The organism is Bacillus sp. RC240 (genome assembly GCF_044907945.1).
GTDB classification, from domain to species: Bacteria; Bacillota; Bacilli; order Bacillales; family Bacillaceae_G; genus Bacillus_A; species Bacillus_A mycoides.
Map to the genome: position 1 here is coordinate 1 of NZ_JBIYCT010000001.1, position 115,343 is coordinate 115,343.

118 protein-coding genes and 3 pseudogenes (1 of these 121 running past the window's edge) are annotated in these 115,343 nt (G+C 34.6%); 97 read left to right on the forward strand and 24 right to left on the reverse strand.

Annotation, left to right across the window (positions count from 1 at the left end; all coding sequences use genetic code 11):
• Together ABH955_RS00005 and ABH955_RS00010 are read right to left on the reverse strand one after the other, a co-directional pair.
• A partial coding sequence (locus ABH955_RS00005) for a collagen-like repeat preface domain-containing protein (protein WP_404490786.1) occupies nucleotides 1-994 on the reverse strand: 994 nt, incomplete at its 3' end.
• Between the two features lie 117 nt (nucleotides 995-1,111).
• Nucleotides 1,112-2,074, reverse strand: a complete 963-nt coding sequence (locus ABH955_RS00010) for a tyrosine-type recombinase/integrase (protein ID WP_107886477.1) — start codon at nucleotides 2,072-2,074, stop codon at nucleotides 1,112-1,114.
• Nucleotides 2,075-2,187: 113 nt separating this feature from the next.
• Between ABH955_RS00010 and spoVK the strand changes: the two genes are divergently transcribed.
• Nucleotides 2,188-3,144 carry a stage V sporulation protein K gene (spoVK, locus tag ABH955_RS00015; protein ID WP_002014481.1) on the forward strand — a complete coding sequence of 319 codons (957 nt, stop codon included), beginning with the start codon at nucleotides 2,188-2,190 and terminating at the stop codon, nucleotides 3,142-3,144.
• 31 nt (nucleotides 3,145-3,175) lie between these two features.
• Here spoVK and ABH955_RS00020 read toward each other — a convergent pair whose 3' ends face one another.
• Nucleotides 3,176-3,313 (reverse strand): hypothetical protein, encoded by a 138-nt coding sequence (locus ABH955_RS00020; protein WP_002087943.1) that lies wholly within the window; start codon nucleotides 3,311-3,313, stop codon nucleotides 3,176-3,178.
• A gap of 99 nt (nucleotides 3,314-3,412) precedes the next feature.
• Complete coding sequence (locus ABH955_RS00025) at nucleotides 3,413-4,036, reverse strand: trimeric intracellular cation channel family protein (RefSeq protein WP_002014478.1); 624 nt, start codon at nucleotides 4,034-4,036, stop codon at nucleotides 3,413-3,415.
• Between the two features lie 92 nt (nucleotides 4,037-4,128).
• Between ABH955_RS00025 and hflX the strand changes: the two genes are divergently transcribed.
• From hflX to ABH955_RS00180, 31 genes and pseudogenes are all read left to right on the forward strand, one after another.
• Nucleotides 4,129-5,400 carry a GTPase HflX gene (gene hflX / locus ABH955_RS00030; protein WP_404443848.1) on the forward strand — a complete coding sequence of 424 codons (1,272 nt, stop codon included), beginning with the start codon at nucleotides 4,129-4,131 and terminating at the stop codon, nucleotides 5,398-5,400.
• Nucleotides 5,393-6,664: a methionine gamma-lyase family protein gene (locus ABH955_RS00035; protein ID WP_404443851.1), complete on the forward strand. Its 1,272-nt coding sequence runs from the start codon at nucleotides 5,393-5,395 to the stop codon at nucleotides 6,662-6,664. Before hflX ends, ABH955_RS00035 begins: the two co-directional genes overlap by 8 nt.
• 173 nt (nucleotides 6,665-6,837) lie before the next feature.
• Nucleotides 6,838-7,227 carry a transcriptional repressor GlnR gene (glnR, locus tag ABH955_RS00040; protein WP_002014475.1) on the forward strand — a complete coding sequence of 130 codons (390 nt, stop codon included), beginning with the start codon at nucleotides 6,838-6,840 and terminating at the stop codon, nucleotides 7,225-7,227.
• Between the two features lie 48 nt (nucleotides 7,228-7,275).
• Nucleotides 7,276-8,610: a type I glutamate--ammonia ligase gene (gene glnA / locus ABH955_RS00045; RefSeq protein WP_002014472.1), complete on the forward strand. Its 1,335-nt coding sequence runs from the start codon at nucleotides 7,276-7,278 to the stop codon at nucleotides 8,608-8,610.
• Between the two features lie 269 nt (nucleotides 8,611-8,879).
• Nucleotides 8,880-9,620 carry a YveK family protein gene (locus ABH955_RS00050; RefSeq protein WP_002128610.1) on the forward strand — a complete coding sequence of 247 codons (741 nt, stop codon included), beginning with the start codon at nucleotides 8,880-8,882 and terminating at the stop codon, nucleotides 9,618-9,620.
• Nucleotides 9,569-10,231, forward strand: coding sequence for a CpsD/CapB family tyrosine-protein kinase (locus ABH955_RS00055; protein ID WP_404443856.1), 663 nt, complete (start codon nucleotides 9,569-9,571; stop codon nucleotides 10,229-10,231). The genes ABH955_RS00050 and ABH955_RS00055 overlap by 52 nt, the downstream gene beginning before the upstream one ends.
• Before the next feature lie 305 nt (nucleotides 10,232-10,536).
• On the forward strand, nucleotides 10,537-12,363 hold the full coding sequence (locus ABH955_RS00060; protein ID WP_404490787.1) for a polysaccharide biosynthesis protein: 1,827 nt from the start codon (nucleotides 10,537-10,539) through the stop codon (nucleotides 12,361-12,363).
• Between the two features lie 32 nt (nucleotides 12,364-12,395).
• Entirely contained in the window at nucleotides 12,396-13,553 is a 1,158-nt protein-coding gene (locus ABH955_RS00065) for a glycosyltransferase family 4 protein (RefSeq protein ID WP_404490788.1), read from the forward strand.
• Entirely contained in the window at nucleotides 13,538-14,647 is a 1,110-nt protein-coding gene (locus ABH955_RS00070) for a glycosyltransferase family 1 protein (protein WP_002128605.1), read from the forward strand. Before ABH955_RS00065 ends, ABH955_RS00070 begins: the two co-directional genes overlap by 16 nt.
• Nucleotides 14,648-14,652: 5 nt before the next feature.
• Entirely contained in the window at nucleotides 14,653-15,546 is an 894-nt protein-coding gene (locus ABH955_RS00075) for a glycosyltransferase family 2 protein (protein WP_002128603.1), read from the forward strand.
• A gap of 35 nt (nucleotides 15,547-15,581) precedes the next feature.
• Nucleotides 15,582-16,643: an EpsG family protein gene (locus ABH955_RS00080; RefSeq protein ID WP_002014464.1), complete on the forward strand. Its 1,062-nt coding sequence runs from the start codon at nucleotides 15,582-15,584 to the stop codon at nucleotides 16,641-16,643.
• Between the two features lie 35 nt (nucleotides 16,644-16,678).
• Nucleotides 16,679-17,851 carry a glycosyltransferase family 1 protein gene (locus tag ABH955_RS00085; protein WP_002128602.1) on the forward strand — a complete coding sequence of 391 codons (1,173 nt, stop codon included), beginning with the start codon at nucleotides 16,679-16,681 and terminating at the stop codon, nucleotides 17,849-17,851.
• A gap of 119 nt (nucleotides 17,852-17,970) precedes the next feature.
• Nucleotides 17,971-19,179, forward strand: a complete 1,209-nt coding sequence (locus ABH955_RS00090; RefSeq protein WP_404443869.1) for a glycosyltransferase — start codon at nucleotides 17,971-17,973, stop codon at nucleotides 19,177-19,179.
• Between the two features lie 63 nt (nucleotides 19,180-19,242).
• Nucleotides 19,243-20,211 carry a polysaccharide pyruvyl transferase family protein gene (locus ABH955_RS00095; RefSeq protein ID WP_404443872.1) on the forward strand — a complete coding sequence of 323 codons (969 nt, stop codon included), beginning with the start codon at nucleotides 19,243-19,245 and terminating at the stop codon, nucleotides 20,209-20,211.
• A gap of 43 nt (nucleotides 20,212-20,254) precedes the next feature.
• Nucleotides 20,255-21,523, forward strand: coding sequence for a hypothetical protein (locus tag ABH955_RS00100; protein WP_002128600.1), 1,269 nt, complete (start codon nucleotides 20,255-20,257; stop codon nucleotides 21,521-21,523).
• A gap of 18 nt (nucleotides 21,524-21,541) precedes the next feature.
• Nucleotides 21,542-23,100, forward strand: a pseudogene (locus ABH955_RS00105) (lipopolysaccharide biosynthesis protein).
• 334 nt (nucleotides 23,101-23,434) lie between these two features.
• A complete protein-coding gene (locus tag ABH955_RS00110) occupies nucleotides 23,435-25,669 on the forward strand; it encodes a right-handed parallel beta-helix repeat-containing protein (RefSeq protein WP_404456517.1) in 2,235 nt (744 codons plus the stop codon).
• A 616-nt stretch (nucleotides 25,670-26,285) separates the two neighbouring features.
• Nucleotides 26,286-26,891: a sugar transferase gene (locus tag ABH955_RS00115; protein ID WP_404456520.1), complete on the forward strand. Its 606-nt coding sequence runs from the start codon at nucleotides 26,286-26,288 to the stop codon at nucleotides 26,889-26,891.
• Complete coding sequence (locus tag ABH955_RS00120) at nucleotides 26,878-27,855, forward strand: ATP-grasp domain-containing protein (RefSeq protein ID WP_002165241.1); 978 nt, start codon at nucleotides 26,878-26,880, stop codon at nucleotides 27,853-27,855. Before ABH955_RS00115 ends, ABH955_RS00120 begins: the two co-directional genes overlap by 14 nt.
• 1 nt (nucleotide 27,856) lies before the next feature.
• Entirely contained in the window at nucleotides 27,857-28,552 is a 696-nt protein-coding gene (locus ABH955_RS00125; protein WP_016120646.1) for an HAD family hydrolase, read from the forward strand.
• A gap of 30 nt (nucleotides 28,553-28,582) precedes the next feature.
• Nucleotides 28,583-29,746 (forward strand): aminotransferase class I/II-fold pyridoxal phosphate-dependent enzyme, encoded by a 1,164-nt coding sequence (locus ABH955_RS00130; protein WP_215590075.1) that lies wholly within the window; start codon nucleotides 28,583-28,585, stop codon nucleotides 29,744-29,746.
• A gap of 292 nt (nucleotides 29,747-30,038) precedes the next feature.
• Nucleotides 30,039-31,976: a lasso peptide isopeptide bond-forming cyclase gene (locus tag ABH955_RS00135; protein ID WP_404443883.1), complete on the forward strand. Its 1,938-nt coding sequence runs from the start codon at nucleotides 30,039-30,041 to the stop codon at nucleotides 31,974-31,976.
• 15 nt (nucleotides 31,977-31,991) lie between these two features.
• Nucleotides 31,992-32,117: a paeninodin family lasso peptide gene (locus ABH955_RS00140; RefSeq protein WP_000712620.1), complete on the forward strand. Its 126-nt coding sequence runs from the start codon at nucleotides 31,992-31,994 to the stop codon at nucleotides 32,115-32,117.
• Between the two features lie 81 nt (nucleotides 32,118-32,198).
• Complete coding sequence (locus ABH955_RS00145) at nucleotides 32,199-33,170, forward strand: aldolase (RefSeq protein WP_404443886.1); 972 nt, start codon at nucleotides 32,199-32,201, stop codon at nucleotides 33,168-33,170.
• Entirely contained in the window at nucleotides 33,133-33,441 is a 309-nt protein-coding gene (locus tag ABH955_RS00150) for a lasso peptide biosynthesis PqqD family chaperone (RefSeq protein WP_404443889.1), read from the forward strand. Before ABH955_RS00145 ends, ABH955_RS00150 begins: the two co-directional genes overlap by 38 nt.
• A gap of 36 nt (nucleotides 33,442-33,477) precedes the next feature.
• Nucleotides 33,478-33,951: a lasso peptide biosynthesis B2 protein gene (locus tag ABH955_RS00155; RefSeq protein WP_404444318.1), complete on the forward strand. Its 474-nt coding sequence runs from the start codon at nucleotides 33,478-33,480 to the stop codon at nucleotides 33,949-33,951.
• Between the two features lies 1 nt (nucleotide 33,952).
• On the forward strand, nucleotides 33,953-35,140 hold the full coding sequence (locus ABH955_RS00160; RefSeq protein ID WP_404490789.1) for a nucleotidyltransferase domain-containing protein: 1,188 nt from the start codon (nucleotides 33,953-33,955) through the stop codon (nucleotides 35,138-35,140).
• Nucleotides 35,141-35,151: 11 nt separating this feature from the next.
• Nucleotides 35,152-36,951: an ABC transporter ATP-binding protein gene (locus ABH955_RS00165; RefSeq protein ID WP_002128582.1), complete on the forward strand. Its 1,800-nt coding sequence runs from the start codon at nucleotides 35,152-35,154 to the stop codon at nucleotides 36,949-36,951.
• Between the two features lie 227 nt (nucleotides 36,952-37,178).
• Nucleotides 37,179-37,502: a PadR family transcriptional regulator gene (locus ABH955_RS00170; RefSeq protein ID WP_002066545.1), complete on the forward strand. Its 324-nt coding sequence runs from the start codon at nucleotides 37,179-37,181 to the stop codon at nucleotides 37,500-37,502.
• Nucleotides 37,495-38,037, forward strand: coding sequence for a DUF1700 domain-containing protein (locus ABH955_RS00175; protein WP_404443897.1), 543 nt, complete (start codon nucleotides 37,495-37,497; stop codon nucleotides 38,035-38,037). The genes ABH955_RS00170 and ABH955_RS00175 overlap by 8 nt, the downstream gene beginning before the upstream one ends.
• Entirely contained in the window at nucleotides 38,038-38,841 is an 804-nt protein-coding gene (locus ABH955_RS00180; protein ID WP_404456526.1) for a DUF4097 family beta strand repeat-containing protein, read from the forward strand.
• Between the two features lie 103 nt (nucleotides 38,842-38,944).
• On the opposite strand, the gene lexA is transcribed toward ABH955_RS00180, so the two are convergent.
• Nucleotides 38,945-39,559 carry a transcriptional repressor LexA gene (gene lexA, locus ABH955_RS00185; protein ID WP_002087894.1) on the reverse strand — a complete coding sequence of 205 codons (615 nt, stop codon included), beginning with the start codon at nucleotides 39,557-39,559 and terminating at the stop codon, nucleotides 38,945-38,947.
• A gap of 141 nt (nucleotides 39,560-39,700) precedes the next feature.
• Here lexA and ABH955_RS00190 point away from each other — a divergent pair, with 141 nt between their 5' ends.
• Nucleotides 39,701-40,357 carry a YneB family resolvase-like protein gene (locus ABH955_RS00190; RefSeq protein ID WP_404490790.1) on the forward strand — a complete coding sequence of 219 codons (657 nt, stop codon included), beginning with the start codon at nucleotides 39,701-39,703 and terminating at the stop codon, nucleotides 40,355-40,357.
• Between the two features lie 45 nt (nucleotides 40,358-40,402).
• Nucleotides 40,403-40,642: a DUF896 domain-containing protein gene (locus ABH955_RS00195; RefSeq protein WP_002014431.1), complete on the forward strand. Its 240-nt coding sequence runs from the start codon at nucleotides 40,403-40,405 to the stop codon at nucleotides 40,640-40,642.
• A gap of 41 nt (nucleotides 40,643-40,683) precedes the next feature.
• Here the strand turns inward: ABH955_RS00195 and ABH955_RS00200 are convergent, their stop codons facing one another.
• Nucleotides 40,684-42,267: a bifunctional metallophosphatase/5'-nucleotidase gene (locus ABH955_RS00200; RefSeq protein WP_404443904.1), complete on the reverse strand. Its 1,584-nt coding sequence runs from the start codon at nucleotides 42,265-42,267 to the stop codon at nucleotides 40,684-40,686.
• 185 nt (nucleotides 42,268-42,452) lie between these two features.
• On the opposite strand from ABH955_RS00200, the gene ABH955_RS00205 reads away from it, so the two are divergent.
• From ABH955_RS00205 to ABH955_RS00275, 15 genes are all read left to right on the forward strand, one after another.
• Nucleotides 42,453-43,391, forward strand: coding sequence for a phosphate/phosphite/phosphonate ABC transporter substrate-binding protein (locus tag ABH955_RS00205; protein ID WP_404443907.1), 939 nt, complete (start codon nucleotides 42,453-42,455; stop codon nucleotides 43,389-43,391).
• Nucleotides 43,392-43,486: 95 nt separating this feature from the next.
• On the forward strand, nucleotides 43,487-44,260 hold the full coding sequence (gene phnC, locus ABH955_RS00210; protein ID WP_002033479.1) for a phosphonate ABC transporter ATP-binding protein: 774 nt from the start codon (nucleotides 43,487-43,489) through the stop codon (nucleotides 44,258-44,260).
• A complete protein-coding gene (gene phnE / locus ABH955_RS00215) occupies nucleotides 44,257-45,051 on the forward strand; it encodes a phosphonate ABC transporter, permease protein PhnE (protein ID WP_002137773.1) in 795 nt (264 codons plus the stop codon). Before phnC ends, phnE (ABH955_RS00215) begins: the two co-directional genes overlap by 4 nt.
• Complete coding sequence (gene phnE, locus ABH955_RS00220; RefSeq protein ID WP_002066554.1) at nucleotides 45,051-45,854, forward strand: phosphonate ABC transporter, permease protein PhnE; 804 nt, start codon at nucleotides 45,051-45,053, stop codon at nucleotides 45,852-45,854. The genes phnE (ABH955_RS00215) and phnE (ABH955_RS00220) overlap by 1 nt, the downstream gene beginning before the upstream one ends.
• 301 nt (nucleotides 45,855-46,155) lie before the next feature.
• A complete protein-coding gene (tkt, locus tag ABH955_RS00225; RefSeq protein WP_002087884.1) occupies nucleotides 46,156-48,156 on the forward strand; it encodes a transketolase in 2,001 nt (666 codons plus the stop codon).
• 156 nt (nucleotides 48,157-48,312) lie between these two features.
• A complete protein-coding gene (sirA, locus tag ABH955_RS00230; protein ID WP_002014415.1) occupies nucleotides 48,313-48,753 on the forward strand; it encodes a sporulation inhibitor of replication protein SirA in 441 nt (146 codons plus the stop codon).
• A gap of 78 nt (nucleotides 48,754-48,831) precedes the next feature.
• Nucleotides 48,832-49,053, forward strand: a complete 222-nt coding sequence (locus ABH955_RS00235) for a YneF family protein (RefSeq protein ID WP_001132292.1) — start codon at nucleotides 48,832-48,834, stop codon at nucleotides 49,051-49,053.
• A gap of 124 nt (nucleotides 49,054-49,177) precedes the next feature.
• On the forward strand, nucleotides 49,178-50,929 hold the full coding sequence (locus ABH955_RS00240; protein ID WP_404443914.1) for an ABC transporter transmembrane domain-containing protein: 1,752 nt from the start codon (nucleotides 49,178-49,180) through the stop codon (nucleotides 50,927-50,929).
• On the forward strand, nucleotides 50,929-52,692 hold the full coding sequence (locus ABH955_RS00245) for an ABC transporter ATP-binding protein (protein WP_404456529.1): 1,764 nt from the start codon (nucleotides 50,929-50,931) through the stop codon (nucleotides 52,690-52,692). Before ABH955_RS00240 ends, ABH955_RS00245 begins: the two co-directional genes overlap by 1 nt.
• Before the next feature lie 198 nt (nucleotides 52,693-52,890).
• Nucleotides 52,891-53,937, forward strand: a complete 1,047-nt coding sequence (locus tag ABH955_RS00250; RefSeq protein WP_113936929.1) for a GH25 family lysozyme — start codon at nucleotides 52,891-52,893, stop codon at nucleotides 53,935-53,937.
• Nucleotides 53,938-54,077: 140 nt separating this feature from the next.
• A complete protein-coding gene (locus tag ABH955_RS00255; protein ID WP_113936930.1) occupies nucleotides 54,078-55,112 on the forward strand; it encodes a nuclease-related domain-containing protein in 1,035 nt (344 codons plus the stop codon).
• Nucleotides 55,113-55,224: 112 nt separating this feature from the next.
• On the forward strand, nucleotides 55,225-55,794 hold the full coding sequence (locus ABH955_RS00260; RefSeq protein WP_404456532.1) for a hypothetical protein: 570 nt from the start codon (nucleotides 55,225-55,227) through the stop codon (nucleotides 55,792-55,794).
• Nucleotides 55,795-56,014: 220 nt separating this feature from the next.
• Nucleotides 56,015-57,742: an S-layer homology domain-containing protein gene (locus ABH955_RS00265; RefSeq protein WP_404456535.1), complete on the forward strand. Its 1,728-nt coding sequence runs from the start codon at nucleotides 56,015-56,017 to the stop codon at nucleotides 57,740-57,742.
• Nucleotides 57,743-57,907: 165 nt separating this feature from the next.
• The gene (locus ABH955_RS00270; protein WP_002033491.1) at nucleotides 57,908-58,054 is read left to right on the forward strand and encodes a BC1881 family protein; all 147 of its coding nucleotides are present in this window, start codon (nucleotides 57,908-57,910) and stop codon (nucleotides 58,052-58,054) included.
• Between the two features lie 108 nt (nucleotides 58,055-58,162).
• The gene (locus tag ABH955_RS00275) at nucleotides 58,163-58,918 is read left to right on the forward strand and encodes a sulfite exporter TauE/SafE family protein (protein WP_002128564.1); all 756 of its coding nucleotides are present in this window, start codon (nucleotides 58,163-58,165) and stop codon (nucleotides 58,916-58,918) included.
• 320 nt (nucleotides 58,919-59,238) lie between these two features.
• Here ABH955_RS00275 and ABH955_RS00280 read toward each other — a convergent pair whose 3' ends face one another.
• Nucleotides 59,239-59,439 (reverse strand): DUF3903 domain-containing protein, encoded by a 201-nt coding sequence (locus ABH955_RS00280; protein WP_113936933.1) that lies wholly within the window; start codon nucleotides 59,437-59,439, stop codon nucleotides 59,239-59,241.
• 141 nt (nucleotides 59,440-59,580) lie between these two features.
• Between ABH955_RS00280 and ABH955_RS00285 the strand changes: the two genes are divergently transcribed.
• Entirely contained in the window at nucleotides 59,581-59,994 is a 414-nt protein-coding gene (locus tag ABH955_RS00285) for an NUDIX hydrolase (RefSeq protein WP_242248016.1), read from the forward strand.
• Between the two features lie 12 nt (nucleotides 59,995-60,006).
• On the opposite strand, the gene ABH955_RS00290 is transcribed toward ABH955_RS00285, so the two are convergent.
• Together ABH955_RS00290 and ABH955_RS00295 are read right to left on the reverse strand one after the other, a co-directional pair.
• Nucleotides 60,007-60,684: an LrgB family protein gene (locus tag ABH955_RS00290; protein WP_404456538.1), complete on the reverse strand. Its 678-nt coding sequence runs from the start codon at nucleotides 60,682-60,684 to the stop codon at nucleotides 60,007-60,009.
• Nucleotides 60,681-61,046 (reverse strand): CidA/LrgA family holin-like protein, encoded by a 366-nt coding sequence (locus ABH955_RS00295; protein ID WP_000872360.1) that lies wholly within the window; start codon nucleotides 61,044-61,046, stop codon nucleotides 60,681-60,683. The genes ABH955_RS00290 and ABH955_RS00295 overlap by 4 nt, the downstream gene beginning before the upstream one ends.
• A gap of 150 nt (nucleotides 61,047-61,196) precedes the next feature.
• Here ABH955_RS00295 and alsR point away from each other — a divergent pair, with 150 nt between their 5' ends.
• Complete coding sequence (alsR, locus tag ABH955_RS00300; RefSeq protein WP_002066566.1) at nucleotides 61,197-62,105, forward strand: acetoin biosynthesis transcriptional regulator AlsR; 909 nt, start codon at nucleotides 61,197-61,199, stop codon at nucleotides 62,103-62,105.
• A gap of 92 nt (nucleotides 62,106-62,197) precedes the next feature.
• Here alsR and ABH955_RS00305 read toward each other — a convergent pair whose 3' ends face one another.
• Nucleotides 62,198-62,797, reverse strand: a complete 600-nt coding sequence (locus tag ABH955_RS00305; RefSeq protein WP_404443932.1) for a histidine kinase — start codon at nucleotides 62,795-62,797, stop codon at nucleotides 62,198-62,200.
• A 176-nt stretch (nucleotides 62,798-62,973) separates the two neighbouring features.
• Between ABH955_RS00305 and ABH955_RS00310 the strand changes: the two genes are divergently transcribed.
• The 3 genes from ABH955_RS00310 (at nucleotide 62,974) to ABH955_RS00320 (ending at nucleotide 65,495) form a co-directional block, all read left to right on the forward strand.
• Nucleotides 62,974-63,549, forward strand: a complete 576-nt coding sequence (locus tag ABH955_RS00310) for an FtsX-like permease family protein (RefSeq protein WP_404443934.1) — start codon at nucleotides 62,974-62,976, stop codon at nucleotides 63,547-63,549.
• A 94-nt stretch (nucleotides 63,550-63,643) separates the two neighbouring features.
• The gene (locus tag ABH955_RS00315) at nucleotides 63,644-64,555 is read left to right on the forward strand and encodes an ABC transporter ATP-binding protein (RefSeq protein WP_002014392.1); all 912 of its coding nucleotides are present in this window, start codon (nucleotides 63,644-63,646) and stop codon (nucleotides 64,553-64,555) included.
• On the forward strand, nucleotides 64,548-65,495 hold the full coding sequence (locus tag ABH955_RS00320; protein ID WP_002128553.1) for an ABC transporter permease: 948 nt from the start codon (nucleotides 64,548-64,550) through the stop codon (nucleotides 65,493-65,495). Before ABH955_RS00315 ends, ABH955_RS00320 begins: the two co-directional genes overlap by 8 nt.
• Before the next feature lie 21 nt (nucleotides 65,496-65,516).
• On the opposite strand, the gene ABH955_RS00325 is transcribed toward ABH955_RS00320, so the two are convergent.
• Together ABH955_RS00325 and ABH955_RS00330 are read right to left on the reverse strand one after the other, a co-directional pair.
• A complete protein-coding gene (locus tag ABH955_RS00325) occupies nucleotides 65,517-66,677 on the reverse strand; it encodes a M20 peptidase aminoacylase family protein (RefSeq protein ID WP_404456541.1) in 1,161 nt (386 codons plus the stop codon).
• Between the two features lie 88 nt (nucleotides 66,678-66,765).
• Complete coding sequence (locus ABH955_RS00330; RefSeq protein ID WP_002033502.1) at nucleotides 66,766-67,674, reverse strand: EamA family transporter; 909 nt, start codon at nucleotides 67,672-67,674, stop codon at nucleotides 66,766-66,768.
• Between the two features lie 487 nt (nucleotides 67,675-68,161).
• Here ABH955_RS00330 and ccdA point away from each other — a divergent pair, with 487 nt between their 5' ends.
• Together ccdA and ABH955_RS00340 are read left to right on the forward strand one after the other, a co-directional pair.
• The gene (gene ccdA / locus ABH955_RS00335; RefSeq protein ID WP_001152684.1) at nucleotides 68,162-68,869 is read left to right on the forward strand and encodes a cytochrome c-type biogenesis protein CcdA; all 708 of its coding nucleotides are present in this window, start codon (nucleotides 68,162-68,164) and stop codon (nucleotides 68,867-68,869) included.
• Nucleotides 68,870-68,959: 90 nt separating this feature from the next.
• Nucleotides 68,960-69,466 (forward strand): CcdC family protein, encoded by a 507-nt coding sequence (locus ABH955_RS00340; protein WP_002014224.1) that lies wholly within the window; start codon nucleotides 68,960-68,962, stop codon nucleotides 69,464-69,466.
• A gap of 555 nt (nucleotides 69,467-70,021) precedes the next feature.
• Here the strand turns inward: ABH955_RS00340 and ABH955_RS00345 are convergent.
• Nucleotides 70,022-70,453 carry a DUF2621 domain-containing protein gene (locus ABH955_RS00345; protein WP_002165260.1) on the reverse strand — a complete coding sequence of 144 codons (432 nt, stop codon included), beginning with the start codon at nucleotides 70,451-70,453 and terminating at the stop codon, nucleotides 70,022-70,024.
• Nucleotides 70,454-70,556: 103 nt separating this feature from the next.
• Nucleotides 70,557-70,853 carry a hypothetical protein gene (locus tag ABH955_RS00350; protein ID WP_002014228.1) on the reverse strand — a complete coding sequence of 99 codons (297 nt, stop codon included), beginning with the start codon at nucleotides 70,851-70,853 and terminating at the stop codon, nucleotides 70,557-70,559.
• A 254-nt stretch (nucleotides 70,854-71,107) separates the two neighbouring features.
• Here ABH955_RS00350 and ABH955_RS00355 point away from each other — a divergent pair, with 254 nt between their 5' ends.
• Both ABH955_RS00355 and ABH955_RS00360 read left to right on the forward strand, forming a co-directional pair.
• Nucleotides 71,108-71,683 (forward strand): AAA family ATPase, encoded by a 576-nt coding sequence (locus ABH955_RS00355; protein WP_002137753.1) that lies wholly within the window; start codon nucleotides 71,108-71,110, stop codon nucleotides 71,681-71,683.
• Nucleotides 71,680-72,252, forward strand: a complete 573-nt coding sequence (locus ABH955_RS00360; protein WP_002137752.1) for a DJ-1/PfpI family protein — start codon at nucleotides 71,680-71,682, stop codon at nucleotides 72,250-72,252. The genes ABH955_RS00355 and ABH955_RS00360 overlap by 4 nt, the downstream gene beginning before the upstream one ends.
• Nucleotides 72,253-72,265: 13 nt before the next feature.
• Here ABH955_RS00360 and ABH955_RS00365 read toward each other — a convergent pair whose 3' ends face one another.
• The gene (locus ABH955_RS00365) at nucleotides 72,266-73,213 is read right to left on the reverse strand and encodes a class I SAM-dependent methyltransferase (RefSeq protein WP_404443945.1); all 948 of its coding nucleotides are present in this window, start codon (nucleotides 73,211-73,213) and stop codon (nucleotides 72,266-72,268) included.
• Between the two features lie 202 nt (nucleotides 73,214-73,415).
• Here ABH955_RS00365 and hutP point away from each other — a divergent pair, with 202 nt between their 5' ends.
• The 11 genes from hutP to ABH955_RS00420 all read left to right on the forward strand — a co-directional run bounded on the left by hutP (nucleotide 73,416) and on the right by ABH955_RS00420 (nucleotide 86,516).
• Complete coding sequence (gene hutP, locus ABH955_RS00370; RefSeq protein ID WP_000926519.1) at nucleotides 73,416-73,856, forward strand: histidine utilization transcription antiterminator HutP; 441 nt, start codon at nucleotides 73,416-73,418, stop codon at nucleotides 73,854-73,856.
• A 102-nt stretch (nucleotides 73,857-73,958) separates the two neighbouring features.
• The gene (hutH, locus tag ABH955_RS00375) at nucleotides 73,959-75,476 is read left to right on the forward strand and encodes a histidine ammonia-lyase (RefSeq protein WP_063219752.1); all 1,518 of its coding nucleotides are present in this window, start codon (nucleotides 73,959-73,961) and stop codon (nucleotides 75,474-75,476) included.
• 23 nt (nucleotides 75,477-75,499) lie between these two features.
• Nucleotides 75,500-77,158 (forward strand): urocanate hydratase, encoded by a 1,659-nt coding sequence (gene hutU / locus ABH955_RS00380; RefSeq protein ID WP_404443950.1) that lies wholly within the window; start codon nucleotides 75,500-75,502, stop codon nucleotides 77,156-77,158.
• 12 nt (nucleotides 77,159-77,170) lie between these two features.
• Nucleotides 77,171-78,442: an imidazolonepropionase gene (gene hutI, locus ABH955_RS00385; protein ID WP_404456547.1), complete on the forward strand. Its 1,272-nt coding sequence runs from the start codon at nucleotides 77,171-77,173 to the stop codon at nucleotides 78,440-78,442.
• Nucleotides 78,421-79,392 carry a formimidoylglutamase gene (gene hutG, locus ABH955_RS00390; RefSeq protein WP_404443953.1) on the forward strand — a complete coding sequence of 324 codons (972 nt, stop codon included), beginning with the start codon at nucleotides 78,421-78,423 and terminating at the stop codon, nucleotides 79,390-79,392. Before hutI ends, hutG begins: the two co-directional genes overlap by 22 nt.
• Nucleotides 79,393-79,683: 291 nt before the next feature.
• Nucleotides 79,684-80,145, forward strand: coding sequence for a CarD family transcriptional regulator (locus ABH955_RS00395; protein WP_170935206.1), 462 nt, complete (start codon nucleotides 79,684-79,686; stop codon nucleotides 80,143-80,145).
• Between the two features lie 601 nt (nucleotides 80,146-80,746).
• The gene (locus ABH955_RS00400) at nucleotides 80,747-81,874 is read left to right on the forward strand and encodes an alkene reductase (protein WP_404456549.1); all 1,128 of its coding nucleotides are present in this window, start codon (nucleotides 80,747-80,749) and stop codon (nucleotides 81,872-81,874) included.
• Nucleotides 81,875-81,945: 71 nt separating this feature from the next.
• Complete coding sequence (locus ABH955_RS00405) at nucleotides 81,946-83,520, forward strand: FMN-binding glutamate synthase family protein (protein ID WP_002185146.1); 1,575 nt, start codon at nucleotides 81,946-81,948, stop codon at nucleotides 83,518-83,520.
• Nucleotides 83,521-84,003: 483 nt separating this feature from the next.
• On the forward strand, nucleotides 84,004-84,942 hold the full coding sequence (locus ABH955_RS00410) for a ring-cleaving dioxygenase (protein ID WP_404490791.1): 939 nt from the start codon (nucleotides 84,004-84,006) through the stop codon (nucleotides 84,940-84,942).
• 27 nt (nucleotides 84,943-84,969) lie between these two features.
• Complete coding sequence (locus ABH955_RS00415) at nucleotides 84,970-85,584, forward strand: alpha/beta hydrolase (RefSeq protein WP_404491020.1); 615 nt, start codon at nucleotides 84,970-84,972, stop codon at nucleotides 85,582-85,584.
• 137 nt (nucleotides 85,585-85,721) lie between these two features.
• Complete coding sequence (locus tag ABH955_RS00420) at nucleotides 85,722-86,516, forward strand: phosphotransferase (protein ID WP_219303316.1); 795 nt, start codon at nucleotides 85,722-85,724, stop codon at nucleotides 86,514-86,516.
• A gap of 114 nt (nucleotides 86,517-86,630) precedes the next feature.
• Here ABH955_RS00420 and ABH955_RS00425 read toward each other — a convergent pair whose 3' ends face one another.
• Complete coding sequence (locus ABH955_RS00425) at nucleotides 86,631-88,163, reverse strand: BA3702 family sensor histidine kinase (RefSeq protein ID WP_098167683.1); 1,533 nt, start codon at nucleotides 88,161-88,163, stop codon at nucleotides 86,631-86,633.
• A gap of 236 nt (nucleotides 88,164-88,399) precedes the next feature.
• Between ABH955_RS00425 and ABH955_RS00430 the strand changes: the two genes are divergently transcribed.
• Nucleotides 88,400-88,771, forward strand: coding sequence for a VOC family protein (locus ABH955_RS00430; RefSeq protein WP_002087825.1), 372 nt, complete (start codon nucleotides 88,400-88,402; stop codon nucleotides 88,769-88,771).
• Between the two features lie 20 nt (nucleotides 88,772-88,791).
• On the opposite strand, the gene ABH955_RS00435 is transcribed toward ABH955_RS00430, so the two are convergent.
• Nucleotides 88,792-89,601, reverse strand: coding sequence for a YitT family protein (locus tag ABH955_RS00435; protein ID WP_000251329.1), 810 nt, complete (start codon nucleotides 89,599-89,601; stop codon nucleotides 88,792-88,794).
• Nucleotides 89,602-89,744: 143 nt separating this feature from the next.
• On the opposite strand from ABH955_RS00435, the gene ABH955_RS00440 reads away from it, so the two are divergent.
• The 12 genes from ABH955_RS00440 (at nucleotide 89,745) to ABH955_RS00495 (ending at nucleotide 98,009) form a co-directional block, all read left to right on the forward strand.
• On the forward strand, nucleotides 89,745-90,548 hold the full coding sequence (locus tag ABH955_RS00440; RefSeq protein WP_404456551.1) for a protein phosphatase 2C domain-containing protein: 804 nt from the start codon (nucleotides 89,745-89,747) through the stop codon (nucleotides 90,546-90,548).
• Between the two features lie 15 nt (nucleotides 90,549-90,563).
• Complete coding sequence (locus ABH955_RS00445) at nucleotides 90,564-91,016, forward strand: peptidoglycan recognition protein family protein (RefSeq protein WP_404443967.1); 453 nt, start codon at nucleotides 90,564-90,566, stop codon at nucleotides 91,014-91,016.
• Nucleotides 91,017-91,033: 17 nt separating this feature from the next.
• Complete coding sequence (locus ABH955_RS00450; RefSeq protein ID WP_002033529.1) at nucleotides 91,034-91,285, forward strand: DUF2164 domain-containing protein; 252 nt, start codon at nucleotides 91,034-91,036, stop codon at nucleotides 91,283-91,285.
• A gap of 139 nt (nucleotides 91,286-91,424) precedes the next feature.
• Nucleotides 91,425-91,727: an urease subunit gamma gene (locus ABH955_RS00455; protein WP_001241327.1), complete on the forward strand. Its 303-nt coding sequence runs from the start codon at nucleotides 91,425-91,427 to the stop codon at nucleotides 91,725-91,727.
• 14 nt (nucleotides 91,728-91,741) lie between these two features.
• Nucleotides 91,742-92,071, forward strand: coding sequence for an urease subunit beta (locus tag ABH955_RS00460; protein WP_404490792.1), 330 nt, complete (start codon nucleotides 91,742-91,744; stop codon nucleotides 92,069-92,071).
• Between the two features lies 1 nt (nucleotide 92,072).
• Nucleotides 92,073-93,785, forward strand: a complete 1,713-nt coding sequence (gene ureC, locus ABH955_RS00465) for an urease subunit alpha (RefSeq protein ID WP_404456553.1) — start codon at nucleotides 92,073-92,075, stop codon at nucleotides 93,783-93,785.
• 18 nt (nucleotides 93,786-93,803) lie between these two features.
• Nucleotides 93,804-94,259 (forward strand): urease accessory protein UreE, encoded by a 456-nt coding sequence (locus tag ABH955_RS00470; protein ID WP_000582803.1) that lies wholly within the window; start codon nucleotides 93,804-93,806, stop codon nucleotides 94,257-94,259.
• A complete protein-coding gene (locus ABH955_RS00475; protein WP_404456835.1) occupies nucleotides 94,237-94,935 on the forward strand; it encodes an urease accessory protein UreF in 699 nt (232 codons plus the stop codon). Before ABH955_RS00470 ends, ABH955_RS00475 begins: the two co-directional genes overlap by 23 nt.
• Nucleotides 94,936-94,949: 14 nt before the next feature.
• Nucleotides 94,950-95,567 (forward strand): urease accessory protein UreG, encoded by a 618-nt coding sequence (gene ureG, locus ABH955_RS00480; RefSeq protein WP_000594929.1) that lies wholly within the window; start codon nucleotides 94,950-94,952, stop codon nucleotides 95,565-95,567.
• Nucleotides 95,564-96,385 (forward strand): urease accessory protein UreD, encoded by an 822-nt coding sequence (locus ABH955_RS00485; protein ID WP_404456555.1) that lies wholly within the window; start codon nucleotides 95,564-95,566, stop codon nucleotides 96,383-96,385. Before ureG ends, ABH955_RS00485 begins: the two co-directional genes overlap by 4 nt.
• 18 nt (nucleotides 96,386-96,403) lie before the next feature.
• Complete coding sequence (locus tag ABH955_RS00490; RefSeq protein WP_113936088.1) at nucleotides 96,404-97,036, forward strand: AmiS/UreI family transporter; 633 nt, start codon at nucleotides 96,404-96,406, stop codon at nucleotides 97,034-97,036.
• Complete coding sequence (locus ABH955_RS00495; protein ID WP_002128522.1) at nucleotides 97,023-98,009, forward strand: HoxN/HupN/NixA family nickel/cobalt transporter; 987 nt, start codon at nucleotides 97,023-97,025, stop codon at nucleotides 98,007-98,009. Before ABH955_RS00490 ends, ABH955_RS00495 begins: the two co-directional genes overlap by 14 nt.
• Before the next feature lie 87 nt (nucleotides 98,010-98,096).
• On the opposite strand, the gene ABH955_RS00500 is transcribed toward ABH955_RS00495, so the two are convergent.
• On the reverse strand, nucleotides 98,097-98,300 hold the full coding sequence (locus ABH955_RS00500; protein WP_002137730.1) for a CsbD family protein: 204 nt from the start codon (nucleotides 98,298-98,300) through the stop codon (nucleotides 98,097-98,099).
• A gap of 171 nt (nucleotides 98,301-98,471) precedes the next feature.
• A complete protein-coding gene (locus ABH955_RS00505) occupies nucleotides 98,472-99,284 on the reverse strand; it encodes a GNAT family N-acetyltransferase (RefSeq protein WP_098167686.1) in 813 nt (270 codons plus the stop codon).
• 152 nt (nucleotides 99,285-99,436) lie between these two features.
• On the opposite strand from ABH955_RS00505, the gene ABH955_RS00510 reads away from it, so the two are divergent.
• The 9 genes and pseudogenes from ABH955_RS00510 (at nucleotide 99,437) to ABH955_RS00550 (ending at nucleotide 107,879) form a co-directional block, all read left to right on the forward strand.
• Nucleotides 99,437-99,640 carry a hypothetical protein gene (locus ABH955_RS00510; protein ID WP_002146302.1) on the forward strand — a complete coding sequence of 68 codons (204 nt, stop codon included), beginning with the start codon at nucleotides 99,437-99,439 and terminating at the stop codon, nucleotides 99,638-99,640.
• Nucleotides 99,637-100,197, forward strand: a pseudogene (locus ABH955_RS00515) (GNAT family N-acetyltransferase). The gene ABH955_RS00510 and the pseudogene ABH955_RS00515 overlap by 4 nt, the downstream one beginning before the upstream one ends.
• A 264-nt stretch (nucleotides 100,198-100,461) precedes the next feature.
• Nucleotides 100,462-101,250, forward strand: a complete 789-nt coding sequence (locus ABH955_RS00520) for a helix-turn-helix domain-containing protein (protein ID WP_002146304.1) — start codon at nucleotides 100,462-100,464, stop codon at nucleotides 101,248-101,250.
• Nucleotides 101,251-101,308: 58 nt separating this feature from the next.
• Nucleotides 101,309-102,160, forward strand: coding sequence for an ABC transporter ATP-binding protein (locus ABH955_RS00525; protein ID WP_404456557.1), 852 nt, complete (start codon nucleotides 101,309-101,311; stop codon nucleotides 102,158-102,160).
• Nucleotides 102,161-102,811 carry an ABC-2 transporter permease gene (locus ABH955_RS00530; RefSeq protein WP_002146309.1) on the forward strand — a complete coding sequence of 217 codons (651 nt, stop codon included), beginning with the start codon at nucleotides 102,161-102,163 and terminating at the stop codon, nucleotides 102,809-102,811.
• Between the two features lie 136 nt (nucleotides 102,812-102,947).
• A complete protein-coding gene (locus tag ABH955_RS00535) occupies nucleotides 102,948-104,561 on the forward strand; it encodes a long-chain fatty acid--CoA ligase (protein WP_016096349.1) in 1,614 nt (537 codons plus the stop codon).
• Nucleotides 104,562-104,684: 123 nt separating this feature from the next.
• A complete protein-coding gene (locus tag ABH955_RS00540) occupies nucleotides 104,685-105,260 on the forward strand; it encodes a biotin transporter BioY (protein ID WP_404456559.1) in 576 nt (191 codons plus the stop codon).
• A 65-nt stretch (nucleotides 105,261-105,325) separates the two neighbouring features.
• The gene (locus tag ABH955_RS00545) at nucleotides 105,326-106,789 is read left to right on the forward strand and encodes an acyl-CoA synthetase (protein ID WP_404456561.1); all 1,464 of its coding nucleotides are present in this window, start codon (nucleotides 105,326-105,328) and stop codon (nucleotides 106,787-106,789) included.
• Nucleotides 106,782-107,879 (forward strand): acetyl-CoA C-acyltransferase, encoded by a 1,098-nt coding sequence (locus ABH955_RS00550; RefSeq protein ID WP_404456563.1) that lies wholly within the window; start codon nucleotides 106,782-106,784, stop codon nucleotides 107,877-107,879. Before ABH955_RS00545 ends, ABH955_RS00550 begins: the two co-directional genes overlap by 8 nt.
• Nucleotides 107,880-107,887: 8 nt before the next feature.
• Here the strand turns inward: ABH955_RS00550 and ABH955_RS00555 are convergent, their stop codons facing one another.
• Nucleotides 107,888-108,469 (reverse strand): DUF6434 domain-containing protein, encoded by a 582-nt coding sequence (locus tag ABH955_RS00555; protein WP_404456565.1) that lies wholly within the window; start codon nucleotides 108,467-108,469, stop codon nucleotides 107,888-107,890.
• Nucleotides 108,470-108,573: 104 nt separating this feature from the next.
• On the opposite strand from ABH955_RS00555, the pseudogene ABH955_RS00560 reads away from it, so the two are divergent.
• A pseudogene (locus ABH955_RS00560) lies at nucleotides 108,574-109,016 on the forward strand (NUDIX hydrolase).
• Between the two features lie 234 nt (nucleotides 109,017-109,250).
• Here ABH955_RS00560 and ABH955_RS00565 read toward each other — a convergent pair.
• Entirely contained in the window at nucleotides 109,251-110,453 is a 1,203-nt protein-coding gene (locus tag ABH955_RS00565) for an alanyl-tRNA editing protein (RefSeq protein WP_404456567.1), read from the reverse strand.
• Nucleotides 110,454-110,586: 133 nt separating this feature from the next.
• On the opposite strand from ABH955_RS00565, the gene ABH955_RS00570 reads away from it, so the two are divergent.
• Together ABH955_RS00570 and ABH955_RS00575 are read left to right on the forward strand one after the other, a co-directional pair.
• Nucleotides 110,587-110,979, forward strand: coding sequence for a hypothetical protein (locus tag ABH955_RS00570; protein WP_002137716.1), 393 nt, complete (start codon nucleotides 110,587-110,589; stop codon nucleotides 110,977-110,979).
• An 84-nt stretch (nucleotides 110,980-111,063) separates the two neighbouring features.
• Nucleotides 111,064-112,302, forward strand: coding sequence for an MDR family MFS transporter (locus ABH955_RS00575; RefSeq protein ID WP_002014277.1), 1,239 nt, complete (start codon nucleotides 111,064-111,066; stop codon nucleotides 112,300-112,302).
• Between the two features lie 58 nt (nucleotides 112,303-112,360).
• Here the strand turns inward: ABH955_RS00575 and ABH955_RS00580 are convergent, their stop codons facing one another.
• Both ABH955_RS00580 and ABH955_RS00585 read right to left on the reverse strand, forming a co-directional pair.
• A complete protein-coding gene (locus ABH955_RS00580) occupies nucleotides 112,361-112,741 on the reverse strand; it encodes an Hsp20/alpha crystallin family protein (protein WP_002014278.1) in 381 nt (126 codons plus the stop codon).
• Between the two features lie 125 nt (nucleotides 112,742-112,866).
• On the reverse strand, nucleotides 112,867-113,010 hold the full coding sequence (locus ABH955_RS00585; protein ID WP_002014281.1) for a small acid-soluble spore protein P: 144 nt from the start codon (nucleotides 113,008-113,010) through the stop codon (nucleotides 112,867-112,869).
• A gap of 121 nt (nucleotides 113,011-113,131) precedes the next feature.
• Here ABH955_RS00585 and ABH955_RS00590 point away from each other — a divergent pair, with 121 nt between their 5' ends.
• Both ABH955_RS00590 and pdaB read left to right on the forward strand, forming a co-directional pair.
• Nucleotides 113,132-113,395: a hypothetical protein gene (locus ABH955_RS00590; RefSeq protein ID WP_002014282.1), complete on the forward strand. Its 264-nt coding sequence runs from the start codon at nucleotides 113,132-113,134 to the stop codon at nucleotides 113,393-113,395.
• A 45-nt stretch (nucleotides 113,396-113,440) separates the two neighbouring features.
• The gene (gene pdaB, locus ABH955_RS00595; RefSeq protein WP_404456570.1) at nucleotides 113,441-114,166 is read left to right on the forward strand and encodes a polysaccharide deacetylase family sporulation protein PdaB; all 726 of its coding nucleotides are present in this window, start codon (nucleotides 113,441-113,443) and stop codon (nucleotides 114,164-114,166) included.
• 37 nt (nucleotides 114,167-114,203) lie between these two features.
• On the opposite strand, the gene sspO is transcribed toward pdaB, so the two are convergent.
• Nucleotides 114,204-114,353, reverse strand: coding sequence for an acid-soluble spore protein SspO (gene sspO / locus ABH955_RS00600; protein WP_000518057.1), 150 nt, complete (start codon nucleotides 114,351-114,353; stop codon nucleotides 114,204-114,206).
• Nucleotides 114,354-114,632: 279 nt separating this feature from the next.
• On the opposite strand from sspO, the gene acnA reads away from it, so the two are divergent.
• On the forward strand, nucleotides 114,633-115,343 hold the 5' portion of the coding sequence (acnA, locus tag ABH955_RS00605) for an aconitate hydratase AcnA (RefSeq protein ID WP_404456572.1). Its footprint extends 2,013 nt past the window's final position; 711 of the gene's 2,724 nt are visible here — the first part of the coding sequence; the start codon lies at nucleotides 114,633-114,635; its stop codon lies off the right edge, out of view.

The window sequence follows — 115,343 nt, forward strand, 5'->3', positions numbered from 1 at the left end:
CTGTATTACCTTGAGCACCTTGAGGTCCAGTAGCACCTGTGTTACCTTGCGCACCTTGAGGTCCAGTGGAACCAGTAGCACCTGTGTTACCTTGAACGCCTTGAGGTCCGGTAGCACCCGTGTTACCTCTAGGACCAGTGGAACCAGTAGCGCCCGTGTTACCTTGCGTACCTTGAGGTCCAGTAGCACCTGTGTTACCTTGCGTACCTTGAGGTCCAGTAGCACCCGTGTTACCTTGCGTACCTTGAGGTCCAGTAGCACCTGTGTTACCTTGCGTACCTTGAGGTCCAGTAGCACCCGTGTTACCTTGCGTACCTTGAGGTCCAGTAGCACCCGTGTTACCTTGCGTACCTTGAGGTCCAGTAGCACCCGTGTTACCTTGCGCACCTTGAGGTCCAGTGGAACCGGTAGCACCTGTGTTACCTTGAACGCCTTGAGGTCCGGTAGCACCCGTGTTACCTCTAGGACCAGTGGAACCAGTAGCGCCCGTGTTACCTTGAGGTCCAGTAGGTCCAGTAGGTCCTCTGCCGAACGAAGCTGAATTAACTAGAGTAGTTTGTAACTCTGCAATTAATTTAAGGAGTTCTTGGAGTGTACAAGGATCAATTCGGAATAACTTTGTAATGTAAAGTAAATAATTAATTAAAATTTGAAGTTCAACAAATACAGCACTTGCTACGAAGGTTGGATTTTTTAATATAGTTATTAAGTTTTTAATGATGGCTAATCCTTGTGCTTTCAGAGCGGAAGTAGTGTCTAGTGAACAGATGAATTTGCTTAGTAGGTGCAATGTATCTATTAGATCTTCTATGTTTTTGGAAGATGGATTGGCGAAAAGTTTAGGGATTATTTTTATTAAATCGTTAATGATTGCGCGGAATGTTCTAATTTGCGCTTTAGTAATTGGAATCGTTGGGGTAGTTGGAATTCGTCCAGCGCTAGTTGGAAAGCATGGATTGGAGTATTTATTTTGATTGTCATTAAAGCGAGACATTAAATCTCTCCTTTCTAATAAGAATGTGAACGAAACTCATCATAGTAGATGCAGAGAGTAGTTAAATGGTCATAGTGAAATGGGTTCTTTCGAGAAAAAAATAAAAAAAACGCCTTATTATAGGGCGTTTTTTTTATTTTCAGCATACTGATAATACCGTTTTAGTGAAATTTTTGATTTGAAGCCAACTAATTTTATGATCTCTGGCTCTGGGGTTTGTTTTTTTATTAGGCGTAAAATAAATGTGTTCCGGAAATGTTGTCCAGAAATGCCTTTACGTAAATTCGCTCTTGCTACTTCAAGTCGGATCATTTTTTGAATAGCGATTTCTGTTAGTGCTTTTGGTGCGTCGTTTTCATATACCCATCTGTATGTTCCGCGGTTAAAATCGAATGCAACAAACAACGGGTCATTACTATGGTATTTAGGGCGAACTGGTTCTGGAATACTTTTATAATATGTGTACAGTTGTTTTTTGTCTTCGATTGTTAATGTGATTGTTCTTTCTACTCCTGCGGTTGCTGGAATAGAAAGTGTATTAGTTTCAAAATGAACGTGATGCATAGTTAATGCTGTAAGCTCTTGTAAGGATAGTCCGTAGTCGATTAATATACTTAAAATGGCGATATTACGATCCATTAATAATGGGCGAACGGGACGTTGTTTTTCTGAAAGTCCTTCTAATGAAGTGACTATATGCTTTAATCTTTTTTCTTCATCGGATGAAATGAAATCTTCATTACGCAATGCACGGTTTGGTTGAATAGTAATTTCCATATCATTCAATGGATTTGGAATGTTAAGAAAATGGTGCATTCTATTTAATACAATAAATACACGATGCATTGTTTTCTCAGAGTAGTGTCGATTCTTTTTTAAGTCTGAAAAGTAATCTTCATAGTCTTTTGTACAAAGTGTTGCCCATATATTACTGGAAGGGAGCTTTTTGTTTTTTTCTAACCAATGTCCAAAATCTTCAATGTCATAAACATAACGTTTAATGGTTGAAGACTTTCGGCCTTTATTCAATAAAAAAATAGAAAAGGCTTGTATTGTATCATGGAATTCCGTTGTTTCCATAGTCCCACCACCTTGATTATTTCTTATATTATAGCAAACTTTTCTGAAAATAGGCATTTGCAAGAGGGACTGGAATAATAATATTTGGTGAGTGGATAAAATGAGGTGATTGTATGGAACAATCGATGCGTAAGAAAAATAACAATCAAATTAATATTGTATTAAACCATCGAAAGAAAATTTCGTTACCGGCATCAGAAAATAAAACGGTAATTTCAAGTGAAACCACTACTAAACATGAGATGTTGCAGAGAATTGAAGAAGAGATGGGAAAGCTTGTTGGGATGGATGAAATAAAAAAGATAATAAAAGAAATTTATGCTTGGATTTATGTAAATAAAAAAAGACAAGAGATGGGGTTGAAATCTGAGAAGCAAGTGCTTCACATGTTATTTAGGGGGAATCCCGGTACTGGGAAGACAACCGTTGCTAGAATGATAGGGAAATTGTTGTTTGAGATGAATATTTTATCGAAGGGGCATTTAGTTGAAGCAGAACGTGCTGATCTTGTGGGGGAGTATATCGGTCATACAGCGCAAAAGACGAGAGATTTAATAAAAAAGGCCATGGGAGGTATTTTGTTTATTGATGAGGCGTATTCTTTAGCGCGGGGGGGAGAGAAGGATTTTGGGAAGGAAGCTATTGATACACTTGTGAAGCATATGGAAGATAAGCAGCACGGTTTTGTATTAATTTTAGCTGGATATTCAAGAGAGATGAATCATTTTCTTTCATTAAATCCAGGGTTACAATCTCGTTTTCCATTTATTATTGAATTTGCGGATTACTCGGTAAATCAGCTGTTGGAAATTGGAAAGAGAATGTATGAGGAGCGTGAATATCAGTTATCTAAAGAAGCGGAGTGGAAATTTCGAGATCATTTACATGCGGTAAAGTATTCGTCGCAAATTACATCGTTTAGTAATGGGCGATACGTACGGAATATTGTTGAAAAATCGATTCGTACACAAGCTATGCGATTGTTACAAGAGGATACGTATGATAAATATGATTTAATTGGGATATCAAGTATGGATTTAATGCTTGAAGAGGAGACGCACAGTACGTAAACTGTGCGTCTGTTTTTATGCATAAGTTCGTTTACTCTTTTTTTGCTTTTTCTTGGTGAGTTTTATGAAGACGTTCCATTTTAGCGCTCTTTTCGTGCGCTGAATTTGGATCATGTCCAAATTGGTTTACTGAGCTTTTTTGAGCTCCTTTATTAACATGGTTTGTCATTTGCATTCACCTCGCTTTAAAAATTAGTATAAACATTATGTAAAGAAAAACTCGTTAGAAAAGAAAAACCTCTTTACGATATGTAAAGAGGTTAGATTGCTATTTATGCATTGAGCGCTCCTTTGTATCGATGCGTCTATGCGGTAAATGCCATTTGTAATGAATAGAAACCATGCGAAAGCAAACAATTAAAATGAATAAGGTGTATAGAGCCCAATCGCTAACGATGACTTTAGCGCCAATCAAAAAACCGGCTAAAATCGTCCAAAACGCATATACATCAGCTCGAAGGACGAGAGGTTTTCTACGTGCTAAAAGATCACGAATAATACCGCCGCCAATGCCAGTTAAAACAGCAGCTACAATTGTAGCGCTAATTGGTAAATTTAATTTTTGGGCGTATAGAGCTCCTTGTACGGCGAACGCTGATAAGCCGATGGCATCTGTGATGTTTTCCCACTTTTTCCAATGCTTAATTAATTTATTAGGAAAAAGAAAAATAATCGTCATTGATAATAGTGCGATTTGGAATAACATGTCTTGTTGCCAAAACGCGACGATTGGATAACCGATTAATAAATTACGAAGGGCACCTCCCCCAAATGCGGTTGCCATTCCTAAAATATATACCCCGAAAATATCATAATCCTCTTCCATTGCAACAATGGCTCCGCTTAGTGCGAAAGCGATTGTGCCTATGATGCTAAAAATCTCCCATGCCATGAATTTTCTCCCCCGCTAACTAGATGAAATGTGCTTCCTCTGCTATTATATTAGAAGGTTTAAATTTCGAAAAGGATGAGTGAACATATTTGATGGAAGAAAAAGAAAAAATCATATTAGTTGGCTGTCAATTGCCACAAGATGATGATGAAAAATTTATGCATTCCATGAAAGAGCTTGCATCGCTAGCGAAAACTGCGCGAGCGGAAGTGTTAGTATCAACGACGCAAAAGCGCCCGAAGTTTCATCCGGCGACTTATATAGGAAAAGGTAAACTAGAAGAGCTTGCAGCGTTGACGGAAGAATTAGAACCAGCTGTTATTGTTTTTAATAATGAGTTAACACCAAGTCAAATTCGGAATTTATCTTCAGTATTAGATGCGAGAGTGATTGACCGAACGCAGTTAATACTAGATATTTTTGCGCAACGTGCGAAATCGAGAGAGGGTAAGCTTCAAGTAGAATTAGCTCAATTGCAATATACAATGCCGCGCCTTATGGGACAAGGTCTTGCTTTATCGCGTCTTGGTGGTGGAATTGGTACAAGGGGACCAGGAGAGACGAAGCTTGAGACAGATCGTCGTCATATTCGATCTCGTATTGATGAAATAAAGAGACAACTTGCGGTTGTTGTGGAGCATCGAAAGAGATATCGTGAGAGAAGAAAAGATAATAAAGTGTTTCAAGTTGCGTTAATTGGGTATACAAATGCAGGGAAATCTACGTTGTTTAATAGATTAACGGAAGCTGATACGTTTGAAGAAAACTTATTGTTTGCAACGCTAGATCCGACGACAAGAAAGATGCCGTTACCTTCTGGTTATACAGTGCTTTTGACTGATACGGTTGGTTTTATACAAGATTTACCTACGTCACTAATTGCTGCTTTTCGATCTACGTTAGAAGAAGCTGGGGAAGCAGATGTTATTTTACATGTTGTTGATTCTGCAGATCCTAATTATGTAGGGCATGAGCAGACAGTAAAACAATTATTGTCGGACCTTGAAATTAATCGTATTCCTATTATTACGTTATATAATAAAAAAGATAAATTGCATCAAAACTTCATTCCATTTCCGAAAAGTGATTTCTTAATGACTAGTGCTTTTGAAGAAAGTGATTTATTGCGTATAAAAGAAGCGCTAGAAACGAAGATGAAGGAAGAAATGGATGATTATAAAGTGGAAATCCCTCCGAGTGAAGGTAGGTTATTAACGCTTTTAAAGACAGAAACAATATTAACTAAAATGGAGTTTCTAGAAGATAAATTTGTATATGATTGTACAGGGTATATATTTGCTCATTCATCGCTTAAGGGGCAATTAAAGAGATTTTTAGTGGAAGAAGGAGAAAATAATGTTTGATCGTTTGAAAAATGGAGAAAAAATTGCTCCAATCGTAAAAGAAGTAGAAAGTCAAATTATAGAAGTACATAAATATGTGGATGAAGTGATTGAGAGTAACCAATTTCGTGTATTAGAAAGTTTTCGTAAACACAAAATTAGCGATTCGCATTTTATTCCGACGACAGGTTATGGTTATGATGATATTGGTCGTGACACGTTAGAAAAAGTGTATGCTGATGTATTTGGGGCAGAAGCGGGTCTTGTTCGTCCGCAAATTATTTCAGGTACTCACGCAATTTCGACAGCTCTATTCGGTATTTTACGTCCAGGAGATGAACTGCTATACATAACAGGAAAACCATATGATACGTTAGAAGAAATCGTTGGTGTACGCGGAAAAGGTGTAGGCTCATTTAAAGAATATAATATTGGTTATAACGCAGTTCCGTTAACTGAAGAGGGATTTGTGGACTTTGAATATGTTGCAGCTGCGATCCATAGTAATACGAAGATGATTGGTATTCAGCGTTCAAAAGGATATGCTACTCGTCCGTCGTTTACTGTTTCACAAATTAAAGAGATGATTGCGTTTGTGAAAGAGATTAAACCTGATGTTGTTGTATTTGTAGATAACTGCTATGGCGAATTTATTGAAGAAGAAGAGCCATGTCATGTTGGTGCGGACTTAATGGCAGGTTCTCTTATTAAGAATCCTGGCGGTGGAATTGTTAAAACTGGTGGTTACATTGTTGGTAAAGAGCAGTATGTTGAAGCGTGTGCATATCGTCTAACATCTCCAGGAATCGGTGCGGAAGCAGGGGCATCTTTATACAGTTTGCAAGAAATGTATCAAGGTTTCTTCTTAGCGCCGCATGTAGCGGGACAAGCGCTAAAAGGTGCGATTTTTACAGCTGCATTTTTAGAAAAGTTAGGGATGAATACATCACCAGCTTGGAATGCACCAAGAACAGATTTAATTCAGTCTGTTCAATTTGATGATAAAGATCGTATGATTGCGTTCTGTCAAGCGATTCAATATGCATCTCCAATTAATTCTCATTTCACTCCATATGCAAACTATATGCCGGGTTATGAAGATGATGTAATTATGGCTGCGGGGACGTTTATTCAAGGTGCAAGTATTGAGCTGTCGGCTGATGGTCCGATTCGTCCGCCTTATGTTGCTTACGTGCAAGGTGGATTAACTTATTCGCATGTAAAGATTGCGATTTGTTCTGCGATTGATGCGTTAATTGAAAAAAAACTATTAACAATTTCTTAAAGGAAAGCTGTCGATTTCGGCAGCTTTTTTCGTGTGAAAGTAATGATTTGTGCCATTAGAAAAAAATGAAAAAATTCACAAAAAAATCATGTAAGAAAAGCTAACATCTATTGACACTAAACATAACATGGTATAAAATGAGAAACAGTTAAGGCGAAGGAGGAACTGAAACAATGAAAGAAGATAGACGTTCTGCTCCGCTGTTTCCAATTGGTATTGTAATGGATTTAACACAATTATCTGCACGTCAAATTCGCTACTATGAAGAGCATAATCTTATTTTTCCAACCCGTACAAAAGGGAATCGTAGATTATTTTCATTTAACGATGTAGATAAATTGTTGGAAATTAAAGATTTGTTAGATCAAGGCTTAAATATGGCCGGAATTAAACAAGTATTGCAAATGAAAGAAAATCAAACAGAAGCAGTGAAAGTAAAAGAAGAAACGAAAGAAATTTCAAAATCCGAGCTTCGCAAAATTCTTCGAGATGAACTACAACATACAGGTAGATTTAATCGGACCTCATTGCGACAAGGTGACATTTCAAGGTTTTTTCACTAAAGATAACTGATTCTGAAGGTGTTTAGAGGGACTAAGGAGGAATTTATAATGGCTAGGTACACAAAAGAAGATATTTTCCGTTTGGCGAAAGAAGAGAATGTAAAGTATATCCGTCTGCAATTTACGGACCTTTTAGGGGTAATTAAAAACGTAGAAATTCCAGTGAGCCAATTAACAAAAGCTCTTGATAACAAAATGATGTTTGATGGATCTTCTATTGAAGGTTTCGTACGTATTGAAGAATCTGATATGTATTTATATCCGGATTTAGATACTTGGGTAATTTTCCCTTGGACAGCTGAAAAAGGTAAAGTAGCTCGTTTAATCTGTGATATTTACAATGCTGATGGTACTCCATTTGATGGCGACCCACGTAACAACTTAAAACGTGTGTTAAAAGAAATGGAAGCATTAGGATTCTCAGATTTCAATCTTGGACCAGAGCCAGAATTCTTCCTATTTAAAGTTGATGAAAAAGGAAATCCAACACTGGAATTGAACGATAACGGTGGATACTTCGACCTTGCGCCGATGGATCTAGGGGAAAACTGTCGTCGTGATATCGTTCTTGAACTTGAAGAAATGGGCTTTGAAATTGAAGCATCTCACCATGAGGTTGCGCCAGGTCAACATGAAATTGACTTTAAATATGCAAATGCAATTCGCTCATGTGATGACATTCAAACATTCAAGCTTGTTGTAAGAACGATTGCTCGTAAACATGGTTTACACGCAACATTTATGCCGAAACCATTATACGGTGTGAACGGTTCAGGTATGCACTGTAACTTATCACTATTTAAAAATGGTGAGAACGTATTCTTCGATCAAAACGGTGATTTACAATTAAGTGATGATGCTCGTCACTTCATCGCAGGTATTTTAAAACATGCGCCAGCATTTACAGCGGTAGCAAACCCAACTGTAAACTCTTACAAGCGTTTAGTACCTGGATATGAAGCTCCATGTTACGTAGCATGGTCTGCACAAAACCGTAGTCCATTAGTGCGTATTCCTGCATCTCGTGGTATTAGTACACGCGTAGAAGTACGTAGTGTTGACCCAGCTGCGAACCCGTATTTAGTAATGGCTACATTATTAGCAGCAGGTCTTGATGGAATTAAAAATAAATTAACTCCACCAGCTGCAGTAGACCGTAACATCTACGTAATGACAAAAGAAGAGCGTGAAGAAGCAGGTATCGTTGACTTACCAGCAACATTAGCGCAAGCGTTAGTTACTTTACAATCTAATGAAATCGTATGTGGCGCATTAGGTGATCATTTACTTGAGCACTTCATTGAAGCAAAAGAAATTGAGTGGGATATTTTCCGCACGCAAGTTCACCAATGGGAACGCGACCAATATATGTCTCTATATTAAGAGAGAAAAAAGCCCTAATACTACGGTATTAGGGCTTTTTCGTCATTTATCTACAGTGAAAAAACACGAATATTGTCGCATTTTTTTTAGTGTCATCAGGAAGTAATTTAGTGAAAATAATTTGTGTTGACTCGTTCTGTATAAAGAACTAAAATGGCATTAACTAGAAATGTTTGTATATTAAAAAGAATGAAAATATTGTTTTTTTCTTAAGTTTTCGATGTCAATTTCAAGTTGAAGCTCATTGGTTTTAAATGAGGAGGGAAGTTATGGATAAGGAAATAAATTTGAAAAATCTATTTACTATTATACGGAAAAGAATTTGGATCATTCTATTATTTACAACTCTCACAACAGTAGCAGGAGCGATGTATACTATATATGTAAAAACACCATTATATGCCTCTTCAGCAAGAGTTATTGTTCAAGCTAATGCTGAAACGATGAATACATTGAAAGCGATGGTAAATGAGCCTGTAATATTAGAAAAAGTGGCTGCTGAATTGAATATTAACAGATCTGCAGGTGCATTAAGTGGACAAATAAGTACAGAAAGTGTGCAAGGGTCCCAGATTATGAGAATAAATGTAGTGGATATAGATCCTGTGCTTGCTCATAAAATTGCAAATACTACAGCCGTTGTTTATAAGAAAGAAGTAGCGAATATACTGAATTTTAATAATGTGAGTATATTACCAGAAGACCCAGTTCAAAAAAATTCTATGCCTATAAATATAAATCACTTTAAGACGATACTAATTGCATTCTCTATAGGTATGGTGCTCAGTATTGGATTCATTTTTTTATTGGATTCACTTGATGAGAGAATCAAATCGGAACGGCGAATTGAACAATTGTTAGATGTCCCTGTTTTGGGCGGAATATCTAAAATGAATAGAAAAAATGTGAAAGACAAATTCAGTAAAAAAAATACGGTATTATTGGGGGAGGGAACGGAGTGGCTTACAAAAATAGACGAAAAACAAATAAAGTTAAAGGAGAAAGTATAATTGTACATACCGCTCCAAGATCGAAAATTTCGGAGCAGTATCGTTCGCTTCGAACAAACCTTCAATTATCTTCATCTATTCATAAAAGCAGAACTATAGTTATTACTTCTCCGAGGTATGGTGAAGGAAAATCAACGATTACAGTTAATTTAGCAGTCTCAATAGCACAAAAAGGTGAAAAAGTATTGGTAATAGATGCAAATTTACGAACACCAACGATTCATGAAATGTTTGGAGTAGAAAATACAATTGGATTAATTGATATATTGAACGGAAAAACAACTTTAGAGGGCGCCGTGAAAAAAACAGAGATGGAAAGTCTGGATGTATTAACTAGCGGACCGGTACCAGTCAATCCATCCGAAGTACTTAGTTCGAGTGCAATGGATATGTTAGTTCAAAAGGCAATGGAACGATATGATATTATATTATTTGATTCTTCTCCTGTACTAGAAGTAACAGATACAAGTGTATTGGCTGATAAGTGTGAAGGTGTATTATTGGTGATACGTTATAATCATACTGTGAATGAAGATGCGCTTGAAACGAAAAGGGCGTTAAGTTTTACGAAAAGTAGGATATTAGGTGCGATTTTGAATGGAAAAGTATAAATAACATAAATGGACTTTTAAAAAAATAATTTAATATCCCAATATTAAGATGTTTTTTATAAAGAATTTTTTAAAGAGCTACGATGTGGTGATGTCTCCTTACCGCTATCAACGGAGGCACTCGATTATGCTGTGGGTTGTGAAAACAACCTTAGATGCGAGTCATCAAGAGTGTAATGTGAGGCCGGGTTAGATGCCCATGTTTTATTAAAGTTTCTAACTATGTGCTTTTAATAAAGAGAATATAGTTAGAAACTTTAAATTTGAAAGAGTTAAGTATGGAATTGATTAAAGGAGGAAGTTACATGACGTATCGGCGGAGGATATCGTTATTGCTTTTAATGGATTCAATGATTGTGTTAAGTGCTATTTTCTTTAGTTATTTCTTTGTAAATGCTAGCTTTAGTGTTATCACTTTATCATCAATTATTAGCTCTATCACTCTATTAGTCAGTCATCATTTATTTGCTTTAATATATAAGTTGTATAATAAAGCTTGGGAATATGCAAGTATAGGAGAATTACTCATTATATGCAAAGTTGTTACATTTTCTATAATTGCTACAGCAGTTGTGCAGCAACTAATCATGCAAAAAATGTATTTTCGGCTGTTAGTTGTAACTTGGATGATTCATATTTTATTAATTGGTGGTTCACGTTTTATATGGAGAATGTACAGAGATATTTATTATGTAAAAAAGGGTGATAGAAAAAGAACGTTAATTGTTGGTGCGGGATCTGCTGGGACAATGGTTGCAAGGCAGTTGTTAAAGAATAGTGCTGCCGAATTAATGCCAGTCGCATTTATTGATGATAATGTAAAAAAACATAACCTTGATATTTGGGGTATTCCAGTAATTGGTGGTAAGAATCAAATTGAGTACGTTGTTAAAAAACTGAATATTGAAATAATAATTTTGGCAATTCCTTCATTAAACAAAAGAGAGCAAAATGTTATTTTGAAAAGATGTTTAAAAACAGAAGTGAAAACTCAAATTCTTCCGATGTTAGAAGACTTAGTAACGGGTAAAGTATCGGTGAACGAATTCAGAGATGTTCAAGTAGAAGATTTATTAGGGCGCGATCTTGTAGAGCTTGATGTGGATGTTATTTCAGATTATATAACTAACAAAGTTATTTTAGTTACTGGTGCAGGAGGTTCAATTGGTTCGGAAATTTGTAGACAAATTGCAAAATTTAGGCCGAAAAGGTTGATTTTACTAGGGCATGGGGAGAACAGTATTTATTCTATAGAAATGGAATTAAACAGAAAATATGGAGGTATGAAAGGCACGTTTATTCCTGAAATCGCAGATATACAAGATGAAAAAAAGATGAATTTAATAATGAATAAACATCTTCCAAATGTTGTATATCATGCAGCTGCACATAAACATGTACCACTAATGGAGAATAATCCTGAAGAGGCTGTTAAAAATAATTTGATTGGAACTATGAATGTATCAGAGGCAGCGAGAGCACATGGAGTAGGAACGTTTGTTATGATTTCCTCTGATAAAGCTGTGAACCCGACGAGTGTTATGGGAGCAACAAAGAAATTAGCTGAGATGGTAATTCAACATAAAGATAAAATAAGTCATACAAAGTTTGTTACTGTACGCTTTGGGAATGTCTTAGGAAGTAGAGGGAGTGTTATACCTTTATTTAAGAAGCAAATTCAAAATGGTGGACCAGTTACAGTTACTCATCCTGATATGGTTCGGTATTTTATGACAATCCCGGAAGCATCAAGACTCGTAGTGCAAGCTGGTGCTTTAGCTAAAGGTGGAGAGATTTTTGTATTGGACATGGGAGAACCAGTGAAAATAGTCGACCTTGCCAAAAATCTTATTCGATTATCAGGAAATTCTGTGGATGAAATAGGAATAGAATTTACTGGTATACGCCCAGGGGAGAAACTTTTTGAAGAATTACTAAAAGAAGATGAAATGAATGAAAAGCAAATTCATCCGAGGATTTACGTAGGACAAGAAATGAATGTTCGTATAGAAGAAATTGAAGAGTTTATTTCAAGTTATACAGATTTAAACGAAGTAGAATTAAGAAAACGATTGTTAAAGTTAGTAAATCAGCGTAAAACTTTAAAACTGTTAATACCTGTATCAGGTTAATAGAAAAAATTTATATAAGACGGGTGCGTGGGATGGTGTCTAAAAAAGTTCTGCTTTGTGCAACTGTAGATTATCATTTTAAGGCTTTTCATTTACCGTATTTGAAATGGTTTTCAGAACAAGGATGGGAAGTACATGTTGCAGCGAATGGGAATATACATCTTCCGTACGTAACTCGAAAATATAATATTCCTATTCAAAGGTCACCTCTTAGTATACAAAACCTCCACGCATATAAAAAACTAAAATCAATTATTGGTCAAAATAAATATCATATCATTCATTGTCATACGCCTATGGGAGGAGTAATTGCTCGTTTAGCTGCTCAGAAAGCCAGGCGGCAAGGAACGAAAGTCGTATATACAGCACATGGATTTCATTTTTGTAAAGGAGCACCATTCATAAATTGGCTTCTATATTATCCAATTGAAAGAAGTTTAGCAACTAATACGGATTGTCTTATAACAATTAATCAAGAAGATTACAATTTAGCAGTTAAACATCGTTTTCAAGCGAAAGATATTAAATTCGTTCATGGTGTAGGGGTAGATATAAAGCGATTTGCCCCTGTAACTGAAACTGAAAAGCAAGAATTAAAACTACAATTTGGCTATAATCCACAAGATTTTTTAATGTTTTCTGCTGCTGAATTTAATAAGAATAAAAATCAAAGCTTTTTAATCCATGTATTAGCACAATTGAAAAATGAAATGCCACATGCGAAGCTTTTGCTTGCTGGCGAAGGACCGTTAATGGAAGAGTGCAAAAAAATAGCTACTCAACTAGGAGTGACTAACATGGTTCATTTTCTCGGTTACAGAAATGATATAGCTTCCTTACTACAGATGAGTGATCTTGCGGTTGCATCTAGTTACAGGGAAGGTTTGCCAGTTAATATTATGGAAGCCATGGCTTGTGGACTTCCGGTTGTAGCTACTGATAACCGGGGACATAGGGAATTGATTATTAACAATAAAAATGGTTGGATTGTAGATCGTGATGATATAAAAGCAATGGCTGACAGGATAAAGGGTATTTCTATAAATCCTAAAGTATTAGCTCAGATGGGGCAGTATGGATGTACTATTATTAAAAATCAATATTCAGTAAATGAAGTGTTAAAAGAGAAAAAAGAAATTTATACAACATTTATGGGGGAAATGGAGGATTTAAATTGGGCACTCCATTAAGAGTATTACATGTAGTCGTAAATATGAATAGAGGCGGAGCGGAAACTTTAATTATGAATTTATATCGCAATATAGATCGTTCCAAAGTTCAATTTGATTTTTTAACATGTAAAGAAGGAGTGTTTGATGAAGAAATAGTAAAGTTGGGCGGAAAAGTTCATAGAATTCCATATGTTACGGATGTTGGTCATAGAGGCTATATAAAGGCATTAAATACCTTCTTTAGCTCTCATCCGCAATATAAAATCGTTCATTCACATATGGATAAAATGAGTGGATTGGTACTTCGTTCAGCTAAAAAAGCAAGGGTGCCAGTTAGGATTGCACATAGTCACAATACTAGTAGTGAAGGTGGTGCTACTGCAAAAATCTATAAATGGTATGCAGGAAAATCTATAGGTACATGTGCAACGCATTTGTTAGCATGCTCAAATGCAGCTGCGAGATGGTTATTTGCAGATAAAGCTGATACAGCTAGAATCTTAAAAAATGGAATTGATTGTGATAGATTTTTGTTCATTCCAGAAATGAGAAAACATGTAAGAGAAGAATTACAGCTTGAGCAAGACGCTCTTGTTATTGGCCATGTTGGAAGATTTGCTCATCAAAAAAATCATGCTTACCTTATAGAAGTATTTGCGCAGTTAACTCGATTTAGGCCGAATTCAATTCTTTTATTAGCTGGCGAAGGGCCACTTCGTATGGAAATTGAAAATCAAGTGAGGGAATTAAATTTGGAGAAGCATATAAGGTTTCTTGGGATACGAGCTGATATAGAAAGGATACTTCAAGCATTTGATGTATTTGTTTTTCCATCCATACATGAGGGATTGCCACTTACTCTCATAGAGGCGCAAGGAGTTGGTTTGCCTTGTATTATATCGGATGCTATTACGAAAGAAGTGGATTTGGGAATGAATCTAGTTGAACATGTTCCTCTAGCAGATAAAATGGCTTGGATAGAAAAAATGAAAAATATAGAAATTAGTAATTTTCCGAGGGAAATACCAGCTCAAGTATTTTTGGAGAAAGGCTACGATATAAAACATACGGCAGAATTAACTCACGACTATTATTCCGTACTTTCGAGGTGAGTAATTTGGAGAATTTAACGATTTTCACCCCTACTTATAATAGAGCATATTGTCTTACAAATTGTTATGAGAGTTTAAAACGTCAAACATGTAAGAATTTTATTTGGTTAATAATAGATGATGGATCTAGTGATAACACAAAAGAATTGGTGGATAGCTGGATTGCTGAAAAATATATAAAAATTATGTATCATTGGCAACAAAATCAAGGGATGCATGGTGCTCACAATACAGCATACGAAATGATTGATACGGAGTTAAATATTTGTATTGATTCTGATGATTATATGCCAGACGATGCTGTAGAAAAAATCCTTTCTTTTTGGAGTAGATATGGGAATGATGAAGTTAGTGGGATAATTGGATTGGATTTGTATACAAATGGGCAAATAATTGGCTCAAAGTTACCAGAAAACCTTAAATATTCCACGTTGTTTAATCTTTACAACAAACATGGTGTCACAGGTGATAAAAAATTGGTCTATCGCACAGAATTGACTAAGAAATATCCATACCCAATTTTTAAAAATGAAAAATATGTTGGGTTAGCATATAAATATTATATGTTAGATCAGCAGTATGAGATGTTACTGATGAACGAACCTCTTTGCTATGTTGAATACATGCCTGACGGTTCATCAATGAATATGCTAAATCAATATCGTAAAAATCCAAGAGGTTTTGCTTTTTATCGTAAGGAACTTATGAAATTACCATTTACTAATCGAGTATTCAAGTATAGGCAAGCTGTACATTATGTATCTAGTAGTTTTATAGCGAAAAATAAAAGATTTATGCAAGAGTCGCCATGCAAAGGTCTTACGATTTGCGCATTGCCATTTGGAGTTATTCTTTATAGTTACATTACAATGAAAACAAGAATGGAAGTAAATATATAGGGATTTACTTAGTAAGTAAATGAGAGGACATAATAATGACTATACTTTGGATGAATCTTTTTATCGTATTCATACTCGCATTTTTTGCAAGGTATTTTGCTATACCTGTAACTAATAATTTTACATTGATAAAGCCAAATAGATTATTGGTTTTAATGGCGGCTCTATCACTTGTATTGGTAGCGGGACTTCGGAATAATATTGGGGATACTTATTTTTATATGCATGCATATAAAATAACGGAGTTTAATTGGGAGTATGTTCAAACTAACAAAGACATGGGCTTTAATATTTTTCAAATGGTTTTGAAAAAATATGCGGATGATCCTCAAGTAATGGTTTTTACTACAGCATTGATAACAAATGTACTCATTGTAGCAACACTATATAAATATTCAAGACTAATTGAATTGAGTTTATATGTTTATATTACGTCGGGTATGTATTTAACATCAATGAATGGGATTAGGCAATATTTAGCCGCTGCAATTATTTTTGCTGCCACAAAATATATTTTTGAAGGAAAATGGAAAAAATATATGGCAATTGTATTATGCGCATCAACATTTCATGCAAGTGCATTAGTTCTTATGCCAATCTACTTTTTTGTAAGAAAAAAAGCCTGGTCAGGAACGACATATTTGCTTCTTTTTTTAGCAGTATGTGTAGTTATAGGTTTTAATCAGTTTTCGGAAGTTTTATTTTCGGCAATTGGAAATACTCAATATGGTCAATATAAGGAATTTCATGAAGGTGGTGCCAATATACTTAGGGTTGCTGTGAGTATAGTGCCAATTATACTGGCTTACCTTGGGAAAGATAAAATGAGGGCGTTATTCCCTGAAAGTGATTATATTGTAAATATGTCTATATTAGGTCTTGTTTTTATGATTATTTCAACACAAAATTGGATATTTGCTAGATTCTCCATATATTTTGGATTGTATCAGTTAATATTAATTTCTTGGGTTGTGAAGTCATTTACAGATAAAGATCAAAAGTTGATTTATTATGCAGTTCTAGTGTGCTATTTTATTTATTTTGTATATGAACATGTAATTACTCTGGGAATTATCTATAAGAGTAACCTACTTTGATAATAAAGTGCAAGATGCTGGGAGAGGATTGTTAAATGGGGATAGATTCTAAGCTTAGACCTAAAAATAAAAAGAAGGTTTTACACATTGTCAGCGCTCTGAATCGCGGGGGAGCTGAAACGTTACTAATGAATATATATAGGAAAATAGATAAGAGGCAGCTTCAGTTTGATTTTGTATCTCATCGAAATGAGAAAAATGATTATGAAGATGAAATAATGGCGTTAGGTGGAAGAATATATAAGGTACCTAGTTTAGGACAAATAGGACCTTTTTCCTATGTTAAAGAACTTGTGAAAATTATGTCGGATAATCAATATGAAGTTGTACATGCACATACGGATTATCAAGGTGGTTTCGTTGCTGTAGCGGCAAAAATAGCTGGTATAAAAAAGAGGATTTGTCATTCGCATAGTAATAATTGGCCACAAGACTCTGGAATAAAAGCAAGAGTTATCCTAAAGGTTTTGCAATCTATTATTAAATATGCTGGAACTAATTATTGTGCGTGCAGCGTTGAAGCAGCACGTTTTTTATTTGGCGAAAGGATGCTTCATAGTGAGAGGATAGAACTAATTAAAAACGGTATAGATATTAATCAATTTACTGATATAGACGCTGGGAGTAGTGTCAGCGTAAGAAGGGAACTTAATATACCGAATGCAACAAAATTAATAGGACATATAGGAAGTTTTTCAGAGTCAAAGAATCATATTTTTATCCTAAAAGTTTTAAAGCAAATTTTAAAACGAGATTCAAATTTTGTTGCTATTTTAGTAGGAGATGGCCCGTTAAGGATTTCTATTGAATTAAAAGCAAAGCAATTAGGGATTTTTGAAAATATTAGATTTTTGGGGGTTAGGAAGGATATTCCACGACTCATGAAGAGTTTTGATGTTTTTATTTTTCCTTCTTTGTTTGAGGGGTTTGGTATTGTAACTTTAGAAGCGCAATCTGCAGGTGTACCATGTGTTGTAGCAGATACGCTACCTAATAATACTGATATGGGGTTAGGGATAATGTCATTTGTTGACTTAGATGAAGAAATTGAAATATGGTGTAAAGAAATTTATAAAGCCTTGTTAAAAGAAAGACCTGACAGGGAATTCATAATTAACAATATATCGAAATTAGGCTTTGATATTAACGATAACATTTACGAGTGGCTATCGTTATATGGAATTGTGCGCAAGGAAGAAATAGGATAATCTAATTTATTTTCATTTTATATGTCTGATGTATAAGGAGATTTGTTGAGCGTAACAGCAAAATACAAATATAAAATGAGGAAGAGAAATCAATAATAGATTTTGTGAGGTATCCTATAATGAAAAAGAAAAGAATATTAATTACATCTTTTGATATGGAAATTGGTGGAGTAGAAAGAAGTTTGATTGGTTTATTAAATACAATTGATTACAGTAAGTATGATATAGATTTAATGTTATTTAAACATGAAGGTGGATTTTTCTCTTTACTACCTAAAGAGCCGAATTTATTAGAGGAATTGCAACAATATACTACTTTTAGAAAATCAATTAAGCAGATATTACAAGAAGGGCATTACTCAATTGGGATTACTAGGATAGTAGGGAGAATTATGGGCGTTATGCATGGGCGATATGTAAATAGTAAAGAACCTGGATACTTCGTCATTCAATATGGATGGAGAATATCTCTTCCATTTCTTCCAAAGTTGAGAGAAGAGTACGATGTTGCGATAAGTTTTTTATGGCCGCATTATTTTATAGGGGATAAAGTTCGAGCGAAAAGAAAAATTGGGTGGATTCATACTGATTATTCGAACATACAACTTAACAAAGAAATGGAATGTAAAATGTGGAGGAAAATGGATGATATTGTGGCGGTTTCCGAAAGTTGTAGAGATACATTCCTGAATAGTCTGCCTTATATTAATAAAAAGGTGCAAGTGATAGAAAATATAATAGATTCTGAATTTGTTCGCGAACAATCTAATGAAGGAGATATTACTCAGGAAATACCAATAAATAGAGAGCGAATCAAGTTAGTTACTGTTGCTAGACTTTCTCATGCTAAGGGAATTGATGACGCTATATATGCGCTTAGAAAACTATTAGATCAAGGGTATGATATCGAGTGGTACATAGTTGGATATGGGCCTCAAGAAGCGGAACTTAAATTGTTGATAGATAAATTAGGACTTCAAGATGAATTTGTTTTACTAGGTAAGAAGATTAATCCGTACCCGTACATAAAAGCATGTGATATTTATGTACAACCTTCTAGATACGAAGGGAAGGCAGTAACAGTTCGGGAAGCGCAAATTCTTAAGAAACCAGTATTAATAACTAATTTTTCAACTGCCAAAAGTCAGCTGGAGAACGGGGTAGATGGATATATTTGTCCAATGGGTATAAAGGGAATTGTCGAAGGAATAAAAAAAATGATTGATGATGTTGAATTCAGAAGTGAAATTGTTAATAATGTAAGCCAAAAAAATTATGGTAATGAAATAGAAGTGGAAAAGATATATAGGTTAATTGAATTAGAATAGATTAAGTTATAAAACTAAAAAATCTTTTACTATTTATAAAAGATACTTGGGGGAATTATTTTTATGGAGAATGTTTTAGTATTAGATACATCGGTAGGTTCTCTTAACAAGGGTGACGATATAATAATGAAGTGTGTAAAGCATCATCTTTCTGATATAACTAAAAATGCATATGTTTTAACATTACCTACTCATGTTTCACCTTTTCATTGGTACCAAGTAGCGAGAAAATCAAATAGGGTAAAGATTTATAGTGATGCGAAATATAAGTTTGTAGGTGGTTCGAATTTGCTAGCAATGGATATGTTTACGCACTTTCCGCAGTGGAATATTAATATATTTAATTATGGTCCTTTAAAGGGGAGTGTTCTGGTTGGAGTTGGTGCAGGAAAAGGGAATAAAATAAATCCCTATACAAAAATGTTATATAGAAAAGTTTTATCACATGAATATATACATAGCGTTAGAGATGAAAGAACAAAAAAAATTTTAGAAGAAATGGGCTTTAAAGCTCTAAATACTGGTTGTGCAACTTTGTGGTCTTTTACGCATGATTTTTGTAGGGGAATTCCAAGTGGAAAATCGGAATCGGTTGTTTTTACACTAACCCATCATTCTAAAAATCGTGAAAAAGATCAATTATTGATAGATACACTTAACAAAAGTTATGAAAATGTCTATTTTTGGATACAAGACGCTGATGATTTTGAATATTTAAAAACTTTAGAGGGTATACAGGACATAAAAATTATACCTCCTACTATAGAGGCGTATGAAAAAATCCTAAATACAGCCGTCGATTATATTGGAACACGTTTACATGGCGGCATATTTGCTATGCGTCATAAAAAACGTGCAATAATTATCTCCATAGATGAAAGAGCTAAGGGGATGGGCGAAACGTATAATTTAAATCTGATTGATAGGGAAGATTTAAATAATCTTGAAAAAATGATAAATTCAGAGTTTATCACGGATGTTCAAGTGAATTTTGATGTAGTAAATCAATGGTTAAAACAGTTCTCTAATTAATAAATGTACTTTGATAAAAATGGCGATTTATTAGGAGGCTCAAATGAATAGTATAATTCTCGATAAAATTGTCGTAAGAAATAATAGAGTTGATTATTCTTTTAGTATTAAGGGGGATTTACAAAAGTATTTTAAGACAAGTAATCATATGTTTCTTGAATATAACTATGATGTATCTGATATCCCTTTAAGTATTTTGGCTATTCCGTTTGTTGCAAATGTAGTTCCTCTTGTATGGATTACTAATTCAACAATAGTAATAAATGAACTAGATAAATCTTTTTATATTTGTTTAAATAATATAAAAAATGCATATCAAAACATGTTTCCTGGTGTGAAATTTAAAGGATCCGTGGATGTAGGAGAAATTATTGATAATGTTTACATTCCGGAATTTGAAGCGGCATCTTTATTTAGTGGGGGATTAGATGCACTTACTACATTTATAAGAATAAAAGATAAAAACCCCTTGCTAGTTACTGAATATGGATGGCATGAAAATGAAATAGAGGGTAGTAAAGTATGGGAGGCAGATAAAGAAAATGCCATAAATTTTGTAAAGGATAATGGACTAGAAAATATTTTTATACAATCCAACTATGGGACCTTTATAATTGCAGGGAACATTGACCATGATTTTAGAGAAAAGTTAAACGATACATGGTGGCATGGATTGCATCATGGTCTAGCGATAATATCTGCAGCTATTCCAATAGCTTTTAAACTTAAGATAAAATGTATATACATTGCAAGCTCTAATTCTCCATTATATCAAGTTACTTGTGCATCTGATCCAACTGTGGATAATGAAATAAAATATGCATCTGGAACAGTATTTCATGATGGATACGAACTTACTAGGCAAGAAAAGATTAAAGTTGTTGTGGACCATTATTCAGCTAGTAAAGAACCTGTTAATATCAGGGTATGTTTTAAAAATGAAGAAAATTGTTGTAAATGTGAAAAATGTTTAAGAACAATTATGGGAATTATTGCTGAAGGGAGAGATCCTCGTGAATATGGTTTTAATATTCCAAGTAATCTTTATCAGTACGTTAAAACTTCTTTAAATAGTGAGGTGAAGTTTTTTACTAATACATTCATTGAAATGTATTGGAATTTAATCCAAGTGCGAATGAAACAAAATTGTGATTGTATTACAGATAAAAATTTACTAAATTGGTTTCTAGATTATGATTTCAAGGCGCAACGAAGAAAAGCGTTATTAAAATACAGGATAACAAAGTTTTTCCCTATTTTAAAGAGGAAGATTAGTGCCAAATTTAGTAGAGTGGGTACGCAAAACAACTAAAATATAGAAGGTATTACGATGAGAATACAAAATTCCTTAAAAAATATTTTATTCGGTTTGTCTGGACAAATAATTAGTATTGGCATGGGATTTGTTGTTCGAACTGTTTTTATTTATACACTCGGTATAGAATATTTAGGTGTGGATGGGCTTTTTACAAGTATACTATTGATGTTTTCCCTAGCTAATTTAGGCTTTGATACAGCTATAATTTATAGTTTATATAGGCCATTAGCTGAGAAGGATATCTATAAAATACAGGCATTAATGAATTTATATCAAAAAGCATACAGATTAATAGGAGTAGTAGTCTTATTATTAGGGTTATCTCTATTACCATTTCTTGATTATTTAGTGAATGCAGATACTATGATTAAAGACATTAACATTATCTATCTTTTATTTTTAATAAGTTCGGTGTCATCATATTATTTTGTATATAAGCAATCTATTATTATTGCTGATCAAAGTAACTATATCATTTCTAAAATACACACTTTGTTCATAATTATATCTAACGCATTACAAATTGTTTTATTAATAATTATTAGTGATTACATTGTAGTACTGATAGTTCAATTAACATTGAAAGTAATTGAGAATGTATATATTGCAAATAAGGCAAATAAATTATATCCATTTTTAAAAGAAAAAAATAATGCGAAATTATCTAAGGCAGACAGACGAGAGTTTTTTGAGAATTTGTATTCCTTGTTACTATATAAAATTAGTGGTGTAGTAATTAATGCAACAGATAATATAATTATATCGAAATTCATTGGAATTATTTGGGTTGGTGTGTATTCAAATTATTTGTTGATCTTAAATACATTAAATACCTTATTAGGCTATTTGTTTTATTCTATCACTGCTAGTGTTGGAAATTTGAATGTGAAAGAAAATGCAGAAAAAAAATATTTTATTTTTCGTGTAATTAACTTTTTTAATTTTTGGATATATGGATTTTGTACAGTTTGCCTTTGGAATTTGATAAATCCATTTATAACACTCTGGTTAGGTGAGGAATATGTGTTTAATAAGTATGTATTATTTTTCATATTACTTAATTTTTTCACTTCAGGAATGCAAAATACAACTACAATTTTTAGAGAAACCACAGGTTTATTTAAAAAAGGGAAGTATAGACCTATCATAGCGGCAATTATAAATATTGTAGTTTCTATAATTCTCGCGAAACAAATAGGAATAGCAGGAGTGCTTTTAGGGACTGTTATTAGTAGATTATGTACTTACTTTTGGTATGATCCTTATATTATATTTAAAATGATTTTTAAAAAATCTGTAAAAGTATATTTTATTAGATATATTTTGTTTGTAGTGCTTGTATTATTTTCTGTTATAGCAACGGATTTTATTGGTTATATTTTTCACATAAATATATTTATGGACATGGTAATACGTAGTATTTTGTGCCTGATTATTCCGAATTTGATCTTTTGGATGGTATTTAAAGAGGCGGAAGAGTATAGATATTTCCTTAATTTAACCCGAATATTAATAAAAAAATAAAGTCGAAAATATTAACTCGGAAAGTTTCGAATGATAATTATCCATAAATTATTATTTTATTTTTTCCATATCACAGTAAAGAATGCTTTATTTACGGAAGAGATTTTAGGTTGTTCTGAAAATAATAGTAGGGGAGTTATGTATAAAGAGCATAGTGTCTTTTTAATAAAATTGTAAGTTTAAATAGTATAAATAAAAGGGTATTGAAATAAAAACAGCTAGTAAGAATAGATCTATTTAGGAAGGAGAAAGGAATTGTGAAAAGACTTTCTAAATAATGGATCTCTAAAAAAAATAAAAAGTGATGTTACTTCTCTTATATCCAATCAATTTACCTTATGAAACATAAGATGTAGAAAAGCAAAAAAGAGGTGTGAATTGATGTGGAGAAGAAGGGATAATCTTGGGAATTTGAATGATTTAGATTTGGTGTCCAAGCCTCCTTTTCATAATGACATTTTAACTTATGATAGTACGCAATTAAAATGGATTCCAAAATCATTTGAAGCTACAAATTCTACAAGTATATATGTATTAGAATTAGATAGATGGGATGTTAAGAATGATGGGACTGATGCTATCAATACTTCCAAAGGTATTAATAATGCTTTAGTTTGGGCGGCTCAACAAGGTTATACGGAAGTTGTGTTACCTAGAGGAATATATTTGATTGATAAACAAACACCCATCGAACCACCAAGTCATTTAACTTTGAATCTAAACGGTTCAACATTAAAAATGGAAACAAATAATTTGACTGGATATGCAATTATAAGTTTTCGTAGAAATCAAGTATATTCTAGGATAACAAATGGTATTATCCAAGGAGATAGATATACACATGATTATTCTAGTGGGGGAACACATGAGGCAGGGTACGGCATTGAATTGGGGAGTTTTACTCCACCTGCTGATGGGGGGAACAATACACGGTTTGTATCTTTAGATAATCTAGATATTTTAGATTGTACAGGAGATGCCATTACACTGAACAGTACTTTTGGGCAGATTTCACCTTTTCCTACAGCATTAGCAAGTTCATTTGAACAGGGAGCAATTAATACAACAGATGGTTCATTAGTAAGTAGTACAACAAAGATACGTTCCAATTTGCAAATTGATATGACCCAAGTGGCTATTGTAAAGTATGGTTACTTTGGATTATATGGAAATGGATTTGGAGCATTGGGTTCTGAAATAAAATGCGATTATTATGATGTCATTTTTTACACTTCAAATAATATATTTTTATCTTCAAAAACCAATGTACAATTCTTTGATGAAGTAGAAGTCCCTAATGGAGCAAGTTATGCTAAAATTGTTTTGCATCAAGGGAATGTTCCTGCTCCTGCAAATTGTTTAATAAATGTTCGGGTGCCTTCTTTTTCACAATATACTTATATAGAAAAATGTAATTTACATGATTGCCGTAGACAAGGGATTAGTGTATGTGGGGCAAAGAATGTATATATTCGAGATAATGATATTCATCACATCGCAGGTACCAATCCACAAAGTGGACTAGATATTGAAGATGGATATGATTTAAATCAATATATATACATTGAAAGAAATAATTTTCATGATAATAAAAATTATAATATTATTGTTGTAAATGGGAAATTTATCTATATATCGAATAATTCTATTATGAATACCATTTCAAATGCTTATGTTGGGCTATCTATTAATGGTGGTGCAGATAGGGTAATCGTAACAGGGAATAATATCCGATTAACCAAGGTCTCTTTGTTAGGAGATGTTATTTTTTCCAATAATTATGTATACGGAGCGCAAGTAAATGTTCAAGGTGTATATGTAAATCGACCTATTAATATATTAGATAATCATTTTTCTAATAGTAAAATGATTATTGATACCCCCTTTCCATATGCGGTTAAAGTTGATTCCTGTCGCTTTATAAACGATGCAGATAAACTAAATTCCTTGTCATCATTGTATCAGTGGACATTAGAGATGAAAAATGAGCCGCAAACTATCTCAAATTGTATATTTGAAGGACAAGACGTTTTGTATTTAAATTATGTACCAGTAGGAACAGTTAAATCAGGATGGATATTTGAAAATATTATATTTAATAATGTTAAAAACCCAACCTTAGTTGCAGGGACATATACAAATTGCTTTTTTAAGGACGTCACCTTTTTGGGGATAACAAGTACAGGAAGCACTTTAGAATTAAAAGATTGCAAGTTCTTTAGTATAGATAGAAATAACACGTTATTTACAGTGAATAACCTCAAAGCATTCAAGATGATGGATTGTCATATAGAAAAACCAAATGGTACGGTCTTGAATATTCAAAATGTATCTGATGAAATAGTGTTAGGGGGAAATACTATAAAAATTACAAATGATACTCTTCAGAGAGCTATTATTGTTTTGGATGCAGCGTTTACTGGTAAGCAAGTGATAATTCAAAATAATATTATAAATTCCACAAATTTGATGCAAGTTGGGATAGATAATAGAACAACGAGTATTACACCCCTAGTAGTAATTCAAAACAACGTGTTGAATAATGCGAAAATTACAATTACAGGGAGGGAATTTCTGCAAGGGAATATAGTTAATGGTGTAATAGATCCAAATTAATGCATGGTGATAATTAAATTTGAATAGTTTCAAAAAATTATGAGAAATGAAGTAGAGTGGCTCTTAATAAATATGTCCATAAAGTATTATATAATGGTACATGGAAGGATTTTGTCCAATGTAATTATTCGAAATAGTCTAATTCCTAATAGATAATAGGTTTATTGACTTTTAGTTACTACTATAGAATAGAGAAAAGCTATTATGTTTTTTATAAACATAATAGCTTTTTATTATTACGTTAACTGCATACTAAAAAATAGTGTGTAGGAGAATTTTTAAATAATAAATGGATTTTTTAATATACTACTAAGCGTTGTTTATAAAACTGTGTTTGTGAATATATTTTTTGAGATTTTTACAGTGTGTAATAGTCTCTTGGATAAGCATTTGGAAAAATATATTTTGCACCTATGTGTATTGCTTTCTTCTACTTATTAAGTTTTAAAGCTGTGTACTATAGAAAATGTTTGCAGGTGATAAGTAAAGAGAAATTGAATACAATTCTTTAATTACAACTTAAGAATACTTGATTTCAATCCGTAATGAATACTTTGTAGATTATTTAACTTTGGAAAAGCATTTGTAATAATTTAAGATGGGGGAATGATTGGTAATGAAGAGACTGTTTGATATCTTTATTTCTTTATTATTATTAATTTGCTTTTTTTTCGTTATTCTTTTAGTAGCAATTATAGTTAAAACTCAGATAGGATCACCCATTTTATTTAGACAACAACGTCCAGGGTTACATGGAAAATCTTTTTATCTTTATAAATTTCGTACGATGACCAATGAGCGAGATCGTAATGGGGAGCTGTTACAAGATCACGCTAGATTAACTAAAGTTGGAAAATTTCTTAGAAAATATAGTTTAGACGAATTACCACAATTAATAAATGTGCTAAAAGGTCAATTAAGTTTGGTGGGCCCCCGCCCATTATTAATAGAATATATGCCTTTATATTCGAAAGAGCAAGCTAAAAGGCATAATGTAAGACCCGGAATCACTGGATGGGCTCAAGTTAATGGAAGAAATAGTATCTCATGGGATGAGAAATTTAAATTAGATGTATGGTATGTTGAGAATCAAAGTTTTCTTTTAGATTTGAAAATTTTATATCTAACTTTTAGTAAGGTTTTAAAGTCGGAAGGGATAACAAATAATAAGCATGTGACTATGCCAGTTTTTAAGGGGGGAATCGAGCATGGGGGGGAATAAAATGAATATTTTGTTTACTAGTTCTGGTAGGAGGGTCACCTTAATTAAAAAATTTAAGGAAGTACTTAAACAAGAAGGAATCAAAGGAAAAATCTTTACTGCAGACTTAAAAGAAACTGCTCCTACCATTTACTTTAGCGATAAGCATTTTATTGTTCCGCGTGTAAATGAAGAGGGATATATAAATGAATTATTAAAAATATGTAAATCTGAAATGATAAATCTAATAATTCCGTTAATTGATACGGAATTAACCCTTATGGCTAATAATTCGAAGGTTTTCGAGGGTATTGGTGTAAAAGTATTAGTTTCTAGTATGGAATTAAATAAGATTGCTAATAACAAAAAATACACATATAACTTTTTTGCATCTAATAATATACCAACACCTAGAGTATATAGTGATGAAGAGATTGGAAGAAAAGAATATCAATTTCCACTATTAATTAAACCTTATGATGGCAGTTCTAGTAAAGGTGTAACAAAAATAATGAATGAAAAGGAATTGGAATTTTTTAAGGATTATATACCTAACGCTATGATACAAGAGTATGTTTCAGGAGAAGAATACACTATAGATGTCATGGTAGATTTCTGTGGGAATATAAAAACAATCGTTCCTAGATTGCGTATAGAGACACGAGCAGGTGAGGTAAGTAAAGGTATGACCAAGAAGGATTTTGATATCATCCAAGCAGCAGAAACTGTAATAAAAGCTCTTCCTAATCCTATTGGGTGTATTACTTTACAATGTTTTAAAAAGGAGGATGGACAAATTACGTTTATTGAAATAAACCCTCGTTTTGGAGGAGGAATACCACTATCAATAGAAGCAGGAGCGAATTTTCCACTTTGGACAATTAAAATGTGTCAGGGGGAAGTCTTTATAGATAAGGACTTTAATTGGAGAGAAAATTTAACAATGCTTAGATATGATGAAGCGGTTTTTATGGAGAGTATTTAAGATGATGATTAAAGCAATTGTTTTTGATATGGATGATACTTTATATAAAGAGAAAGATTATGTTGTAAGTGGTTTGAAAGCAGTGGATGATTGGATTAAAGAGAAGTATAAGAAAACCGGATTTTATAATATTGCAATTCAATTATTCGATTCGGGGGAAAGAAGGTTCGTGTTTAATGAAACACTAGAAAAGTTAAACATTCCTTACGATGAAAAATTGATTAGTAATTTGATAGAACAGTATAGGTTTCATAAACCAGATATTCAATTGTTGGATGAAGCGGATTGGGTACTAAATAATTTAGTTAATACCGTTAAAATAGGACTTATTTCAGACGGATATTTAGTTGCCCAAGAAAAGAAAATTAATGCATTAAAGTTAAAAGAGAGATTTCATTCGATAATTCTCACTGATGAGCTGGGAAAAGAATATTGGAAGCCGAGCCAAATTCCTTATGAAAAGATAAGTAAGGAACTACAGGTGCCTCATCAGCAATGTGTCTATATAGGAGATAATTTAAGTAAGGATTTTATAACAGCCAAGAAATTGAAATGGTTAACGATCCATATTAATAGAGAAGGTGGAATTCACCATAATCTTATAGTTGAGCAAGCTTATAAAGCACATTATACAATTGATAATTTAAGGAGATTATCTGATATATCTGTATTAAAGCATATGTTTTTAGATACATAGTATTTAAATATGTATAAAGGATGTGTTTACATGCACACAGTTCAGCATAAAAAGCGAATTTACCTTTCCTCTCCGCACATGAGTAGGAATGAACAAAAATATATTCAAAATGCATTTGATACAAACTGGATTGCCCCTCTTGGCCCAAATGTTGATGGATTTGAAAGAGAACTTGCATCTTTTGTAGGAGTGAAAGGTGGGGCTGCAGTTAGTTCAGGTACGGCTGCTATTCATTTAGCTTTGCGATTATTAGATGTCCAAAAGGGAGATACAGTGTTTTGTTCAAGTTTTACTTTTGTAGCGAGTGCGAATCCGATTGTTTATTTGGGAGCTGAACCAGTATTTATTGACTCAGAACCGGAAACATGGAATATGTCACCGAATGCATTGGCACATGCATTGTATGAAGCTAATAAAGTGGGGAAATTACCAAAGGCTATCATTCTTGTTCATTTATATGGTCAGAGTGCTAAACTAGATGAAATTCTTTCACTTTGTAATCAATATAATGTTCCTATAGTTGAGGATGCAGCAGAATCTCTTGGATCTACATATAAAGGAAAAGCAAGCGGTACATTTGGGAGGTTTGGGGTTTATTCATTTAACGGAAATAAAATCATTACAACTTCAGGTGGTGGAATGCTAGTTTCTAATGATGTAGAAGCATTAGAAAGAGCGAGGTTTTTAGCGACACAAGCAAAGGATCCAGCTCCACATTATGAGCATAGTGAGATAGGATATAATTATCGAATGAGTAATATTTTAGCTGGTATTGGTAGAGGACAATTAGAAGTGTTAGAAGATAGGGTGAGAGCTAGAAGATTTATATATAAACGGTATTATGAAGCGCTATCTCACATGCCAGGATTTTATTTTATGCCTGAATTAGAAAATACTCGCTCTAATCGTTGGCTTACTACATTGACAATTGATGAAAAGGAATCCGGGATCTCTATTGGGAAATTGTTGAGAACTTTAGCAGAAGAGAATATTGAAGCGCGTCCTATGTGGAAGCCACTTCATATGCAGTCGCTCTTTAAAGAGAAGAAGTATTATCCGCATAGTAAAAATGAAGATGTGTCGCATTCCTTATTTCAAAGTGGAATTTGTTTGCCTTCAGGATCTAATATGTTAGCTGAAGATCAACAAAGGGTAATTCAAAGCATTTTAAAAGCAGTAGAATGGAAGAATTAAAAGAAAAGTAAGTAAAATTGGAATTAGATTTGTATATGTACCACTATCTGTTCTTTATAGTGAATTCTAAAGGGGATTGTTTGGGAACATTCAGTTTCAATTGATATAAAAAAGAGATGATTATAGGTTTTAAATATTTATATCTTGGTCTGTAAGTAAATTAAAGCATGTAATTGAGAAAGTAATAAAACAAATAACTTTGTTCGTTAAAAAGAATGATAAAGGGGTATGTTTAACGAATTTAATATATAAATAGTATTTGTAGTTACTTTCCATATATTAGGAGGAAGAAATGAGCGCTATAACTGGTATTATTCACTTTACTAATGAACCTGTATCAATTGAACATGGCACACGATTAATGAGTGATTTACAAAAGTACCCTGCTGATGATATTCAAATATGGCACAAAGAAAATGCTTTCCTAGGATGTCACGCACAATGGATTACGCCAGAGTCAGTTGGTGAACAATTACCCTTCTATAATTATGAAAAGCAACTGGCAATTACAGCAGATGCTATTATTGATAATCGTCATGAGTTATTTAAAAAATTACAAGTAGATTATGCGGATAGAAAGAATATGACAGATAGTGAATTAATTTTACTTTCTTATCAAAAATGGGGGGAAGCGGCTCCAAAATATTTGGTAGGCGATTTTGCCTTTATGATTTGGGATGAGAAAAAACAAATTCTTTTTGGAGCTAGAGATTTTTCGGGAAGCCGGACACTTTATTTTTATCGTGGTGAGAAAAAGTTTGCTTTTTGTACTATTATAAATCCGTTATTTTCTCTACCATATGTTGAGAAGAAATTAAATAAGCAGTGGATTGCTGAATTTTTAGCTATACCTGTAAATTTCGAATCAGTAGATCCACAGTTAACAGTTTATAAATATATAGAACAGGTGCCTCCATCCCACACTATTTTGGTAAAGGAAGGCAAAGTAAAGTTTTCGCGATACTATACACCAACTGCTGGGAAAATGCTTAATTTAAAATCAAATGAAGAGTATGAAGAGGCGTTTCGAGAGGTGTATCAAAGTGCAGTGAAGGCACGTTTACGAACACATCACCAAGTAGGAGCTCATTTGAGCGGAGGGCTAGACTCAGGGTCTGTCGTTAGCTTCGCTGCAAAGGATTTACGTGCTGAAAATAAAAAGTTACATACGTTTAGTTATGTCCCTGTAACAGGATTTGAAGATTGGACACACAAAGGTAGAATTGCTGATGAAAGGCCATTTATTCAATCAACTGTAGAGCATGTAGGGAATATACAGGATTATTATTTAGAATTGCCAGAGAGAAGCCCACTATCGGAAATTGATGATTGGTTGGAAACGATGGAGATGCCATATAAATTTTTTGAGAATACTTTTTGGTTGAGTGGAGTTTATGAAAAAGCATCTCAGCATGGAATAGGAGTACTCCTTAGTGGTCAAAGGGGTAATTGGACAGTATCATGGGGGCCTATTTTTGATTACCAGGCAATGTTGTTGAAAAAGCTACATTGGATTCGTTTTTATCGTGAACTATATTTGTATAGTAAAAATATAGGAGTGAAAAAATCACGTGTTTTTGAAGTGGTAAGAAGAAAGGCTTTTCCGTTTTTGTATCAGTTACTTTCTTCAGAGGAACAAGATGTTTTCCCCACAATAATCAATCCGGAATTTGCTAAAAAAATGAATGTTTTTGATAGACTCAAAGAACAGGGCGTTGATATAACAGGTACTTCTATCGCAAATGCATATGACATGAAAAGAGAACAGTTTGAAAAACCCTATTATTGGAGCATAAATGGAACGTATGAAACGAAATTGTCGTTACGCTATGCTTTATGGGATCGTGATCCTACAAATGACTTACGGATTATTCAATTTTGTTCGTCAGTCCCGGAAGAACAGTATGTTCAAAATGGTTTAGATCGATCCCTTATCCGGAGAGCAACAAAAAAATTACTCCCTGATAAAGTACGATTAAATCAGTGTATTCGAGGTGTTCAAGGTGCAGATGGTGTTTACCGTATGGCTCCTTTTTGGAATGAATTCATTGAAGAAGTTGAAGAACTTAGTGTAGATCCAGTAATTTCTGAATTTCTAAATGTAGAGGTAATTAAGAAAGCTATCTCAAAAATTTGTAAAGAACCTCGACCAGAATATGCATTTGATTTAGATTTTAGAGTTTTAATGCGCAGCTTAATATTCTATCGATTTATAAAAAAATTAATATGAAAGGAGGTGATACGTATGAAAAAGGAATGGAAACAACCTGTATTGGAAGTACTTAATATTAATATGACTATGGCGGGACCTGGGCATAAACTTCCTGATGCTGTTCAACCTGATCCAGATGATGCGGTGAAGTATAGTTAAATCATTAGAAAAATAAAGCTCTTATATAGTTTATCTTATATATAAGAGCTTTCAAAAAATTGACAATGTGGGGTGAATAGGATGATTGATTCGATGGGAAATGTGTTATACAAAGCCTTCGGGTTAAAGATAGTAAGTGAAATTCCATTACCTGAATTGTCTCAGCTGAATGAAAAGAAAGAGATGGCAGATATTCAAATAGAAATGACTGATCTATCTGAACGATGGAGTGGATATAACGAAGAGCAGCAAAGAACAATTGTAGTGGAAGATGATGTAGTTATGTTTCATGTTCCTCAAACTGCAATATTTTCTGTCCAAGCGGGTGAGAAAATCATTTTTTCACCTATGCCAGAGGCTGAAGAAAATAAAATACGACTATATATCCTTGGAACTTGCATGGGAGCACTATTAATGCAACGCAAAGTACTTCCATTGCACGGAAGTGTGATTGCTATAGATGGGAAAGCATATGCTTTAATTGGTGATTCAGGGGCTGGAAAATCAACTTTAGCCTCGGCTTTTTTGAGTAAAGGATATCAGTTTTTAAGTGATGATATAGTTGCTGTGACTCTTTTATGTAAGAATACCCCAATAGTTCATCCGTCTTATCCACAACAAAAATTATGGCAAGAGAGTTTAGATGAGTTTGGAATGGAAATAACGCAATATAGCCCTTTGTTTGAAAGGGAAACGAAGTATGCTGTTCCTGTGAATTCTCAATTCTTTCCTGATCCATTACCTCTTGCTGGTGTTATTGAATTAGTAAAAGCACAGGGAGAAGATATCGAGATGACCCGTATAGAAGGGCTTGCACGCTTGTATAAATTATACCGCCATACTTTTAGGAGTTCTTTGATTTCTAAATTAGGATTGATGGAATGGCATTTTGAAACGTCATCTGATATTGCAAGCGGAATGGAAATGTTTCAATTAAGTCGCCCGACTTCAAGATTTACAGCTCATGAGCTTGTGCAAATTATTTTAAATACTATACAGAAAGGGAGTATGGTTGATGGTTGTTCATTCGAGAAAAATATCATTAGAACATAACGTTGTCCAAAGTAAAGGTAATATAGTAAGCGATATGGATGGAGAAAAAGTTATGTTAAATGTCCAAAAAGGAAATTACTATAACTTGGGTGAAATAGGCGGAGAAATATGGGAGCTTATTGAAAATCCAGTAATAATTAATCAGCTTGTTACTATGCTAGTATCTAACTATGATATTGAACGAAAAGATTGTGAAGAGCAAGTTCTTTCCTTTTTAGAGTGTTTGTTTCAAGAAGGGTTAATTCAAATAAAAGATCAGCCTAATAGATAGATTCGTAATTTCAAAAGAACTGTTAGGAAGGGATTAATAAATATTGTGAAAAGGTTAAGGATGTTTTTATCACTAAACATGAAAACAAAGCTCTTATTTTTAGAGGCTTTTATTTTTTTAGGATGGGCACGTGTACTAAAAAATATTACATTTTCCAAAGTTGCACCTTCTTTAGGGAATTACATGAGTGAAACCTCAAGTACTCATATTCAACCGCACGGAGATACGCTAAAAAAGGTGTCCGAAGCAATTTCTATTATGAGTCGTTATACTTTTTGGGAAAGTCAATGTCTCGTTAAAGCTATAGCTGGGATGAAAATGCTTGAAAAACGTCACATTGAGAGTACTCTTTATTTAGGAATGGCTAAGGATAATAGTGGGGAACTAATTGCACATGCATGGTTACGTAGCGGTTCTTTTTATGTTACTGGATCGGAAGGAATGGAGAAATTCACTGTCGTTGGATCATTTGCAAAGAGGCTAAGTGAGAACACTATTAAAGGAGAGTAAAATGGAGAAAGATTTTGGTCTTAATGTAGAGTTCATGTCTAAGGAATTGAAACTTCTTTTTGCAATTTTGAAGTTACAAGATGACGAAACAATGCAAACTTACAGTAATGAATGGTTTTCGGATATTGATTGGGAAGTATTTCTTGAGCAAGCCGTGCATCATCGCGTTTATCCGGTGATATATCAAAAACTTAAACAGGTGGACAAGGAGCTGATTCCTTCACATATTGTACAAACCTTGACTAGAAAATATAAAAGAAATACATTTCAAATGCTTTATTTAAGTGCTGAAATGGAACGAATAAATAAATTATGTAATGAAAATGAGATTCGTACGATTTTTCTAAAAGGGCCTGTACTATCTCAGGACTTATATGGAAATCTTTCTTTACGAACATCCTGTGATTTGGACGTTCTCATCCCTATTCAAAATTTAGAAAAAGCAGAAAAACTACTTTTAGAGCAAGGGTATGTGAAAGATGATTATATTCAAACGATATTAAGTGATTGGAAATGGAGGCATCACCATATAACATTTTTCCACCCAACAAGGCGGATCAAACTTGAAATTCATTGGAGATTAAATCCCGGACCGGGTAAGGAACCTGGGTTTGAAGAGCTTTGGAAGCGAAAGAGAAAAAGTACACTTACGAGTAATTCGGTATATATGTTAGGGAAGGAAGACTTATTTTTATTTCTTGTATCTCATGGTGCCAGACATGGTTGGTCCAGGCTACGTTGGTTAGTAGACATAAAAAAAATTGTCGATCAAGATCTTAATTGGAGTGAGATTCATAAATTAATGAGAAAATATCAAATGCTTCATTTAGGAGGACAAGCGTTAATTTTGGCATCTCAATTGCTAGGTGTACGACTAGATGAAAGAATGATGGAATTAGTAACTAAAAAACATTCAAAGCAGTTAGCGCAAGAAGCGTTGTTTTATTTCAAGCAAATGATAAACTTGCATACCGATCCTGTTCCTGAAGAAGTACTTGCTTATCATAGTAGGCATTTATTTTCACTGATGTCTAATCAGCAAAAAATTTTATTTATTATGAGCCAACTCTATCCTTATCCGATTGATGCAAAAACATTGCCGTTACCTAAATTCCTTCATTTTTTATATTTTCCTTTACGTCCGTTTCTATGTCTTTGGAGGAAAACAAAGAAGCTTGCTTTGTCATAGGGGGAACATCGATGAATCATATTATATATTTTATGAAGAAATTATATTCTTCTGCAGGGAAAATTCTGTATGTGAATTTGTTTGGTATGGTTTTAATAAGTTTACTTGAAGGGATAGGTATTATTTTATTAATTCCTATGATAAGTATGGCTGGAATAATTAATATAGGTGAGGAGACTGCTTTTATTGCACCTGTTTATAGATTTTTGCAGGATTTCCCTAAAACAACAAGCCTAATTTCTATTTTAGGTATATATATACTAATAGTGTTAGGGCAAAATCTATTACAACGAAACATAACGCTAAGGGATGCGAGAACGCAACAAGCTTTTGTACGAGAATTAAGAATAGAAACATATAGTATGATTCTAAAAGCGAAGTGGAGTTTTTTTTTAGAGAAAAGGAAAACAAATCTAATAAATATATTAACTACAGAATTAGCTCGCGTAAGTTATGGGGTTAATTTAATTTTACAATTGTTAGCTGTTATTCTGTTTACATTCATACAGGTGGGGCTTGCGTTTTTATTATCTCCCCAAATAACTATATTTGTTTTGGTCTTTGGCTTATTATTCTTAGTAGCTTCTCGTGCTTTTATAAAAAAAGCACGAATACTAGGCGGTAAGACCTCGAAATTAGCACAAGACTATCTTTCTGGTATAACAGATCATTTTAATGGAATTAAAGATATAAAGAGTAATACTTTGGAAGCATCACGTTTAGATTGGTTACAATCTATAACAGAAAAGATGAGTAATGAACAAATGGAGTATATGAGAATAAGGTCGAACTCTCAATTGTTTTATAAAGTTTCAATGGCTATTTTAATTGCATTTTTTATATTATTATCAGTAAGTATATTTAAAGCTCAACCCACCCAATTACTATTAATCATACTCATCTTTTCGAGACTATGGCCACGATTTATGACAATTCAGTCAAATTTAGAACAGCTTGCTGCAAGCATTCCTGCTTTTAAGTCATTATGGGACTTACAAGGGGAATGTAATGAAGCAATTGAAATGCAGGATATACATCAGCAAAAACATATAAAGCCGATTTGTATAGAGCAGGGTATTGAATGTAAGGGTATTTATTTTCGATATAATAAGAAGGAGCATTTGTATGCACTTCAAAATATTAATGTGAAAATACCAATCAATAGTATGACGGCTATTGTGGGACATTCGGGAGCTGGGAAGAGCACATTAATCGATGTTTTAATGGGATTGATTCAGCCAGAGAAAGGTCAAGTATTAATAGATGGAACTCCTCTTACAAGTGAAAATTTATTGTCATTGAGACGGGCTATTAGTTATGTGCCACAAGATCCTTTTTTATTTAATGCAAGCATAAGAGAAAATTTATTGATGATTGAGCCGAATGCGAGTGAAGAACAAATTTGGACTGCATTAGATTTTGCGGCGGCAGCTGAATTTGTACGAATGCTTCCAAAAGGGCTTGATACTCTCATTGGAGATCGTGGAGTGAGACTTTCAGGTGGTGAACGTCAACGACTTGTACTAGCTCGAGCTATTTTAAGACAACCATCCATTTTAGTATTAGATGAAGCTACGAGTGCATTAGATACTGAAAATGAAGTAAAAATTCAATCAGCAATAGAAAGGTTGAAAGGAACGATGACTATTGTTGTTATTGCGCATCGGTTATCTACGATCCGCAATGCAGATCAAGTTATTGTTTTAGGAAAAGGTGAGATTGTTCAAAAAGGTGAATTTAATCAATTGGCTAAAGAGAGAAAAGGTGTATTTCGAAATTTATTAGGGTCACAAATGGAAGTGGGTTCATAGAGGAGAAAGATTGAATGAAATCTTGTATTATTGTAATTCGAGTTGAATGATAGCCCGGATAATGGTCAGTTACAAAAGGTCTTATTCGGGCTTTTATATTTGTGTTTTCTAAATTTAGGGAATAAATATAATTCAGTACCTTGCAATAAACAATACTAAGTGGTATATTATGGATAAAATAGCTACCGTTTATTGAACAGTACTAAAATGAGAAAGGGGGATTGTCCTTGAACGTTCAGTTTAAAAAAGGTGTGTTAGAACTGTGTGTATTGGCACTTGTAAAACGTAAGGATTGTTATGGATATGAACTTGTTCAGCAAATCTCTAATAAATTTTTAATATCGGAAGGTTCTGTATATCCGTTATTACGTCGTTTAACGAAAGAGGGATATTTTCAAACGTATTTAAAAGAATCCACGGAAGGACCGCCCCGTAAATATTATCAACTAACAGAGCAAGGAGAGATGCAACTTACTTTATTAGTAACAGAGTGGCGTGATTTTGCTAAAGGTGTTCAAGAAATTATTGAAGGGGTGGAATGGGATGAGTAAAGAACGGTTTCTTAAAGAATTATCAAGTCATCTTAGAAAGTTACCAGAAGAAGAGCGACAAGATATTTTATTTGATTATGAAGAGCACTTTCAGTTTGGGATGGAAGAGGGGAAAACTGAATCAGAAATAATAAAGGGACTTGGCTCTCCGAAAGTAATTGCGAAAGACTTGCTTGCTTTGTATCGCTTTGATGAGATGAAAAAGGATCCATCGACTTCGAATATAACAAGAGCTGTCATGGCAGCGGTTGGACTTAGTTTGTTTAATTTTATTATTGTGTTAGGCCCGTTAGTTGCAATTATAGCTTTTATATTTTCCTTTTGGGTCGGTGGGATTGCTAGTGTAGTGACACCATTTTTCGTTATTGTAAAAGTATTTATGGGCACTTTTATATGGTTGGATCTTTTCGTTAGTATAACGTTTGTCGGAGTAGGTTTGTTGTTATGTATTGTAGCTTATTATAGTACGAAGTGGTTTAAAAGATTATGTGTACGCTATGTAGTCTGGAACTTCAAAATGATAAAAGGGGAGTAGATGATGAAAAAGATATTATTAGTAGCTATCGCTTGTATCATTATTGGAGTAATAGGGATTTCACAAACATATGAAAAAGCAGTACAAACTGCAGAAAAAGGAGATAAAGAGGACGTAATTAAAAACGAAACGCTAAAAAATGTAGAAGTTAAGTTAGATGCTGGAGATATTGTTGTCCAAAAATCTCCTGATTCCTCTTTTTATGTAAAGCAAAAAGGAGACGTAAGTAAACAGGAGATTCGTATTGCTGAAGATGGTGATACATTAAAAATCATAGGGGAAATAGAAAAAGGTGTTTCATTTGATTTTTCATTTTACAATTTCGGATTTCAAACGCCTACATTGACTATATTAGTACCTGAACGTTCTTATCAAGAGATAAAAGTAAATTCATCCGCTGGACAAATAGAAATAAGTAATGTGAAAAGTGACCGCGTAAGTGTTGAAACACTCGCCGGAGAAGTGGATTTGAAACATGTAACAGCAAAGAGTGTGGAGGGGTCTACAAAAGCTGGTGAGGTGAATTTTAAAAAAGTAACAGGGAAAGTAACAGCAAAAACGGCTAGTGGGGATATAGATATTATTGATCATGATTCTAAATATGATTTAGAGGTAAGTTCAACTGCTGGAGATGTAGATATTACTTTATTGGAAAAACCACAAGATGCAGTTATAACTGGGCAAACTGCTGCTGGAGACGTGACAATTTTTAATGAAGACAATAAAAATATAACGATTGGTAGTGGTAGTAAAAAGATTAGCGGTAAAACCGCTGCTGGAGATGTTACTATTGAAACGCGTTAATAATTAATGAAACGCATTCTTTTGAATGAACGGAAATCTATCAAAATATAAAAAGAAGATAATTACCTATATAAATAAGGGAATTATCTTCTTTTTATTATTTTTAATGTAAATCACGATATACGCCAATTACTTTTCCAATAACTGACACTTGTTTTAAAATAATAGGTTCTAGTGAAGAGTTTTCCGGTTGTAGACGGAAATGATCTTTTTCTTTATAGAAACGTTTAACAGTTGCTTCGTTATCTTCTGTTAAAGCAACTACAATTTCACCGTTGTATGCAGACTGTTGTTGGCGAACAACAACTAAATCACCATCAAAGATACCGGCTTCAATCATGCTATCTCCAGAAATGCGTAACATAAACACTTGATCTGCTCCAGCAACGATACTAGCTGGAAGTGGGAAGTGATCTTCTACACTTTCGACTGCTGTAATCGGTAAACCGGCAGTAACTTTTCCGATGATTGGAACTTGAATAACAGATTGTGTTTCCGTTCGGTTGTCACCTAAAATTTCAATTGCGCGTGGTTTTGTTGGATCGCGTCGAATATATCCCTTTTCTTCTAGTCGTGATAAATGTCCGTGCACTGTAGAACTAGAAGCAAGGCCGACTGCTTGACCGATTTCACGTACGGAAGGTGGATATCCTTTTTCTTGTACTTTTAGCTTAATAAAGTCGAGAATGTCTTGCTGGCGTTTCGTTAACTTTTCCATGTTTTCTAACACCTCGTTTTCTTTCATTTTTCTTATTATTAAGTATAACATGCGAAAAAACATTCTACAAACATAAGTTCGAACGAAAGGCAAATTTATGATACACTATAAGGAAAATATAGTGAGAAAGAAGGGTTCAAAATGAATGCAATTATTTATGCACGTGTGAGCACAACAAAAGAAGAACAGGAAACATCATTATTGCGTCAAAAAGATGAATTATTGCATTTAGCTGAGCGCTATCAAATGGATGTTACAAAGGTAATTGAGGAGCAGGCTAGCGGTTATACAATTGAACGTGATGGCATATTAGAAGTGCTAGATACAATTCGAGATGAACAAGTTGATGTACTACTTATACAAGATGAAACGCGTCTTGGTAGAGGAAATGCAAAGATTGCATTAATGCATTGTTTACATAAAGAGGGGATAAAAGTTTATACGCACACGCATAGTGGTGAATTACAGCTTTCAGATTCTGATTCGATGGTGCTAAATATAATTGGGATCGTTGAAGAGTATCAAAGAAAGATCCACAATTTAAAAATTAAACGTGGCATGCAAAGAGCAGTGGAGAAAGGATTTCGTCCAGAAAATAATTTGAAAAATCGTCATTTAAGCGTAGGACGTGAGAAAAAAAAAGTGCCAATTGAGGAAATTGTACGTTTGCGCCGGAATGAATTAACTTTTGAAGAAATTGCAGCAACACTTCGTGGTTTTGGTCATGATGTTTCAAAAGCAACTGTACATCGAAGGTATGTAGAATATACAAAGCAATTGCTTGATAAAGAGGAATAACTATTGTATGATAATAATCAGTTTTGAGTAGAAGGGGGATTCGAGATGCCAAGTCAAGAACTCATTGAACGCATTAACTTCTTAGCGAAAAAAGCAAAAGCTGAAGGCTTAACTGAAGAAGAACAACGTGAGCGCCAATCGCTTCGTGAACAATATTTAAAAGGATTTCGTCAAAATATGTTAAACGAATTAAAAGGAATTAAAGTCGTTAACGAAGAAGGAACGGACGTTACACCGGCGAAATTAAAAGCTTTAAAAAAGCAGGATAATGCAAAATTAAATTAAAAGATGGGCATAGCCCATCTTTTTTTTATTCGTTAAAATTGTTATTTAATAACTTTCCAGTTTTCATTTTTCGTTGCTTCTATCCTTTTATGCTTCAATATATAGTTAGCGATAAGTTCAGACATATCTGTTGGTATGTCTTTTACTACTGGTTTATTTTGAAACATAAAGAAGTTCCCGCCACCGCTTGCACGATAATTATTCATAACAACGTCATATTCTTCATTTATATTAAGAGGAGCGCCTTTATACTGCAAAGACTCTACTCTCTCTCCAATTGGTTTTGAAATGTTTAATACATACGAAATCCCTTCCCACATATCGTAATTATAGTGTTGTGGTTTTGGTTCTATATAGGTAGGGTTTACGATGATGGTTCCATCTGCTTTTAATGTGAAATAAGAAGCAGAGAGTTCGAGAGCATTTTTTATATCCGCTCCGGTTATTCTAATTACTTTTAATGTATTTGGATAAATATAATTAGAAACGATGTCACGCATTGTTACATGTTTCGGGAAACCTGGAGATGTATTATGAAACAAACTTGTACAAGAAATTGAAACATTAGCTATATCCATCTGTATTTTATTTATGAATTCAATAAAAGGATGGTCTTGCAAACGTGTTTGCATAGCATCGGAAATTTGCATATCCCCATAAATTATTCCAATAGGTTTATCAAGCCAATTTTGTGTTTTCTCTTCATAATTGGCAACCAAGGAAAGAACATCTTGGTCTGCCGCAATTCCTTGTACGGGCAATAACTCTGAATAACTCTCTTTTTTCACCCATTTTTGTTCTGCTTTTTCGAATGTTACTGTTACTTTTCCAACTGAGTGTCCATTGCATCCGGTCTGTAAAATTGTTACACCATTAATCACGGTGTGAGCGATTTCTCGGTGTTGGTGGCCTGTTAGTAAAATATCTATGCCTTCAATTTCATGGCACATTGCATATCCTTGGTTTTCACCTGTTAAAACTTCAGTCGGTACTCCGGTTTGTAAATCACGTTCAAATCCCCCGTGATAGGCTACGACTAGTAAATCTGATTTTTCATGTTTACGGATGTAAGAAACCCATTTTTTTGTTGTTTCAAATGCATCTTCAAATTGTAAATCTTTAATATGATGTGCTTGTTCCCAATGGGGGATGTAATGCGTTGTCACCCCTAAAATAGCAATTTTTATATTTGATTCAATATGTTTTATTATATATGGTTTTCCGAAATAAGGTTCTTTTCTGTTTTTATCTAAAATGTTTGCTGATAGATAAGGGGAATTTGCAGTAGTCACAGCATTATTTAATATATCCATTCCGTAATTAAATTCATGATTTCCGATAATTGCAATGTCATACTCTAAGTAGTTGGCTAATAAGGACATTGGGTTTTCCATATCTTTTTCGTATGTAGCGTAATGATAAGTAAATGGTGTTCCTTGAATGAAGTCCCCGTTATCAATCAGAAGAACGTTTGCATTTTGAGAACGTTCTTTTTTTATGAGAGTAGAAATTTTAGCTAAACCAATTTCTGCTTTGGAGTTATCTTGGTAGTGAATTGGATACACAGTACCATGTACATCGCTTGTTAATAAAATATTTAAAGTTACAATTTGATTTTGATTCAACGCCATTCACCTTTTCTATAGTTATCTTTCAATTAATCATATCAAATATATGAAAAGAATTTTAATGTGAATGTATAGAATGTGTAAAGATTCTGTAAATAAGCAATTATTTGTAAAAGTATGTGATATATTTCTTCATGTTTATGGAAGGTTATTTTATAACAACGAAAAATGGAGGCATTAACATGTTGAAAAAAGTTTTTGCAATGAGTACAACAGTTGTACTAGCAGCGGGATTATTAAGTGGATGTGGAACGAAGGAATCAAGTGCAAGTAAAAATGAAGATACGAAAAAAGGTTATGTACCGAAGACACTAAATGTTCAATTTGTTCCTTCTCAAAATGCAGATACGTTAGAGGCGAAGGCAAAACCATTGGAAAAGCTATTAAGTGATAAATTAAATATTCCGGTAAAAGTTAGTATTTCAACGAATTACAATACAATTGTAGAAGCGATGGCATCTAAGCAAGTAGATGTAGGCTTTTTACCTCCAACAGCGTATGTGTTAGCGCATGAGAAAAAGGCTGCAAACGTAATTTTACAGGCGCAACGTTTTGGGGTAGATGATGAAACTGGAGCTCCCACAAAGGATTTAGTAGATGTTTATAAATCAGAGTTTGTTGTTAAGAAAGATTCTAATATTAATAGTGTAAAAGATTTAAAAGGTAAAAAAATTGGCTATCAAGATGTAACATCATCAGCGGGTTATGTATGGCCTGCGGCTGTATTGTTAAAAGAGGGAATCGATCCGCTAAAGGATGTGAAACCTGTTACATTAAAAGGTCATGATCAGTCACTTATTGCTCTTTTAAATGGTGATGTAGATGCAGCTGTTGTATTCCAAGATGCTCGTAATATTGTAAAAAAAGATTATCCGAATATATTCGATCAAACGAAAATAGTAAAATTTACGGAGAAAATTCCAAACGATACGATTTCTGTACGTTCTGATTTAGATGCAGAGTGGAGCAAGAAATTACAGGATGCTTTCATTGAAATAGGAAAGAATGAGGGAGGGCACAAAATCATTAAAGAAGTATACTCACATGAAGGATACGTTAAATCTGATGATAGTAAATTTGATATCGTTCGTGAATATGGAAAGAAAGTGAAAACGCAATAATACATATGGAAATGGCGACTAACTGGAAAGTGTGTGATTTCAGTTAGTTTGCCGTTTTTCAGTTATTGATAATACATAGAAGGTAGGTAAGATGTGTGATAGAGTTTCGAAATGTTTCCAAAGTGTATCCGAATGGTACAAAAGGATTGAATAATATAAACTTGAAAATTCAAAAAGGTGAGTTTGTTGTAATGGTCGGGCTATCCGGTGCTGGAAAATCAACACTTCTTAGATCGGTAAATCGCCTTCATGAAATCACAGAAGGAGAAATCATTATTGAAGGGGAGTCTATTACTGCTGCAAAAGGAAAAGGATTACGACGCATGCGCCGAGATATTGGTATGATTTTTCAAAGCTTTAACCTTGTGAAGCGATCAACGGTACTGAAGAATGTATTAGCTGGGCGGGTTGGATATCATTCTACATTGCGTACAACGTTAGGTCTGTTTCCGAAAGAGGATGTGGAGCTTGCATTCCAGGCGCTGAATAGAGTGAATATCTCAGAAAAAGCATATGCACGAGCTGATGAATTATCAGGGGGACAACAGCAACGTGTATCAATTGCTAGAGCATTGGCACAAGAAGCGAAAATCATATTGGCAGATGAGCCTGTTGCTTCGTTAGATCCTCTGACAACAAAGCAAGTAATGGATGATTTGAAGAAAATTAATGAAGATTTTGGAATTACGACAATTGTAAACTTACATTCTATTGATTTAGCGAGGCAATATGCTACTCGTATTATTGGATTACATGCTGGTGAAATTGTTTTTGATGGATTAGTAGAAGAGGCAACGGATGAAAAATTCGCTGAAATTTATGGGGACGTAGCTCAGAAAAGCGCATTATTAGAGGTGGCAGCTAAATGAATGAAGTGACGATATATTCGAAATCGATACCGAAGCCGCCGAGTAAATTGAAACATATGTTAACGGTTATTTTAGTTATTTTACTGTTGTGGGGTAGTAGTGTACAGGTCGACGCATCATTTTCAAAACTAGTAGTTGGTTTTCCGAATATGATGGATTTATTGAAGGAAATGGTGCCACCAGATTGGAGTTATTTTCAAATTATTACAACAGCAATGTTAGATACAATACGTATGGCGATTATTGGAACGACTTTAGGGGCGATTTTAGCCATTCCACTTGCACTATTTGCGGCAAGTAACGTATTCACTAGTGTATTTTTGTACAGTCCAGCTCGATTGATTTTAAATTTTATACGAACAATACCAGATTTATTATTAGCGGCTATTTTTGTAGCGATTTTTGGAATAGGACCACTTCCAGGTATTTTGGCTCTTACTTGTTTCTCCGTTGGACTCGTAGCGAAATTATTGTATGAGTCAATTGAATCAATTGATCCAGGTCCATTAGAAGCGATGACAGCTGTAGGAGCGAATAAGGTGCAATGGATAGTTTATGGGGTCATTCCGCAAGTGAAAGCGCACTTCGTCTCCTATGTACTTTATACATTTGAGGTGAATGTACGTGCAGCAGCTGTTCTAGGTTTAGTAGGAGCTGGTGGGATTGGATTATATTATGATCGTACACTTGGATTTTTACAATATCAACAAACTGCTTCTATTATTATTTATACCCTTGTTGTTGTATTGCTAATTGATTATATAAGTACAGCGTTGCGGGGGAAATTATAATGAGTAAAACGACAATAATCGTACCAAAACCGAAGAAACCGAGTATATATCGCTGGATTATTTTTATAGCACTTACAGTTATATATGTATGGGCCTTTTCAGGAGTCCCGTTAGAGGGAATAAAGAATACGGCGGGAGAAATTACAAAAGCAATTATGACAGGCGTATTGAACCCAGATTGGTCGTATGTATCTTTGCCAGATGGTGAAGATTTATTACACGGTTTAATTGATACGTTGGCAATTGCGATATTAGGTACATTTATTTCTGCTTTTTTATCTGTTCCATTTGCTTTTTGGGCGGCAACGAATATGAGTAGTGGAAAATTAACTTCAGGAACTGGGAAATTTGTACTTAGTTTTGTTCGTACATTTCCTGAATTAGTTATGGCTCTTTTATTTATAAAAGCTGTTGGTCCAGGCTCTTTTGCCGGAGTTCTAGCTTTAGGGTTACACTCTATCGGAATGTTAGGGAAACTATATTCGGAAGGAATTGAAAATATAGATAAGGGACCGACGGAAGCGTTAATAGCAACGGGTGCAAATCGGTTTCAAATACTTTGGTATGCCGTATTACCACAAGTGTTACCGGATTTTCTATCGTATACGTTATACAGGTTTGAAATTAATGTACGATCCGCTGCGATTTTAGGTGTTATTGGAGCAGGTGGTATTGGTACGCCATTAATTTTTGCACTTAGTTCACGTAATTGGTCTCGTGTGGGAATTATTTTATTAGGTATCATTTTAATGGTAATTATAATTGATTTTATTTCAAGTTCTATTCGTAAGCGGATTATTTAATTTGTTTTAAAAGCATCTAATTTAGATGCTTTTTTGTATTTTTAAAGGTTATCAAAAGGGAGATATATCAGAAATTAGTATATTTGTATAAAAATACAGATAATTATATTTATTTTTAAAATAAAAACAATTAAAAAGTATGTCATATTGAATGCCCATACATTCCCTGAATCACTGTGTTTTTTATGAAAAATCAAAAAAACATCAACATATTTGTCGATACATGTTGTATAATCTTGCGTGGGAAGCTATCATATAAATGTATAAAACGTTTACTAACATACGCGAAGGGAAGAATAGCATGTCACATTCAATCGAACAACTTTCTATCAACACGATTCGCACATTATCCATTGATGCGATTGAAAAAGCAAACTCTGGTCACCCAGGAATGCCAATGGGTGCAGCACCAATGGCTTATACATTATGGACTCAATTTATGAAACACAATCCAAATAACCCAACGTGGTTTAACCGCGATCGTTTCGTATTATCTGCAGGTCATGGCTCAATGTTACTATACAGTCTACTTCATCTATCTGGTTATGACTTAACAATGGATGATTTAAAGAACTTCCGTCAATGGGGAAGCAAAACTCCAGGACATCCTGAGTATGGTCACACAGCAGGTGTAGACTCAACAACTGGTCCACTTGGACAAGGTATTGCAACTGCTGTAGGTATGGCAATGGCTGAAAGACATTTAGCGGCTAAATACAACCGTGATGCGTATAATGTAGTAGACCATCATACATACGCTATTTGTGGTGATGGAGATTTAATGGAAGGCGTTTCTGCTGAAGCATCTTCATTAGCTGCTCATTTACAATTAGGTCGTCTTGTTGTACTTTACGATTCAAACGATATTTCATTAGATGGCGATTTAAATCGTTCATTCTCTGAAAGTGTAGAAGATCGTTACAAAGCATACGGATGGCAAGTAATCCGTGTTGAGGATGGAAATGATATTGAAGCAATCGCAAAAGCAATTGAAGAAGCGAAAGCTGACGAAAAACGCCCAACGCTAATTGAAGTAAGAACGACAATTGGTTTCGGTTCTCCAAACAAATCAGGAAAATCAGCTTCACATGGTTCTCCACTTGGTGTAGACGAAACAAAATTAACGAAAGAAGCATACGCTTGGACTGCTGAACAAGACTTCCATGTAGCAGAAGAAGTATATGACAACTTCCGTAAAACAGTACAAGATGTTGGTGAAACGACGCAAGCTGCGTGGAACACGATGCTCGGTGAATATGCACAAGCATATCCAGAATTAGCAAACGAACTGCAAGCAGCAATGAACGGTCTTCTTCCAGAAGGTTGGGAACAAAGCTTACCAACTTATGAATTAGGATCAAAAGCAGCAACACGTAATTCTTCAGGTGCTGTAATTAATGCAATTGCAGAGTCTGTACCATCATTCTTCGGTGGATCTGCTGACCTTGCTGGTTCTAACAAAACATACATGAATAACGAAAAAGACTTTACAAGAGCTGATTACAGCGGAAAAAACATTTGGTACGGTGTACGTGAGTTCGCAATGGGTGCAGCAATGAACGGTATCGCACTTCATGGCGGTTTAAAAACTTACGGTGGTACGTTCTTCGTATTCTCTGACTACTTACGTCCAGCAATTCGTCTTGCAGCATTAATGCAATTGCCTGTAACGTATGTATTTACACATGACAGTATTGCTGTTGGTGAAGATGGTCCAACACATGAACCAGTTGAGCAATTAGCAGCGCTTCGTGCAATGCCAAATGTATCTGTTATTCGTCCAGCAGACGGTAACGAATCAGTTGCAGCTTGGAGACTAGCTCTAGAATCTACAAAAACACCAACTGCATTAGTGTTAACTCGTCAAGATCTTCCAACATTAGAAGGTGCAAAAGACGATACTTATGAAAAAGTAGCAAAAGGTGCATATGTAGTTTCTGCAAGCAAGAAAGAAACTTCTGATGTAATCTTAATTGCAACTGGATCTGAAGTAAGCTTAGCAATCGAAGCGCAAAAAGCTCTAGCAGCAGACGGCGTTGATGCAGCTGTTGTTAGCATGCCATCTATGGATCGCTTCGAAGCTCAAACTGCTGAGTACAAAGAATCTGTACTACCAAAAGCAGTAACGAAACGTTTCGCAATTGAAATGGGTGCTACATTCGGATGGCACCGTTACGTAGGCCTTGATGGAGATGTACTAGGTATCGACACATTCGGTGCTTCTGCTCCTGGTGAGAAGATTATGGAAGAGTATGGATTTACTGTAGAGAACGTTGTTCGTAAAGTAAAAGAAATGCTTTAATGATTTTAGAAAAATCTCTCCAGCATGGGGAGATTTTTCTATGTAATTGAGTTTTTTCGACAGGAAAAGTTTTTTCTCTCTCCGTAGTCAGACAATCATTGCAAATCTTCTCTTATATAATGTAGGGAAAAGGTTGTCCAGATCGGGAGGGGAAAAATGAAAACGTATGAATTGTATTTAATTCAAGAGGATATTGCGAAAGCTTACTTTGGTCGTGAATATTTGTTTTTTGATTTATTTGCTCGATTTTCAGAATCTGGGTTCCTTTCGGAGAAGAAAGTATTATATAAACAAATGACGTATATTACGATGCCGTTACAAGTAATGAAAATTCATCATAAATTAGAACAAGCTTTGCGTGTTCTTGGTAAATATGAAAGAACAAATCATACTCATACGCTTTATACAGGAGCCGAATACGGAGAAATAATGGTGAAACCACAATATATTCGAATAAATACTTCTGGAAATGTATCCATGGAAACAACTTTCTTTGAGGTGCTTAGAAAGTGTGAGTTAACATTTTTAGCGATGGATTATGAAAATAAAAAGTACGGTTGGTTAAATCCTCTCAAACAAGTACGAACATATGTGTAAAAAATGTCGAATAGTATCTTGTCTTATTGAAAAGGTTTTAGTACACTGTAAGGTAGACAACATGAAGGAGGAAAAGATATGCCAATGTGGTTAGGTATTCTAGTGGGCGTAGTAGCACTAGTAGCAGGCGTGGCGTTAGGATTTTTCATTGCCCGCAAATACATGATGAATTACTTACAAAAAAATCCACCAATTAACGAACAAATGTTAAAAATGATGATGATGCAAATGGGACAAAAACCTTCCCAAAAGAAAATCAATCAAATGATGAGCGCGATGAACAAGCAACAAACAAAATAAGCGCCAAAGGGCACTCTTACCGAGTGCCCTTTTCTTTTGGTTATAAAACATATTTAAAACTTTTAAATATTCTGTATTTTTGTTACACTGAAAACATCGCTCATTTTAAGGGAGGAGGATAAATATGAAAGTGTTTTTTAATTTAGCTTGGTTTTTTAAGCAAGAAAAACGAGCGTACATAATCGGAATTATTATGTTATTTGGTGTCGCGCTTCTTGAACTTGTAGCGCCAAGAGTACTAGGGATTGTAGTAGATGAAATTAATAGTGGAACATTAACGTCTGAAAAATTGTTGAACTGGGTTATTCTATTAGTAGTTGTAGGAATTATGATGTATATATTACGTTACTTATGGCGTATTATGATTTTTGGATCTTCTTTAAAACTAGCTCGTCAACTGCGAAAGAATCTATATGAACATTTTACTAAGATGAGCCCATCCTTTTATCAATCACGTCGCACAGGCGATTTGATGGCACATGCGACAAATGATATTCAGGCGATTCAGCAAACTGCGGGGGCAGGTGTTTTAACACTCGTTGATTCATTAGCTGTTGGAGGATGTGTACTCGTAGCGATGGGATTTACAATTAGTTGGAAGTTAACGTTATTAAGTTTAATTCCGATGCCAATTGTAGCTATTTCTACAAATTATTATGGAACTTTATTGCATAGAAGATTTCATAAGGCACAGCAATCGTTTTCTGAAATCAATGATAAAGTACAAGAAAGTATGAGTGGGATGAAGGTAATTCGCTCACTTGGACAAGAGAAAGAGGATTTGCAATCGTTTCGGAAGAAATCGGAAGATGTCGTACATAAAAATATGCTAGTCGCACGTATTGACTCGTTATTCGATCCAACGATTGCTCTAATTGTCGGATTTTCATTTTTAATCGCAATTTGTTACGGATCATTATTAGTTGTACGGGGCGAATTAACTGTAGGGGAATTAGTAACATTTACAACATACTTAGGGACACTTGTATGGCCAATGTTAGCTTTTGGATGGCTATTTAATATTATGGAGCGTGGACGTGCTTCGTATGATCGTGTGGAGAAAATACTTTCACAAACTTCAGATGTAGTGAATAAGGAAAATGCTATACATACTATAGCAAGTGGTGATGTTTCGTTTGCTGTTGATTCGTTTTCTTATAAAAAGAATGAACTATTAAACTTAAAAGATATTTACTTTAACTTAAGAAAAGGTGAAACGTTAGGAGTTGTAGGGCGTACCGGTGCAGGGAAGACGACGTTATTAAAATGTTTAATTCGTGAGTATGACCACTTTAATGGTGAATTAAAAGTTGGTGAGCGGGATATTCGAGATTTAACACTTCACGGTGTACGCTCTGCAATTTCATACGTACCGCAAGATCATTTTTTATTTTCAGCGAGTATTGGGGAGAACATTGCTTTTGGAAAGGCCGATGCTACATATAAAGAAATTAGCAGGGCTGCTGAGATTGCTTGTATTCATAATGATATTATTCAATTTTCGGAAGGATATGAAACGGTAGTAGGAGAAAGAGGGGTTTCGCTATCAGGAGGCCAAAAACAGCGGATTTCAATTGCACGTGCGTTATTAACGAATGCTGAAATTTTAATTTTAGATGATTGTTTATCAGCTGTAGATGCAAAAACAGAAGAAACTATTTTAACTGCATTGAAACGAGAAAGAGCAGAAAAAACGACGATTATTACTGCGCACCGTTTAAGTGCGATTCAGCATGCAAATTTTATTCTTGTTATTGATGAAGGTAAGGTTATGCAGCGAGGAACACATGAACAACTAATGAACGAAAATGGTTGGTATAAGGAAATGTATGAAAGCCAGCAGTTAGAGGCGTTGGTGGAGAAAGGAGGCGTATGATGGCTGAGAAAAAGCGGAGTGATTTAAGGCGATTGCTTTCTTATATGAGACCATATAAAAGGCTATTAGCGTTAGCATTTTTATTTCTAGTTGGTGCAACTGTAACTGAAATGATGGGTCCTTTTTTAATTAAACAATTTCTTGATGAACACTTAGTACCACGTAGCTTTGAACAATCAGCACTTGTAACCCTATTTGTAGTGTATATTATTGCTCATTTATTAAAAGTATTATTTACTTATTTAGACTTATTGTACTTTCAAAATATCGCTTTTAAGATTGTCCAAGATATGCGAGTTGAAGTGTATGAACATGTTCAAAAATTGTCATTAAGCTTCTTTGATCGTACGCCGATTGGTACGCTCGTATCTCGCATAACGAATGATACAGAAGCGATTAAGGATTTTTATGTTAGTGTACTATCAACATTCGTGAAAAATGTAGTCTTTTTAGTAGGGATTTTAGTAGCGATGTTTTTATTAGATGTAAAATTAGCGCTATTTTCGCTCATATTAATTCCGGTAATGTTCGCAATTATGGTGTTGTATCAACGGAAAAGTGCAGCTTTTTATTTAGAGGTACGTAATCAGCTGAGTATATTAAATGCAAAGTTAAATGAGTCCATTCAAGGTATGAATATTGTTCAGGTGTTCCGGCAAGAAAAGCGGATGAGAAAAGAATTTGAAGAAGTGAACAATAAACATTTTAGTGCTGGACGTCGTACATTGAAATTAGATGCATTACTTTTACGTCCAGCAACAGATCTTGTTCATATTGTAGCAATTGCGTTAGTACTTGGTTTATTCGGAATCGATGCTTTAAAGAGTCCTGTTGAAGTAGGGGTTTTATATGCTTTCGTTAACTATATTCATCGTTTCTTCCAGCCGGTAAATGAGATGATGATGAAACTATCTTTCTTCCAACAAGCGCTTGTTTCATCATCGCGTGTATTTCATTTAATGGATGATAAAGATTTAGCTCCTGTTCAAATGGGGAGTGAACAGCCAGGAATAGCTAATGGGGAAATTCAGTTTAAAGATGTTACTTTTTCATATGATGGAAAGCGTGACGTTTTAAAAAATGTATCTTTTCACGTAAAGCCAGGGCAAACGGTTGCTTTCGTAGGGCATACTGGTAGCGGAAAGAGTACGATTATGAATTTATTAATGAGATTTTACAATATTAAATCAGGAAATATTGTAATAGACGGAGTAGATTTAGAGAAGTTTGAAGAACAAGAAATTCGAAAGAAAATTGGTCTTGTGCTGCAAGATGCATTTTTATTTGCTGGAAATGTAAAGCAAAACATTCGTATGTATAATGAAGAGATTACGGATGAAGAGATAGAGGAAGCAGCGCGATTTGTGCAAGCGAATACGTTTATTGAAAAATTACCAGAGCAGTATGATACAGAAGTAGTCGAAAGAGGAGCTGCATTTTCTAGTGGTCAAAGGCAATTAATTGCTTTTGCTAGAACGATAGCAACTAATCCGAAAGTATTAGTGTTAGATGAAGCGACGGCAAATATTGATACAGAAACAGAGGAGGCTATCCAAACGGCATTGCAGCAAATGCGAAAAGGCAGAACAACGATAGCGATTGCGCACAGATTGTCTACAATCCAAGATGCGGATCAAATATTTGTTATGCATGAAGGGGAAATTGTAGAAAGCGGAACACATCAAGAGTTACTTAGTGAACAAGGACTTTACTACAATATGTACTTACTACAAAATAAAGGGAGTTTGCAAAAGGCTTTGTAATTACAAGGCCTTTTTTGCGGTGTTAAAAGTGTATTAATGGAGTTTTTGGTGAAGGGTGGTTTCAATTTCACTTTTTTCTTAAACAACTCGACAAAATAAATGTATTAGAACTTTATTACTATAGCATAAAAGTCGTGTCCACTAACTGAAGTTGTACATATTGTATACGGAATAAAAAAATTTGATAGGAGCTTTTATATGCAAAATAGATCCAGTTCAAATGTTACGTTTATCGATGTGTCTCATTGGGAAGGAAACATCGATTGGAATGCTGTGAAGTCATCTGGTATTCCAGCGGCGTATGCAAAAGCGACGGAAGGTGTGAACTATATTGACCCTACTTTCGTTCAAAATGTACAAGCTGCGAGAAATGCGAATGTATTAATTGGTGCATATCATTTTGCGCACCCAGAACAAAATGATGCCATTTCAGAAGCGAAATATTTTGTGAATATATTACAGAGTAATCAGACGGACTTAATTCCTGTTTTAGATTTAGAATCGCCAACGGATACTAGCAATAGTAGTTTAACGGGTGCGACTATATCGAATTGGGCAAGAAGTTTCGTAAATTATGTGAAACAAGCTACTGGGAAAAATGTAATGTTATATACAGGAGTTTGGTATATTAATGAATTTGGAATTAGCGGATTAAGTGACATTCCACTATGGATTTCCAGATATTCTAGTATACCGCCTGCTGATGCTGGTGGATGGACAGAGTGGACAGCATGGCAGTACACAGATTCTGGGCAAATTTCAGGTGTAGGAAATTGTGATGTATCAGCAGCTGTTTCATTAGAAGCTTTACAAGGAAATGGAGCAAGTGGTGGAGGTAATGTTCCCACGCCTAATAATGCGACTCCAGTATACGGAGTTGCTGTAATTAATGGAGATAATGTGAATTTACGAAGTGGACCATCTATACAGTCTAGTGTAATTCGCCAATTGAATCGTGGCGAATCGTATGAAGTTTGGGGAGAACAAGATGGATGGCTTTGTTTAGGGACAAATCAGTGGGTATATAATGATTCAAGTTATATTCAGTACAAACATTATGTGGCAACTATTACTGGCGATAATGTGAATCTGCGAGACGCTCCATCATTAAACGGGAATGTTATAAGACAGTTACATCATGGTGAATCATATCGAGTATGGAGTAAGCAAAATGGATGGCTTTGCTTAGGGACAAATCAGTGGGTATATAATGATTCAAGTTATATTCAGTATGGTGTACAATAAAGTGAACTTAAAAGGTATCTCGACTGAGGTGCCTTTTATTAAAAATATATAATTTTTACAAAGTGTATATTGAAAGCATAGTATAATATAATGGATATATTTATAAAAAATAATCGAAAATGAAATAAAGGAGTAGAAGTATGGATTATGTGCTAATAGGTGGGATTTTAATATTATTAGCTGCAGTGTTTGTACTGTTTTATAAAAATAAACAGTTAGAATCAGAGAGTCAGCAAGTAGAATTTGAAAAGAAACAAGCGATTGAAACGTATGAAAGTGAAATTGCAGCTACGATTACAGATCATAAAGAACAACAAAGTACTTTAAAGAATATGGAACAGAAAAAATATAATGATTTACAAGTTAGTACAGCTAGAGAACTTGAAAATATGCGTATGATGAAAAATCAACTGGCTGTTCAACATAGTAAAGAACGTAGTGAAATGCAAGATAAGCATAGTAATGAACTACATATGTTTCAAAATTTAATTGCGGATTTACGAGAGTATACCAAAAACGGTGCTGAAGTGAATGCGCATGAAACATTACATTATATGAAACGAGGTTTTGTTGAGCAAGGAATTATACTAGAAGATGAATTTCATATTATGCCGAACGTTTTTATGATACGCAATAAATCTAGACATAAACGTGACATAAACGAAAATCGAATCCATCACCTCATTTTATGTAAAACTGGTATTTATCTACTTGAGACGAAAAAATGGACAGGGAAATTAATCCATGGCTTAACGAGAGAAAATGCAGGTATATATTCATTTATGATTGAGGAAATTGGCAAGCATCAACATGAAATTGAAAAAGAAGAGACATTTGAATTTATTACGGATGGAACGTCATTAACTTTGCAAGTAAGAAATGAAGGGAATCCAGCGTATAAAGCGAAAATATTATCTCAAACTTTATATAATTGTTTGGAAGAAATGCAAATAGATATTGTAAAGGAAAAAATAAAACCGATTGTATATTTTGAAAATGAGAATGGAAAAGAAGTTATTGATCTTTCTAATGAAGAATTGCCGAGATTTAAAGATAGAGAGCAAATTGTAACGTTTTTCAGAAATGAAGTTTTAACAAGTAAAGTAATATATACAGCACAAGAACTAAGAAAGATTAGAGATATGATTGGTCAGATGAATTATGTCGCGAAGTAAAACTTTAATCAGTAGGGTTTTATGGGCATCCCGGCTCCTACCCTGTACAGCCGAATTTTGAGGTGGGAGTATAACTGTTTGCAAATAGCGGGATAAAGAAGGTGTTATTTGGATGGAGAAAGGTAAAAGCTCTATATTGTGGGGAATATTGTACATTTATTTTTGTTTGTATATATTAATGTATCTTGTGTTTATCTTTGTTATCGATATGGTTCATGTGCCATTGAGTGTAATGAGTATGTTTGTGGTAGTAATGCCTTTTATTTTATTAGTTATTATTCAAAAGTTTATATTACATGTATCAGCAAGACGTGATAAAGATAAGAAACAACTGTTCACTGTAATGATGGTTGCTCTCATTCCATTGATAGTATGCACTGTACAATTAAGTGTAAATAAATATACTTCAAACTTTAATCAGGATCGGTGGTTAAATTATGAAGAAAAACGAGTACATATGGTAGATGACCTATTACAGCAGCATAAATTGATAGGGAAATCAAACGAGGAAATCATAAAATTGTTAGGGGCCCCTACGAAAACAAGCAGTTTGGAAACGGGAATTACTACACTATACTATCTTGGGAATGAACGTAGTTTCATTCCTATAGATAGTGAATGTCTTATTTTGCAATTTGATAAAGATGGTAGAGTTATAGAGTATAAGGTACAACGAGATTGAAATAGTGAGAGGAGAAGCTATATCTTTTATAGCTTCTTTTCTATATTCCAATATAGAAAAAGTAGGCAAATAGTAGTCATTCCTATCTATACGAATGAGATAGAGTTTGTTATATTGTAAAGGGTTATTTAGTTTAGAAGTTTGCTAGATAGTCTTAAATATTTTAGATTAGGGAGGGAAGTTAACACGAATTAAGATATAAACGTGTTAAATAATTAGTATGAAAAAAGGATTTTATAATGTTTTAGCTGCATCAATTGTATTTAGTATGGTAACGATTCCAAGTTTTTCCTATGCCGACACAGTAGAAAAGACCGTAACGATTTCAACAGACGAGCAAGCATTAAAAAGTATTGAAAGCCATATGAAAGATGAAGATGGACGTGGAGAGAGCAAAGGAATAACAAATGAAGTACAAGGAGATTTTTTTGTACATATAATAGGTTCAGCATCTTTATTTGATTCTGCTGAGTTACAAAAAGCGACAGGTGTTCAGCTTTCTAATCAAGTAGTGAAAGCCGAAAAACAAAAAGGAAACGCTTACTATATACAAACAGAATCTGGAGCTGGGTGGATACAAAGTAGTGAAGGAAATGTAGAGGTTAAGGAAGTTTATCACTTGGCAAACGAAAAATTAGTAATTAATGAAGAGACAGCTACATATTCCGCACCATTTAATTCATATAAAGACGAGAAAGTGTTACAACCGCAAACAATTATTGCAATTGGACAAGTTGGAGAGTGGTTCCAAGTCCAAATAGATAATGAGGTGAAATGGATTTATTCACCTTCAGCAAAATTTGAGGGTACAAAAGCATCTCTTATTCAAAGCACAACTCCAACTCGTACGAAACGTGCAGCGGTTATGTATACTGCACCAATAGAAGAGAAAACAACGGATATTTACGGTGTACCATTAAAGGAAATGATTGTACCAACAGGTAATGAAAATATTCGTCCAGGTTATGCGATGAAACCAAAATACATTACAATTCATGAGACGGATAATTATAGTGTTGGAGCAAATGCTAGAAACCATGCACAATATTTATACAGCCAAGCAACAGGAACGACTGATCGTTCAGCATCTTGGCATTTTACAGTAGATGATAAAGAAATTTATCAACATCTACCATTAAATGAAAATGCTTGGCATGCTGGAGATGGAGCAGAAGGAACTGGTAACAGAGAATCAATTGCAATTGAAATTGCTGTCAATCAAGATGGTGATTATAATAAAGCTGTGGAAAATGCTCGCAAACTAGCAGCCTATTTAATGGGGGAATTAAATATTCCCTTAGAAAATGTGAAAAAACATCAATTTTGGAGCGGAAAGGATTGTCCGGCCATTATGATAAGGAATAATGCGTGGGAGCCATTTTTACAGGGAACGAAAGCTTATTATGATACGAATCATAAAGATGATATAACTGGCGGTTGGTATGAAGCAGATATTCGTGAATTAGATAAAAGAGGTATTATGGTTGGAGACGGGAAGGGTTCTTACTGGCCAGAACGTCTTGTAACACGTGGTGAATTTGCGAATTTAGTTTCAAGATCATTGCAATTACCAGAGGGGAAATCGAATTTCAAAGATTTAAGCACAGCCCATCCATCGTTAGTAGATGGTATTAATCGTGCAGCTAGTGCTGGGATTATAAGTGGACGAGGAAATGATATATTTGCTCCGAATGATACGATTAAACGTGATGAAGCTGTTATTATGATTGATCGTGCATTGCAATACAAAAATATAAAAGGTAATTTAGTTTCATTACCATTTACGGATCAAAATTTAGCGTATGATAAACAGGCGGTTCAACGTGTTTATGGGTTAGGTATTGTAAAAGGGAATGAGAATAATGAGTTTATGCCAAAAGGTTCTGCAACACGTGGGGAATCGGCAGCATTTATTAATAGAATGTTAAAAGTAATAGAGAGTAAATAATGGAAAGGCATTCGCTTTGGCGAGTGCTTTTTATTTTTCAATATGTTATAGAAAGGGGATGTGAATTTTGGCTGGAATAAGGAATGAAAGTGGAGGTGATGCATATATTTAGATGCATTGGGTAATTTTTTGTAATTTCGTATAAAATGAAAAGGAGGTAGGGCGGTGAAATCAATACCGACTGATGTCCTGAGTAAGGAATTGATGGAAAGAGAAGGGGTTATATCTATTACAGTGATGGAATTTGAAAAGATAGAAGTGGCCGGAGTAGTTGTTTCTGGTCCAGCTGTTATTTTGATTAATCAAGAGTAAGTACATATTATTAATATAGAAAAGTAGAAAGAGCATCCGCTTAGGGTGCTTTTTGTTTGTATAGAAGTGTGTATATGATAGATAATTGGGATATTGGAGGGGAATTATGTGGCAATTATTATAACAATGTTATTAATGGGAGTTTTATTAGGATTTGTCGGAGCAGGGGGAGCAGGATTTATCATCGCGATACTCACTCTAGTATTCCATATCCCTATTCATGTTGCTCTTGCAACATCTTTAACTGCGATGGCATTTACGACATTATCTGGAGTAGTAAGTCATTACCGAGAAGGGAATGTTGTGCTTGTAATAGGCGGAGTTGTTGGGGGATTTGGCGCGTTTGGATCCTATATTGGTTCAAAGTTTGGTTCGTTAATACCAGCACATCTGTTGCATTGGTTTACAGCTGGTATGTTATTTTTATCGGCAATTTTTATGTTTATTCGGTTGATTATGTTTCAAAAAAGATCACAGTCATCTTTAAAAGGGCATAAAGAACTTTCGAAAGATAACGTGATTAAATGTATATTCCTCGGATTGGTGACTGGAATTTTAGCAGGTGCATTTGGTATTGGCTCAGCACCTTTTATCCAACTCGGATTAATGGTTCTATTAGGTTTAACAATCCGTCAATCTGTAGGGACGACAATGCTCGTTATATTACCAATCGCAATTGGAGGTGGGTTTGGATATAGTTCGGAAGGGTATTTAGATTATGTATTATTAGTACAAGTTTTAATCGGGACAATGTTAGGAGCATATATAGGAGCTAAGTTTACAAATTATGCACCTCGCATGCTTCTAAGGTTTTCGATGATTATGACACCAATATTAGCTGGATGTATGTTGTTAGTAGATTAAAGAGAATATATAGAAAACTATTAATATATTTTACGAATGAATTATATAAGTAATTCATATTTCCCATATAAAAGGATTTGCTTTAATATAATGAGTGTAAAGTTCGAGTATTCGAAGTATTACTTGAATTATATCCCTATCCCTTTTCTAAAAATGCGAACAAGTTTTGCCCTATTCTATTCAATAGTTTATTGTATAGAAATATATTGTTCGATGACCATTATGGAACGCACATAATGGGTAAATCCCGATCCTTAAAGAGGATGCCCCTAATCTTCATGTGAAAATATGATCGGATAAGAAAGCTGGCCAATTTATGGTCAGCTTTCTTTTTGTTCAATGAGTAAGACTTCTTTAATTTCTGTTTGCAATAATAAAGTTTTTCCGAAGCGACGTTTACATTCAGCTCGTACTTTTTGAATGGCTAGTAGCTGAGAAGTAGCAGGCACTGTGACAATGGCTTGCCGAGGTTTTCGGTTTTCTTCACAAAAAACACATTCCACAACATATTTAGAAATCATAATTTCATCCTTCCGGTTTGAATTTCTAAGAAGGGACTGCTCATGAAGTTGATGTAAACTTTCGGCATCTTTTTACTTATTTCCTCTTTTTTCAAAGGGGAAATAAAAAAGAAGACGAATTTTAGTAGGGGAGGGATGTATATGGAGAGATGGATAGGTACGGCAGCTATTTGTATGAATGAAAGAAATGAAATTTTAATGGTATTGCAAGGAAAAGAAGGGGAAGAAAAAAGGTGGTCTGTCCCAAGTGGAGGACTTGAAAAGGGAGAAACACTAGAAGAATGTTGTATCAGGGAAGTTTGGGAGGAAACAGGCTACAATGTGGAGGTTGTAAATAAAATATACGAAAAAGAAGGTATTACATACGGGATTCCGGTGTATGTTCATTATTACTTTGTTAAAAAAATAGGCGGTAATATGAAAATCCAAGATCCGGATGAGTTAATACATGAGATTGATTGGAAAGGGATACATGAAGTTGGAAAATTAGCATTAGCTTTTCCGGAGGATTACGAGCTAATATACCGATATATAAATAAAAAAGCAAGTGTGTAAATACTTGCTTTTTTAGTGTATCCAAGATAAGAAAAGTGGAACGATAACTAAACTAGCTCCAGCTGTTAAAAGCATTGATAAACTTGCAATTGTACCTTCTACAGGACCGATTTCAAATGCTTTTGATGTTCCAGTCCCATTCGCGCTAGTACCTAGCATTATACCTTTTGCGAGCGCTGTTTTAATACGGCATATGCGTATGAGTGTAGGACCGAATAAAGCTCCAGTTAAGGCAGTTAATACAACGAAAACTGCTGTTAATTGTGACATGCCGCCAATCATTTCTGAAATAGCCATTGCAATAGGTGTTGTTACAATGTGCGGTGCTAAACTTTGTTCTATTGTAGAGTCAATTTGAAAAAAATTAGCTAGTAGTGCGGAAGTAATAACAGATAGAAAAGAACCGACAATGACATTAATTAAAATAGCAGTGCCGTGTTTTTTTAATAGATCAAAATGTTTATAGATTGGCCATGCGAAAGCAACTGTTGCAGGTTTTAATAATTCTGTTAGCCAATGACTACCAGATTCGTAGATTTCGTATGGTGTATCTAATCCAAGTAATAAAGCGATTAAAATGATTGGGCATACAAGAAGGGGAGAAAGCAAACTCCAATCCCAGCGTTGATACATTTTTTTAGATACCCAATATGTGAATAGTGTTAATAGTAAACAAAGAAAGCCGATCATTGTGTTGATCCTTTCCGCTTTAATAGCAATTCTGTTAAAAGTCCTGTTACGAGAGTGACACAAAGTGTACTAATCACGATAATTAAAATGAGATCGATTCCATACTGTGATAATGTATCTTTGTAACGAATGACAGCGACTGCAGAAGGGATGAAAAATAAAATAAGTTCTTTTAATAAAAAGTCTGCACCGTCTTGTATCCATTCTTTTTTCACTATATTAAATTTTAATGAGATTAACAATAAAAAAATACCGATTATACTTCCTGGAACTGGGAGGTGTGCCTGTTTTGCAATCCATTCACCTGTCCAAGCGAAACAAAATAATAATAAAATTTGTCCGCTTAACTTCCACCATTTCATACAGTAACCACCTCTTTGTTTTTTACATAAAAATTGTAAAAAGAATTAACAATTTCTACTATACGTTCATTCGAAATATTTGTCTAATATATAAATTATATGTTATTAATATATTAGATGTATTAATCGAAAGTGAAAAGGGTGTCCAAAATGGAATTACGGCATTTGCAGTATTTTGTTGTAGTGGCAGAGGAATTACACTTTGGACGAGCAGCTGCTCGTTTACAAATGACACAACCACCGCTTAGTCAACAAATTCAGCAATTAGAAAAAGAAATGGGAGTTATGTTATTTTCAAGAACGAAGAGAAAGGTTGAATTAACAGAAGCAGGAGAAATGTTTTTAAAAGAAGTAAAAAAAGCGTTTGAACAAATTGAAAAAGCAGTAGAAGTTGCACAAAGTGCTCAAAGGGGAGAAGTTGGATCACTTTCAATTGGTTTTGTAGGTGCGGCGATATATGATATTTTACCGTCAATCGTCAGAGAGTATAGAAAGAAATTTCCGAGAGTGTCTGTAGCATTACATGAATTGTCCACACCGGATCAGGTGCATGCACTTCATGATAATCGAATTGATATTGGATTTTTACGTCCGCCAATTCCAACGCAATTACTTGAGTTAGAACCAATTCAAAAACTTTCATGTACGTTATGTTTACCGAAGGCACATCCTCTTGCTGAAAAGGACGAAATACATATCGAAGATTTAAGGGATGAACCGTTCGTATTTATTACGAGACCAGTATGGCCAGCGTTATATGATACAATTTTATCGCTTTGCCGTGATGTAGGTTTTAGTCCGCACATTGTACAAGAAGCAACGGAGTATCAAACTGTTATGGGGCTTGTAGCGGCAGGTATTGGAATTACGGTAATACCTGTATCCGCAAATAAATTGTATAAAACAGAAGTTGTATATAAAGAGTTATGTGATTCTAATTTTGTTGCAGAAATGTCAGTGGCTTATAAAAAAATGAATAACAATCCAGAGTTGTTAGAGTTTTTGAAAATTGCAAGAGAGAAAAAACGAATAGAAATAGGAGATGAGAAGGACGAGTAGTAATCGTGACGAAAAAGCGATTTAATTTATATATATAAAAGTACACCTTATTAAACAATAAAGCGGAAATGCATTTGAGTTGCCTTTCCACTTTATTGTTCTTTTTTTAGCTCGATACTAAATAGATAAACGTGTTCGTTTTCTTTTAAGAGTAACTCAATGCTTGGTTCTTCATCAATTGTAGGGACGATTACAGTATCTTTACTTGTTTTTATTACAGCAGCTAAAATTGTTTTTTGATTGTATTTTACGTTTTTAGTAGATTGAATTGTAGTAGTTACAGAACTATTTACGTTTGGAGGAGCCTCTTCCGAAACAAGTGTTGAACCACCTTCGATATTAATATACCATTGACCTTTTTCTAGTACATCTTTATCAAATTGGAAATGTGGTGCTATGAAAGAAAGCCTTATTTTCTTTTCTAAAAAATGTGATGAGGCTATGTTAGCAATCTCTTTCATTTTTGTACCATTTTGATAATATTCAATCACAGCGTTTAGTTCATCTTTATTGTTTTTGATTGTAACATCATAAAACATTCTATTTCCTTCACCTATAGGAGTCATTTGTAAAATATCAGATTGCTCTTTTGTTAATTTATAAGGTTTAACAGTGGCACCTTCATTGTTTTTTAGTGGGCTACAACTAGTGAGAAGTAGTAAGGATAAGGTAAATAGCAATTTTATACGCATATAATGCTCCTTTCTTTTTTTACAATCATATTATAAATATCCTTTAATTACCATTTTGTGTTCTAGGACTAAAGGCTTAGTAAAGATTCCGATTGAAGTGCGATGTTTAAAATGTCATATTTTTATACACTAGTAGTATAGAATGCGTATGTTATGAAGCAAGGTAGGGGGAAATTATGTCTTTATTTCGGTTAGCGAGAAAAAATATACAAACATTTGCTGCCCAAAGGTTAAAACAATTTATGTGGATTGCTATGAATACAATGCTTTGTTTTTTTATGATATCATTCCGATTTAATGAAGCTGTAATAAGTAAAGCGGAATATACACCTATGTTTGTAAAGTGGTTTTATGCTATGTTTCTATTTATAGTTTTTGTGTGTATTTTCATTACATATAAAATGACAGCTTCTCTTTTACAGATAAGAAAAGAGGAGTTTACATCGAATGAAGTGATGCATATGACAGGAAAAGAAATGTTATGTTTATTATGTCAGGAGCAATTATTAACTTACGGAGGAGCTTTTGTTTTCGGATTAATTCATGGTATGTTATTTTTGAAATTATTTATTATTATTTTTATGAAAGCAGTAGGAATCCAAGGGATAACCAATGCACCGATTACGATGTATGCGGTAGTGATAACAGCAGTTGTTATGATAACCGTCATTATAATATCAATGTGGCAATGTTGTAGGTTTACACAAAGGTTAAAGGGTGAAAAGTCATATGAAACGAGGAGAAAGGCATGAGAAATCATGGCTTTTTCTTCATTTTACACATGTTATTAATCATGATACAGTGGGAAGAACTGAAAAAAAGAGTTAAGAAGAAAGGTTGTATGGAATGATAAATGAGCAAGCGATCGTAAAAGTTGATCGATTAACAAAGCGAATTGGTTCAAAGACGTTAGTAGAAAATATTAGTTTTGAAGTGAAAAAAGGTGAAGTAGTTGGCTTATTAGGACCAAATGGTGCTGGAAAAACGACATTAATGCGAATGATGGTCGGAATGATCCGTATGACAGAAGGGGAAGTATGGATTGATGGTCAATCTGTAAAACAGCAATTTGAAAAAACTGCTGCGAAAATTGGTGCTGTAATTGAGACACCAGAATTTTATCCTTTCTTAAGCGGCTATGAAAATTTAACATATTTCGGACGAATGAATGGGAATGTGACTGAAGAGCGTATCGATGAAGTAGTGCAATTGTTAGGAATGGGACAAGTAATTGACCGTAAAGTAAAAGCATATTCACTCGGTATGAGACAGCGTTTAGGAATTGCTCAGGCACTTATACATAATCCAGATGTATTAATACTAGACGAACCGACGAACGGATTAGATCCTAGTGGTATACATGAAATGCGGATGTACATAAAGAAAATTGCGCATGAACAAGGAAAAGCTGTTCTTGTTTCTAGTCACTTACTCTCAGAAGTTGAATTAATGTGTGACAGGGTTATTATTATTCAGCATGGAGAATATGTCGCAACACAAAATATTCAAAGTGATAAAAAGGAAGAAACAGAAGAAATACATATACGTGTAGATGATGCGAATAAAGCGGCAGAGGTTTTAGAATACGATGTTTTAGTAAAAGAAAACGAATTAATTATAAACGTGAAAGATGAAGAAGTTCCAAATATTCTTCGTACATTGATGGAGAAAAACATTCAAGTTTATCGTGTATATGAAGAAAGAAAAACGCTAGAAGAGCAGTTTTTAGAATTAACAGGAGGAAAAGATATTGTTTAATTTAGTTTATAACGAGCTGTATAAAATATTTAAGCGAAAGCGAACGATTATTCCTTTTGCAGTTATTGCGGTATTAATTATTGGATTAGGATGGGTTACGGTAAAATATTTAGAGCCAGAAACAAAAGGGTGGAAAGCGGATTATACAGAACGCACTGTAGAAATTGAGAAAAAGCTCGGCATGAAAAAAGAGGATATTTTAACAGAAAAGTCAGGAGACGAGCTTGTAAAGGAATACCAGCTTAAAATGAAGCATTTAGATACGAATACAGCGCCAGCAAGTAGTTCTCCGCTTTCATTTATGAGAGATACAGGTTTTATCGTATTTCCAATTTTACTTCCGTTTATTCTCGTATATGCGAGTACGATTTTTGCGAATGAATATAGCTGGGGAACATATAAATTTTTAACAATTCGTCCAGCGAGCCGATTTAAAATTTTAACATCTAAGTTTTTGGCAATCGTTATATTTGCGGCATTATTATTTATATTTAATATGATTTTTTCCGTATTATGCGGGTTGATTATTTATAAATTCCAACAACCAGCTTGGGCTGAATTTGTCGTTCAAAATGGAAATATAATAAAACAAAATATTTTCGTAGAAGCAAGTAAATATTATATTTTATCTTGGTTACCAACTCTTGTGTATGCTGCATTTGCCTTTATGATTTCCGTTTTAACGAGATCGAGCGGAGGTGCAATCGGGATTTCTTTATTTCTTGCATTATCAGGGGGAATAGCGCTAATTCCGGCAGCAAGATATGAATGGGCGAAATATTTATTACCAGCGAATACAGATTTATATGGGCTTTTAAAGGGTGGAAGCTTTATTGATGGAGTAACATTCCCATTTGCTTCTTGTATGCTTCTTCTATACTTAGCTGTATTTTTAGGGGTTTCCTATACTGTATTTATAAAACGAGATTTAACAGCATAAGCAAAAGCCGTTAAGGGTAACTTAACGGCTTTTTGTTTGTAATAATTGATGAATAGCTTCTTCGGCTAATAGTGCGAAATACTCTGCGCTAATAGGCAATGCTTTTTCATCTACTGTAAAAGCTGGATGATGCCATTCATGTGTACCACTTGTTCCCATAAAGACGAATGAGCCTGGTATTTCTTGTTGGTAAAAAGAAAAGTCTTCTCCTGCCATTGATGGTGTAGGAGAGATAACGTTTAGATTCATTTTCTCTGCAATATGAATAGAAAAATCAGTGAGTACTTTATCGTTTTGAACAGCAGGAGGACCTGGGTAAAATCGAAATTCTGTTTTTACACCTAGTGCATCAGAAACGCCTTTAATGATACGTTTCATTAATGCCGGAATCTTTTCACGTGTTTCAGCTTGGAATGTACGGACAGTTCCTTCTAATATTGCTTTTTCGGGAATAACGTTCCACGTATTCCCTGAATGAATGTTTGTTACACTTACGACAGTGTTATGAGAAGAACTAATATTTCGGCTTACAATCGTTTGAAGTGCCATAACGATTTGAGATGATGCAACGATAGGATCGATGCCGGCATCAGGCACAGCTGCATGTGTACCAACACCATGGATTTCAATTTCAAATCGATCAACTCCGGCCATTAGTGGCCCATCTTTAATACCGATTGTACCTACTGGTAAATCAGGTTTATTATGCATACCGAAAATAGCTTGCACGCCACGTAAATGCCCAGCTTCAATAACTTTGCAAGCACCATTACTACTTTCTTCAGCTGGCTGGAATATAAGGCGGACAGTTCCATTAAGAGAAGCTTCTTTTTCTTTTAATAAGTAAGCCGCACCCAATACAGCAGCTGTATGAAAATCATGCCCACAAGCATGCATTTTACCTTGTATTTTTGAAGTGTATGGAAGGTCTGTTTCTTCCTGAATAGGAAGGGCATCGATATCAGCACGAAGCGCTACAACCGGTCCTTTTTTATTACCAGAAATTTCAGCGATAACTCCTGTTTCTAAATTGGAATCAATAATAGTGATATTGGCCTCGTCTAACCAATTTTTTATCGCTTTTGTCGTTTCAAATTCTTCGTATGATAGTTCTGGATTTTCATGTAAATACCGACGAATGGAAATAAGTTTTTCTGTTAATTGATCAGGAATAGATGCCACTTATTATGCCCTCTTTCTTAAGTGAAGTATTTGTATTAATTATACAATAATAAAAGAGAGGATTCTCAAATGAAAATCCTCTCTCGTTTTATGCTGCAACTTTTTTATGAGTATGCTGTTTTTTATAACGTCCACGCATTGCGTATGCAATTTGCGGAATTGCGATACCGATTAAAATAAGTGATACACCGATCCATTGTGACGATAGTACAGCTTCTTTTAAAACGAATACAGACATAATTGTTGTAACTGGCAGTTCTGCTGCACCAAGAATAGTTGCTAAGCCAGAACCGATTTTTGGAATGCCAATTGTAAAGGCAATGGACGGAATAACGATACTAAATATTCCTAATCCTAAGCCGTATTTCCAAAGGCCTTGAGAGATCGCCCCGTTAAAAATAAATGTTGGCGGGAATACGATCATGACTAAAGTTAAAGCGCCAGCCATTAAAAGGACACCGCGTGTTAATGAAGGTACTTCAACGGCAACTTTCCCACTTACGAAAATGTATGTTGCAAATGTAACAGCAGATAATAAACCTAAAATGATTCCAGTCGTATCGAAATCACCAGCTGATGTTTCTAATAACCCACTTGATAAAAATGTACCTGCAAGTAAGAAGATTACTGAAATAACTTTTTCTCTGGAAGGTAATGTTTTTGTTGCGACTGCTTCAATGATAATCCCAACCCAAACGAACTGGAATAAAAGTATAATTGCAATAGAAGCTGGTACAGTTTTTAAAGAAGCGTAATAAAAAATTCCAGTAAAACTTGCAGACGTTCCTGCGACGAATAAAATTAACATTTGTTTTAGTGGAACACGATGTCTAGAAAATAGAAGTGTAATAGCAAGTAAAATAATCCAACCGAACAAATACTGGCTACCAATTACCTCTCCAAGTGAAAACCCTTCTGCATATGCAAGTTTAACAAAAATAGCTAAAACCCCATAACTACACGCTCCTAATAAAACTAAAAGAGAATAACGAAGCATGAAAAATTCCTCCCATCTATATGAACTTGTTCCGTAACGGACATATATAACTAGATGGAAGTATACAAAATTAAAAATGAAGGGTCAAATGAAAGAAAAGTGCAAAATTTTATAGAATAATAATAAAAGTATGATATTTATGCATAATCTTGAAATTAATAATAATTAAAGTATTGTAAAATCAGCTTTATGTTGTATAAAGACAGCATTTGAAAAAAAATTTTAAGGCCAATAGGTGTGAAGTCAATTGTAATGTGCTAATCATTTGAGAAACTGTGGAACCTTTGTTATGTTAGTAACAATTAGAAAGAGTTTCATAATTCAATTGAGATTTTTCTATATAATAGAAGGGAATGAAAACGTTTTATTAGAAAGTGTGTGAAAGGGTAGTTTTTCTTATTGTCATGTTGGAAAAGTGAATTCATGAAATGTCCATAGTATTTTCAATTGTTTTTGCTACAATATTGAAGAGGAGAGGAGTGGAATAATGCAAGATATTAGTATTTTTTTAGCGTTTGGAGCTGGGTTCTTATCGTTTATATCCCCATGTTGCTTACCGCTTTATCCGGCATTTTTATCATACATAACAGGTATGTCGGTTTCTGAATTGAAAGAAGAAAATGCAATGCTTCGCAAAAGAAGTATGATACATACAGCGTTTTTCTTACTTGGTTTTTCAATTATTTTTATTGCAATTGGATTTGGTACAAGTTTTATTGGAGGCATCTTTACAAATTATAAAGATTTAATTAGACAGTTAGGTGGTATATTTATCATCGTGTTCGGTCTTATTATTGTCGGTGTGTTTAAACCGAAGTTTTTAATGCAAGACCGTAAATTTACGTTTAAAAATCGTCCGAGTGGTTATTTTGGTTCAGTTTTAATTGGATTGGCATTTGCTGCTGGATGGACACCTTGTACTGGGCCTATATTAGTGTCTGTAATTGGATTAGCTGCAACAAATCCAGAATCGGCAATGATTTATATGATTGCTTACATACTTGGATTTGCTATCCCGTTTTTCGTACTTTCATTCTTTATTACGAAAATGTCTTGGATTAAAAGAAATAGTATGAAATTCATGAAGATTGGAGGATACGTTATGATTGTCATGGGTATCTTCCTATATTTTAACTGGATGACGAAAATTATCGTATATTTCTCAAGTTTATTTGGTGGTTTTACCGGTTTTTAGTATTATTCTGTGAAAATGTTGGAAATACTAACGGAAAAGCATATAATAAAATTATATTTTGCATATAGCCACAAAAAAGGATGAGAAAATATGAACATAGTTCTGTTATCAAGTATCGTTGCTGTTTGTATGGCTGTCGGTGCGATGTTTATTCGTTTAAAAGCAGCTAAGAAACCTGCAACATTGAAAAAAATTATACTTCCCCCATTTTTTATGAGCACGGGAGCGTTGATGTTTGTTTTTCCTGAATTTCGATTAACTCCAGCAGAAATGTTAGAAGCAATTGGCGTCGGTTTGTTTTTCTCTATTTTTCTTATTAAAACATCTAAATTTGAAATTAGAGGACAAGAGATTTATTTGAAGCGTTCAAAAGCATTTGTTTTTATACTAATTGGATTACTTGTCGTGCGGATTGTATTTAAAACATACTTAAGCCAGTCTCTTGATTTAGGACAACTTAGTGGCATGTTCTTCTTACTTGCGTTTGCAATGATCGTTTCATGGAGAATTGCAATGTACCGTTCCTTTACGAAATTACAGAAGGAAATGGAAAAAGAAGATGGTTTTTATAATGAAAAAGATATGAAGTTAACGTAAAGAGTGTTATATGTATAAAGAAACAACGTCTGATTAGACGTTGTTTTTTGTTAATCACTGAAAGGTAACTTCCTCAATTCTAGTTGTGATGTATAAATTGTCGACCATCGAAGAAGCAATTTAAGTTTGACGTTACGAATGGACCGATATAAGGAATACTATTTGGTTTGAAGTTTTATCATCGGTAATTGGTGGCTAAGTTAGATTAGGTTGGATCGTATAGGAGACGTTCCTTCATTAACAATTACTCCACTTGATGGTACTGATACAACATGAAAGTGGAGTAATTGTTAATGACGAAATTTCGCTTAGCTTAAGTGTCTTGAGCCGAATCTAATATTGCAAATATAAATGCAACAGGATCAATTGCTGCGAATACAACATATACCTCTGTAAATATTACAGGTACTGGTGATACGATTTATACGAGTGCTGTAGGGTTACAGATAGATTTAGCGAAAGCGAGATTAATTGCTACAAAATCAGTAACTGTAAGTTGAGCTTATAAAAAAGATTGCTATAAAATAGCAATCTTTTTTATAAGGAATAATGGGCTTACTTTGCAAGTAAAGTTTTATAGTTAGAATAATCAATCTCTTTTTCTTGTAGTTTCTTAATTAAAAATTTATGATCGCGCTTCGGTGTGGCAACGATATATCCTTGTATGATTAAATCTTGTGTAATTTTTGGAGCGTTTTCCTTTATTGCAAGTTCCCCAATTTTACCGGCAATTTTTGATTTGGCAACATCACGAAATAGTTCAGGAACGGGACTTACTAGTTCTTCTAACAATTGTTTTTGTTCGTCAGCCCATAAATGTCTCGTTTTATTTATGTAATGCTCTTCCCAATCTAAAATGGACATACCGTCTTCTTTCGGTAATCGTTTTAAAAATTTTCTGAACATAAAGTATCCACCGATAGACATAAGTCCTAATAAAATAACAGTCCATAATACAATAAACCAACTGAACCATCCTTCGAGCAAGTGTATCCCCCCTTAATGATTGCGGTTTTCTTTTATTCATATTATAAACAGTGAGATTCATAGAAAGCAAGAACGCTTGGTCAATTTGACCAAGCGTTGTAGTTTAAACGAAGTATAGTTGTTCAACACATAAAATATCATTGTCATTTTCTACATATTCAATGATGAGTGTGCCAACTTTACGATCTTTATCTTCAGTTGTGAAAATAGAGTAAGAAGTAAAACGTGCTGTTGATAGGCCGCTTATATGTGTAGGTAAAGGAATGTAGTCGTTATCGCGGAAGAATTCCATTAGTTCAATATCTTCAAATTCTTTTCGGTCAACTTGTTTGTTTGTATAGCGGCGTTGAAGTTGTTTTAAAGATGCATTCCAAGAAATTGCTTTTGTGTCGTATACCATTGTTCTATCTCCTTACTGTATGTAATTATTAAGAACATACGTTCTAATCTAGTATACTCTTTTTATAAGAAAAGGGAAAGCAAAAAATAATGTAAGCTTGGATTTCCAAGCTTACATTATTGATGCGTCCGTCATAATCTCTATTTTTTATTATAAGTTAGATAAGAATAAGAAACAAGATGATATATATCTTGTTGATAGTTTTCAAAATTCTGTTTATTATTTATGTATTACAGTACAAGGGAATGAGAGAGATGACATACGTAATTTCACTCCAAGGACCGATGGCAAGTGGAAAAACAACATTGGCCAAAAGCTTAGAGCGATGTGGGCTTTCAGTTATATATGAAAACCCTTATCCAATTGTAGAAAAGCGGAAAGAATTAAATTTGGATATTTACACAAAAGAGGGGTTTATTACAAATCAAAAAATGTTTATTGAAGCAAAAATAAAAGAGTTTCAAAATGTGAAATCAGTCATGATTTTTGACCGCGGACCAGAAGATATTGAATTTTATACACTCTTTTATCCGAAGATGATAGGGAAAGAGTGGGATATAGAAACAGAATTAAAAGATGAATTGTATAAATTAAGAGAATGCCGTTCGGATGCAATTTTTTATTTAGATGTTTCGAAAGAGAGTTTGTATGATAGGAGAAATAATGATAGGACAAGAAATCGAAGTACATTTGAGGAACAATTTAAATTAGTAGAAGTTGAAAAAGAATGGTATAAACAATTTCCCGTAACTTATGTGGACACTAATATATTATCAGTGGACGAATTAGAGGCATATTTTATAGGGTGGCTAAGGGAGAAAAGGCTATGAAAAAAATATTATTATTCGTATACCCGACATTTGCAGAGTTTGAAATAACGGTAGCAACAGCATTGCTGAAAAAGAAATATGAAATCATTACAGCGGGTTTAACAAAAGAAATGATTATAAGTGAAACAGGCTTACAAGTACAGCCGCATATAGAATTAAGTGAAGTGCGTGTAGAAGAATATGAGGGGATTATCATTCCGGGCGGAGATGAAATACATATGAAAGAGGCGAAACCGCTTTTTTCAGTTATTCGTCAATTTTCTGAGCAAGGAAAATTAGTGGCAGCGATTTGTGCTGGACCGTATGCGTTAGCAAGAGCAGGTTTATTTAAAGAAATCTCTTATACAGTGACTATAGATTATCAAAAATTAGATTGTTTTCCAGTAGAAAATTTTGTGTATACAGAAGTTGTACAGCACGCAAATATTATTACAGCACAAGGACATGCATTTGTGCCATTTGGACTAGCGATTGCCTCCTATTTTGGAGTAGTGAATGAACATAATACAAATTTTTATAGTGGAAAGGGCAATATAATGATGGAGAATCTTTTACCGGAAAACGTGTAAAAGCTAGCGAATGCTAGCTCTTTTCTTTTTTACATCGATAAATCACTAACGTTTTCGGATCGCGCCATATACCGTTGTGAAGTGATAGATCATTTTCTATTTCTTCTTTTAGCCATTCCTTCATTTCGGTGTGAAGGGACATATTATCAGGTATATTCAGCGACGGGAACATGCTAGAAATATAGTTAACGATTGGAGTGGCATGATGAAAAACGAGTGCATTATGAATAATTGTTTCTTCAACAGTTGAAAAAATAGATTGTAGTATCTCTTTACCATTTTCTAAACAAAATGGAGCTACAGCTGGTGATGTTTTCGGTAAGTCAAATGCGTCTAGCATACTGTTACACATTTCAACTATACGAGGCATTGAAACTTTAGAATTTGTTGTAGCTAAAAGGGCGCCACCGGGACAAATTACTTTATGGAATCCTTGAATTGTTTTTTCGACATCTTTCATGTGGTATAACATATGCCTTGCGATTATCAGGTCATAACAATTAGCTTCGAAAGGAAGTTTACTAGCATCACCGAGTTTCCATTCAATCGTATTATTCGTTATAGCGGCTTCAGAAATCATGGTTTTCGATTGATCAAAGCCGGTTAACTGGCCTTTATGACCATTAGTTTGCAAAAGGGAAAGAAATTTTCCGTTAGCACACCCGACCTCTAATATTTTTTCTTCCCCTTGGAGTTGTAAATGTTCAATGACGACTTCATCTACATTCACTTGTTTTTCTTCGTAATGTTTATGCGTATCGATACGTGTTTGTAAATGGTCACTAACGTTGTATTGACGTTTTACATCATTCATTTTTTCACATTCCACCTTTATGCAAAATTGCTGAATCGCATGTGTTAATACGTCTGTTTTATTTAAACCTTCGTAATGGAGTACGTCTTCAAACCTTGTAAGTAATTTTTCTTCAATTCGAAAATGAATATCTTTTCGCTTCGCCACTGAAATTTCGCCCCTTTGTATCTGTTAGTGAGACTATAGCACGTCTGAAAAAAATCTGTAAATAAATTGTGTACACAAGTACAAGTATGAGAGGGATAAAAAATTGCTTGAATAATATTTTAAACTATTGACGATTTAACCGTTTTCATATATTCTTAAATTAAGTAATATTCAAATAATTCAAAAGAAATGAGAGAGTCACATGCTTCTTCAAGGAACACATCGAATTGGTCGTATGGCCATGCTGTTGGCACTTGCGGATGAGAATGAAAGTCCCGTATTATCTATTCCGAAAGGTTGGAAATATTGTACTGGGAAAGTTGGTTCTATGAATTCGCAAAAAGTAGTAGCAGCAATGGAAACAGCGGCTAAGAGCAACCGAGTTATTGAAACAGATGTTTACAGAGAAACACATGCACTTTATCATGCAATTATGGAAGCTTTGTACGGAGTGACGAGAGGTCAAATTCAGTTAGCAGACGTTCTTCGTACAGTAGGACTTCGCTTTGCGATTGTGCGCGGTACACCATACGACGGAAAAAAAGAAGGCGAATGGGTTGCTGTTGCGCTTTATGGAACGATTGGTGCACCTGTAAAAGGATCTGAGCATGAGGCGATTGGTTTAGGAATTAATCACATATGATTTGCCCATAGTCTATTAGTTAGAAGGGGGCCTTATTTTTTAGGACAGGAGTCTGTCTTAAAAAGATAAGGTCCCCTTTTGCCTTTATAAGGAGGAAAAAGAATGATTACGCTAACAGGACACACATTGACAGTTGAAGAAATGAAGAGGTTGTTACTTGAAGGTGAAGGTGTAACAGCTTGTCCAAATAGTATGCAACAGGTAGCAGAGTGCCGCGAAGTAGTTGAGAAAATCGTAGAGGACGGAAAAGTCGTTTACGGTATTACAACTGGATTTGGAAAGTTTAGTGATGTGCTTATTCAAAAAGATGATGTAAAAGCACTTCAGCACAACTTAATTCAGTCACATGCGTGCGGAATAGGCGATCCATTCCCTGAAGAAGTATCACGCGGTATGTTGATTTTACGAGCTAATACGATGTTAAAAGGAGTATCGGGTGTTAGACCACTTGTTGTAAACATGCTTCTTGAGTTTGTAAATCGTAAAATTCATCCAGTCGTTCCGCAACAAGGATCACTTGGTGCGAGTGGCGATTTAGCACCTTTATCTCATCTTGCTCTCGTTTTATTAGGTGAAGGTGAAGTGTTCTACAAAGGAAAACGAGTTCATGCGATGGTTGCTCTTACAGAAGAAGGACTTGAACCTATTGAACTTGAAGCAAAAGAAGGTCTTGCGTTAATCAATGGTACGCAGGCAATGACAGCGCAAGGGGTTCTTTCTTATATAGAAGCTGAAGCAAGTGCTTATCAATCAGAATTAATTGCATCGATGACAATGGAAGGATTACGCGGCATTATTGATGCATTCGATGAAAATGTTCATAAAGCGCGTGGTTATAAAGAGCAAGTCGAAGTGGCAAGCAGAATTCGTGATATTCTTCATGATAGTAAACTTGTGACAAAACAAGGAGAACTTCGTGTACAAGATGCATATTCACTTCGTTGTATCCCGCAAGTTCACGGTGCTTCTTGGCAAGTTTTAAATTATGTGAAAGAAAAATTAGAAATTGAAATGAATGCAGCAACAGATAATCCACTTATTTTTGATGGCGGTGAAAAAGTAATCTCTGGTGGTAATTTCCACGGACAACCAATTGCATTTGCAATGGACTTCTTAAAAGTAGGGATGGCGGAGCTTGCAAATATTTCAGAGCGCCGTATTGAACGCCTAGTAAATCCGCAATTAAATGACTTACCACCATTTTTAAGTCCAGAACCAGGACTTCAATCAGGTGCCATGATTATGCAATATGCAGCGGCTTCACTCGTTTCAGAAAATAAAACGTTAGCTCATCCAGCGAGTGTAGATTCAATTCCGTCTTCAGCTAACCAAGAAGATCACGTAAGTATGGGAACAATCGCTTCACGTCATGCGCATCAAATTATTCAAAATGCAAGACGCGTTCTTGCAATTGAGATGATCTGTGCGATGCAAGCAGCAGAATATCGCGGAATTGAAAACATGAGTACAGTTACAAAAACGTTCTATCATCAAGGTCGTCAGCAAGTGCCATCTATTACAAATGACCGTATATTCTCAACGGATATTGAAAATATCGCGCATTGGTTAAAAACGAATTATTCAATAAAGGAAAGATTGGATGTAAATGCAGCACTATAAAACGAGAAAAGGGAGAGATTGAAATGGAAAAAGTACAACAAACAATTCGTGCGGCAAGAGGTACTGAGTTACAAACGAAAGGATGGGTTCAAGAAGCTGCACTTCGAATGTTAATGAACAATTTAGACCCTGAAGTAGCTGAAAAACCAGAAGAATTAGTTGTATACGGCGGAATTGGCCGTGCAGCTCGTAACTGGGAAAGCTACCATGCAATTGTTGATTCATTAAAAACGTTAGAAAACGATGAAACGTTACTTGTTCAATCAGGAAAACCAGTTGCAATTTTTAAATCACATGAAGATGCGCCTCGCGTTCTTTTAGCGAACTCAAACTTAGTACCGAAGTGGGCGAACTGGGATCACTTCCGTGAATTAGAGAAAAAAGGTCTTATGATGTACGGACAAATGACAGCGGGTAGCTGGATTTACATTGGGACACAAGGGATTTTACAAGGAACATATGAAACATTTGGTGAAGCGGCACGTCAACATTTCGAGGGTTCATTAAAAGGTACTGTAACGATTACTGCTGGTTTAGGTGGCATGGGTGGCGCACAACCGCTTGCTGTAACGATGAACGGCGGTGTTGTAATTGCTATTGATGTAGATAAGCGTAGTATCGATCGTCGTATTGAAAAGAGATATTGTGATAAGTATACAGAATCATTAGAAGAAGCGTTAACTATTGCAAACGAATATAAAGAGAAGAAAGAGCCTATTTCAATTGGATTATTAGGTAATGCAGCAGAAATTTTACCTGAGTTAGTAAACCGTAATATTATCCCTGACTTAGTTACGGATCAAACTTCTGCCCATGATCCATTAAACGGTTATATTCCAGTAGGTTACACAGTAGAAGAAGCAGCGAAGCTTCGTGAAGAAGATCCAGAACGTTACGTACAATTATCAAAAGAAAGTATGAAAAAACATGTAGAAGCAATGCTTGCAATGCAAGAAAAAGGCGCGATTACATTTGATTACGGAAATAACATTCGCCAAGTTGCTTTCGATGAAGGATTAAAAAATGCTTTCGATTTCCCGGGATTCGTTCCAGCATTTATCCGTCCATTATTCTGTGAAGGAAAAGGACCATTCCGCTGGGTAGCACTTTCTGGTGATCCAGAAGATATTTATAAAACAGACGAAGTTATTTTACGCGAGTTCGCGGATAATGAGCATTTATGTAATTGGATTCGTATGGCACGTCAGCAAGTTGAGTTCCAAGGTCTTCCATCACGTATTTGTTGGCTTGGTTATGGCGAGCGTGCAAAATTTGGCCGCATTATTAATGAAATGGTGGCTAATGGTGAATTATCAGCACCGATCGTTATCGGCCGTGACCATTTAGATTGTGGATCAGTAGCATCTCCAAACCGTGAAACAGAATCTATGAAAGACGGTAGTGATGCAGTAGCAGACTGGCCAATTTTAAATGCATTAATTAACAGTGTAAACGGTGCAAGCTGGGTGTCTGTTCATCACGGTGGAGGCGTTGGTATGGGTTATTCACTTCACGCTGGAATGGTTATCGTTGCAGATGGAACAGAAGCAGCGGCAAAACGTATTGAACGCGTATTAACTTCTGACCCTGGTATGGGTGTTGTTCGTCACGTTGATGCTGGCTATGACTTAGCGGTTCAAACTGCGAAAGAAAAAGGCGTTAACATCCCAATGATGAAATAAGGAGGCAGAAACATGCTGGACACTTTACTAATAAATATCGGTCAATTACTAACAATGGATCAAGAAGATGGCTTGTTAAGACGGGAAGCGATGAATACGCTTCCTGTTATTGAAAATGGTGCGGTTGGAATTGAAAATGGTGTAATTACTTTTGTTGGAACAGCGGAAGAAGCTAAAGGATTACAAGCGAAAGAGGTTATTGATTGCGGCGGGAAAATGGTGTCTCCTGGTCTTGTTGATCCGCATACTCATCTTGTATTTGGTGGATCTCGTGAAAATGAAATCGCGCTAAAACTACAAGGAGTTCCGTACTTGGAAATTTTAGAACAAGGTGGAGGTATTCTTTCAACTGTAAATGCAACGAAACAAGCGTCGAAAGAAGAACTTGTTCAAAAAGCTAAATTCCATTTAGACCGTATGCTATCTTTCGGAGTTACAACTGTAGAAGCGAAGAGTGGTTACGGATTGGATGATGAGACAGAATGGAAACAATTAGAGGCAACTGCACAATTACAAAAAGAGCATCCAATTGATTTAGTTTCAACATTTTTAGGTGCTCATGCAGTTCCGAAAGAGTATAAAGGAAGATCGAAAGAATTTTTACAATGGATGCTAGATCTATTACCAGAAATGAAAGAGAAGCAATTAGCTGAGTTCGTTGATATTTTCTGTGAAACAGGTGTGTTCTCTGTAGAAGAATCAAAAGAATTTTTATTAAAAGCGAAAGAGCTTGGCTTTGATGTGAAAATTCATGCAGATGAAATCGACCCTCTTGGTGGTGCGGAAGCAGCGGCTGAAATTGGTGCAGCATCAGCGGACCATTTAGTTGGCGCTTCTGACAAAGGAATTGAAATGCTTGCGAATTCTAATACAGTAGCAACTTTATTACCAGGAACAACTTTCTATTTAAATAAAGAAAGCTTCGCACGCGGCCGCAAAATGATTGATGAAGGTGTTGCAGTTGCTTTAGCTACAGATTTTAACCCAGGTAGCTGTCCAACTGAAAACATTCAGCTTATTATGAGCATTGCGATGCTGAAACTGAAAATGACACCAGAAGAAGTTTGGAATGCGGTAACAGTGAACTCATCTTATGCCATTAATCGAGGCGATGTAGTTGGGAAAATTAGAGTTGGTCGTAAGGCGGATTTAGTTTTATGGGATGCTTATAATTACGCTTACGTACCGTACCATTACGGCGTAAGTCATGTAAATACAGTATGGAAGAATGGGAATATCGCATATACAAGAGGTGAACAATCGTGGAGCACGGCCACTATTTAAAGAAAAATGCAAAGTTTATCGATCGGGAAGTGACGAAATGGAGCGAAATGATTAAAGATTGGGAGGAAGGCGTAGAAATATTCGGTGCTGCCTTAATTGGAGCACCCCTTTCTAAACCATCTATTAGTCATTCAGGAGCATGTTTTGCACCAAAAACAATTCGTTCAATGTTGGATGCATATAGCACGTACGCAATTACAGAAGAACACGATATGAAAGAAAGTGTTCTTCATGATTGTGGTGATATTACGATGCATGTGACAGATATAAAAGAGAGTCATAACCGAATTGCGAAAACAGTTGGTCACTTGACGAAAGTAAATCCGAAAATGATACCAATCGTTCTTGGTGGTGACCACTCGATTAGTTTTCCGAGTATAACTGGTTTTGCAAATAGTAAAGGGAAGGTCGGTATTATTCAATTTGATGCCCATCATGATTTACGTAATTTAGATGATGGTGGTCCATCAAATGGTACACCGTTCCGTAGTTTGCTAGAAAATGATGTGATTACAGGAAAACAACTCGTTCAAATTGGGATTCGTAATTTTTCAAATGCACGAGCGTACCATGAATATGCAAAAGAGCATGGCGTGACAGTGTATACAATGAAAGATGTAAGAGAGCGAAAAATAAAAGATCTTATTTCAGAAAGTATTGAAGTATTAAGAAAACAAGATGTGACTTCTATTTATATTTCTCTTGATATGGACGTACTAGACCAAGCGTTTGCGCCAGGCTGTCCAGCAATTGGCCCTGGTGGGATGGATAGTACAACTTTACTTGATGCAATTGAATTCCTTGGTAAAGAGCCACTCGTTCGAGGGATGGATATAGTAGAAATTGATCCAACTCTTGATTTTAGGGATATGACGAGTAGAGTAGCTGCGCAAGTGATTATGAGTTTTCTTTTAGCGCGAGAAACGATTAGTAAACAGGTTAGTATATAAGCGAAGGATCGTGTGTGAAGTTTTGAAGCAACCGTTTTTGTCATTATATAAAAATACATCGCTACTTATATGTAGTGATGTGTTTTTTTGTTTTACAAGGTATATAAAATTGGAGAAAATGGGTGTAGAAATGTAACAAAATCGCGGGTTTTTTAGTGTTTCTGTACAGCTTGAATTTTTATGTGTAAATAAATTGACATAGAAAATAATTTTGTGATATTATAAAAATTTTGCTAAAAAAATAAATGTGTGTTAAGATTGAGAAGGTTACCATATATGGAGGTGGATTATTTGTTTCAAATTGGCGATAACATCGTTTATCCAATGCACGGAGCAGGTATAATTAAAGCCATAGAAGAAAAGGAAATCTCAGGAGAAAAAAGACAGTATTATGTTATAAAAATGTCGGCTAGTAATATGGAAGTAATGATTCCTATGGGGAAAATATTGAGTTCAAATATACGACCAGTTACAGATATAAAGGCATTAACAAACATAATAGATATTTTTCAGCATGGGGAATCAGATAGATTACTTACGTGGAAACAAAGGTATAAATTGAACACTGATAAAATAAAAACGGGTAAAATACAAGAAGGTGCTGAAGTTGTACGTGATTTATTACGTATGCAGAAAGAAAAAGCACTTAATGCAAGCGAAAAGAAAATGTTAGATAACGCACATGAATTTTTGATTAGTGAGCTGGGATTAATTGAAGGTATCACAGAAAATCAAATAAAAAGCTTTTGTTAAGATTCATTGTAGATAATGTATTACATCCCAAAAAAGATCTTGAATTTTTTGGGAATATAATTATAGAAAATCAATCATTTCAAAGACATTCAACTCTTTCAAACCACTTTTAGAGCATTAACCTCTTTTGTTATTACTACAATTTAATCCATTTTTATTTTTTAATTTCTTTTACGAATGTTCGAAGTTTAATTAAATAACTCGATAAAATAGTTACTTGATTTTTGCAATCCTGATTCACACTGGCACGGACGAGGAGCCGTAAGGATGAAAGAGAGGTAGGGCTTTCATTGTTTTAGGTATATAAGTTATTATTTTTAGAAGAATACTGAACCACTCCCACTTCTATTGTTAAGAGATTTTCCATATGTGAGGAGATAATAATTGTTTATTTTCTTTATTTAAAAGAGATAAACGAATTGTTAGCCTTATATGGTCAACTAAAAAAGGTTTCCTACTTAGGAAACCTTTTTAATTTTTGTTTTTATCATTCTATTTGTTTAATATTCGAATCTTTAATGGTAAAGACGTATAAATTGACGTTACTATCTAAAAGTAAGTATGATGCGATTATAGTTAGATTTTTTTAGGGGGAAGAAAAATGACAAGTTCAAATAATAAAGCGGCAAGTATTTATGAAGGAACAAATATAAACGCTTGGGGGTCTTTTGAAAATATTGAAGAAACGAAGTTATTTCATCCGATTCAAATTGGATCTTGGTCTCTTCGTAATCGCATAGCGATGGCACCGATGACGAGATGTTTTGCAAATAATGAGACTGGAGTCGTTGGTGCTGACGTAGTCGAATATTACCGAAAACGTGCTGCTGATGGGATTGGATTAATTATTACAGAAGGAATTGTCATTAGCCCGAGAGCAAAAGGGAATCCAGGAGTACCAGGTATTTATACACAAGCGCAAGTCGATTCTTGGAAACCTGTTACAGAGGCAGTACATAAAGAAGGCGGAACGATTATTGCTCAAATATGGCATGTTGGACGTATGAGTCATCACGAAATAATTGGTGATCAAGTGCCGCAAGCACCTTCTGCTATTGCTGCGGAGGGGAATGTTCCGCGTTTTCGTAAACCATTTGATACACCAGAAGCAATGACAATAGAAGAAATAAAAGAAGTTATCGGTCAATATGCACAAGCCGCAAAGAATGCGATAGAAGCTGGATTTGATGGTGTAGAAATTCACGGTGCACACGGATATTTAATTGACCAATTTACTTATGAATTTGCGAATAAGCGTACTGATAAATACGGCGGTGACTTAAAACAAAGGTTAACGTTTATGAAAGAAGTTGTTCAGGCTGTAATTGAAGCAGTTGGAGCTGATAAAACGCTTCTTCGCTTCTCTGCCTTTAAAGGTGATAATCCTACTTATATGTGGGAACATCCTGAACTTGCAATTGAAACGTTTGTAAATATGTTTAAAGAAGTTGGATTAACGATGATTCACCCTTCAACGATGAATTATACGCAAGTTATTGCTGACGGCAAGAATTTTCATCAATTAGTAAGAAAGTATTGGGATAGTACTATCGTAGGAGTAGGTAATTTGAATCCGAAAGAGGCAGAAGAAGCACTGCAAGAAGGAACAATTGATGTAGCGGCGTTCGGAAGACCATTAATCGCTAATCCAGATTTTGTTCAGCGAATTAAAAATGCTGAAAGTTTGGTTGAATATGACGCGAAAGAGCATCTTGCTACGTTAGTGTGAATAAGGATAAAAAGAGAACACATGGAGTGTTCTCTTTTTATTATGGAATTTTATATATAGGGGGAAGCGGAATGAGTGAAGCGCTACTCATTATTATTAGTATATTGCTCTTTTTGATGCTACTTTTAATTGTCTTTTTTATCATTACATTTTTTATTAAAAAACGGACGCATCATTCTATATTAAAACTGCATCCATACTTAGGTAGAATGCGCTATTTGCTCGAAAAAATAGGCCCGGAATTTCGGCAATATTGGTTTGATCATGATACTGACGGAAAGCCCTTTTCGCGCTATGATTTTCAAAGTGTTATGTTTCTAGCAAAATACCGTTCTGAAATACTTGGTTTTGGATCAAAACGAGATTTTGAGGAATCTGGCTATTATATTGCTAATACATTATTCCCCACATTAACAGATGAATTAAGTGTGAATCTCACGCAAGAACGTGAGGGGAAAAAATATATGATTCATAAAGAAGGGTTATTTTCAAGAAGAGAAAAATTGACAGCGGATACAACAAATCTTTGGTTGTATGAAGAAGATGATGCAATTATAGTCGGCGAAAATCGTAAATATCCATGGAAACTGTATGGGATGTTTGGAGCGTCAGCGACATCTTACGGTGCGATTGGAGAAAATTATATTTTATCAGCTGGGTTTGGTGCAAAAATGGCAGGTGGTTCGTGGATTAATACTGGGGAAGGGGGTGTCATTCCAGAACATTTACATACGGGTGCAAATATCATTGCCCAAATTGGTCCGGGATTATTTGGATACCGTGACGAGGACGGGAATTTTTCGATGAAGGAATTTATGGAGAAGGCGAAAGAAAGTAATATTAAAGCGTTTGAATTGAAATTTGGGCAAGGAGCAAAAATACGTGGTGGTCATTTAGAAGGACAGAAGGTAAATGAGAAAATCGCTTCCGTTCGGAAAGTACGAGAAGGAGAAACGATTAATTCGCCAAATCGTTTTTCATTTATTAGTAGTGCCGCAGAGGCTTTATATTTTATTCAAGATTTACAAGAAAACGGTGGTAAACCAGTGGGTATGAAAATTGTAATTGGTCAACAGAAGCCTTTGGAAGATTTATTAAAAGCAATGAAAGAATTAAACATCTATCCAGATTTTATTACAATCGACGGTTCAGAAGGTGGATCAGGGGCAACATATAAATCGATGGCAGATAGTATGGGGCTTCCGCTTATACCGGCACTACTTACATTTATTGATACAGCAAATCATTACGGTGTCAGGGATAAATTAAAGGTGTTTGCCTCCGGGAAATTAATCACGCCAGATAAAGTAGCGATTGCTTTAGCTATCGGTGCAGATGCCGTAAATTCAGCACGTGGATTCATGATGGCAAGTGGTTGTATTATGGCACTTCAATGTAATTCAGGGCAATGCCCATCGGGGGTTGCAACTACGAATCCACACTACCAAAAAGCATTAGATCCGTATGAGAAAAAATGGCGAGTAATGAACTATGTTATTAGTATGAGATATAGTTTGTTTTCATTAGCGGCAGCAGCAGGGGTAAAGAGCCCACGCCACTTAACGAGAGAGCATATTGTGTTTAAAGATGAGATGGGGAAAGTAGTTCCACTTTCGGAATTGTTTCCTTCCGTAATTGGGAAGTAAATATCTAGCTGAACAAAAAAATCAAAAAAGTCATACATTTGTATGGCTTTTTTGGTTATGGGAAAAGTAGAAATTTATTACATGAATGTTCCCGCTTTTCGGTTGCTCTTTTTCAAACAAATTATTTGATGGAGATGAGTTGTCAGAATATTGTTTTTGATGAAAAAATGAAATGATATCCGCATTGACAATAAAAACTAATTAGACTATAATAAATCTCGAATTCAAGATATTTTTTGAAGGATAGTCAAAATCATAAAATCAATATTTAAAATATAATCATAAGAACTGTAGTTTTTTTGTAAAATATCTCGAATCCGAGATATTTTTTGAACTAAATGAAATGTGTTAGTTTTTTAGAGAAATACCTCAATTTTGAAAAAGATAGTATTGCGGATTGAACTTTATCATATGGACAAAATGAATAATGAATTTTAGCGAATAAACGTTTTTTGTAATGAAATAAAAAAAGGGGTGGAGAAAGTGGAAAAGAAAACGATGGGAATTCATCACATTACAGCAATCGTAGGTCACCCACAAGAAAATGTAGATTTTTATGCAGGTGTATTAGGATTGCGTTTAGTAAAACAAACAGTGAATTTTGATGATCCAGGTACGTATCATCTTTACTTTGGTAATGTAGGAGGAAAGCCTGGAACAATTATTACGTTTTTCCCATGGGCAGGTGCTCGTCAAGGTATTATTGGGGACGGTCAAGTAGGCATTACGTCTTATGTCGTACCAAAAGGCACAATGGAGTTTTGGGAAAATAGATTAGAAAAATTCGACGTACCGTATACAAAAATGACTCGGTTTGGAGAACAGTATATAGAATTTGATGATCCACATGGTTTGCATATAGAATTAGTTGAAAGAGAAGAGGGCGAATTAAATAATTGGACTTTTGGGGAAGTTACGCCAGAAGTAGCAATTAAAGGATTTGGCGGTGCTGTTCTTTTATCTGCACAACCTCAAAAAACTGCTGAATTGCTAGAGCGTGTTATGGGTCTTGAGAAAGTAGGAGAAGAGGGAGAGTTTATGCGGTTCCATTCTTCTGCTGATATTGGAAATATTATCGATTTGAGATTATCAACAATTGGACGTGGGCAAATGGGTGTTGGTACAGTTCATCATATTGCTTGGAGAGCGAATGATGATGCTGATCAATTAGACTGGAAAGAGCATGTGTCTCGCTTTGGATATGGTGTAACCCCTGTACAAGATCGAAACTATTTTAACGCAATTTATTTTAGAGAACACGGCGAAATCTTATTTGAAATTGCAACAGACCCTCCTGGTTTTGCCCATGACGAATCTTTAGAGACGATGGGTGAGGAGTTAAAATTACCGGATCGATATGAACAACATAGAAAACAAATTGAACAGACACTCTTACCATTTGAAGTGAGAAATCTAGATTAAAGTGATTGAAAGGGGAAAAGGAATATGATGAAACATGTTTTTCAAAAAGGAAAAGATACGTCAAAACCAGTGTTGTTATTGCTTCATGGTACAGGAGGAAATGAATTAGATTTATTACCGCTTGCAGAAAGAATTGATCGGGAAGCTTCTGTATTAAGTGTTCGTGGAAATGTATTAGAAAATGGGATGCCTCGTTTCTTCCGCCGATTAGCAGAAGGTATTTTTGATGAAGAGGATCTTGTTCTCCGTACGAAGGAATTAAATGAATTTTTAAATGAAGCAGCAAAAACATATGAATTTGATAGAGATAATATCGTAGCTGTTGGGTATTCAAATGGAGCAAATATTGCGGCGAGCTTATTATTCCATTACAAAAATGCATTAAAAGGTGCAGTCCTTCATCACCCCATGGTGCCTAGAAGAGGAATAGAATTACCTAATTTAGCAGAGAAATTCGTATTTATCGCTGCTGGAACAAATGATCCAATTTGTTCACCTTCTGAGTCAGAGGAATTGAAGATGCTATTAGAAAATGTAGATGCTAATGTAACAATGCATTGGGAAAATAGAGGACATCAATTAACGATGAATGAAGTAGAGAAGGCAACAGAATGGTATGAAAACATATTTTCACATGTATAAATAGTAGACTAAATCGAGTGTAAAATCATAAAGATTTTATACTCGATTTTTTTGTTGCAATTTAAGGGGTTAAAAGAGAATAGGAAAGTTATGTTAAAATATAAAGAAAATGTAGAATAATGGAGGGGAAGTATTAGATGTCAAACTACGAAAAGGAAGAAATGCTAACGGGAGGGAATGTCTCAAACGTATATCGTTCGGAAGATACTGTTCGACGAGAATTAAAGCAAGGCAGTACCAAAATTCATAAGCTATTAAATCATTTGGAAAACAAAGGTTTTAGTTATGCACCAAAGTTTTTAGGTATTGATGATAAAGATAGAGAGATATTATCATTTATTGAAGGAGAAGCTGGTAATTATCCTTTAAAAAAGTATATGTGGTCTAATGATGTTTTAAAAGAAATAGCGAAGATGCTCCGTCTTTATCATGATGCTGTGAGTGATTTCCCGTTATCAGATGATTGGAAACCGATGGATAATACTCCAAATAAAATAGAGGTTGTATGCCATAATGATTTTGCAATATACAACATTATTTTTAATAACGAAAAGCCAGTAGGTATTATCGATTTTGATGTTGCTGGTCCTGGACCAAGACTTTGGGACATAGCCTATACTCTTTACACTTGTGTCCCATTAAGTAGAGTTTATTATAAGGAAACAGGTGAGGCAGTTTATTATAGTTCATTACAGCATGCAGACCGAATAAAGCAAAGAGTTAAATTGTTTTTTGAGTCCTATAAAAGTGATGGCATCGCCGAGGATTATTTGGAGATGGTACTTCTACGATTAGAAGGATTATGTAAATACATGAAAAGAAAAGCACTAGAAGGCGATATGAACTTCCAAAAGATGATAGATGAAGGGCATCTTGAACATTATGAAAATGATATTCAGTTTATTCGTAAACATGGAAAAGAGTGGATTTAATAAAATAAATCGTATACAAAAATAAAGCTCAGAGTCATATAGGGACTTTGAGCTTTTTAGTGTAGATGTTTTCCACAATAACTGAACTACTTATAATATCTTGTAGATGTATAGTTAAGAGTTTGTTACAGGATGAGCTGTAGCAATCGGTAATTGGATATCGACAGTTGTTCCTATGTTTAATTCACTGGAAATGAATAATTTCCCGTGATGCTCTTGAATGATTTTATAGCACATCATTAAGCCAAGGCCAGTTCCTTTTTCTTTCAAGCTATAAAAAGGTTCGCCAAGACGAGCCATGCGCTCTTCAGGAATCCCACAACCTTCATCCATAATGCGTATTGAAACAAAATCATTTTCTAACGAAGTTGTTTGAATGAAAATGTTACCACCATCAGGCATCGCCTCGATTGCATTTTTTAATATGTTAATCAAAACTTGTTTTAATTGATTACTGTCACATTGAATGTCAGAAATATAATCGAAATGATCCATGATGATATGAACGCTATGCATAATTGCTGTTGGTAAAATAAAAGTTACAACTTCTTCAATTAATGTTTGTACGTTGCATGTATGAATAGATAACACTTGTGGTTTAGACATCGCCATAAATTGGCTTGTTATAGATTCCATTTGTGAAATTTCACTCAACATAACGTCCACATACCATTTATTTTCCTCATTTATTTCTGGATGTAATAACGTTAAAAATCCTTTTAATGAAGTGAGCGGGTTTCTAATTTCATGGGCAATTCCAGCTGTCAGTTGTCCTACTACTGCAAGTTTTTCGGATTTCCGTAATAACTTTTCAGTTTCTTTTAGTTCGGTAACGTCTCTTCCCATCACTATAAGACCTTTGCGTGAGCCATCAGGATGGAAGAGTGGGACTTTTGAAATGCTTAAAACTAGGTCGAAATCATTTCTATGTATAATAAATTCCTCTCCGTGAAGAATTTGTCCTTTTTGCCATGTTAGTTCATCGACTTCTTCACAATGCAAAAAAGATTCGCGGTATGCTTCGTTATATTGAATGAGTTCATTATCTCTTTTTCCATGATAAGGAACGTTATGGAAATTGAAACAAGAAAGCGCATAGTCATTCGCTTCAAGCCAGCGTCCTTCATGATCCTTAAAAATAACAAATGCAGGCATTGAATTCATTAATGTGCGTAATCGTTTCTCACTCTCTTGTAATGCTTTCTCAATTCTTTCTGATTTTTCAAGGGGTTTCATAATGGCGTATACACCTGTTAAACGGTTTTTAACAAAAATAGGAACTAATTTTGTTACGACATCTAGTAAATATCCGTCTTTATGATAAATAGAGACAATATACTCTTTTTGATTGTCAGCTGCAGCATTTTTTATGTATTGTAGCACTTGATCAGAAATATGTGCTTCTAAAATAGAAGTGATTGTTTTCCGCTCTAATTCGTTAGAAGTATAACCTAATATTCTTTCCGCAGAGGGGTTAATATGTAAAATAACTCCTTCTAAATTCAATGAAATAATACTATCAGGGTTATGTTCAAAAAGAGATGCATACATTTCTGCTAAAGAACGATTTTGTATATGGTTTCGCAAGCGCTCCGATACGTTTGGGTGACGCTTTTTTTGAGTAGATGAATGTTTTTTACGACTCATAATATTTCCTCCGTACAACTAGCATCTAAAAAAGATGAATCTAGTACTAACTATAATATAGGTGCAATGTGTATTTCTATAAAAAATGGAAATTATATAATAAATTTTCTTTTTTATTTTTAGTGGAAGGTAAAAAAAGGTAGTAATAAGAGAATCTTATATTGCTTTATTAATATTTTCTAAGTTACATGAATGTATTTTCGTTATAACATTAGAATAGAAGAGGGGGAAGGAATATGAAAAATTATATTCAAGGAATTGATCATGTACAAGTAGCGGCGCCAGTAGGATGTGAAGAAGAAGCACGAGAATTTTATGGTAATAAAATTGGTATGGAGGAAATTCCAAAGCCGGAGGAATTAAAGAAGCGTGGTGGGTGTTGGTTTAAGTGTGGAAATCAAGAGATTCATATCGGAGTTGAGCAAAACTTTAATCCAGCTAAAAAAGCGCATCCAGCTTTTTATGTTTTGAAAATTAATGAATTTAAACAAGGGTTAATAAAGCAAGGTATTGAAGTAATAGATGATCATGCGCGACCAGATGTAATCAGATTTTACGTGTCAGATCCGTTTGGAAATCGAATTGAATTTATGGAAAATAAAAACTAGGTGGAGATCCATCTAGTTTTTTACACTTTTCTAAACAATCCTAATACTTCAACAGTCTCCGTAATATTAACGAATGCATGAGGATCAATTTCCGAAATCGTTAGTTTCATACTTGCTAATTCTTCACGTGAAACGACTGTCATAAGTACACGTTTTTTCTCGTTTGAATAAGCACCTTCACCATCAAGTAACGTAATTCCACGTACTACAGTTGAAAGAAGCTTTTTTTTCATTTCTTCCGCTTGATTTGTTACAATCATAAGTGTAACTTTACGATGTTTCGTATGAACGGCATCAATTACTTTACCAGTTACATAAATTGAAAGTAAGCTTGTAAGGGCAACATCCCAAGTGAAGAAAAATCCTGCAATGACAACAACAACAGTATTTAATGCAATAAGGAATCCACCAAGTTTAATATCTCGCTTACGAGATAACAACATACCGATAATATCAAATCCACCAGTCGAACCATGGCAGTTAAAGACAAGACCGATACCAGCTCCGGCGATGACACCGCCAAATACAGATGATAAAAGTGGATCTGTTGCTACGACTTTTACTGGAACATAGTATAATGCAACAGATAATACAATTACAGAAACAACCGTGTTAAAAATTACTTTTTTTCCAAGACCTATGTATCCTAAAATAAGGATAGGTAAGTTCAATACAAAGTTAATAATACCTGTGTTTACAGGGGTTACAATCCCTAAAATAATAGCAATTCCGCCAATTCCACTACTTAAAATTTTATGGGGGATAAGGAAAAGATTAAAGGCAATTGCGATAATAATAGAACCAAAAATAACACCAAGAAATCTGACCATCTCTTTCCCGTCCTTCACTAAATAATCATATTATTTCAAGATTATATATGAAATTGAAAGTTTTTGGGGAAAACAGTTTATTTCGGAAAATTAGATTAATCTAAATAGTTAGAGTGTTTGATAAATTGGGAGGGGATACAGATATGCAGATAACGACGTATCAACAGAAGAGTCCTTTAAAACAAGAGTGTGAGGATTCATTTTTTTGTAATGAAGATAAAATGATTTACGGTGTATGCGATGGAGCAACACCGTTAGTTCCATTTTGTGATGAAGAAGGACATAATGGAGCATACATCGCTTCACATTTATTTGCAAGTCATTTTACTTCGCTACGAGAGATCAATAGTTTACAAGATGAAGTTGCAAAGGCGAATGAATTATTGCAAAACAAGATGCTAGAGTACAAGGTTGATACGAGAAAAAAAGACCATCTGTGGTGTACATGTATTGCAGCAGTTCAAATAGAAGGCGATAAGCTTGAATATGCACAATTAGGTGATTGTATAATCGTTGCAATATTTCAGGATGGAGCGATAAGAGTATTAACGAAAGATACAGTTAAGGGAATTAGTAAACGCGCAAAAAAGAAGAGAGAAGAGGATCGTAAAAAAGGATTACCAGTCCCGGAAGAACATGTTTTTCAAGATGTTCGGGAGCAGTTGAAATACAACCGCTATCTTGCGAATGTGCCAAACGGTTACGCAGTTGCAAATGGGATGAAAGAAGCGATGACTTATTTACAACATGGGGAATTACATGTAGCTGATGTAAGTGGGATCTTTATTTGTTCGGACGGATTGTTCCATCCGGAGTGGTCGTTAGAACAAATTGTGATATATATAAGAAAGAATAGTATAAAAGAATATGTAGCAATCATTGAAAGGCTAGAAGGAGAAAATAGAATAAGACCGGATGATAAAACAATTATTATAATTGATTTTTAAGGGGAGGAAGTTCAAATGGAAATTAAATGTGTAAATTTAACATTTCAAAATGAATTAGTTCCTTTAGAGAAAGTAAATAAACTGATTGTCCACCATACGTCAGAAGATGGATGGGATGTGTATAAAACTCACGAATTTCATCAAAAGGTAAGAGGATGGAGCGGGATTGGTTACAATTATTTTATTGAAGAAGATGGAACTGTAGTCGAAGGGCGAGGTTTACATATTGGAGCACATGCGAAAGATAATAATAGTGACACAATTGGAATATGTATGACGGGAAATTTTGATAAATATGATCCAAATACTGCACAAATGAATTCATTATATTCTTTATGTAAAATGTTTATGAAGCAGTTTGCCATAGAGAAAGGAAATATACTCGGCCATAGGGAGTTAGAAGGGGTTACAAAAACTTGTCCAGGAAATCGCTTTTCTATGGTAGAGTTAAGAAAAGTATTATCTTAAATATAGAGGAGTAACGAATGATGATGAACATAAAAATAACGAATGATAAAAAAGAAGAGCTTGTAGCACAAATTCAGCAATTTTTCGTTGAAGAAGATTTAGATGAAATTGGACGCTTCCAAGCAGAACGTTTAATAGAAGAAATGATAAAGTTAGTAGGACCATTTGCATACAATCAAGCAATTGGAGATGCAAGAAAACTTGTAAGTGAGAAATTAACAAATATTGAAGAAGATTTGTATGTGTTAGAGAAGAATGAAGGGAAATAAAAAAAGACTAGAAATTCTAGTCTTTTTTTATTTGATTAGCAGAAAAAAACATGGAGAAAACACGGAAAGGACATTGGAAGTACATCTTTTATTTTTAGAATATTCTTAGTTTTAAAATACTTTAGAAAGGAAGATTGTAATGAGATTAACTCCAAGAGAAATTGATAAACTGCTGGTAGTTGTTGCGGCTGATTTAGCGTATCGACGAAAGGAGAGAGGGCTTAAGTTAAACTATCCAGAAAGTATCGCTATTATTACGTATGAAATTTTGGAAGGAGCAAGAGATGGTAAAAATGTAGCGGAATTAATGGAGCTTGGAAAAAATATTTTAAGTGCTGAAGATGTTATGGATGGTATTGCAGACATGATATCAGATATTCAAGTTGAGGCAACTTTTCCTGATGGAACAAAATTAGTAACTATTCATCAACCAATTCATTAAAGGAAGTGAATGTTATGATTCCAGGGCAATATATCCTTGCGAAAGAAGACATAGTATGTAATGGAAATAAAAAAGCAACGAAAGTTAAGGTGTTAAATCAGGGAGATAGGCCGATTCAAATTGGATCTCATTACCACTTTTATGAAGTGAATGAGGCGTTAAGGCTCAATCGTAGTGTAGCAATTGGACAACATTTAAATATTCCAGCGGGTACAGCGGTAAGATTCGAGCCTGGGGATGAAAAAACGATTGAATTAGTTCCATACTCAGGGAAGCAAGAAGTATATGGATTTAAAAATAAAGTGGATGGCGATATTCAATCTTACAAAAAAAGAGGGAGATAGCATGAGTTTTAAGATGTCACGTAAACAATATGCTGATTTATATGGTCCAACTACAGGAGATTCTATTCGTTTAGCGGATACACAATTATTCGCACATATTGATCGAAATTACACGGTATATGGTGATGAAGCTGTCTTTGGTGGAGGAAAATCAATTAGGGATGGTATGGGACAAAATTCGCAACTTACAAGGGAACAGGGTGTTGTGGATGTTGTTATTACGAATGCAATTATTATTGATTATACAGGAGTATATAAAGCGGATATTGGTATAAAAGATGGAAAGATTTCAGCAATTGGTAAGAGTGGTAATCCTTCAGTTATGGATAATATTGATATCATCATTGGAACATCAACGGAAGTAATTTCTGGCGAACGAAAAATCGTTACAGCTGGAGGTATTGATACACACGTGCATTTCATATCCCCACAACAAATTGATACAGCATTAGCTTCAGGTATAACAACTTTAATTGGTGGAGGAACAGGACCGGCAGAGGGTACTAAGGCAACTACAATAACGCCTGGATCTTGGAATTTAAGAAAAATGCTAGAGGCAGCAGAAGCTTTTCCTATAAATATTGGGTTTTTAGGGAAAGGAAATAGTTCAAGTTTACCTGCCCTGGAAGAACAAATATTTGCAGGAGCTATTGGATTAAAAATTCATGAAGATTGGGGAGCGACTTCTTCAGCAATTAATCACTCGTTACAGATTGCTGATAAATATGATATTCAAGTTGCTATTCATACTGATACGTTAAATGAATGTGGTTTTGTGGAAGAAACGATAAAGGCTATTGATAATCGTGTTATTCATACGTACCACACTGAAGGGGCTGGTGGTGGGCATGCACCAGATATTATAAAGATTGCTGCACTGAATAATATTTTACCTTCTTCAACGAACCCGACCTTGCCATATACAGTGAATACGTTGGATGAACATTTAGATATGCTCATGGTATGTCATCATTTAAAAGCAAATATTCCAGAAGATGTAATGTTTGCGGATTCAAGGATTCGAAAAGAAACAATTGCGGCAGAGGATATTTTGCAAGATTTAGGGGTTTTCAGCATGATTAGCTCTGACTCGCAGGCGATGGGGAGGGTTGGAGAGGTTATTATTCGCAATTGGCAAACCGCCGATAAAATGAAAAAGCAGATTGGTAGTTTAGAGGGAGATAAAGAGTATAACGATAATAATAGAATTCAACGCTATATAGCTAAGTATACAATTAATCCAGCTATTACACATGGGATTTCAGAATATGTCGGCTCTATTGAAGTTGGGAAATATGCAGACCTTGTAATATGGGATCCACAATTTTTCGGTGTTAAGCCAGATATGGTTTTGAAAAACGGGATGGTAGTGATGGCATTAATGGGAGACGAGAATGCTTCGATCCCCACACCACAACCATATTATGAAAAAAAGATGTTTGGTGCATATGGAAAAGCGGTACAGTCAAGTTCGATTACATTTGTATCTAAAGTAGCTTATGAGAATAATATTAAAGAAAAATTAGGTTTAAATAAAGTTGTATTACCTGTTAGAAATACGAGAGAGATTTCTAAGCAAGATATGAAGCTGAATAATGCAACACCAGAAATTGAAGTAGATCCGCAGACATATGAAGTTAAAGTTGATGGACAAGCTATTACGTGTGAAGCAGTAGATGTATTACCTATGGCTCAAAGATATTTTTTATTTTGATATAACGGAGGAGATAAAATGATTATTGAAAAAATTAATAACAACGTATGCAATATGAATGATTTTGCAAATACAAAAAAGCATCTTGATAGAATATTGATTTCTAGTGAGCTTTTACTAAAGAGGGTTCAGAAATTATATTCAGAATCTGGTTTTGAAATTGGGGTGTCTTTAGATAATGGAGAAACATTAAAGAACGGTGATATTTTATATGAAGATGAACATCGTATTGTATATATTGAAGTGTTACCAGAAGAGGTAATTGTAATTACTCCAACGTCAATAAAAGAAATGGGAATTATTGCGCATAACTTAGGAAATAGACATTTGCCAGCACAATTCGATGAAGGGTGTATGATTTTGGCGAACGACTACTTAGTAGAAGATTTACTCAAAAAGGAAGGTGTTCCTTATCAAAAAGAAAATAGAGTATTACCCAAACCGTTCAAGCATGCTTCACACAAACATATTTAACCTACTTAACCTACTCCAAATTAGTGATTCGAACTTCCCGACAGGAAGTTTTAGTCACTCTTTTGGATTAGAAACATTTATTCAAGAGGGACAAGTTACAAATAAAGGCGAATTTTTCAAATGGATTAATCGATATGTAAAAGTGCAATTAACACACACGGACGGCTTAATTTGCAAATATACTTACGAAGCCACTAAGAATAATGATGGAAAACAAATTACATTTTTAGATGATTTAATAACAGCACAAACATTACCTTTTGAATGTAGAAGAGCAAATAGAATGATTAGTAAAAGTACTTCTAAACTATTGTGTGAACTGTTCTCATTTGCAAATTTAAATATATACAAAGAAGATGTTATGGGTAATAAATTACAAGGTCATCCGAGTATCGTATACGGAATATTAGGGGCGGAATTGAAAATGACAATAGAAGAAACGCTCTTAGTTTTCTTATATTCAAGTATTGGAAGCATAATTCAAAATGGTGTGAGAGCCATTCCTCTTGGACAAACAGATGGTCAAAAACTATTACAAGAATGCCATGAATTGATCTGTGAATCTATTGATAGAATTCAAATACTTTCATTAGAGAATTTTGGATTGAATGATCCTGAATTCGAAATAAATCAAATGCAACATGAAGATGTAAATGTAAGAGTCTTCATGTCATAGGGAGGAAAAATAAAATGATAAAACCTATTAAAATTGGTATTGGTGGCCCCGTAGGTGCTGGGAAAACAATGTTAGTTGAAAAGTTAACAAAATATTTAAATACAGATTATGAAATTGCAGCAATTACAAACGATATTTATACGAAAGAAGATGCAAAGATTTTATTGAAAACGGGTGTTTTACCAGAAGATAGAATTATTGGTGTAGAGACAGGAGGGTGTCCACATACAGCAATTCGAGAGGATGCTTCTATGAATTTTGAAGCAATTGAAGAGCTCATGATTAGACATAGTAATTTAGATATTATTTTTATTGAAAGTGGGGGTGATAATTTAGCTGCCACATTTAGTCCAGAGCTAGTGGATTTTTCAATTTATATTATTGATGTAGCACAAGGAGAAAAGATTCCTCGTAAAGGTGGACAAGGAATGATCAAATCTGATGTATTTGTGATTAATAAAACGGATTTGGCACCTTATGTAGGGGCTGATCTTGGAGTTATGGAGCAGGATACGAAAAATTACCGACATAATAAACCATATTTTTTTACAAATTTGAAGGATGAGGAAGGCTTACAGGGATTAATAAATTGGATGCGACAAAACATCATGTTAGAAGGATTGAAGAAATGAAAGCCCCTACAGGTGTCTTAAACATTGATGTGATGGAAAAAAGACATAAAACGGTACCTATTAAGGTTTATCATAAAGATGCCTTAAAAGTAACGCAGCCAATATATTTGGACGATTATGGTAGAGCATATTACTATATCATGAATTCTGGTGGAGGTTATTTAAAAGGAGACTTCTATTCTATAAATATAAATGTTCATGAAGATGCGAAAACATATATAACAAGCCAATCAGCAACGAAAGTTTACAAGACTCCAAATAGTTATGCTTTGCAAGAATTGAATGTTTATATTGGTGAAAATGCTGTTATGGAGTATTTACCAGATCCGTTGATTATGTACAAGGATGCAGCATATAAGCAAAAAGTAAATATATATATGCAAAATAATTCTACATTGATTTTATGCGATTCAGTTACGCCTGGTTGGTCTCCAAATATGGAGAAGTTCACATACCAGTATTTTGATTCGCTAACAAAAGTATATATGGAAAACAAACTTGTAGTTTACGATCATCTATTGTTAAACCCTTTCAAAGAGTCGTTAGATCAAATGGGAATATTAAATCAATATTCCCATTATGGTACTTTCATGGTTATTAATAAGAACATTACAAATGATTTAATTGCAGCATTGAAAACTTCGCTTTCTAACACTAACAATATGAAGATTGGAATATCTTCTATGCCATGTAAAGGCTTTGTCATACGCATACTTAGTCATAATACAGAGGATATGGAGTCTATATTTTTTCAGTGTCATCGTTTTGTTAGAGAGAATTGTCTGCATGAAGAATTAACATCCTATCGAAAATATTAAGTAGGAGAAGGGGATACTATGACTAATGTGGGATTATTATTTGTCGGTGCAGTTCTATTCATGAATGCACTAGCAGCTTTTAAACTCATTGATAGCAAAAGTGTAGGGTACTTCAATTTATTTGTAGGGGCATTACAAACTTTGACACCACTATATTTATTATTTACAGGAAGTCAATCTAATGAGTGGACTATCCTATCTAATGGAACTATTTTTTTATTTGGTTTTACTTATTTATATGTTGGCCTTACGAATATATTAGAACTTGATTCTTCAGGTGTAGGTTACTATTCTCTTTGGGTTGCTATTATTGCAACGGTTATGGGAATAGCGAATCAATTACATGAGAGTGGAAGTCTACAAAGTACAATAATTTGGTTCTTTTGGGCGTTCCTTTGGTTTTTATTTTTCCTGCAAGATGGGTTGAAAAAGAAGATTCATATTTATGTAGGGATTGTTTGCTTCATTGAATCTTGGATTACTGCAACGATACCAGCCCTGTTAACACTTACAAATAATACAGGCATGTTAAATGATTTTGTAATTATTTTAGTGACTATTATAACGATTGTAGTTTTTATTATGGCACTTTTCTTTTTCAAGAGTATTCAATCTAAAGTAGAAAGGGTTAGTAACTATGTGGAAAAGTGAACTGAAAAAAGCAACTAATTTTTTTGTTATTATTATATTTCTTCATGTGCTTGGAATTCTCTTATTATTACCTGCACTGTATAAAGGCAATAGCATAATTGGAATGGCTATTATTGCATATTCTTTAGGATTGCGTCATGCGTTTGATAGTGATCATATTGTCGCAATTGATAATACTGTTCGGAAATTAATTGAAAAAGGTAAAAACTCACAGGGGGTGGGGTTTTACTTCTCATTAGGACACTCTACTGTAGTATTTGTGATGATCGTATTAATTGCTTTAATTGGAAAAACAGCAAAACATGGAATGGAGAGTTTTTCTACTATAGGCGGTATTATCGGTACAATTGTTTCTAGTACATTTCTTATTATTATTGGGCTTACCAATCTGTTGTACCTTATTAAAGTGTTACGAAGCCAAGAGGATAAGCAACCAGAAAACTTAGGATTTATATATCGTTTCACGCAGCGCTTATTTAGGTTTATTGATAGTCAAAAGCAATTGTATATGATCGGTTTTTTATTTGGGCTTGGTTTTGATACAGCAAGTGAAATCGGATTAATTGCTCTTTCTACAGTAACTGCAACAAGTCAATCTATCCCGCTTGTAAGTATATTTGCTTTTCCCATTTTGTTTGCTGCAGGAATGTCGTTGATGGATACATTAGATAGTACATTCATGAATACGAATTATAAGTGGGCAATGGAAAATAGTCGAATTAGAAATTCATATAACGTATTAATTACCTCAATATCTGTTATAACGGCTTTTTTAATAGGGGGTTATCAACTATTATCTTTACTTATTGAAAGCTATAATTTACAGGGACCGTTTTGGAATCTCATTCAGGTAGTTAATTTTGATTATTTGGGTATATGTCTTGTTGTATTCTTTATTATTTCTCTTATTGTTTTCGCTGTATGGAATAGAAATGCATTTAAAGAACCACTTACAAAGAGTATAGAGAAATAAAAATATACCGTATGATATTTGGTTAATTATGTATATAAGCTGAACTAAAAAACACGTCAGATGAAAATGCATCTAACGTGTTTTTTATTATTTATGTTCCTTATATTCATGTGCTTTTTCTTTTATATTACCAACCGTATCTTTAGCAGTGCCTTTCACCTTATCCCATTTTCCCTCGGCTTGTAATTTTTTATTGTCAGTTACTTTCCCGACAACTTCCTTTACTTCACCCTTTACCTTATCAATGGCACCTTCTACTTTTTCTTTTAAACCATGATCATGTTTAGTCATACATTTCTCCTCCTTGTAGTTTGAGTAGAATTCTCTTTTCATATTGCAAGTTGAATGATGTATCTGGTAATAGCGTAACAAATTTAGTTTGAATATTCAAATGAGTAACAGGATAGAAAGGTAATTGTCATAAAATGTATACATTCGTAATGGAAAGAAAAAGAAAGTTAATTATATGTCTTTCGCAGTCCATATTGATTTTGTATAAGCAATTTTCATATGGGCACGTTCCATATTATTTTGACTGCCGCTACCGAATCTTGCTTGTCCAACTATTAAATTACAATTGGATTCAAGAGCGGTCTCAATTCGTTTTTGAATTAATACGGTATGACAACCTTTACGTTGAAATTCTGGCAAAGTAGCAGAAGCAGCTAATGAAGCAACACCTTTATTTATATAAAGTACCCCTATACTAGCAGGAGTGTTTTGAACTTCGGCTATGAAAAAATGCCATCCTGGTTTATTGTAAAGAATTTCATTATTTTGACGAACACCATTTTTTGTAAAGGACGGCATATTAAATCCACGTATATAAATATCTGCAAAAGTATGAAACTCATTTTCTTTCAGTTTGCGTACTGAAATGTTAGAAGGGGGAAGCGGAAAATCTTGTCCCGGTATACTATATAAAGCGGTATGGAAGCTAGATTGATAAAAACCTTTTTTAGATAAGTATTGAAATAGTTCATCTGTACCTTGCGCTGGTGTAATTTCAAAACGACAAGGGATTTGTAGCGATTCATAATAAGAGATGATTTCATCTATCGCATCTGTATTTGTATATGTAATGCCTTTTACCGTATTAAAAGCAGGACCAGCAATTACTTTTGATGAAAAGGCAGTAGCACTCCCGAATTTTTTCATTTGTATTTGCATTGGATTTCCGCTCATCGCTTGCAGTGCCGCTAATCTAGAAGAGAGCATATCTATTTCTGCGTTTTCAATTTCTTGTGCTGCATTGAATGTCATAATAGTACTCATAAGATTCCTCCGTCAATTAATATAGTTCATAGTACATATACGATTTTTGTTCTGAGATTCCTGTTGAAATGTAAGAGAATAAGAGGTTTTTTGGAAGGGAAATGGAAGTGAACTGTCGAAGGGAGTAGAAACAGATTAAAGGTGGTGCTCTCATGAAACAGAAAGACGTGCAGACATGCTCTCATTGCGGTTCTCATAACATAGGAGAAGGTGAGTTTATCGGTTATGCACAAATACGGAAAAAGGAGACGATGTTCACATCTTCACCAGTGGATGCTTATATTTGTACAGATTGCGGGAATATCCTTTTATTAAAGGTACGGAATTATGAAAAGTTTAAACAGAAGCCGTTATGATTGTTGAAAAGTGGTCATATCCAGCGTTGTATACGAAACGTCTTATATTAAGGGAAATTAATATGAGTGATATTTTACATATATCCGAGTATGCTTCGGATAATAAATTAACAACTTATACTGTATGAGATGAACATCGATCGTTAAATGGTACGAAAAAGTTTATTTATGAAATCATGGAACGATATGAGAAAGAAAAAGTCGCTCCTCTTGGAATAGTATTAAAAGAGAAGCAGAAACTCATAGGGACATGTGGATTTATAAGTTATGATTCAACTATACATAAATCGGAAATTGCATACACCTTGTCGCGAAAATATTGGGGGAAAGGACTAGCTACCGAAGCGGCGTTAGCTTTTTTTAGTTATGGATTTAATGAGTTACATCTTAATAGCATCGAAGCGGGATGTAATTCAGAAAATGAAGCAACTGAAAGACTAATGAAACGTTTAAATATGGAGTATGAGTGTACGATTCAAAATGATTTGTTTGTAAAAGGTAAATATCGTGATACGAAAAGGTATTGTATATCCCGAGAAAGATATAGGAATAAATGAAATATGTCATAACGAAAACTCCTTTAAATGAATAAGGGAGTTTTTTATTTCTATAACAATAATTACCTTTAATTGTTATAATTGGTTATTGAGAGGGGTTGTTTTATTAACGCCATAATCATAGAAGAAAAACAGCTAAAACGTATACAAAACCGCCATATAACATAATCGCAACCGTAAGTTGACAAAGTGCAACCGCAGGAAGATAGAGATAGGGGCAATGTTTACATACAATTTAGTTAAGAAAACAAGGGGGACACACATATGGGATTTGGTGAGAAACTTTTTAAATTAAGAAAGGAAAAAGGCCTTTCTCAAGAAGCATTAGCTGAGAAATTAAACACGACAAGGCAAGCGGTTAGTAAATGGGAAAACGGTCAAGGTTTTCCAGAAACTGAAAAGCTAATAATGATTGGAAATGTATTTGAAGTATCGCTTGATTACTTATTAAAAGAAACTGCTGAGCAAAGTAATGAAAAGGAACATGGTTATTATGTAAGTAAGGAAATGGCAGAAGGGTATATAGTATATGGGCAAAAAATTTCTAAATATATCGCATTAGGGTTTAGTTTGCTTATTTTATCTACAATACCGTATTTATTATTCAAAGAAGATCCAACAATGTCTACATTCCTTATCATTATTATTGCTGTCCTTGGAATTGGAGCGATTATGGTACCTGTAACGATAGAAGAGAGTCGATACAATGTATTGAAAAAGGAAGAACTACTATTTGATCCAAACTTTTTAAAAGAATTGACAAAAAGATATGCGACTATTAAAAAGAAATATGCTGCAGTAGTAATTGTTGGACTTTGTTTCATAGCAGCGGGTGCAATACCATTTTTGTTTGAGAAAAAGCATATCACTTCAGGAGAGTTAGTACAGTATTATCCTTACTGTGTGGTTCTTATTGCAATTGGTTTTTATCTTTTTGTTAGTGTTTTAGGAGTGTTAGAAACGTACAGAATTTTAGCGGAAAATAAAGAATATAGCAATCGTTTTATCTTTAAACTAAAAAAGAAAGTGAGAGAAAAAGTGGATAATTTTTAATAGGAGAAAACGTGTTTTAATTCGTTTTTTTATTAAAAGCTAAGATAGGAGTGGAATGATGTCAAACCTTTTAGAAATTGAAAATTTGAGTAAATCATTTGGAAACAAAGTTGTTTTAAGAGATGTATCATTCAGTGTGCCGTCTGGATCAATTGTTGGATTTATTGGTGATAATGGAGCAGGTAAATCAACAACATTTAAAACAGTACTACAATTAATTTCTAAAGATAGCGGTACAGTAAAAATATTTGGTGAAGAAAATATAAATAAACATGCCAAGATTAAGGAAAAGATTGGAGTCGTATTTGATGCTATGAATCTACCGGCTCATCTTACAATAAAACAACTAAATAAGGTTTTTGAAAAGATGTTTGAATCTTGGGACATAGAAAATTTTTATCGATTAGTTCATTCTTTCTCTTTACCTACTGATGAAAAAGTAGGTGAATTCTCACGTGGGATGTCAATGAAACTATCCGTAGCTGTTGCATTGTCGCATAATGCAAAATTATTAATCCTAGATGAAGCGACGGGAGGTCTTGATCCTTCATCTAGGGAGGGCGTGTTAGAGGAATTAAAAAGTTTTGTGAGTAAAAGTAATGGTGGTATATTACTTTCTTCTCATATTATGAGTGATGTAGAAAAAATAGCTAGCCACCTTATCATTATAAAAGATGGAGAAATTTTATTGAATGAAGAAAAAGATAAGGTTTTGGACAGTTACGCCATTGTAGATGTTGATGTGGAACAACTAACTTTAATCAACAAAGATATAGTTGTGGCAAAGAGGAACCATGGTTCTTATTTCAATGTACTCGTATCAGATGTACATAAATTACCAAGTGGGATTGCTCATAGAACCATCTCGATAGAAGAAATGAGTGTCTTATTAACGAGGAGTGAAAAATAAATGAGAGGTTTATTATTGACAAACTATTACCTAGTGTATCGAACTTTCTTTATGTTCATGGGAATAGCGATATTGGGAGCGGGATTCGTGTTTTATTTTGGTGATGCTTCAATGTACCGTTTAATTGCTACGTTCATTATCTTATTTGCTGCGATTCCTGCACTTGAAGTTATTAAATATGAGAGTAAGTCGGGTTATGAAAAGTATGTACTTACTTTACCGGTTACTAGAAGTAATATTGTGCAAAGTCACTATTTTTTCTATTTTTTAGTTGTAATTATTGGTACCTTATTATCTTATGGCGTATTTTATGTATATGGTTTAGTTTCAGATACACCAATTGATGATGGTATATTCAAGAGTGTTTCTTTAGGGACTTTCATCATTCTTAATGCCGGAGCAATAGCCTATCCACTCCTCTATATTTTTGGAGCAGAAAAATCTGATGCTATTACAATTGGAGGCGCATGCGGGGGACTTGTTACTTATTTTGGATTACAAAGTGTAATTGGCTATCTAATAGAACAATTTCCAATATCAAATTTAAATTCATCTGTATACATTTCAATTCTATATACAATATTTGGCGTTATCCTATATATCTTTTCTTTTTTTATTTCGGTATTTATATATCGTAAGAAGGAATTTTAATAGATTCTCTCCTAGTATTTTCTGAATTATTTCCAAAGAAATAATTCAGAAAATACAGAAAAAATATCGTAATTTTTTGTAGAAGTCTGTTATAATGAACAAAATGAAAACGCTTTAAAGGGAGGATGTAAACAATATGATGATGAATGTACCTCTAACGATTAGTTCTATGATGGAAAGGGCAGAAAAACTATTCCCAAAGAAAGAAATCATTTCACGGACGCATGATACAGTTACGACCTTAACGTATAAGCAGCTAGGGGAAAGGACACGAAGGCTTTCCAGTGCGTTAAAAAAGCTTGGGATTAAAGAAGGCGAGCGCATAGGAACGTTAGCATGGAATCATCATCGACATGTGGAAGCATATTTTGCTATTCCAGGTATTGCTTCCGTTTTACACACAATTAATATTCGTTTATCTCCTCAACATATTTCATACATTATTCAACATGCAGAAGATCGAATTTTACTTATTGATGAAGATCTCGTACCACTTGTTGAAAATATTCAATCACAATTATCAACCGTACAAGCCTACATTATTATGACTGATAAAGACGAACTTCCAAAAACTACACTGCAGCCTGTATATCATTATGAAAAGCTATTAGAAGAAGGCGATTCCAATTTCCAATTTGTAAAAGATATTGATGAAAATACACCTGCTGGTATGTGTTATACGTCAGCGACTACAGGGAATCCAAAAGGTGTTGTTTATACACATCGTAGTACAGTTCTGCACTGTATGGCACTTGGTTTAGCAGATACGACAGCTTTATCAGAAAGTGATGCGGCAATGGCTATTGTACCAATGTTTCATGTGAATGCTTGGGGACTTCCTTTTGCAGCCACTTGGTTTGGAACTAAACAAGTTCTTCCAGGACCGATGTTTACTCCGAAAATTTTATTAGAAATGATTCAAGCTGAAAAAGTAACGATAGCAGCAGGTGTGCCGACAATTTGGCTCGGTGTTTTACAAGAGTTAGAAAATAATAGTTATGATTTATCTAGTATAACGAGATTACTATGCGGAGGCGCAGCTGCACCGAAAAGCGTTATTAAAGCGTTTGAGCAAAAATATAATGTTCCTTTCGTACATGCATATGGCATGACTGAAACGAGTCCACTCGTAACGCTTGCACGTCTAAAAAGCTATGAAACAGATTTGGCGTATGAAGAACAACTTGAGATAAGATCGAAGCAAGGATATCTTGTCCCTGGTGTAGAGATGAAAGTAGTCGGTACAAATGGTGAAGTGAAGTGGGATGGTACGGAGATGGGAGAACTATGTTTACGAGCGCCATGGATCGCTGCAAGCTATTATAACGATGAACGTACTGTCGAAGGTTTTCGTGATGGTTGGTTATATACAGGAGATGTCGTTACGGTTGACGAGGAAGGGTGCGTAAAGATTGTTGATCGTACGAAGGATGTTATTAAAAGCGGGGGAGAATGGATTTCCTCAGTTGACCTTGAAAATGCTCTAATGGCACATGACGCTATATTTGAAGCGGCTGTCGTTGCAATTCCACACCCGCAGTGGCAAGAGCGCCCAGTTGCCTGCGTTGTTCAAAAGAAAAATAGCACAGTTACAAAAGAAGAATTATATGAGTTTTTAAAACCACAGTTTGCGAAGTGGTGGTTACCAGACGATATTGTATTTATGGAGGAAATCCCGAAAACATCTGTTGGGAAGTTTTTAAAACAGGCGCTTAGGAAAGAACTTGAGCATTTGCATAAGGAGAAGTGATTGAATTTATATTTGTAAACTTATGTAGAAATAAGGTTGACAAAGGGTAGATAGAAAGATAATATAATTCCTATAATATGTTACCTAAAATCTAATTTAGGTTTACAAATAGGAGAAGCAAACATGAATACAAAAAACTTAGTTTTCGTCGCTTTATTTAGTTCGATTATGGGAGTGTTAGGGTTAATTCCTCCGATTGCTCTTTCTATTACACCTGTTCCTATTACACTGCAATCGCTTGGAGTCATGCTTGCAGGTGGGTTGTTAGGCTCACGGCTAGGTGCACTAAGTCAGCTTATTTTCTTACTTATTGTAGGAGTTGGAGCACCACTACTTGCAGGTGGACGCGGGGGGCCTGGCGTATTTGTTGGGCCAAGTGCAGGATATTTACTTGGTTATATTGCAGGAGCATTTGTAATTGGTTATTTAATTGAACGTTTACGTGAAGTTTCTATTATAAAAGTATTATGTATTAATATAATTGGTGGTATTTTCGTAGTTTATGTATTTGGTATCATTGTACAAGCTTTCGTAATGGATATTTCCGTATGGGAAACGATGAAAGTGAGTGTTGTATTTTTACCAGGTGATTGCATAAAAGCGATTATAGCAGCAGTTCTCGTGACAAGATTACATCGCTCATTGAAACATATTATTACGCCTGCTTTGAAGAATAAAAAAATTACAAATGTAGGATAAGAAAAAGGAGAAACACGTTACGTGCGTGTTTCTTTTTATTATTTTGTAAAGAAAGGATGTCTAATATGGGGATTACAAAAGAATACAAAAAATATGCCTCTTTACAACCGAATAAAATAGCGATTAAAGAAAATGATAGAGTGTTAACCTATAAAGATTGGTACGATTCAGTTTGTAAAGTAGCAAACTGGTTGAATGAAAAAGAATCGAAGAATAAAACAGTAGTAATTGTATTAGAAAATTGTACTGAGTTTTTACAAATATTTGCGGGTTCCGCAATGGCTGGATGGGTTTGTGTGCCGCTAGATATAAAATGGAAACGAGATGAACTTAAAGAAAGAATAGCGATTAGTAAACCGGATATTATTGTGGCGGAGCAGTATAGGCTTAGTGATATATCCTGCGAAGAAGGAAGGGTTATTGAGATTGAAGAATGGAAAGAAATGATTGAGAACTATCTTCCTACATATCATCCTGTAGAAAATGTACAAAACGCTTCTTTTTATATGGGATTTACATCAGGATCGACTGGAAAAGCAAAAGCATTTTTACGTGCTCAACAGTCATGGGTACATAGTTTTGATTGCAATGTACATGATTTTTATATGAAAAATACAGATTCTATTTTAATAGCTGGGACGCTTGTTCATTCTTTATTCTTATATGGAGCAATAAGTGCCTTATATTTGGGACAAACGGTACATATAATGAGAAAGTTTGTACCAGTTCAAGTGCTATCTAGTATAAAGATAGAGAATATTTCTGTAATGTATACAGTCCCTACAATGCTTGAGTCATTGTATAAAGAAAATAAAGTAATTGAAAGTGAAATGAAAATTATTTCATCAGGAGCGAAATGGGAAGCTGAAGCAAAAGAAAAGATGAAAAATGTGTTTCCTTATGCAAAAAGATATGAGTTTTATGGTGCGTCTGAGCTAAGCTTTGTAACGGCATTGGTTGATGAAGAGAGTGAAAGAAAACCGAATTCAGTAGGGAAACCTTGTCATAATGTACAAGTTCGAATATGTAATGAAGCAGGAGAAGAAGTACAAGCAGGCGAGGTAGGAACTGTTTATGTAAAAAGTGATCAGTTTTTTATGGGCTATGTATCGAATGGAGCTATAATCCCGCAATTGTCCAAGGGTGGTTGGATGACAGTGCAGGATGTGGGCTACCAAGATGAAGAAGGCTTTATATATATTGTTGGTAGAGAGAAGAACATGATTTTATTTGGAGGAATCAATATTTATCCAGAAGAGATAGAAAGTTTGCTATATACGCATCCAGCTGTTGAAGAAATTGTTGTTGTCGGTATAAAAGATAGTTATTGGGGTGAAAAACCTGTCGCTATCGTAAAAGGAAGTGCTACGAAGCAACAATTAAAGAGCTTTTGCCTACAACGATTATCCTCTTTTAAAATACCGAAAGAATGGCATTTTGTAGATGACATCCCTTATACAAGTAGCGGGAAAATAGCTCGCAATGCAGCAAAAAGTATCATTGGAAATCAGGAGAAGATATATGAATAGAGCGGTTATTGTAGAAGCGAAAAGAACGCCTATTGGCAAGAAGAATGGGATGTTGAAAGATTATGAAGTTCAGCAATTACTAGCGCCGCTTCTTATGTTTCTAAGTAAAGGGATTGAGAGAGAAATAGATGATGTCATCTTAGGAAATGTCGTTGGACCAGGAGGGAATATCGCAAGGTTGTCTGCTTTAGAAGCAGGGCTCAGTTATCATATACCTGGTGTAACGATTGATCGGCAATGCGGTGCTGGATTAGAAGCAATTCGCACTGCATGTCATCTTATTCAAGGTGGGGCTGGCAATTGCTATATCGCTGGGGGAGTAGAGAGTACAAGTACGTCACCTTTTCAAAATAGAGCGCGGTTTTCGCCTGAAAAAATTGGGGATCCGGATATGGGATTAGCGGCTGAGTATGTTGCAGAGCATTATAACATAACGAAAGAGATGCAAGATGAATATGCTTGTCTTAGCTATAAAAGAACGCTGCAAGCATTAAAAAAAGGATATATACAAGAAGAGATATTACCTCATTATTTTAATGGATTATTAGATGAATCTATTAAGCGAGAAATGAATTATGAAAGAATGATTAAGAGAACGAAACCTGTATTTTTACAAAATGGAACGGTAACAGCAGGGAATTCGTGTGGTGTAAACGATGGAGCATGTGCTGTTCTTGTAATGGAAGAGGCGCAAGCCCGAAAATTAGGATACAAGCCTGTTCTTCGTTTCGTTCGTAGTGCTGTAGTTGGAGTGGATCCGAATCTTCCGGGAACTGGTCCGATATTTGCCGTGCAAAAACTACTTAGAGAAATGGATTTAGTGATAGAAGATATTGATTGTATTGAGATGAATGAAGCGTTCGCTGCTAAAGTTGTTGCATGTGCGCAAACGTTACAAATCCCGTATGAAAAATTAAATGTAAATGGCGGTGCAATTGCACTTGGTCATCCGTACGGTGCGTCTGGAGCTATGCTTGTAACGCGCTTGTTTTATCAGGCGCAAAGAGAACGTATGAAACATGGAATTGTGACATTAGGAATTGGTGGGGGAATTGGGCTTGCTCTTTTATTTGAAAAAGTAGAAGACTAGCAAGTTAATTAGTTTTCTACTTTTTGAGGAATATAAGCGTTGCTACCAGGCTTTGCTTTTATTTCATCCCAAGCAGCGATAGCATCAGCTTTTGATTTTCCTTTGTTATATGGGTCTTCAAAAAAAGCGCGCGTAAAACGATTGTATTCAAATTGTGTACCGATAGTTGTTTTGTATGTAGGATCTTTTTTTCGTTTGTTTTCTTCATGCCAAAACATTATCGCGTTTTCATATGTTTTTCCGATATTCTCTTTAAAAAACTTTTGAAGGGCTACTGTAAAGCGGAAGTTTGCTCCAATTTTTTCTTTGAAAAAAGCACGCACATCTTCACTACAACGATGATTTTCGGTAATGATTGTTTGTAAAGAAAGTTCTTTATGGGAAACGGCTGTTTTACTCACTTTTTGATGAAAACTGTTTTGTAATACTTTACCCGTAGTTAAATAATGTGAGATACGCCCGCTTATTTCGATCTTAGAGCCACTAGTTGGTAAATCATGATCACGACAAAATGTTTGCAGTTCTGTTTTTAACCAATAATAGTTTTTGAAATCTTCAAGAGATATAGACTTTGTTAAAGGTGGGCGCATGAATATAACAACTTCTTTCTTCCATAATTTCCTTTAATTATAAAACGTACGTTCTTTTTATGGAAGGATTAATTTGTAAATTTAATAGGAAGAAGAGGGAGATTATGACTGATTTAATGCAAGTTCGTGTTACGGGAATTTTAATTGAAGATGAAAAGGTGTGCTAGTACAACAAAACGTTGCTAATCGGAATTGGTCTTTACCTGGGGGAAGGGTAGAGGATGGTGAAACGTTAGAAGAAGCAATGATTCGAGAAATGAAAGAAGAAACAGGGTTAGAAGTTAAAATTAAGAAGCTACTCTACGTTTGTGACAGACCAGATGCTAGCCCATCTTTATTACATATTACATTTTTACTTGAAAAGGTAGAAGGTGAAATTACGCTTCCTTCTAACGAGTTTGATCATAATCCGATTCATGATGTACAAATGGTAGCGATAGAAGAATTAAGTAGTTATGGTTTTTCTGAGAGGTTCATTAAACTTGCATCTGAAAAGTTCTTGAACGCAGGAAGTTATCAAGGATTAAAACAAAATATTGGTTTGTAAACATAGGAGGAGGCTGTTATTGTGCAGCAGTCTCCTCTTACTCTATAAGTTGTATTTATATTCGTATTTTGTCGGTAAATCGATATTTCTTATATAAGCGTTGATATATTGCGAGTTGTGATAGATATATTTGCAGAATCGTTCATATAATTTCATTTACTGTACTACTGTGCACGAAACAGAAAAAAGAAGTGGATGTCACACAGTTCAATGACATCCACTTCATAAAATAATCTACACTGCAGATTGTAAAGAAGAAACAAGTTGATTTAAAAACTCGTCCCCAGTCATAATTGCTTTTCCACCGCCGCGAGCACTTTTTTTATTTCCGCCACCTTTTCCTTCAATAGAAGGAAGGGCATCTTTTAAAAGAGCATTCATATCGAGTATCACTGCTTTACCACAAGCAAGAATACATTGTAATTTTTCCCCATTTTCAATAACGAAATATGTAATTGCGTGTTCTTTTTGTTCTGTAATAATAGCGGATAGTTTTGCGATTTCTTGCATGGAACGATTTGTAAATACTTTAGAAATGAGTATTCCAGCGTATATTTCTGCAGGTTGTTGTAATAGTTCATTTGCCTCTGCAAATAATAATTTTTCATTCATTGCTTGTACTGCTTTTTCGTTTTCTTTTTGGGAGTTAAGAAGCTGTGCCACTTTTACTGGAATATCAGTTTCGCTACTGTTCAATTGCTTAGAAACATCTGTTAATATTTGTTGATGTTGTCCCATTAATTTAAGAGAACGCCAACCAGCAATAAATGTTAAGCGTATACCACCTTTATTGCGCTCCCATCCTAGTACTTGAATAGGACCTACTTCACCTGTATGCTTCGGATGTGTTCCACCACAACCGTTATAATCATAGTTTTCGATAATAACAACGCGTATATTTTCTGTCAAAGTTGGTTCTTTGCGAAGGGGTAATGCTTTGGCCTCTTCTAAGTTCATCCATTCAATACGAATAGGGTGGTTTTCAAAAACAATTTGATTAGCAATTTGTGCAGCCTTCTCAATCGTTTCTGTAGGCAGGTTTGCCGTTTCTAAATCAATTGTTACCGTTTCTTTTCCAAGATGGAATCCGATCGTCGGTATGTTAAAATGATCCCAAAAAGCAGCGGATAAAATGTGCTGAGCTGTATGTTGCTGCATATGATCAAAACGGCGCTCCCAATCTATTTTACCCTCTACTTCTTCTGTATGTAATTGTTCTATTATGAAATGACGAATTTCTCCATTTACTTCTTGAACGTTACTTACCGGAATACCATTTAAGGTTCCAGTGTCGTGTGGTTGCCCGCCGCCTGCTGGATAAAATGCAGTTTCATTTAAGACAACATATAAGTTTCCTTCTGTATCATGCTCTTGTTTTATAACTTTAGTTGTAAAGGTTTGCTGATAAGCATCGATGTAATATAATTTTTTCTCCAATTTTCTTTCCCCTTTCGTGTTAGCTAGTTTCATTGTAAAGCAATTGAAATTAGTTTCCTAATATTTCAGAAGAAAGAAACTTTTTTTAGAATTTTCTTGCTATAATAAGAAGAAAATGCGGGGGGGAATGAAAATGCCATATGAAAACGGCGTAGATAAATTGCTTAGTTTAAGCAGAAATATTTCCGAATTATATCGAGAATTAAATGAGATGACCCGGATTTTAACGGATTGTAATCGAGAAAGTGTGAAATTTGATCGGTTATATGTAAAGGAGTTACTTTGGAAAAAAGAAGATGTCATAGAGAAGTATGAACAATTACTCGTCCAGCTTTGTATTAATGAATGCTTTGATTTAAAAAGTGTAATTACTGGCGAATATAAGTATACATATGAAGAAGTAGAAAGCATTGTTTTAGAATTTAATGAAAAGTATAACGTAGCTATTTTGATTAAAGATGTTTGTAAAGAACTACAGTTTACATATGGAATTGATATGGAAATAACGAGAACAGCTCGGGTATAAACATCTCAAGTATAGAAAAAGGAAAAAGAAAGCAGATCCTTTGCTTTCTTTTTTTATGTAGGAAAAGGGAGAGTAGGTTTAAAGATGAAGGGGAAGTTACAAAATATTCATCCACTTGGAATGAGTATCATTATAGGGACATTATTTGCTAGGTTTGCAACTTCAATGAGCATTCCTTTTTTAGCGATTTATTTAACGACTGTTAAAGACGTATCGGCTGGAATGACCGGTGCTATCATTGGAACGAGTGCGCTTGTTGGAGTGTTTGCTAGTTTTATTGGGGGCAATTTATCTGATCGATTTGGTCGAAAGATGATTATAATATGGTCCATGATTGTTTGGGTGTTTGTATTTATAGGATTTTCAGTTGCAGAGCATGTTTTGAGTTTCTTTCTATTAAACGCTTTGAATGGCTTATGTCGTTCTTTTTTTGAACCGACATCAAGAGCTTTATTATCAGATTTAACGAAACCAGAGTATCGTTTACTCGTATATAATTTGCGTTACGGTGCAATAAATGTTGGAGTAGCGATGGGTCCACTTGTTGGATTACAGATTGGAAGTGCAAAATCAACGATTCCTTTTTTAGTAGCCGCTGGAGTGTACATTTTATATACAGTTATATTAGCGTTTCAATTTAAGAAATATCCACTTGATAAAAAGAAAGTAGCTACAGAAAATCCGGTCACAATGTTAAGTGCGGTTCGGATTTTGCGAAAAGACATAGTATTTTTAGTTGCTTTAGTCGGAATCATTTTGAGTAATAGTGGTTTTTCACATTTAACGACGACACTATCTCAATATTTTGCAAACGCACATATATTTCAAGATGGAGTAAAGTTGTTCTCATATATGCTAACTTTAAATGCGATTACAGTAGTAGTTATTCAATACCCTGTTATTCAAATGTGTAAAAAGTATACGCCGTTAGCATCTATTATGGTTGGAACGTTATTTGTGAGCGGGGGATTGTTTGGATTTGGACTAGTAGAATCTATGTTAGGGGCTGCTATATGTACAATTATTTTTACATTCGGAGAAGTATTAATGTTTTCAATGACAGATGTATTTATTGATGAGATAGCTGTTCCACATTTGAAAGGGACATATTTTGGAGCTATGGGATTTTCAGGAATTGGAGTAGTAATTGGTCCTTGGTTTGGCGGGATACTTCTCGATCATTATGGATATCAAAATGGCTTTATAGTATTTTTAATATTAGCTATATTTTCAAGCATAGCGTTCCCAGTTCTTTTAGTGACAAAAGGTTTAATGAAAAAAAGATATATTAGAAATTCTAAAATAGAAATACATGCGAAATAACATGAGCCCGAGCAAACTAAAAGGTTGCTCGGGCTCATGTTTGTGTTTATAGTAATCCTTAATTTGAAAAAAGAACTTTCTTTTCATGCTTATTGGCAACTTCGTTTTTGGAAATATGAATGGCTAAACATCCATTCTCTAAACAGGCTAGCATCTTGTTATAAATGATATTAGTAGGTAAAGGAACAATCCGCTGTAAAGAAGTGTTTTTATAAAGTATACAAATGTTTAGGCCTGTCTCCATCTTTTTAATGAGTACATTTTGTGCAGTTGCATTTGGTACATCTGTTTCCAAAATGTATTCTTGTTCTGTTTCACAAAGGTCAATATGAATTTGATTTGGAAAACTAAAGTTGCTACAAGAATCAGAACAAAATTGATCCATCCATTCTTCGAAACCATCAACATGAAAAAGACAATCCTTCTTTTTCTTGCCCATGAAAGACACCCTCCGTAAAATCTCAATTCATACTATGTTATGCATGAATGAAATAGAGGTGAAGAACAAATAGAAAAATATAAACATTTTATGTGAAAGATACAGTGTGTGTGAATGCTTTTGCTTTACATATCATGATGTGCATGATTTTTTTGACGTGAATGATTACGATTTTTAACTTTGTGAGATCCACTTAAAGGTTCGGGCTGTCCAGAAGATTGCCCTTTTTTCTCGTTTTGACGATTAGATTGATTATTGTTTTTACCCATTGTATTTTACACCTCCTCTCCCTATTTAGAATGAGAGAAGTTTGCGAATTTATACGAGAATGTTTTTTGAGAAACGGGTAAAGATAAGTAGGACTAACTCATATAGGAAGGGGAAAGTGTTATGCCATATCATAAAGATAAGCAACAGGCTTTTCAGGCCGCGCAGCAAGGGGTTGTTCAAGCGGAAAATATATTCAATAATATTGTGAAAAATGACCCGAATTACGGCCATGATTTAAAAGAGTTACGCCAAGAAGTGCAAGAGGCGTACGAACAAATTCAAAATGCACTTGAAGTAGCATCAGAAACGCAGCGTCCACAACTTGAGCAATATGAAAGTAATCTCCAAAATATTATGCGAAATGTAGATCAAATAGAAAAGTGAAAAGGTTGTTGTGAATTCAACAATCTCATTACTTTTAGTGCTACTATGCTGAAACGAAAAATTATTCTATCAATTTTTTCTTTAATTTGTGCAGTACATATATTTCAAGTGGACAAAGTGGAAGCTAAAATGTTGTTAAGAAAAGAGCTAGAGCCAACTGGCTATGTAACATGGGAAGTACCAAATAATGAAAAAATTATCGCAATTACATTTGATGATGGACCGGACCCAACTTATACACCGCAAGTATTAGAGTTATTACGTCAATATAAAGCGGAAGCGACTTTTTTTATGATTGGCTTTCGAGTTCAGCGTAATCCGTACTTAGTAAAGCGAGTGTTGAAAGAAGGGCATGAAATCGGAAATCATACGATGAATCATTTGTATGCGAGTAATTCATCAGATGAAAAATTAGAACATGATATTTTAAATGGAAAGAAATATTTTGAAAAATGGGTGAAAGAACCTTTATTGTTCCGTCCGCCAGGTGGATATATTAATGATGCTGTATTTACTACGGCAAAAAAAGCTGGGTATCAAATTGTTCTATGGTCATGGCATCAAGACCCTCGTGATTGGGCGAATCCAGGTACAGAATCCATAGTAAATCATGTTGTGAAAAATGCTAAAAGTGGAGATATTGTACTGTTGCACGATGGAGGAAGTGATCGTAGTCAAACAGTGGCGGCATTAGCAAAAATTTTACCTGAGCTGAAAAAGCAGGGTTATCGATTTGTAACAGTTTCGGAGTTGTTACGTTATAAACATTAGAGAAAATCCCAAAAGGTATACCTTTTGGGATTTTTCGTTACTGATTCTTTTTTCGTTTTTTATTATTTTGTCGCTCTGCCGGAGTTAAAGGTTCATTTGCGAACTCTTCGTTATAACCAGTTCCTTGTCCTTGTGCGGATGCAGCATTCATTCCTGAAATAGTATGATTTGCTTTTCGTTTACCCATTTTTTCTCACCTCTATAATATTTTTTATAGATAAATCATGAGTTGTTCATAACATATATGAACGTAAAGTAGAGTGCTTTACTTTACAATAATAGTATTTATAAGGAGCATGGACACTATTCAAATTTAGAAAGATAAAGAAAACTTATTATAATCCATAAGTTTCTTATTATTTACTTATTTAGAAAGTTGTAATAAGATATTATCGTAAGGTATTGAAAAGTTTGTCTACATTTTATATTCAGACAAATTAGTCACGTTTAACAGGGGGGAAACATAATGGTCAAACATAATCCATTTCAATCACGTGCAACTTTTGAACTAGATGGAAAGACGTATCATTATTATCAATTGAAAGCGCTTGAAAACGCAGGGGTTGGCAACGTATCTCAATTACCATATTCCGTGAAAGTTTTACTTGAATCTGTACTTCGTCAAGTAGACGGACGCGTAATTACAGAAGAACACGTTACAAATTTAGCGAAATGGGGAACGAAAGATGTTCAAGATATCGATGTTCCGTTTAAACCATCTCGCGTAATCTTACAAGACTTCACAGGTGTTCCAGCTGTTGTAGATTTGGCTTCGCTTCGTAAAGCAATGGCAGACATGGGTGGGGATCCTGACAAAATTAATCCTGAAATTACTGTAGACCTTGTAATTGACCACTCTGTACAGGTTGATAGAGCGGGTACGGCAGACTCGCTTGCATTCAACATGGACTTAGAGTTTAAACGTAATGAAGAACGTTATAAATTTTTAAGCTGGGCACAGAAATCATTTGATAACTACCGTGCAGTTCCACCAGCAACAGGTATTGTACACCAAGTAAATCTTGAATATTTAGCACCGGTTGTTCATGCGGTGAAAAATGCTGAAGGTGACTTAGTTGCATACCCAGATTCATTAGTTGGAACAGACTCACATACAACAATGATTAATGGTATCGGTGTTCTTGGATGGGGCGTTGGTGGTATTGAAGCAGAAGCA

Bases quoted from the DNA above. Each gene is read 5' to 3' on its own strand.
- ABH955_RS00010 (WP_107886477.1), bottom strand. From the start codon at position 2,074: ATGGAAACAACGGAATTCCATGATACAATACAAGCCTTTTCTATTTTT.
- spoVK (WP_002014481.1), top strand. From the start codon at position 2,188: ATGGAACAATCGATGCGTAAGAAAAATAACAATCAAATTAATATTGTA.
- ABH955_RS00020 (WP_002087943.1), bottom strand. From the start codon at position 3,313: ATGACAAACCATGTTAATAAAGGAGCTCAAAAAAGCTCAGTAAACCAA.
- ABH955_RS00025 (WP_002014478.1), bottom strand. From the start codon at position 4,036: ATGGCATGGGAGATTTTTAGCATCATAGGCACAATCGCTTTCGCACTA.
- hflX (WP_404443848.1), top strand. From the start codon at position 4,129: ATGGAAGAAAAAGAAAAAATCATATTAGTTGGCTGTCAATTGCCACAA.
- ABH955_RS00035 (WP_404443851.1), top strand. From the start codon at position 5,393: ATGTTTGATCGTTTGAAAAATGGAGAAAAAATTGCTCCAATCGTAAAA.
- glnR (WP_002014475.1), top strand. From the start codon at position 6,838: ATGAAAGAAGATAGACGTTCTGCTCCGCTGTTTCCAATTGGTATTGTA.
- glnA (WP_002014472.1), top strand. From the start codon at position 7,276: ATGGCTAGGTACACAAAAGAAGATATTTTCCGTTTGGCGAAAGAAGAG.
- ABH955_RS00050 (WP_002128610.1), top strand. From the start codon at position 8,880: ATGGATAAGGAAATAAATTTGAAAAATCTATTTACTATTATACGGAAA.
- ABH955_RS00060 (WP_404490787.1), top strand. From the start codon at position 10,537: ATGACGTATCGGCGGAGGATATCGTTATTGCTTTTAATGGATTCAATG.
- ABH955_RS00065 (WP_404490788.1), top strand. From the start codon at position 12,396: ATGGTGTCTAAAAAAGTTCTGCTTTGTGCAACTGTAGATTATCATTTT.
- ABH955_RS00080 (WP_002014464.1), top strand. From the start codon at position 15,582: ATGACTATACTTTGGATGAATCTTTTTATCGTATTCATACTCGCATTT.
- ABH955_RS00085 (WP_002128602.1), top strand. From the start codon at position 16,679: ATGGGGATAGATTCTAAGCTTAGACCTAAAAATAAAAAGAAGGTTTTA.
- ABH955_RS00090 (WP_404443869.1), top strand. From the start codon at position 17,971: ATGAAAAAGAAAAGAATATTAATTACATCTTTTGATATGGAAATTGGT.
- ABH955_RS00095 (WP_404443872.1), top strand. From the start codon at position 19,243: ATGGAGAATGTTTTAGTATTAGATACATCGGTAGGTTCTCTTAACAAG.
- ABH955_RS00100 (WP_002128600.1), top strand. From the start codon at position 20,255: ATGAATAGTATAATTCTCGATAAAATTGTCGTAAGAAATAATAGAGTT.
- ABH955_RS00110 (WP_404456517.1), top strand. From the start codon at position 23,435: ATGTGGAGAAGAAGGGATAATCTTGGGAATTTGAATGATTTAGATTTG.
- ABH955_RS00115 (WP_404456520.1), top strand. From the start codon at position 26,286: ATGAAGAGACTGTTTGATATCTTTATTTCTTTATTATTATTAATTTGC.
- ABH955_RS00120 (WP_002165241.1), top strand. From the start codon at position 26,878: ATGGGGGGGAATAAAATGAATATTTTGTTTACTAGTTCTGGTAGGAGG.
- ABH955_RS00125 (WP_016120646.1), top strand. From the start codon at position 27,857: ATGATGATTAAAGCAATTGTTTTTGATATGGATGATACTTTATATAAA.
- ABH955_RS00130 (WP_215590075.1), top strand. From the start codon at position 28,583: ATGCACACAGTTCAGCATAAAAAGCGAATTTACCTTTCCTCTCCGCAC.
- ABH955_RS00135 (WP_404443883.1), top strand. From the start codon at position 30,039: ATGAGCGCTATAACTGGTATTATTCACTTTACTAATGAACCTGTATCA.
- ABH955_RS00140 (WP_000712620.1), top strand. From the start codon at position 31,992: ATGAAAAAGGAATGGAAACAACCTGTATTGGAAGTACTTAATATTAAT.
- ABH955_RS00145 (WP_404443886.1), top strand. From the start codon at position 32,199: ATGATTGATTCGATGGGAAATGTGTTATACAAAGCCTTCGGGTTAAAG.
- ABH955_RS00150 (WP_404443889.1), top strand. From the start codon at position 33,133: ATGGTTGTTCATTCGAGAAAAATATCATTAGAACATAACGTTGTCCAA.
- ABH955_RS00160 (WP_404490789.1), top strand. From the start codon at position 33,953: ATGGAGAAAGATTTTGGTCTTAATGTAGAGTTCATGTCTAAGGAATTG.
- ABH955_RS00165 (WP_002128582.1), top strand. From the start codon at position 35,152: ATGAATCATATTATATATTTTATGAAGAAATTATATTCTTCTGCAGGG.
- ABH955_RS00175 (WP_404443897.1), top strand. From the start codon at position 37,495: ATGAGTAAAGAACGGTTTCTTAAAGAATTATCAAGTCATCTTAGAAAG.
- ABH955_RS00180 (WP_404456526.1), top strand. From the start codon at position 38,038: ATGATGAAAAAGATATTATTAGTAGCTATCGCTTGTATCATTATTGGA.
- lexA (WP_002087894.1), bottom strand. From the start codon at position 39,559: ATGGAAAAGTTAACGAAACGCCAGCAAGACATTCTCGACTTTATTAAG.
- ABH955_RS00190 (WP_404490790.1), top strand. From the start codon at position 39,701: ATGAATGCAATTATTTATGCACGTGTGAGCACAACAAAAGAAGAACAG.
- ABH955_RS00195 (WP_002014431.1), top strand. From the start codon at position 40,403: ATGCCAAGTCAAGAACTCATTGAACGCATTAACTTCTTAGCGAAAAAA.
- ABH955_RS00205 (WP_404443907.1), top strand. From the start codon at position 42,453: ATGTTGAAAAAAGTTTTTGCAATGAGTACAACAGTTGTACTAGCAGCG.
- phnE (WP_002137773.1), top strand. From the start codon at position 44,257: ATGAATGAAGTGACGATATATTCGAAATCGATACCGAAGCCGCCGAGT.
- phnE (WP_002066554.1), top strand. From the start codon at position 45,051: ATGAGTAAAACGACAATAATCGTACCAAAACCGAAGAAACCGAGTATA.
- tkt (WP_002087884.1), top strand. From the start codon at position 46,156: ATGTCACATTCAATCGAACAACTTTCTATCAACACGATTCGCACATTA.
- sirA (WP_002014415.1), top strand. From the start codon at position 48,313: ATGAAAACGTATGAATTGTATTTAATTCAAGAGGATATTGCGAAAGCT.
- ABH955_RS00235 (WP_001132292.1), top strand. From the start codon at position 48,832: ATGCCAATGTGGTTAGGTATTCTAGTGGGCGTAGTAGCACTAGTAGCA.
- ABH955_RS00240 (WP_404443914.1), top strand. From the start codon at position 49,178: ATGAAAGTGTTTTTTAATTTAGCTTGGTTTTTTAAGCAAGAAAAACGA.
- ABH955_RS00245 (WP_404456529.1), top strand. From the start codon at position 50,929: ATGGCTGAGAAAAAGCGGAGTGATTTAAGGCGATTGCTTTCTTATATG.
- ABH955_RS00250 (WP_113936929.1), top strand. From the start codon at position 52,891: ATGCAAAATAGATCCAGTTCAAATGTTACGTTTATCGATGTGTCTCAT.
- ABH955_RS00255 (WP_113936930.1), top strand. From the start codon at position 54,078: ATGGATTATGTGCTAATAGGTGGGATTTTAATATTATTAGCTGCAGTG.
- ABH955_RS00260 (WP_404456532.1), top strand. From the start codon at position 55,225: ATGGAGAAAGGTAAAAGCTCTATATTGTGGGGAATATTGTACATTTAT.
- ABH955_RS00265 (WP_404456535.1), top strand. From the start codon at position 56,015: ATGAAAAAAGGATTTTATAATGTTTTAGCTGCATCAATTGTATTTAGT.
- ABH955_RS00280 (WP_113936933.1), bottom strand. From the start codon at position 59,439: ATGATTTCTAAATATGTTGTGGAATGTGTTTTTTGTGAAGAAAACCGA.
- ABH955_RS00285 (WP_242248016.1), top strand. From the start codon at position 59,581: ATGGAGAGATGGATAGGTACGGCAGCTATTTGTATGAATGAAAGAAAT.
- ABH955_RS00290 (WP_404456538.1), bottom strand. From the start codon at position 60,684: ATGATCGGCTTTCTTTGTTTACTATTAACACTATTCACATATTGGGTA.
- ABH955_RS00295 (WP_000872360.1), bottom strand. From the start codon at position 61,046: ATGAAATGGTGGAAGTTAAGCGGACAAATTTTATTATTATTTTGTTTC.
- alsR (WP_002066566.1), top strand. From the start codon at position 61,197: ATGGAATTACGGCATTTGCAGTATTTTGTTGTAGTGGCAGAGGAATTA.
- ABH955_RS00305 (WP_404443932.1), bottom strand. From the start codon at position 62,797: ATGCGTATAAAATTGCTATTTACCTTATCCTTACTACTTCTCACTAGT.
- ABH955_RS00310 (WP_404443934.1), top strand. From the start codon at position 62,974: ATGTCTTTATTTCGGTTAGCGAGAAAAAATATACAAACATTTGCTGCC.
- ABH955_RS00315 (WP_002014392.1), top strand. From the start codon at position 63,644: ATGATAAATGAGCAAGCGATCGTAAAAGTTGATCGATTAACAAAGCGA.
- ABH955_RS00330 (WP_002033502.1), bottom strand. From the start codon at position 67,674: ATGCTTCGTTATTCTCTTTTAGTTTTATTAGGAGCGTGTAGTTATGGG.
- ccdA (WP_001152684.1), top strand. From the start codon at position 68,162: ATGCAAGATATTAGTATTTTTTTAGCGTTTGGAGCTGGGTTCTTATCG.
- ABH955_RS00340 (WP_002014224.1), top strand. From the start codon at position 68,960: ATGAACATAGTTCTGTTATCAAGTATCGTTGCTGTTTGTATGGCTGTC.
- ABH955_RS00350 (WP_002014228.1), bottom strand. From the start codon at position 70,853: ATGGTATACGACACAAAAGCAATTTCTTGGAATGCATCTTTAAAACAA.
- ABH955_RS00355 (WP_002137753.1), top strand. From the start codon at position 71,108: ATGACATACGTAATTTCACTCCAAGGACCGATGGCAAGTGGAAAAACA.
- ABH955_RS00360 (WP_002137752.1), top strand. From the start codon at position 71,680: ATGAAAAAAATATTATTATTCGTATACCCGACATTTGCAGAGTTTGAA.
- hutP (WP_000926519.1), top strand. From the start codon at position 73,416: ATGCTTCTTCAAGGAACACATCGAATTGGTCGTATGGCCATGCTGTTG.
- hutH (WP_063219752.1), top strand. From the start codon at position 73,959: ATGATTACGCTAACAGGACACACATTGACAGTTGAAGAAATGAAGAGG.
- hutU (WP_404443950.1), top strand. From the start codon at position 75,500: ATGGAAAAAGTACAACAAACAATTCGTGCGGCAAGAGGTACTGAGTTA.
- hutI (WP_404456547.1), top strand. From the start codon at position 77,171: ATGCTGGACACTTTACTAATAAATATCGGTCAATTACTAACAATGGAT.
- ABH955_RS00400 (WP_404456549.1), top strand. From the start codon at position 80,747: ATGACAAGTTCAAATAATAAAGCGGCAAGTATTTATGAAGGAACAAAT.
- ABH955_RS00405 (WP_002185146.1), top strand. From the start codon at position 81,946: ATGAGTGAAGCGCTACTCATTATTATTAGTATATTGCTCTTTTTGATG.
- ABH955_RS00415 (WP_404491020.1), top strand. From the start codon at position 84,970: ATGAAACATGTTTTTCAAAAAGGAAAAGATACGTCAAAACCAGTGTTG.
- ABH955_RS00420 (WP_219303316.1), top strand. From the start codon at position 85,722: ATGTCAAACTACGAAAAGGAAGAAATGCTAACGGGAGGGAATGTCTCA.
- ABH955_RS00425 (WP_098167683.1), bottom strand. From the start codon at position 88,163: ATGAGTCGTAAAAAACATTCATCTACTCAAAAAAAGCGTCACCCAAAC.
- ABH955_RS00430 (WP_002087825.1), top strand. From the start codon at position 88,400: ATGAAAAATTATATTCAAGGAATTGATCATGTACAAGTAGCGGCGCCA.
- ABH955_RS00435 (WP_000251329.1), bottom strand. From the start codon at position 89,601: ATGGTCAGATTTCTTGGTGTTATTTTTGGTTCTATTATTATCGCAATT.
- ABH955_RS00440 (WP_404456551.1), top strand. From the start codon at position 89,745: ATGCAGATAACGACGTATCAACAGAAGAGTCCTTTAAAACAAGAGTGT.
- ABH955_RS00445 (WP_404443967.1), top strand. From the start codon at position 90,564: ATGGAAATTAAATGTGTAAATTTAACATTTCAAAATGAATTAGTTCCT.
- ABH955_RS00450 (WP_002033529.1), top strand. From the start codon at position 91,034: ATGATGATGAACATAAAAATAACGAATGATAAAAAAGAAGAGCTTGTA.
- ABH955_RS00455 (WP_001241327.1), top strand. From the start codon at position 91,425: ATGAGATTAACTCCAAGAGAAATTGATAAACTGCTGGTAGTTGTTGCG.
- ABH955_RS00460 (WP_404490792.1), top strand. From the start codon at position 91,742: ATGATTCCAGGGCAATATATCCTTGCGAAAGAAGACATAGTATGTAAT.
- ureC (WP_404456553.1), top strand. From the start codon at position 92,073: ATGAGTTTTAAGATGTCACGTAAACAATATGCTGATTTATATGGTCCA.
- ABH955_RS00470 (WP_000582803.1), top strand. From the start codon at position 93,804: ATGATTATTGAAAAAATTAATAACAACGTATGCAATATGAATGATTTT.
- ABH955_RS00475 (WP_404456835.1), top strand. From the start codon at position 94,237: ATGCTTCACACAAACATATTTAACCTACTTAACCTACTCCAAATTAGT.
- ureG (WP_000594929.1), top strand. From the start codon at position 94,950: ATGATAAAACCTATTAAAATTGGTATTGGTGGCCCCGTAGGTGCTGGG.
- ABH955_RS00485 (WP_404456555.1), top strand. From the start codon at position 95,564: ATGAAAGCCCCTACAGGTGTCTTAAACATTGATGTGATGGAAAAAAGA.
- ABH955_RS00490 (WP_113936088.1), top strand. From the start codon at position 96,404: ATGACTAATGTGGGATTATTATTTGTCGGTGCAGTTCTATTCATGAAT.
- ABH955_RS00495 (WP_002128522.1), top strand. From the start codon at position 97,023: ATGTGGAAAAGTGAACTGAAAAAAGCAACTAATTTTTTTGTTATTATT.
- ABH955_RS00500 (WP_002137730.1), bottom strand. From the start codon at position 98,300: ATGACTAAACATGATCATGGTTTAAAAGAAAAAGTAGAAGGTGCCATT.
- ABH955_RS00505 (WP_098167686.1), bottom strand. From the start codon at position 99,284: ATGAGTACTATTATGACATTCAATGCAGCACAAGAAATTGAAAACGCA.
- ABH955_RS00510 (WP_002146302.1), top strand. From the start codon at position 99,437: ATGAAACAGAAAGACGTGCAGACATGCTCTCATTGCGGTTCTCATAAC.
- ABH955_RS00520 (WP_002146304.1), top strand. From the start codon at position 100,462: ATGGGATTTGGTGAGAAACTTTTTAAATTAAGAAAGGAAAAAGGCCTT.
- ABH955_RS00525 (WP_404456557.1), top strand. From the start codon at position 101,309: ATGTCAAACCTTTTAGAAATTGAAAATTTGAGTAAATCATTTGGAAAC.
- ABH955_RS00530 (WP_002146309.1), top strand. From the start codon at position 102,161: ATGAGAGGTTTATTATTGACAAACTATTACCTAGTGTATCGAACTTTC.
- ABH955_RS00535 (WP_016096349.1), top strand. From the start codon at position 102,948: ATGATGATGAATGTACCTCTAACGATTAGTTCTATGATGGAAAGGGCA.
- ABH955_RS00540 (WP_404456559.1), top strand. From the start codon at position 104,685: ATGAATACAAAAAACTTAGTTTTCGTCGCTTTATTTAGTTCGATTATG.
- ABH955_RS00545 (WP_404456561.1), top strand. From the start codon at position 105,326: ATGGGGATTACAAAAGAATACAAAAAATATGCCTCTTTACAACCGAAT.
- ABH955_RS00550 (WP_404456563.1), top strand. From the start codon at position 106,782: ATGAATAGAGCGGTTATTGTAGAAGCGAAAAGAACGCCTATTGGCAAG.
- ABH955_RS00555 (WP_404456565.1), bottom strand. From the start codon at position 108,469: ATGCGCCCACCTTTAACAAAGTCTATATCTCTTGAAGATTTCAAAAAC.
- ABH955_RS00570 (WP_002137716.1), top strand. From the start codon at position 110,587: ATGCCATATGAAAACGGCGTAGATAAATTGCTTAGTTTAAGCAGAAAT.
- ABH955_RS00575 (WP_002014277.1), top strand. From the start codon at position 111,064: ATGAAGGGGAAGTTACAAAATATTCATCCACTTGGAATGAGTATCATT.
- ABH955_RS00580 (WP_002014278.1), bottom strand. From the start codon at position 112,741: ATGGGCAAGAAAAAGAAGGATTGTCTTTTTCATGTTGATGGTTTCGAA.
- ABH955_RS00585 (WP_002014281.1), bottom strand. From the start codon at position 113,010: ATGGGTAAAAACAATAATCAATCTAATCGTCAAAACGAGAAAAAAGGG.
- ABH955_RS00590 (WP_002014282.1), top strand. From the start codon at position 113,132: ATGCCATATCATAAAGATAAGCAACAGGCTTTTCAGGCCGCGCAGCAA.
- pdaB (WP_404456570.1), top strand. From the start codon at position 113,441: ATGCTGAAACGAAAAATTATTCTATCAATTTTTTCTTTAATTTGTGCA.
- sspO (WP_000518057.1), bottom strand. From the start codon at position 114,353: ATGGGTAAACGAAAAGCAAATCATACTATTTCAGGAATGAATGCTGCA.